Source organism: Acinetobacter sp. ANC 4216 (assembly GCF_004331195.1).
In the GTDB taxonomy this organism is placed as follows: Bacteria; Pseudomonadota; Gammaproteobacteria; order Pseudomonadales; family Moraxellaceae; genus Acinetobacter; species Acinetobacter kookii.
Map to the genome: position 1 here is coordinate 1 of NZ_SJOC01000016.1, position 91,528 is coordinate 91,528.

The window sequence follows — 91,528 nt, forward strand, 5'->3', positions numbered from 1 at the left end:
GCGCTGAATTCCGTTCCATTGAATGTCTTGGTTTCACCATAGGTTTTGCCTGCATCATTGGCCGTAATCGTCAGTGCACGTGGGCTAACAATTAAATTGCCGTTGCTATAGCTAATCGTGTAGTTGTTCGCATCAAAGGTACCCCCTGTAGCATTGCTGGCAGTGATTGCATATGCCGCTCCACCATTAACACCCGCTGTCGCAGCCGAACCTGTACTGTTTAGGCTAACCTGACCAACCATTTCTCCATTTTGCAGCCCAGATGCGCTGAATTCTGTTCCATTGAATGTCTTGGTTTCACCATAGGTTTTGCCTGCATCATTGGCCGTAATCGTCAGTGCACGTGGGCTAACAATTAAATTGCCGTTGCTATAGCTAATCGTGTAGTTGTTCGCATCAAAGGTACCCCCTGTAGCATTGCTGGCAATGATCGCGTATGCCGCTCCACCATTAACACCCGCTGTCGCAGCCGAACCTGTACTGCTTAGGCTAACCTGACCAACCGTTTCTCCATTTTGCAGCCCAGATGCGCTGAATTCCGTTCCATTGAATGTCTTGGTTTCACCATAGGTTTTGCCTGCATCATTGGCCGTAATCGTCAGTGCACGTGGGCTAACAATTAAATTGCCGTTGCTATAGCTAATCGTGTAGTTGTTCGCATCAAAGGTACCCCCTGTAGCATTGCTGGCAGTGATCGCGTATGCCGCTCCACCATTAACACCCGCTGTCGCAGCCGAACCTGTACTGCTTAGGCTAACCTGACCAACCGTTTCTCCATTTTGCAGCCCAGATGCGCTGAATTCCGTTCCATTGAATGTCTTGGTTTCACCATAGGTTTTGCCTGCATCATTGGCCGTAATCAGTAAAGTAGCAGGATCAATTTTCAATGTCCCGGTTCCGCTACTGGCCTGTACAATCAGATCATAACCTTGCTGAATTGAATACAAATCTTTGTTTAAATCGATAGTTACAGCTGAAGGCGTTACATTCTTTTGTTGAGATAAGATCAATGCTGGATCATAAATAGTACCCGCTGGAACAACCTGATAACCACCGCCCTGCTTTTTACCGTTATAAGTTGTTGTTGTGTCATCATTTGTAATTGTTAAAGAAGTTAAAAAACTTCTTAATAAGGGTGCAGTTTGTCCATCATAAATACGCCAGATTTTTCCTGTTCCACCTACAGCATCTATATCCCAACCTGCAGTTGTAAATGTACTAAGGTCTTGCATTTGTGCTGTGGTTAAACCTGTTCCACCTGCACTAGTAGTTTGCCCTGAAGTTTCAGTATTCCAAAAACTATTTGAAACAGTGTAACCTCCACCTCCAACTAATCCTCCTATGGCATCACCAGCATTGCCAATCACTTTTCCAGTAGCGTAAGAGTTTATTATACTTCCTCCAGTATGCCACCCAACTAGACCACCAATATATGTTCCGTCACCACCAAGTATATGCCCGGTTACATTTCCAGTACTATACGCATTCTTGATTGTTCCAGTATTTCCACCAACCAAGCCACCAATGTCTCCATACTGAGATGTGACATTACCAGAAGAATAAGCATTTTCAATACTTCCAGTATTTCTTCCTACAAGCCCTCCTACCCCATTTGAATTATAATCACCATAACCATTTACATTTGATATCGCATAAGAATTTAAAATTAAACCAAAATTATAACCAACTAAAGATCCTACAGCATTGTAGCCATCTATATTTGCATTAACTAAACCCAGGTTTTTTATTTGAGACAAGTTATGAGTATAACCAAACAATCCTACATTATTGGTACTTGATCTATTAATGGTTAAATCATTAATTGTATGATTTAAACCATCAAACACGCCAGTAAAAGCTGTTGAGCCATTTCCTATTGGATCAAACCCCGCCCCACTATTCCAATTAACGGTATCCGAAGCATCAATATTATTTCCAAGCAGATATTTTCCACTTAGATTTTTATTCATGTCTTGTAATTGGTTTACATTTAAAATAGCAGTATATAAAGCAGGTCTATTGGTTGTATTTATAGTGCCACTTGGTAAATCATTTTTATTAAAGACTTGGTTGTTGGCAAGATTAAGTAAATAAGGTGTGGTCTGATTATTAGCATTTCCCCAAACCGAACTAAAATTAAACCCTATGAATTTATTTTTATCAAACATTTCAGCTGTGGTTAGGCCTGTAACATTTAGGAGTGTGGCTGAATTAAGACCAATACCTTTAGTTTGCCCTGTAGTTTCAATGTTCCAGAAACTCTTTGAAGTGCTTCCAGCAATATTATAACCAATCAAACCACCCACAGTAGTAGTATAGCTTGACGTAGAGAGTACACTTCCAGTTGCATACGAGTTTTCGACATTACCTGTATTATAACCTACTAAACCACCAAGCCCATGGCTTGAAGCAGTATTAGCTGAAGTCGCACTTCCAGTTGCATAAGAGTTAGAAATAGAGCCCGAATTATGTCCCACTAATCCACCAACATCTACCGTTGTGTCTGTTGATGTTGCGTTCCCTGTCGCGTAAGAGTTAACAATTGAGCCAGTATTATGTCCGACTAATACCCCCATATCTGTTCCAGCTGAGCCTGATGAAGTTACATTCCCTGCTACATAGGAATTAGATATACCCCCCCAATTAAATCCTACTAAACCACCAACGCTGGTGATACCGTTAACTTCACTACCGATTAAACCTATATTTCTAATATTTGCACCATTATTTCCAAACAAACCTACATAACTAGTTGTGGGTCTGTTGATGGTAAGATTATTAATTGTATGATTTAAACCATCTAATACGCCTTTAAAAGGAGTGCTACCTCCATAATATGCGTTACCAGTTCCAATCGGATTAAACCCCGCCCCACTATTCCAATTTACAGTCCCACTAGCATCAATATCATTAGCTAAAGCAAAGTTACCATTTAGCTTGGTTCCCATCCCTTGCACGCCGTAAATATCGGTCAATTGCCAAGGGTTTGCAGTAGAACCATCTCCACCAATTGCACGGATAAAGCTACCGCCATTTAAACGGAAATCTTTGGCATAAAAACCTGGCAAAATTGACGCATTTTGTAGCCAGTTCCCTTGGCTTAAAGTAAAAGTTCCCACATTGATTGCATCAGTTGCAGAAATATTATTGGTTGCATTTAAAGTTAAACCACCATTTTGCGCAGTAATTTTTTTATTTAACTGAATATCGTTATCAGCTTGTAAAGTCAGGGTTGAGTTACTTGCCCAACTTAAATCTGCATCTACCGTAATATTACCATCTTGTGTTCCAACACCAGTTCCGCCTGTAGAAACCGTAACTCCTGTGGTCGCCAATGCAGTCGTTAGTGTCGTTGCATTGATGACTGTATCATCTTGAGTTGCCGTAAAACCTGTACCGCTATCCGCTGTATCTGAAATAATAACATTGTAGGGGTCAATCAACCAATTACCTGTTTTTCCCCCATCCGAAAGTGTAGAAATTTTAATGTCTTTATCTATATTAACTTTGGCTGCCGAAGTTTCAATAAACCCGCCATCCTGCCCAGTTTTGCCTTCAGCTTTGAGTATCCCGCTAACATGAGTTTCGCCAGACTGCATATCTCCTAAAAGGATGATTTCACCCTTGGCATTTTGGCTTAAACGATTGGCTTCAATAATGCCGCTGTGATTCACCACCGCCTTGCTTAAGCTGTCTTTGGCTTTGGCAGTTAAATACACGGCACCATTGTCGGCAATAATTGCCCCGCCATTATCCACCAAGCCTTGCAGCACACCTTGATCGACCTGATACTGGGTCAGTGAACCATCCTGTAAGGCCAAAGTCACCTGGCTGGCAGATGTAAGATGCGTTGTGCCATTGGGTGTGCTAATCGTTCCTGTGTTTTTCACATTCGGTGCAATTAAAGCAACTGTTCCGCCTTGTAAGGTCTGGATAGAACCCTGATTTTCAATACTTGCTGTGCTGTTGGCATCACCTTTTAGGGTGTATTTACCATTTTGAATATCGGCATCACTTAAGTTTAAGGTTGACGCGACCAAGCCGCCGACATTGACCTGTGCCGTTTTGGAAAATACGACCCCATTCGGATTGAGTAAAAACACCTGACCATTGGCATTTAAACGCCCCATGATTTGCGAGGCATTACTATCCAGTACATGGTTAATAGCGGTAGAAGACTGGTTTGGCTGATTAAAGTTAACCGTGGCATCCTGACCAATATTAAATGTGTTCCAGTGGGTACTCAGGTTTTGGCTATTTTGATTGATATTTAAGGTATTACCGGTTTGATTGAAACTCGCTGAACCTGAATTGATCTGTGCGCCTGTCGGAAGTTCGGTACTGGAAATTGCGGCATGAATGGAAAATGGCAGCATCGCTACACTAAAGAATAAAATTGAACGCATCCATGTGCTGACAGAACTGAGGCTATGACATACAGAACTTTCCGTTTCGCTTGCAGCTGCTTTTTGTGTAGTGCTGCTGTGGCTTTTTGCTAGTTCAGAGACCGCTTGCCAGCATGCCAACTGTTTATTCCAAATTACCCTATAAATTTTATTCATGAAAACCCCAAGAAAATCACAGAAAAAATGATGAAATATTAAGCATTAATATCATATTATTTTCGTGATTCATATCACCAAAAATAGGGATTTAAAAACTTTTATCATGAAATATTCTTAGTTTTTTATATAAAGATATCCTAAACATAATCAAATTTTACTAAAGGAAATAAATTTCATTTTTATAGTTATTTAACATCATGGTTATTATTTTACTTATTTTAAATTTCAATGTAAAAAAGCCCCTGTTTTCACAGGGGCTTTTGAATTTGGCGGAAGCGGTGAGATTCGAACTCACGGAGGACTCACACCCTCGTCGGTTTTCAAGACCGGTGCATTAAACCGCTCTGCCACGCTTCCAATGGCGGCTATAATATAAATAAAATTCTCACTTGGCAAATACTTTTCTATATTTTTCTTACCAACCGCTTAAAATAAAAACAAAACTTGTTAATCTGCTGAATTTTCAGGCTTTTCGTAGCGAATTTCATTCACATACCACAGTTTTTCACCCAATGGAGTGGATACTTTTACTTCATCATCTATCTGCTTGCCCAATAACGCGCGAGCCATAGGTGAATCAATGGAAATATGCTGTGGATGATGATCATAAATTTCATCCACACCGACGATACGCAAGGTTTTTTGCTCCCCTTCATCATTTTCAATATTCACCCAAGCACCAAAATAAACCTTGCCTGCTTGCTCGGGGGAAAAATCAATAATGCGCAGCTCTTCCAGGCGTTTGCCCAGATAACGGACACGGCGGTCAATCTTGCGTAATAGCTGTTTATTGTACTGATAGTCAGCATTTTCCGAACGATCGCCAAGACTGGCTGCCCAGTTCACTTTTTTGGTAATTTCTGGTCGTTCTTCATGCCATAAATATTGTAATTCTGCGACCAATTTGTCATGTCCAGCACGTGTAATTAAGTTAGATTTCATGATGATTTTTGAAGTTATGCTTACATTTTGCTTACAAGAATGGTCTATTCTATCCCCTATTTACACACAACTAAAGTTTATAAAATTAATTCTTCAATAAAATTAATTTGTTATGTTACATATCTCCAAAAAGTTTCGTACAAAATTTGACAAGTATATTTTTCACCCTTATTATGCGCGCATGTTTTTAAATCGTTTATTTTTTAATCTATGTAGAAATTCTACATGATTCTCCCTTTAATCCTATGTCATTTTGAATGACGTCATGACTGCCCAACCCTTATTGAATTTATCAAACTAGTAAAAGTCTGAGGCCTATTTGCCTTTGCTTTTTAGGGCATAAATTACTTGTAGCGGAGACAACATGCACAGTAGTTCAACTTCTGGGGCGAGGCTTTGCCTTAACTCATTAACTTCTTCTCTCTCGTTAAAAATTCTTGCATTTAGCACCGTGTTATTTCCATTTCATAGTATTAATGCAAGCAAGTCGTTTCAGTATGATTCTGTGGTCAATGGCAAACAGCTTACCGTTGTTTCCGTTGAAAATTCGACCACCGTATTTAAAGATGGCGCGCACCAGCATGGTTTTGGCTATGACCTGGCGCGTAACTATGCCAACAGCTTAAATGTCAAGCTGGTATTTAAAACCGTACCTGATAATGCCACGGCACTGAAATGGGTTTCACAAGGTAAAGCCAACTTTGCCATGACCACTGCAAATGTCAGTGAAATTGAACAAAAGCGTTTAACTTCTTTTTCAGCAACCTGTGGTGATATAGGCAGCTTGCAACAAAATGGCTTGAATACCAAACTCAACTGGGTATTTAAACATGCAAATGATCCTCTTGCCCAAACTGCAAGTGGCTTTGTCTGTAAGGGTAAACAGTCTGGTGCAATTCGCCAATTGGCATCGTTCTATAATCAGAATGTGGTGCAAGAACATTCATGGGATAGTATCCAGCGTGATTTAAATCAACGTATGCCGATTTATAAAGCCAGCTTTAAAAATACCGCCGCTAAATATGATTTAGATTGGCATTTACTGGCAGCAATTGGTTATCAGGAATCGTATTTAAAACCGAATTCTGTTTCCCCTACTGGTGTTCGAGGTTTAATGATGCTGACCAACAGCACAGCCAAAGCCATGGGGGTCAGTAACCGAACCGATCCGACCCAAAGTATTGAAGGGGGCGCGAAATATTACGACCAGATGTTAACTCGATTTTCAGATGTCCCTTTCCCGGACCGGAACTGGTATGCGCTGGTGGCTTATAATATGGGACCGGGTGCAGTCGATCAGATTCAAAAGCGTATTCAAGCCCAAGGTAAAAATCCGAATAACTGGGTCAACCTGTATAGTTATTTAGAACGTAACAAGGCCAGCAATGGCCGTTACCGTCAGGCTGTGCAGTATGTCACCCGTATTCGTGCCTATCTAGAACATATTAAAACTTCAGAGCTAGTGAATATTTAATCTCTCTTAATATTCTCCAGATACGAAAAAGCTTACCCCAGGGTAAGCTTTTTTTGCTTAAAATGACTTAAGCGATTGTTCTTAAGTAAAAAAACCTTAAGCGGTTTGCTCAAGTACTTTTTTGAATAAATCTTTTTGCTCTTGGCTTGGCTTGGCTGTCTGTAAAGCCATCAATTGTGACATATCGCCTTGAACCTTGATTTTACCGGTCATGAATGCCTGCATTGCAGCAGCCATATCGAATTCCAGGAACACTTTACGTAAAGTTTCACCATCCATGTTCAACGTGGTTTTCGCATTTGAGGATAGACCTTTTTTGATTACCCCACCATCCAGAGATAATTCTGTATTGCCCTGAGCATCAGACACCACCAGGTTGATTGCTAAATTTGCAAGTGCAGGTGGCAAGTTTAAATCACCCGCTTGCGCAGTTAATGTTTCTACAGTTGAAAACCAATCATCAGTTAAAAAGGCAGGCATGATCTTTCCTCAATTTATTTGTTCATTTGTGTCGCCTATCCAGACAACATCTTTGTGAAGCTATTTTGCTTGAAGCTTGTTATAGCATGTAAAACCGTTTTCTGCTTAACGTTTTTTGTACGATGCGTTCAATTTTTATGTTTTTAATACATTTATTAAATAAATCAGATATATAAAGTTATATAAAATAGACACCAACCCTAAAATTGGTGTCTAGAAACTCATCTTAGTCTGCTGCAAAACCCAGGTTGACCATGTTGATCCGTTTGTTTTGCCCTTCTTCTTCCGTTGAGCAGCTCGCAGTGAAATCAATTTCACGCTGTGCGTCTAAAGCTTCAAAGTCAAACAGTTCACGGTCGGCCAATTGCGAAGGCGATACATTCTGCATAGCACCAAAAATACTGTGTAAGCGTTTTGGATACTGTTTATCCCATTCACGCAGCATGTCATTAATCATGGCGCGTTGTAAGTTCTCCTGTGAACCGCACAGGTTACACGGAATAATCGGGAACTGGCGCATTTCTGCATATTTGATGATGTCTTTTTCTTCCACATAAGCCAGTGGACGAATCAGGATATTTTTCTTGTCGGATGACAGCAGTTTCGGTGGCATGGCCTTCAGGCTACCGCCATGAAACAGGTTCAGGAAGAACGTGGCCATAATGTCATCACGGTGATGACCTAAAGCGACTTTGGTCGCGCCAATTTCCTGCGCAAAGCCATACAATGAACCACGACGTAAACGTGAACACACTGCACAGTAGGTTTTGCCTTCAGGCGTCAGCTTTTTGGTAATGCTGTATGTGTCTTTTTCCAGAATATAATAAGGAATTTTATTTTCCTCTAAATAACGGGGCAAGACATCTTCCGGGAAACCGGGCTGCTTTTGGTCCAGGTTCACAGCCACCACATCAAAATTGATGGGTGCAATCCGTTTAAACTGCAACAAAATATCCAGCAAGGTATAACTGTCTTTACCCCCAGAAATACAGACCATTACCTTATCGCCATCTTCGATCATTGTAAAATCACGAATGGCATGACCGACTTGACGGCGAAGCTTTTTCAATAAACGGTAATATGCCGAACTAGTTGGCAGTTCTGGTTTGAAATTAAATCCTTGTTCGGACTCAACTGGCGAGTACATAGACGAGATTTACCCATAAATAAAAATACCGCGCAATTTTATCCGATTCAGCCTGAACAAGCACCAAAAGAATGTAATTTCTGCAAATTGTTTATTACTACCCTTTTCATTTAAAACTCCCAAGTTTATTTTGACCTGATGAGTTCAAATTTTAGCCACAATGCTTACCATTTGTACTTTTCCACAGTTGTCCACAAAACCTGTGGATAACTTTGTGGATTTTAAAACACTTGACAAGGTGTCAGACCTATTATTTAAGGCTTCTATTTAAATTGATCATTTTTTGATCAATTTTGTTATTGTTTAAAATCAATTACTTAAGTGTGTCAAGTTATCCTGATTAAAAAAAAATTAAAATTTTTTTTGATTACTATCTCAACAAACAGCTCTTGCTTTTTACAAACTTTTGGTGAAATTAATAGAGTAATACTTTCCATCTTGTTTTTTTTTGTTAAACTCCACTTGTACTATGTTTGGAACAAATGTTGTCTATTTATAAAAATGAAAAATAACTTTGTAAAAATTGGACTTTATTTTTTGGGGTGTGTGGCAGTTCAATCTGTTGCAACGACCAGTTATGCCGGACAGACCATCTATCAGTTAAAAGACTCGAATGGTACGACCTTGCTCACCAATAAGAAAAATCGTTACAACCATCTCAAAGTCGAGAAAAAAACCTATTATCCAGACAGCAATATCCATAGCTATAGTAACTGGGGTTCATCCGAAGCTTCGGTACTCCCGAGTTACAGTCGCAATAAAAATGCTTTTGATTCCATTATCAAACAGGCCGCTTCCCAACATGGCATATCGGAAGGCCTGATTAAAGCGGTCATGCATACTGAATCAGGCTTTAATGTCAATGCCCGCTCCCCTGTTGGCGCACAAGGACTGATGCAGCTCATGCCTGCAACTGCAAAACGTTTTAATGTTTCAAATGCTTTTGATCCCTATCAAAATATTATGGGTGGGGCAAAATATTTATCCTGGCTGATGAAACGTTTTAATGGCAATACCTCACTGGTTCTGGCCGGTTATAATGCCGGTGAAGGCAATGTCGCCAAATACGGCGGCATTCCCCCGTTTAGAGAAACCCAGGACTATGTCAGACGTGTGAGCAGCCGCTTCAGCAACTTATATTCCAATGGCTTGGGTCATAGCTCAAGTTCGGCAAAGTCGAGTTCTGATGCCGGCAAAATTGTTGCTCAATCCGACAATTATGAATCCGCTTCAGCACATGCCCCCCCTCGTTATAGTTCACAGCGTCAAATCATTATGGCATCCGATGGCAGCTTCACCGATGCTCCCGGCTCATATGTCACAGCCCATGCGACAGCTTCAGCAAAAATTTCAATTGCTGACAATTAAATTGTTTTAGAAACTGCATCATTATAGAGTTTTGTTAATTTTTCCTTGAATTTTTAAGACTTACACCTCATATTTAGTGAGATGATTTTTGATTTATAAATCAGATTATTTTTTTATTATAAGAGGATTTTCTCAATGATGCGGATTGGTTTGTTCTTGCTAACCAACCTCGCGGTACTGGTAGTAGCTGGCATTATCTTGTCACTCTTCGGTGTCGGTAGTTACCATGGCGCGGGTGGCTTAAATCTAGGCAACCTACTAGTGATCTGTTTTGTCTTTGGTATGGTTGGCTCTCTCATTTCGTTGTTTATGTCGAAATGGATGGCAAAAAAGTCTACCGGGACAGAGTTAATTGACCCGAATGCGCCTCGTAACCAGGCTGAAGCATGGTTATTACAAGAAATTGCGCAATTATCGCAACGTGCCGGCATTAACATGCCAGAAGTGGGTATTTTCCCATCTTATCAGTCGAATGCTTTCGCTACAGGCTGGAATAAAAACGATGCATTGGTTGCCGTTTCAACCGGCTTGCTCGAACGCATGAATAAAGACGAACTTCGTGCGGTGCTTGCGCATGAGATCGGTCACGTCGCCAATGGTGACATGGTTACGCTTGCCTTGATTCAAGGTGTAGTCAACGCCTTTGTCATGTTCTTTGCCCGTGTGGTCGGTGACTTTATTGACCGTAATGTCTTTGGCCGTGAAGATGGCGAAGCACCGGGACTGGCTTATTTTGCCATTACCATCGTACTGGATATCGTGTTTGGTATTCTGGCTTCTGCCATTGTGATGTGGTTCTCGCGTCATCGCGAATACCGTGCCGATGAAGCCGGAGCACGTTTAGCCGGTAAACAGGCCATGATTTCTGCATTATTGCGTTTACAGGCAGAATCTGAACTGCCAGATCAAATGCCAAAAGAAATGAAAGCGTTCTCTATTGCAGAAGGTAAAGAACAAGGTTTCAGCCTGGCTGCTTTGTTCCAGACCCATCCTACCATTGAACAACGTGTAGCTGCATTACAACAGTTGAATTGCCCATAATCTGTTAAGATAAAACAGAATAAAAAAAGCCTCCAGCATGGAGGCTTTTTTATGACTAGCTTCAATACAACAGGCTGTCATTGAAAGACAATTACACACGCCACTCAATATGAATGATTGACAGCAAAATCATCGATTAGTTGATCTTGCAGGGGCTAAATATTTAGTGTTTGCCACCATTGCCATAACCAGCTCAATCCCAACCACATAGCAATGGCCAATACAAGGATAAAAACAAGGCCCAACAGGTCAGGAAGATGCAGCCAGATCCAGGCCACCACAGGGTTACGCCAAAATGCTGAAGACTGCTGCTTCTGTTCTAGACGTTCATGCAAAAAGGGATGGGTGACATGGGACTCACTGCGAATCTGATACTCCTCACGAATATGATCATGCACAATCGCTAAAGCTTTGCGGCTTGGACGAATAAAAACGTCAAAAACCGTTCCAGCGACAGGAATAAAACCGACTACGGCATCCATCATGGCCAATTTCATCACCGGAGTCAGCTTGCTTTGCGGTACGCCAATTTGCTTGGCTTTATAGATGGCATAACAGGTCAAGACAAAGCCCGCGACATCTCCAGCCACAGGAATGGTACTTAAGGCGGCATCCGCCCCCACCCCTTGTTTGGTAAAGGGAATACGCACCACCGAATCCATCATATTGGCAAACTTGGCTAAATCGCGCTCCAAACGTATGACTTCTTGCCGGCTGAGTTTTTGCTGTTGTTCAAACATCGCTGGTTCCAAAGAAATGATCGGTCTAACTGCTTGAGATTACATCATATCTGTGCGGTTTGAAGTGTATGGATATCATTAATCAGTGAACGTGAATCACACTGCCCATCCCATTCCATGCTGAACTGATGAAGAGATTGATCTTGCCTCAACTGCTTCATTAACCTGTTCCATTCTCAGAACCACTCAATAAGCCCCTTTTGCTGCAAGTCTATTGAATGGTTGAATTGAATTCAGGTTATACCCGGGTTTTGGTTTTCAACAGCGTGCGAATCAGCACATACATAAAGGGAATAAAAATCAGCACCAAGATGGTCGCGAAAATCACCCCACCCAATACGCTCACACCAATTTCCTGACGGCTGGCAGCACCCGCACCAAAGGCAAAGACCAGTGGAATTACCCCTGCACCAAAAGCCAGAGAAGTCATCAGAATTGGGCGTAAACGCAGGCTGGCTCCTTCCAGTGCAGCCTCAATCACACTGCGGCCTTGCTGCTCTGCAAGGGAGGCAAACTCAACAATTAAAATGGCATTTTTACAGGACAGGCCAATGGTGGTGAGCAAGGCAATCTGGAAATAAATGTCGTTCGGAAAACCGGCAAAATAACTGAACAGGATATTACCGCCAATCCCCAAAGGAATGGCAGTTAATACTGCTGTAGGAATAGACCAGCTTTCATAGAGTGCCGCCAGACACAGGAAAATAAAGCCGATTGACAGCACATACAGCAATAGCGCCTGATTACTCGAGCGTTTTTCTTCAAAGGACAAACCGCTCCATGCCACATCTATACCCGGGTGCTGTGCCACCAGCTGTTCAACATCACCCATTGCCACGCCCGAGCTGACATCTTTGGCGGTATCTGCTTCCATTTGCAAGGCGGTATAACCCATATAACGATTGACCACATCCGGCCCGCCACTCCAGCTGACCGTGGCAAAATTGCTAAAGGACACCATCTGGTTCAAGTCATTGCGCACATACCAGTATTGCAGGTCTTCAGGTTTGGAACGAAATTCCGCATCGCCCTGCATCATCACCCGTTTAATCCGGCCACGATCAATAAAATCATTGATATAGCTGCCACCCCATGCACTTGCCAGGGTACTGTTAATGGCTGCTTGCGACAGGCCATTGGCCATCGCCAGTTTCTGGTCAATATTCACCTTTAAGCCTGCTTTATCTGGATTTGAACGCTTGTCCAGATTTTCAAAACTGCTGTATTGTTTTGCCTGCTGCTGCAATTGCTTAAACTGGCTATCCAGATAGGCACGACCTTGGCCATTGATGTCACGAATCCAGAAATCCAGCCCGTCAGTTTGGCCTAAACCACTGACTGAAGCGGGCATCGTCACATTAATTTGTGCATTCGGACTGTTTTTAAAATGCTTTAAGGCGCGCTCACGAATGGCTTGAGCCGAATTTTCTTTGCCGGAGCGTTCATCCCAAGGCTTTAAGGCAATAAAACCCTGACCTAAGTTTTGTCCCGTTCCGGCCATATTACGGCCATAACGAACCATCACCAGATTGACATTATCTTTTTCATTTTTCAGGAAATACTGTCTGATTTGCTCCCCAATTTCGGAACTTTTCGACATCGGCGCGCCATCTGCCAGTTTAAACTGCACGTTTAAAATGCCCTGATCTTCACTGGGAATAAAACTGGTCGGTAAAGCCCGATAGAACAGCGCAAAAACACTGATCAGTGCCGCAAAAATGACGAGGCAAATTGCCTTATGCTGCAGGCTAAGATTGGATAATTTTAAATAACCATGTTTTAAGCCATCCAGTTTTTGGTTAAACCAGACCGCCCATCGGGCAGGCTGTGGATTCGGCTTTAAAATCAGGGCACATAAAGCTGGAGTTAAAATCAGGGCAACAGCCAGCGATAAAGCCATGGCAGCAACCAGGGTAATGGAAAACTGGCGATAAATCACACCCGTAGAACCGCCAAAAAAAGCCATGGGAATAAACACGGCTGTGAGTACCAAGGTAATTCCGACCAATGCCCCACTAATTTCCTGCATGGATTCCAGCGATGCTTCTTGAGCCGTCAAGTTTTTCTCATGCATCAGCCGCTCAATATTTTCCACCACCACAATCGCATCATCCACCAATAGCCCGATCGCCAGAACCAGGGCAAACAGGGTAAGCGTATTGATACTCAAGCCCAGGACATATAATACCGCCATGGTCCCCAGCAGAACCACCGGTACAGTAATTGCAGGAATCAGGGTCGCGCGCCAGTTTTGCAAAAACAGGAACATTACCACAATCACCAGCAACACGGCTTCGACCAGGGTTTTCACCACCTCCTTGATGGATTCTTTGACAAATGGCGTATTATCACGTGGATAAACCAGTTTATAGCCTTCAGGAAGCTGCTTCGAAATCTGATCCACTTCAGCTTGAATCAGTGCTGAAGTCGCCAAGGCATTGGCACCTGAAGCCAGCGAAATCCCCATCCCGGCAGAAGAAAAGCCGTTAATGGTGTTCATGGATTGATAATTTTCTGCACCCAGTTCAACCCGGGCGACATCTTTTAAATAGATAAAACTGCCATTACGCGCAGATTTGACAATGATATTTTCAAATTCAGGCACTGTTTTCAAACGTGAGCCAGAAGTGACTTTGGCATTTAAATACTGGTCTTCTACGGTCGGCAAATCCCCCACCGCTCCTGCTGCCACCTGGGTATTTTGTGCTTCCACCGCGGCGCGGATATCACTCGGCATTAAATTGTATTGTTTTAATTTTAAGGGGTTTAACCAGATGCGCATGGCATATTGCGAACCGAACACATCCACTTCGCCAATACCGTCTATACGCGCCAGCTCTTCTTCCAGATGGGTCTGCATATAGTCCGACAGGGCAATGCTGTCACTTTTACCCGAGGCATCATACAGGCCAATGACCATGTGCGTGTCACCCAGTGACTTGAATACATTGACGCCCTGACGTTGTACTTCATCCGGTAAACGGTTCAGCACAGCATTAATCGCATTTTGTACCTGGACTTGCGCCGTATCCGGATCGGTCCCATTTTCGAAACTGATGTTAATGCGGCTACGACCAGAGGAATCGCTACTGGAACTAAAATACAGCAAATGATCAATGCCTTTAATTTGCTGTTCCAGCACCTGGGTGACACTTTCTTCCACCGTTTCTGCTGAGGCACCATTATAGCTGGCACTGACACTAATACGTGGCGGTGCGATATCCGGAAAACGTTCTACCGGTAAATTCAGCGTTGCAAACACACCAAAAGCCATCAAGATGATGGCTAAAACACCGGCAAAAATCGGTCGATGAATAAAAAATCTAGACAGCATATGTCCTGGTCACTTAAATGGTGAGAGATAAAAATTCAACGCAATCATTGAACCCTTAAAATGATAGATTTGATATTGATAATCAATAACAGAAATATAAAAGCCAATCATATTTAACAGAAAAAATCAGACTTTGCCTTAAATAAGGAGAAAATATGGAGATAATTTTTTTATCAAAAGCTTATTTCTTGTAAATTTTACTCCTGCCCCAAATTTTTTACTGTTTTTATTTCATTATTTTAATTGAATTTAGTGAATTAATTTTTAATTAAGCAATGCCGAATATGATTGCCCAAATTATTGTCTGTTTGAGCACCATGAATTCTTATTCCCCCTTTAAAGGCAAGACCGGTGTTAAGCGTGTCTTGAATGCAACCCAGTATTCTCTTGCCGGTTTTAAGTCTGCCTTTAGCCATGAAGCCGCTTTTCGCCAGATCGTCCTGATCAATATAGTCCTTATTCCAGGCAGTTTTTTTCTAAATGTGACCGCGGTTGAACAGGCCCTGATGGTTGCCGTCTGTTTACTGGCTTTGATTGTGGAATTATTGAATTCAGCAATTGAGGCGGTGGTCGACCGTATTTCCCTAGAAAAGCATCCTCTTTCAAAAAATGCCAAAGACATGGGCAGTGCCGCACAGTTTGTCGCGCTTGGCATCATCTTTTTTGTGTGGCTGATTATTTTAATGAAATAAGCATTTTATTGCTTTCATCTTTGCAGCTTTTAAAGCAGCAGCTTTGATCGCGTGTTTTTATATCGCATTCTAGACTTTGAAGCATAAAAAAACCCGGCTTGCGCCGGGTTTTTCGAATCAGTTCAGTGCTTAGTGAGCAGCGAATTGGTTCATTGTGTTTTTAGCATCATCGTGCGCTTTAAGAGCGTTGTCACCAGAGAAGATTTCTTTGTGATCATCACCGATGTCAGAACCCGCCATTGCCTGGTGTTTAACACAAGCGATACCGCCACGGATTTCTTTACGTTGTACGCCAGCAACATAAGCCAACATACCTTCAGAACCGAAGTAACCTTGAGCAAGCTCGTGAGTAGAAAGAGCAGCTGTATGGTAAGTCGGAAGTGTGATCAAGTGGTGGAACACACCTGCTTCACGAGAAGCATCTGCTTGGAATGTACGTACTTTTTCGTCAGCGTCTGCAGCCAATTCAGTGTTGTCGTACTCAGCGCTCATTAATTTAGCGCGGTCGTATGCAGAAACGTCTTTACCTTCAGCAACCCAACGGTCGTAAGCTTGTTGACGGAAGTTTAAAGTCCAGTTGAACGATGGAGAGTTGTTATAAACAAGTTTCGCATTTGGAACAACTTCTTTCACACGGTTAACCATGTGTGCAATTTCTTCTACGTTTGGAGTCGCAGTTTCGATCCAAAGCAGGTCAGCACCGTTTTGAAGGCTGGTTACACAGTCAAGTACAACGCGGTCAATTTGAGTGCCTTCACGGAACTGGTACAAACCAGAAGCTAAACGTTTAGGACGGTGAAGTTTACCATCACGCTTGATCAGGATTTCGTCTTCTTTCGCTTCAGAGATGTCAATTTCTTGAGTGTCTAAGTAGCTGATGTATTGAGAAGCGATGTCGCCTGGCTCTTTAACCACTGGGATTTTTTGAGTCAAGTCAGCGCCTTCAGAGTCAGTACGTGCAACGATGATACCGTCGTCAAGACCCATTTCCAGGAACGCGTAACGTAAAGCGTGGATTTTAGCGATGAAGTCTTCGTGTGGAACAGTTACTTTACCAGCTTGGTGACCACATTGTTTCGCATCAGAAACCTGGTTTTCGATTTGTAGTGCACATGCACCCGCTTCGATCATTTTCTTAGCAAGCAAGTAAGTCGCTTCTTCGTTACCGAAACCAGCGTCGATGTCCGCAATGATTGGCACAACGTGAGTTTCAAAATTGTCGATTTGCGCAGTGATTTCAGCAGCTTTAGCAGTGTCACCAGCGTCTTGTGCTTTTTTAAGTGCACGGAACAAATCGTTTAATTCTTTTGCGTCAGCTTGACGTAAGAAAGTGTAGATTTCTTCGATCAATGCAGGAACAGAAGTTTTTTCGTGCATAGATTGGTCAGGAAGAGGACCGAATTCTGAACGAAGTGCAGCAACCATCCAACCAGAAAGGTAGATATAACGCTTGCTTGTAGTACCGAAGTATTTTTTGTTCGCAATCATTTTTTGTTGCGCAACAAAACCGTGCCAGCAACCTAAAGATTGAGTGTATTTGCTAGAATCGGCATCGTATTCAGCCATATCACGACGCATAATCGCAGCTGTATATTTAGCAATGTCTAAACCAGTTTTGAAACGGTTTTGCATTTGCATACGTGCAGCATCTTCAGGACTGATGTCTGCCCAAGTGTTGCCGAATTTTGCTTTTAATTCGCGGATTGCATCAATCGCTGTTTGGTATGTAGTCATGATATTTTCCTGTAATAATATTAGGATTTCATCAAGCGAAGGCTAAAATCACACTCATATTATTTGTTCAGATTTAGAGCGCTTCGTTAAGATGAACACAGATTAGAGTGAGTTAAAAAATTAATCCAATATTCTCGATTAATTCTCAGTATTTATTTAAAAAATATGTAGATCAAAGTCGTATTATGTTTATGTTTCAAAATATTAAATCATTGTTTTAATTTACTTTATTTAAACCATACAAAATTATTTTTTGCTTACAAATTATTCATTATGCTGTATTTTTCTTCATTAGACTTAAGTCTTGACTGCTACTGAAAAAGCTTGACCCGACATTTTCTCTCTCATTTTCGTACTTTTTTCCCTATATTTTAAAAATGCAGTTGTATTTTATTTGTGCTCATTTTGACTTTTATAGATTAAGGATTCCACTACCTTTACAGCGTTTTGAAACCCCCGCTCAATTCCCGGGACTTATTTAAAACTTGACGCAATCATCATCGCCTCTCCTGGATTCTGGCTATATTCGATCTGTATAAATCTCTCATTTATCTCGTTTCTTTTTTCATCAATATTCCTACACAAGCCTTGTCGCTTATGGCATAATCGAAATAATTTCATGAGTTTATTTTCGGTATTTCTTTTATGAATCTGGAGCGGGTCGATCTCAATCTATTAATATATCTTGATGTACTCCTTCGTGAAAAAAATGTAACGCGTGCGGCAGAACAATTGGGTGTGACCCAGCCTGCCATGAGTAACATTTTGCGTCGTTTACGTAACTTATTTAATGATCCGCTGTTAATTCGTTCTTCGGAAGGAATGACCCCTACAGAACGTGCTCTGGAATTACAACCTCGTATTCGCGATGCCCTTTCTGACCTGTCCATGATTTTAGAACCGCGTACCGAATTCCGTCCTTATACTTCCAATCGCGTTTTTCGCATTATGACCTCGGATTATGCGGAAGCGACTTTAGTCCCGCGTTTGGTCAAAGCATTACGCTCCGAAGCACCCAATGTCGTACTGGACTTTTTAACCCCAAGTGATGTGTCTTATCGTGACATGGAACAAGGAAAAGTCGATCTGGCCATTAACCGTTTCAATGAAATTCCGCAAAGTTTCCATCAGGTGCTGGTTTGGCGAGACAGTTTTTCCTGTTTGCTCAATAGCAAACACCCTGCCGCGGGGAATCTAAACCTTAAAAGTTATTTAGATGCACAACATATCTGGGTTTCTAAAACAGGGATGGGCGTTGGTTTTGGCGTGAACCCGGAAAAACAGGCCGGTTTAGGCTGGATTGATCAGGCTTTAGAGCGTATTGGTCAAAAGCGTAAAATTTCGGTCTTTACCCGTCACTATCAAATGCCGGGGTTATTGGCGGCCAATGTTGACCTCGTTGCGACTTTGCCGACACGCATCGCGCGTTTACAAGCCAAGAATCAAAATTTATTGATGAAAGATCCGCCCTTCTACATTCCTGAGTTCGAATTAAAGATGGCATGGTGTCCATTATTGCATCATCACCCAGCACATCGCTGGTTGCGTCAGCTCATTCTGTATGTGGCCCGTCAGATGATTGAAGAAGAAAATCGTGAATTTTTAATGAATAATTCCCAATTTTCACATTATTAAGCGCAATTTTTCTTAAATTCTTCTTTTTAAGCTTATACTGTATTTAGTCAGGTAGTCATTCCATTACTACCTGACGTGCTTTTATGTTAAAAATATTCATAATAATGATGATCCACAGGTGGATTTGTGAGCCTCTTTCAAAATATCGTCATCATCATCATCCTGATTGCAGGTGCGGGATTCTTATCGCTCACCGAAATTGCCCTGGCGGGTGCACGTAAAGTTAAACTGAAAATACTGGCTGAATCTGGGGATGAGCGTGCTCAGCAAGTCTTGGATTTACAGGAAAATTCGGCAGACTTTTTTGCAGCCTCACAAATCGGTCTAAATGCTGTTGCCATTCTTGGCGGTATTTTAGGTGAAGGAGCTTTCCGTCCTTATTTCCTCGAACTGGTTTCACGTTTCTATACCGGTGCGTGGGCCGAAACGATCGGTTTTGCCTTGTCTTTTACTTTGGTCACGTCATTATTCATTCTGTTTGCAGACTTGATGCCAAAACGTCTGGCCATGATTGCTCCCGAAAAAATTGCCGTGTCTGTAATCAACCCGATTCAAATTTTTATTCGGGTATGTAAACCACTGGCGTGGATGATCAATGCCATTGCCAATCTGTTGTTCCGCCTGTTCAAGGTCAATACCACCCGTGAAGATAATATTACTTTTGATGATATCTCTGCCGTCATGGATGCCGGTGCACAGGCAGGCGTATTGCAGAAACAGGAACATCATTTCATTGAAAACGTATTTGAGCTTGAAGAACGTAATGTGCCTTCAAGTATGACCACACGTGAAAATGTGGTGTTCTTCACCCTTAAAGAATCAGAAGCCAGTATCCGGCAGAAACTTGCTGAATATCCCTACTCCAAGTTTCTGGTGTGTAGTGAAAATATTGATGATGTGATTGGTTACGTCGATGCCAAGGATATTCTGGTGCGTATTCTAAACAACCAGTCCTTACTGCAACTCAATGAAAGTACCATTCGTAATGTATTGACCATCCCGGATACTTTGACTTTATCTGAACTACTGGACCGTTTCCGTTCCACCAAAGAAAAGTTTGCGGTGGTGATTAACGAATATGCTTTGGTGGTTGGCGTGATTACCTTGTCGGACATTATGATTACCGTGATGGGTGACTGGGTAACTCCGATAGAAGCAGAACAGCAGATTATTAAACGTGACAACAATTCCTGGCTGATTGATGGCAGCACGCCAATTGAGGACCTGAAACATGCCCTTGAAATTGATGAAATGCCAGATGAAGAAAATTATGAAACGCTTGCCGGTTTCATGATGTACCGTCTACGCAAGATTCCGCGTCCTGCCGATACCGTGATTTATGGTAACTATAAATTTGAAGTGGTCGATGTAGACCATTTTAAAATTGACCAGCTTCTGGTTACACGACTTTTAAAGGAAATGGAAAATAATCATAATGAAGAATCAGAATAGTCTGATTCTTCTCACTTTTTTAGAAAATAACAATAATCATGGAATAAAAATAATGAATTTTTCGCTGAGTGCCCTGCTTGCCTGTCTGAGTTTCTATTCCGGCCTTTATCTGATTTATTATTTTTTCGCCAGGCAACCACAGCCGCTTCTCCTGATACTTGCAATTGTATTATTGATCTTTGCTTGCTGGATTACACCCTATGGTTATGAACGCCAACGTAAAAGTTATGATCAGACCATGCGTTTAGGCGAATATCTTTGTTATCCTTTGATCACCTGGTGGCGACTTTTTATTTGGCCGATCCGTGCCTTGTTAGCATGGTTCTATCCATAAAAAATCAAGCAATAAAAAAAGCACCCCACGGTGCTTTTGTATGTCCAGTTTTAATATTGCGCAATTAAAGCATCTAAAACTGCTTGATAGTGAATGGCAATGTCATCTTCCAGAATCTTGTAAGCATTGTCGAACTGTACCATTGGCCAGCCTTCTTTCCAGAACGGGAAAATATTATGCAAGTCGTGAGTCACAGTCGCATCTTCACGGGTAATGGCTTGGGCAATCTGCGATAAAACCTGGGCTGTTTCGGCACCATCAATAGCCAAATAATCAATGCCATGGGCTTTTAAAATACGGATACGGTCTTTTTTATAACGAATTTTTTTGCTTTGTGCTTCATTTAAATGAAGTGCCAAAGTCACGGCTTCAACAAACTTGCTTTCAAAACTGGTATTTAACGCAACCAAGGCATTTTTATGTGCTTCTTGGCGACCAGCTTTACCACCATTACGGATCATCTCTTTCGCTTCAGTATTCAGCACATCGTTTTTCATGGACTGTAAAATGTCTAAAATTTCGATATCGCTTAAAGATTCAGGAGATTGATCAGTCATGAACTGTCCTTGGACAAAAATAAGAAAGAACTATTTTCGCATAATTCCTCACTGAATACAGGAATAAAATTAAGCTCCCGATTCGATTCATCATTTAGCAGGTTGAAATGTGATCCTCAGACCAAGCAGATAAACGCAATAGATCTTAGCTGTTATAAATACGCTAAAAATAAACAGAGGCAAAATTCAATATTGCGAAACGCGCTAAAAATTTAATTCATGCTCAATAAGCCAATAAAAATTGAGCTTGGAAATAAAGAAATTCACGTATTTCAGATTTTTCTCTATTAAATACTCTTAAATCCTTTATATTGGCTCTACTTTTTATGTTTCTTTAATTCTTATGATCAGCAATAAACAAACTGCACTTTTTTTAAAACAACTACGGAAACAGTACCCGGCAGCTTTTAAAAGAAATTATTTGTTTTACAGCATGATCAAAACCAAGGGAATTTTAGACGAACTGAAAGAGCTGATTCCCTGGGTTCTGGCTGCGATGATTTTTATCTCGCTTTCGATGAGTCTGGGTCATTTCATTGCTAGCCAATTTCCGCAATTTAATGCTTTTCGTGCCCAAGGCATTGCTGTTTTAGCCATTATGTTGTTGTTTATGCTTTATACGCCCGTGGTCATCAAACAGATCAAACACAGCTCCACGTCTTTGTATCAGCAACTTCGCCATACTCCGGTAAAACTGGCGGTACTGATTGTGCTGCAAACCATCAATATTGCTTATATTGAAAGTACATTTCTACAGATTATTCTGTTTTTCTTTGCCTTGAGTTTTGGTTTTGTTCGTTTTTATAAAGAAAATATGTTCCGTGAAAGTACACAAAACGAGCAATATTTTTATCTGCAAGAAACCCGCCGCATTTGTTTTTGGGCTTATAAGCAGGTATTAAAAATTCAGTTAAAAAGCCTATTCATGAGCAAAAACTCAGCCGCACTTCACTCGCTACAACAACAAGAAAAACAGTTTATCGATTTGCATATACAGCTGATTCATTATGAAAATGAACTATGTAAAACACACAAGCATATAGATGTCGAAACCTATCTGGATAGCTTGATGTAAATGACATACCTTTTAAGGATAAAAACTCATTCAAAGTCGTGTTTTATAGTGATAAGCACATGAATTGATTGAAAAGAAAGCAAATACATGCAAAGGCACTTGCCAAGTTTTATTTCCTCCACTATTATGGCGCACATGCCCGAGTGGTGAAATCGGTAGACACAGGGGATTTAAAATCCCCCGCCCACAAAGCGTGCCAGTTCGAGTCTGGCCTCGGGCACCATTTTAATACTATTTAAAATGGTGCAATAAAAGACCCAGCGATAAGCTGGTTTTTTTATGCCTGAATCACTCAATCATAGTAAACCAATAAAAAAGACAGAATAAAAATGAAACGATTTAAAATGCATTGCCGGCTCTATATCAGCCTGTTTATATTAATGAGCACAACTTTGACTCACGCAATAGAAACTGTTGAAAATTCCCAAACCCAAAAGGTTTATGATTTATTTTCTGGCACCATTGGTGAAAATCAGGGACAACTTGTTTTAAATCATTGTACTTTAGCGAAGTATTCCTACCCCTTGCATTTTAATCATCCGGAAGATGAAAAGCGGATTAGAAGTTTACTGCGACAAGATCCGTTCTTTTGGCTCAATCTAAGCGCAAGAGCGTATAGTGAAAACGAGAAATTTCATTTGATGGTAGATGGGATAACAGAAATTCATATCCAGGCAAGTTGCCATTTAAGCGATCTATTGTCTAATTCAGCTAAACTTTAGATATAAACTAACAAATAGAGAGTGACTTACCACTCTCTATTCGATACCAGTTCTTCCATTTCAATACCCATATAACCGTGATCTTGCACCACCATCATCATGGCTTCAGCAATATAATCGGCTGCGGTGTCATCCAGTGACGAGTCAAGATCTTCAAACTGCGGTTTCATCTTATTAATCAAAACCACTGTTTCGGCAGCATAATGATAAATTTCACCTTCAGATAAATCAGGTTTTTCCACCTTCTTTGCAAACTGTTTTATGGCCTGCTTGACTTCAGCCACAAGAATATCGGGATAATATTCATCATCAAACATCGGGAGAAGTAAATCTTCAAACATACAACACTCAAAAAAGACCTGCATTCAAGCGAGCTTGTATAACACAAAGCAACAAAATTACCAAATGCCACCATAGAAAGGCGATTTAACTCGGTTCTTTTTTATTCAAATTTCTTAAGGGCAATTAAATCGGATTGATGGGCTACCCTATTGACAATGCTGAGTAGAAAACAAAATACACCGCAGCAAATTGTGAGAAAAAAATCATATCAAGCATTTTTAAAATATGAGCCAATTCTCTCTACCCTTAATTGCTTGTTTTCATTACAGCGCTGAATTTTTAGATCTATAGCATTTTAAATAACACTTAAACCCATCCTACCCAAATAAATAAAGCCATGATTTATTTTTTAATTTTATGTAAAGGTTTGGTTGAGTTTTCGATTTATTCGATAGCATGACTAGGACTTAGATAAATTTCACTTTATAAAATAAAAACCTAATTTCTACAGGGAAATGTTATGAAAGCTATTTTAGTTACATTTCTTGGAATCACATTCTCAGCCTGCTCTACAACCTCAACAAAAGATACTCAAAAAAATATGATTTCAGAACCTGAAGTCATAGCCGCACAGCAAGCCTGGTGTAAAGCCTTACTCGATATCAGTGCAAGCTATGATCAATACGGAAAACAGGCAGCAAATGACCTGGCCAGCAAGGTGATTGATGATGCATATTTTTATCAGAATGGTCCTGTTTTATTTAAACCCACATTAACCACAAATCCACACACTTTCAGAACCACAAAAGATGGAGCTTTGTCCTATTTCGTAGGCGGAAATCCCAATTTTCCCAATGACAAAGGTTTCGCACTCGGTGGCTGGCAAAAATGCGAAGTCGATAATGCAGCGATAAATATATCGGCTGACAGTGCAAGTACTTTATCTAAAGTCCACTTTACCAATAAGAATGGTGAAGTGACGACTGTAGATAAAAGCTGGAAATTTGTAAAAGATAATGCAGGTAAATTACGAATAGTGGTTCACCATTCCTCACTTGAGCATCAAGGAAAGTAAGGAAAGTAATGACCACTGCAAGCAAAAAAGCCCGATGCCGGATCGCGCTTTTTTTTAGTTAGATATCCAGATGAGTCATGGCCTGCCATATTTTAATGGCATCACTCATGGCTTTGACATCATGCGCTCGCACCATGCATGCACCCTGTTGAATACTGAATAAATGAGCAGCAACAGAACCCATAGCCCGATTTTGAGCATCTGCCCCCCCCAGTGCTTCACCAATAAAGCGCTTCCGTGAAAGTGCAGATAAAATGGGATACCCCATATCATTTAATTTATAAAACTCATTTAATAATTTTAGGTTTTGCTGAGCATTTTTGGCGAAACCAAAGCCTGGGTCAATCATGATGTTTTCCCGCTTCACCCCTGCCTGTAATGCATCATTAACCCGTTGTTGCAGCTCTGCAATCACCTCAGCCGTCACATCACTATATTGATCTAGATTATTCATCGTGGTCGGCTCACCACGCATATGCATAATAATCACGGGAATATTCAGTTCTGCTGCCGTTTCCAAAGCCTTGGGGCGAGTCAGCGCACGCACATCATTCCAGATATGTGCCCCTGCTTTTACTGCAGCTTTAATCACTTCGGGCGCCGAGGTATCAATTGAAATAATGACCTCATGTTTAGCCAGTTCCTCTACCACCGGTACCACGCGACGGATTTCTTCCTCGATGTCCACTACTGCTGCACCCGGACGTGTAGACTCCCCTCCAATATCAATCACGGTGGCGCCATCCGCAATCATTTCCAGAGCTTTGGCTACCGCCTGATCTTTCGTATTATGCTTTCCACCATCACTAAAAGAATCCGGAGTAACGTTTAGAATTCCTATGACATGCGGCTGAGATAAGTCCAGCTTTAAATGACCAAAAGTCCAGATCTGTGGTCGTAAAGGCTTTAGCTGCATGATTTAAATCCTAATTCACAATAACCTTCATATTGTCTTATGGATAGCTAAATAAAGCAAAGCTCAATCCGGACAAGATCTAGATTTCGAAGTCGTTCTTGCCTGAATATTGCATCAGTTTGGATTGTAGTAGGGCTTTTACATCGACCCATTCACTTTTTAGAATGCTGTACATATAACTATCTCTTAGTGTTACGCCATCCTTGCGCAGCATATGACATCTGATGATTCCATCCCGTTTGGCACCAATACCTTCAATGGCTTTCTGGCTGGCAACATTTAGGTGATCCGTACGCAAACCAATCACCTGAGCATTTAAATGTTCAAAAGCATGTTGTAATAAAAGATATTTACAGACCCGGTTGACGTAAGTGCGTTGATAGCGTTTAGCATACCAGGTATAGCCAATTTCGAAACGCGGAATTTCAGGTTTGATATCATGATAGCTGGTGGTTCCAATAGCACGGCCACAGTTTATATCGATGACCGCAAAAGCCATCCGTTCATCTTTAGCTTGCTGTTCAAATGCTTGTGTAAAATAGTTTCTTAAATTGTGCAAATAAGGTACCGAATTATATAAAACTTCTCCTAAATCACCTTCAGCACATGCTACTTCTAAATCTGCAAAATGTGCCCAAGTTAATGGCTCCAGAACAAGCTGATAAATCCGGGACTCTAAAACAGGTATATTCATTTTTGTTTTTTACTCATTGGTTTTATCCAAACACCATAGCATCCAAGCCCAGGTCATAAAAATAATAAATATAAAAAAACCACCCGAAGGTGGTTTTTTTAAAGATCTTAACTTGCTGGCAATGGTGGAGGTGTTGCAGGACCATCTGTTGGTGTTACATCAATCACCGGATTTTCAGCAACATAAACTTTAGGTGGTTGTGGTTCACGACCTTCCATGATGTCACGGATTTGGTCACGATCAATGGTTTCCCATTCCATCAACGCTTTTACCATTGCATGCGCAATCTCTTTGTTATTTTCCAAAATATTGCGAGCAACTTTATACTGCTCGTCCAGAATCCGGCGAACTTCAGCATCCACCTGTTGCTGGGTTGCTTCAGAAATGGTACGGCTTCCTACATTTCCAAAGAAGCCGTTTTGGTTTTCATCTTCATAAACCATCACGCCCATTTTGTCAGACATACCGTACTTGGTGACCATTGCACGTGCCATTTTGGTTGCACGCTCAAAGTCGTTGGAAGCACCAGTCGACATCTGGTTAATGAACACTTCTTCTGCAATACGACCACCGAATAAAATTGAAATTTCATTCAGCATTTTGTCTTTGTAATGACTAATTGCATCTTGTTCCGGCAACTGCCAGGTTACACCCAATGCCCAACCGCGCGGCATAATGGTCACCTTATGTACAGGGTCCGTACCCGGCAAGATTTCCGCGACAATGGCATGACCTGCTTCATGATAAGCGGTAGCACGACGTTCTTCTTCACGAAGCACCATCGATTTACGTTCAGGACCCATATAGATCTTGTCTTTTGCATCCTCAAAGTCATGCATGTCGACGGTGTTCTTATTACGACGTGCAGCAAATAACGCTGCTTCGTTTACCAGGTTTGCCAATTGTGCACCAGAGAAACCAGGTGTACCACGAGCCAACACTTTCACATCTACACCGGTGTGCGAAGGCAATTTTTTCAAATGTACATTCAGAATCTGTTCACGACCTTTAATGTCTGGCAAACCTACCATGACCTGACGGTCAAAACGGCCTGGACGAAGCAAGGCTTTATCCAGTACATCGGCACGGTTGGTTGCAGCAATGACAATAATACCTTCATTGCCTTCGAAACCATCCATTTCTACCAGCATCTGGTTGAGTGTCTGTTCACGTTCATCATGACCGCCACCCGTACCTGAACCACGGTGACGACCGACCGCATCAATCTCGTCAATAAAGATGATACATGGTGCATGGCGTTTCGCCTGTTCAAACATGTCACGGACACGTGATGCACCGACACCTACAAACATTTCAACAAAGTCAGAACCGGAAATACTAAAAAACGGAACTTTCGCTTCACCCGCAATCGCTTTAGCCAGCAAGGTTTTACCCGTACCTGGAGGACCAACCATCAACACGCCTTTAGGAATACTTGCACCCAGACGTTTAAATTTAGATGGATCTTTCAAGAAATCTACAATTTCAACAACTTCTTGTTTAGCTTCGTCACAGCCAGCAACATCGGTAAATGTCACTTTAATCTGGTCTTCTGACAGCATTTTGGCTTTTGATTTACCAAAACTCATTGGACCACTTTTACCACCTGCACCACCACCCATGTTGCGCATAAAGAACATGAATAACAAAATGATCAAAAGTACAGGGAAGCTAGCGATAAGAAGTTGCATCAACAAACCTTGACGTTGCGGTGCAGTCCCTTCTACAACAACATTATGTTTAATGAGGTTTGGCATCAATTCCGGGTCTTGAACCGCAGGACGAATGCTTTCAAACTCTGAACCGTTTGTTTTTTCACCCCGAATTCTTTCGCCATCAATGGTGACTTGCTTAATTTGACCAGCATTCACCGCTGAAACAAACTCTGAATAATTCATTGCTGTCGGTTGATTGCGGTCACTGATGTTACTGAAAATCAGAATCAGTACACCCAGTATAACCAGCCACAATACGGCATTCTTGAAGAGATCGCTCAAAGCTTTATTCCCATATCAATCTAATTTGATCATGCCCACAAATGGGTGACCTTAATTTAAGCTGAAGATCAGCTTTGCAATATTTTAAAAATGTACAAAATGCACAATTTTTAACGTCTTGGCAAGTAAACTTTATCTAGAAGCCTTCTTACGACCTTGCCCGATTAAAAATACTTCTTTAGAACGGGCACGTGAAGCAGCAGGTTTTGCTGTCTTCAATACATCGAAGTTATCTACAACCTGTTTACGGAATTCGTCAAATCCGGTGCCTTGGAAAACCTTGACTACAAATTGGCCTTTAGGTCCTAAAACCTTGTTGGCAAAATCTAGAGCCAGTTCACACAAGTAAATTTGGCGAGGTTGATCTACAGCCTTATTACCTGATGTATTGGGGGCCATATCCGAAATTACAACGTCTACAGTCCGTCCGTTTAAAATATTTAACAATTTTTCAAAAACTTCTTCCTCACGGAAGTCGCCTTGCAGGAAGGTTACATCTGGCAATGCATCCATAGGTAAAATATCGGAGGCAATCAATAGGCCTTTATCGCCGACCAGTTTACCTGCAATCTGCGACCAGCTGCCGGGTGCTGCGCCCAGGTCAACGACGGTCATGCCCGGTTTAATAATTTTGTATTTTTCTTGAATTTCAAGAAGCTTATAAGCCGCACGCGCACGATAACCTTCCTTTTGGGCTTTCTTTACAAAAGGATCATCCAAATGCTCGCGCATCCACTCTCGACTACTTTTTGACAACTTCTGGTTGGTAATGCGTGTCGCCATAACTCTCTAAATAATAAAAAACTTCTAATATGTGATTGTACGTGAAAAACATATCCCTTGCAGTATACATCTGTATCTAAATCCGATCTTTGAAAGGTTTTTTTCAATAATTGAAATCGATTATTTCAACAGAATATAAAGCGTTTAAACTTGGCATTTGTTATACTAAGCCGTTTTTAAAATTAGGTTATCTTTATGGCGGCTTTATCTATTCAGGAACGTAAACGTTTACGTCAAATCGGACATGCATTAAACCCGGTGGTTATGCTGGGCGATAAAGGTTTGACTGAAGCTGTAGTTGAAGAACTAAACCGCGCTTTAAACGATCACGAATTGATTAAAGTGAAAATCGTGGCTGAAGATCGTGAAGAACGCGCCTCTTTAATCGAAGAGCTTTCAGCTCAAACTGGTGCTGAAGTTGTTCAAAAAATTGGTAAAATTGCGCTGATTTATAAAAAAGCGGCAAAACAGAATGCCAAATTATCCAACCTGGTTCGTCACGCTCATTTATCCAACTAAGCAGATTTCATGGCAAGTTACGAACTTAGCGCCTTTGATCGTCGCTTTCAATCGATCTCCCTGGTTGCTGCGATTGAACAACAAAGCCCTTATACCTTGAATATTGGCTACTGGTTACGCGACCCCAATCAGCTTATGCAATGGCCTGAACTGGTTCCAGATTATCCGCGTCAGGATTTTTTATGGGAACACACCTGTTTTGAAGTTTTTATAGGTGTGCAGGGAGAGGATTTCTATCGTGAAATCAACCTCTCTCCTTCCCAGGCTTGGCAGGCCTATCAGTTTGAAGAATATCGCTATCCGGAAGATATGCCCCCTCAAGCCGCAGATGATATTGAACTCAACCAGCTCAAACGCACCCATTATGGTTTAAATGTGAGCTTGGACTTAACCGAGTTCATGTTAAAGCACAAATTACAATGGTCAGATTTGTTCCTAGGCTTAACTGCTGTACTTAAAACTTCGCAAGGCGAGCAATATTATGCAATGCAACACAGCAGTCCAAATGCAGACTTTCACAACAAGCGGGATTGGCTGCATCGGTTCTAAGGCATAGCAGCAATATTGAAGCAATAAAAAAGTGAGGCAATGTACCTCACTTTTTTATGTTTTCAAGGTGTCGTTTAGGAAAACTGGCATAGCCCCCTTCCTCGCCCCTAGATCAGCAGATTTGTCTAGCTCTCTATCAGCTTTTTAAAGTAGGTTCATCTTCAGACTTCACTGAGACCTTTTTCCACACATCTAAAGTATGCTCTTTAGAACGTTTTAAGGTTTCAGTCAGATGATCTTTATGTTTTACTGAAATTAGGCTGACATCTTCTTTTAACTCCTTACCCATTTTCGATAAGTCTTCAATGACCGCCGTCAATTCAGCTTTTACGAATTCTTTCAGCTCTGCCAAATCTTTCGGTGAAAAACTCAATTGCTTTTTAATGGCTTCAATACGCTGAAAAAGGTCCTGTTTTAAACTTTGAATCTGCTCCTGAACATTTGCCTGTACCTCCTTCGCTTCAGTTTTTACGTTTTCAGTCGATTCAGTCACTGCTTCTTTCACTTTCTGCTGTGCCTCTTTAGACGCGAGTTCCAATTTGTCCGCACCTTCTGCAACTACCTCTTTTAATGTGGTTTTTGCTTTTACCGGCTTTTGTTCTACTGTCATGATCTTTTTCCTAATAGTTATTACATGAGAAACCTAGCGTATTCGGTTTTGATAAAATTTAAGTTTTGATTTGTCAGACAATTCTAATTTGCTTACATTTTATATACACAGATGCTCATACAGAGTTCTCAGCAAAAGACAAGGCATTTATCTTACATATTCCTAGTAAATTAAATGGACTTTAAAAGGCTTTCTGCGTATAATGCCGTGTTAAGTTCAAGCGAGCAGACAGAGGGAGGGTAGGTTTTATAATAACCTTCCTTTTTTTTCGTCTACTCGCTTTTTTACAGCCTAAATTTCAGGAGCTTTGGTTTGAGCACCCCAGCAATTTTAGCCCTTGCCGATGGTACTATTTTTAAAGGTACTTCAATTGGCGCATCGGGTAGTACGACTGGTGAAGTCGTTTTCAACACTGCCATGACTGGCTATCAAGAAATTTTGACTGACCCGAGTTATGCACAGCAACTTGTCACCCTCACTTACCCACATATTGGCAATACAGGTTGTAACGAAGAAGACGCTGAGTCAGGTCGAATTCATAAAGTATGGGCCAACGGATTGATCATTCGTGACCTGCCTTTATTGCATAGCAACTTCCGTGCTGAGCAATCACTTGGTGATTATCTTAAACAACACAACGTTGTGGCTATCGCAGACATTGATACTCGTAAACTAACGCGTATTCTGCGATCTAAAGGTGCACAAAACGGTTGTATCCTTGCTGGCGAAAACGCTACAGAGGAAGACGCTTTAGCTAAAGCCCGTGCTTTTGGCGGTTTAAATGGTTTAGACCTTGCTAAAGAATGCTGCGACCCTGAAGGTTTTGAATGGACAGAAGGCTCTTGGACTCTAGGCAAAGGGTTCTCTCAACCTGAACTTAAATTCCATGTTGTTGCATACGATTACGGTGTCAAAACCAACATCTTACGTATGCTTGCAGACCGCGGTTGTAAACTGACTGTTGTTCCTGCACAAACTCCTGCTGCTGACGTGTTAGCGTTGAATCCAGATGGCGTGTTCTTATCAAACGGCCCTGGCGATCCAGCTGCATGTGACTATGCAATTGAAGCTGTAAAAACAATTGTAGAAACGACTGAAATTCCAGTATTTGGTATTTGTTTAGGTCACCAGATTCTTGCACTTGCCTCAGGTGCAAAAACTGTGAAAATGCCTCACGGTCACCACGGTGCCAACCATCCTGTACAAAATCTTGAAGATGGTACAGTGATGATTACTTCTCAAAACCACGGCTTCGCAGTAGATACAGATACGCTACCGGCTAACTTGAAAGCAACGCACAAATCACTGTTCGACCAAACCTTGCAAGGTATGCATCGCACAGACAAACCTGCGTTCAGCTTCCAGGGTCACCCTGAAGCAAGCCCTGGTCCACATGACTGCGCACCATTGTTCGATCATTTCATCGAACTTATCGAAGCATCTAAGAAGTAATTAAGGAAGCATCATGGCTAAACGTACAGACATTAAAAGCATCTTAATTATCGGTGCAGGTCCGATTGTGATCGGTCAGGCATGTGAGTTTGACTACTCAGGTGCTCAAGCGTGTAAAGCGCTTCGTGAAGAAGGCTACCGTGTTATTTTGGTCAACTCTAACCCAGCGACCATCATGACTGACCCTGCTATGGCAGATGCGACTTACATCGAGCCAATCACCTGGCAAACTGTTGCAGCCATCATTGAGAAAGAACGCCCAGATGCAGTTCTTCCAACCATGGGCGGTCAAACTGCATTGAACTGTGCCCTTGCCCTAGACGAGCACGGCATTTTAGAAAAATACAATGTTGAATTGATCGGTGCGACCAAAGAAGCGATCGAAAAAGCTGAAGACCGTAAACTCTTCGACCAGGCAATGCGTAAAATTGGTCTTGAATGTCCAAAAGCTGACGTTGCTGAATCAATGGAACACGCGCTTGAAATTCAAGCACGTTTCGGCTTCCCAGTGATTATCCGTCCGTCATTCACTATGGGTGGTTCAGGCGGCGGTATCGCGTACAACCGCGAGGAATTCATTGAAATCTGTGAACGCGGTTTCGACCTTTCTCCAACCAAACAATTATTGATCGATGAATCTTTAATTGGTTGGAAAGAATACGAGATGGAAGTTGTTCGTGACAAAAACGACAACTGTATTATTGTATGTACCATTGAAAATTTTGACCCAATGGGCGTGCATACAGGTGACTCAATCACTGTTGCGCCTGCACAAACATTGACGGATAAAGAATTCCAGTTACTTCGTAATGCTTCTTTAGCTGTTTTACGTGAAATTGGTGTAGAAACTGGCGGTTCAAACGTTCAGTTCGGTATTAACCCGAAAGACGGCCGTATGGTTGTGATTGAGATGAACCCGCGTGTTTCTCGTTCATCTGCATTGGCATCAAAAGCAACTGGTTTCCCGATTGCGAAAATCGCTGCGAAACTGGCTGTGGGTTATACCCTTGATGAGTTGAAAAACGACATCACTGGCGGTACAACTCCAGCATCATTCGAACCTGCAATTGACTACGTTGTAACGAAGATTCCTCGTTTTAACTTTGAGAAGTTCCCTCAAGCTGACGCTACACTTACAACTCAGATGAAATCTGTAGGTGAAGTAATGGCGATTGGCCGTAACTTCCAGGAGTCTGTATCTAAAGCACTTCGTGGTCTTGAAGTGGGTGCAACTGGCTTTGATGAAAAAATCGAAGTCGGCACTGAAGGCGCGCGTGAGAAGATTCTTCAAGAACTTCGCGTTCCAGGTCCAGAGCGTATCTGGTATGTGGCTGACGCATTCCGTCACGGTTTCTCTTTAGAAGATGTATTCCAGGCGACCAAAATCGACCGTTGGTTCTTGATTCAAATCGAAGACATCATCAAAACTGAAAACCAAATCAAAACTTTAGGTTTTGGTGACTTGAATGCGGACAATATCCGTTCATTCAAACGCAAAGGTTTATCTGACCTTCGCATTGCGAACCTGATGGGCATTTCGCAAAAGCAATTCCGTAAACACCGTTGGAACCTGGGCGTAACCCCAGTGTACAAACGTGTAGATACATGCGCTGCAGAATTCGAATCTGATACAGCTTACATGTATTCAACTTACGATGAAGAGTGTGAAGCGAATCCGTCTACTAAAGACAAGATTATGGTGATCGGTGGCGGTCCTAACCGTATTGGTCAAGGTATCGAATTCGATTACTGCTGTGTACACGCGGCCCTTGCAATGCGTGAAGACGGTTATGAAACCATCATGGTGAACTGTAACCCTGAAACTGTTTCGACTGACTATGACACTTCAGATCGTTTGTACTTCGAACCGATTACGCTTGAAGATGTACTTGAAATCGTACGTATCGAGAAGCCTAAAGGCATTATCGTACAATACGGTGGTCAAACTCCGCTGAAACTGGCTCGTGCTTTGGAAGAAGCGGGTGCGCCAATTATCGGTACATCGCCTGACGCAATTGACCGTGCAGAAGACCGTGAACGTTTCCAACAAATGATTCAACGTCTGCAACTTCGTCAACCAAACAACAGCATCGTAAAATCTGCTGAAGAAGGTATGGCTGAAGCAGCGAAAGTTGGCTATCCGCTTGTAGTACGTCCTTCTTACGTGCTTGGCGGTCGTGCGATGGAAATCGTTTACAACGACGAAGAATTGAAACGCTACTTACGTGATGCGGTTCAGGCATCGAACGAAGCGCCTGTACTTCTTGACCGCTTCCTGGATGATGCCATCGAAGTTGACGTGGACTGCGTATCTGACGGTAAAGACGTTGTGATTGGCGGTATCATGCAGCACATTGAACAAGCCGGCATTCACTCTGGTGACTCAGCATGTTCGATTCCTCCGTATTCGTTATCTGATGAAATTCAAGATGAAATGCGTCGTCAAACCATTGCAATGGCAAAAGAACTTGGCGTTGTAGGTTTAATGAACGTACAGTTTGCGGTTAAAGGTACTGACGTATACATCCTGGAAGTGAACCCACGTGCATCACGTACAGTTCCATTCGTTTCCAAGTGTATCGGTGAATCTTTAGCGAAAGTTGCTGCACGTTGTATGGCAGGCCAATCTCTAGAATCGCAAGGTTTCACTTCAGAGATTATTCCTGAACACTTCTCTGTAAAAGAAGCAGTGTTCCCATTCAACAAATTCCCTGGTGTTGATCCAATCCTTGGGCCTGAGATGAAATCTACAGGTGAAGTGATGGGTGTTGGTAAAACATTCGGCGAAGCATTCTACAAAGCTGTACTTGGCGCGAATGAACGCTTACCTGGCCTTCCAACCGAAGGTGAAGTGAAGCATGCATTCATCTCTGTTCGTGACTCTGACAAGCCTCGCGCTGCAGGTATTGCGAAGCAGTTAGCTGGTTTCGGCTTCAAGATTCTTGCAACTGGCGGCACGTATGACGTGATTAAAGCAGCAGGTATTGAATGTGAACGTGTGAATAAAGTAACTGAAGGCCGTCCAAATATTGTTGACCGCTTGAAAAATGGCGAGATTCACCTCATTATCAATACAACTGAAGGCAAACAAGCTCAGCAGGATTCATTCTCGATCCGCCGCTCTGCGCTTCAAGGTAAGGTGTATCACACAACAACTTTGAATGGTGCAGATGCTGTATGCCAAGCTTTAGCAATTAAATTGCCGATGGATGTTTACCGCTTGCAAGACCTTACCAAAGGTTAATTAAGTTACCGAGAAGTCCCGTCACCTCTCGGTGGCGGGCTTTTTTTCATTTTATAAACCTGTATTTTTTAAATACCAATTTATGAGGGACAACAATGCAACGTTATCCTATGACTCCTGAAGGCAAGATTGCCTTAGAGAAAGAATTACATCAATTAAAAAGTATTGATCGTCCGCGTATTACTGCCGCAATTGCGGAAGCACGCGAACATGGGGATTTGAAAGAAAACGCGGAATACCACGCAGCGCGGGAACAGCAAGGTTTTTGTGAAGGTCGCATTCAAGACATTGAAGGTAAACTCGGTGCTTGCCAGGTAATTGATGTAAAAACACTTGAGCAAAATGGTCGTGTGGTTTTTGGGGTAACCGTAACGATTGAAAATATCGACACTGAAGAACAGAAGACCTATAAAATTGTTGGCGATGACGAAGCCGACTTTAAGATCAACAAGATTTCAGTGAACTCTCCGATCGCACGTGGCCTGTTGGGTAAAAACGAAGGCGACGAAGTGAAAATCGTAACACCGCAAGGCGAAGTTGAATACGAAATTGTGAAAGTTGAATACATCTAAGTTTTAAATAGATATTTCAGGCTGTAAGACCCCTCGGTTGAGGGGTTTTTTATACCTAGACAATTGATTATCAATACCCCCTGCTCTATCCTTCTTTTAAGAATCCGGATGCAAAGAGTTGGAAGGCATGTAATGCTTCTGGCAATACCTGCTCAGGATGCTCGCTAGAAGCCACCCAAAGTGCTGCATTCATGGCTGCCCCATTTAAAAATACGGCTGCCGCTTCAGAATGCACTGCTTTAATTCGGTCTGCTGCCAATAACTGTTCTACGCATTCACGGGTAGACTGCAAGCATTTGTTTTGACTTGGCCAATGTGCAGGATCACCTAGTACTGCAGGCCCGTCGCGTAATACAATCCGCTGAAACTCAGGATTCAAGGCATTTTCAATATAGGTTTGCCCTTCAAGCATCAACCCTTCCCAAAGATCTTCAGGTTGCTCCAGATGCTGCTGGGCAGATGAAGCCATTTCTGAATCAATTTGATCGACCACAGCAGCAAACAAGCCGCGTTTATCTCCAAAATGATGGTACAGCGCACCACGGGTCAGCCCTGCTTCTGCCGTGAGTTTATCCATTGAGGTGTCTGCATAGCCATATTCAGCAAAGGCACGGCGCGCGACTTCTATGAGTTTTTTGCGGGTTGCCGCCATTTTTTGTTCACGAACAGACATTGTTTTGATTACCTCATCATCACAAAAATTTTAATTGACATACGATTCGTATGTCAATTATGTTTACATACGAGGCGTATGTGAAAAGCAAAGCTGCTTTTAACTCTACTTTTAAACCAGATATTGAATGAGAATAAACATGACTAGAACTGCAATATTTCCCCAAGACCGCCATGCCCTGTATGAACAGCATGGTTACTCTGCTGCCATTAAATCGGAAAATTTACTCTTTGTATCAGGTCAGGTCGGTAGCCGTGAGGATGGCAGTCCTGAACCTGACTTTGAGAAACAGGTAAAATTGGCATTTCAGAATCTTAACCATACACTCGCTGCGGCAGGCTGTACTTTCGATGATATTGTCGATGTCACCACCTTTCATACCAACCCTGAACAGCAATTTGAAACCATTATGAAAGTTAAAAATCAGGTGTTTACGCAAAAGCCTTATCCAAACTGGACAGCAATTGGTGTAAATTGGCTTGCAGGTTTTGATTTTGAAATTAAAGTCATTGCGCGTATTCCAGGCCTTCCTGCGAACACTTCAGTCTAGCAATTTATTTTTTGATAGGGATGAAGGACGCACGACATCAGCTCAATTGGTTATAATGGCTTTTCCCTTTAAGTTGTACTTTTTATGTCTGAAAAGTTAATTAATTCCCCTGTGAATCACTGGTGTGAATTCGAATTCATCTCGAAAACGGTGAAGAATCCAAATATTCATATCAAGGGCAATTACAGCTATTACTCAGCTTATTGGGATCAGGGTTTTGAGCGCTGTGTGGTGCGTTACCTGCATGACAAGCCAGCTACACCTGAGAAGCCAATTGATCAGCTTTATATCGGCAATTTTGTCTGTTTTGGTGCCGAGTGCGTGATTATGATGGGTGGCAACCAATTACACCGTACCGACTGGATTTCAGCTTTTCCGTTTGATACCCGTAGTTTTGTGCCTGCGGGTGATACCGTGATTGGTGATGGCTGTTGGATTGGCTCACGCGCCATGATTATGCAGGGCGTTAAGCTGGGTGAAGGGGCTGTGGTGGCGACAGGTGCAGTGGTCACAAAAGACGTGCCGCCTTATGCCGTAGTCGGTGGTGTGCCTGCAAAAATTATTAAATACCGCTTTTCCGAAGCTGATATAGAAAAACTGCTTTCACTTAAACTCTATGATTTAGATGAAAAGCAGTTTTTAAAGATGCGTGAGCAGTTGCAGACTGAGGATATTGACTTATTAAGAGCATTTTTGAAAAATCAAATTCCTCCGAATATATAGTTCTTCCAACCACTATGAAAATCTTTATTATCAGTTGGTCTAAGGTTTCGGACTGATACAACGCTAAACCTTTTCTGTGAGTTAACCAACTGCTCATAATATTCAACTAATTGAATAAAAATTAAGATTCCAAGTTCGTCTTGAAAGAAATTTGCTTTTCTCATTAATACTGTAAGAGGACTATCAGCTCTATAATTTTCTCCATGGTATTTTTCAAAATCACCTTTGTGCAATTCAACATAATTATTCATTTGCTCTAATAAAATTTTAAGTAACTCCAAAGAAGTATTACTTTTTAAGAGAAATGCAGGATTTAATAAAAACATTATTAATAGCTGATTTTTATTACTATCAAAACTAGTCGAATAGAGTAATGCAAACTGACTTGCTAACTTCAAAATTGCTCTCTTTGATAATTTTTTTTCTTTCACATAGAAGTCTATAAGTTCTATGCAACCATTAAGATCTTGATCGTTTAAATCTATTCCTAAATTTTTAAATGTACTATGTATATTTATTTTAAAATGATCCATTAAGCCAGGAGCTAATGAATTTAATCCCACTGTAAAATCAATAAACTTATCTAAATACTCTTCACCAATCTTTTCATCATACCCATAGTTATGACATACGACTTTTGAAAATTGAGCCTTATCCATAACTAAAACAAATACAATCTTAGGAATATCAAAGAAATGTTTAATTCTTTCAATTAAACGAATCGCAAAGTCAGGACGACAACGGTCAAGTTCATCGATTATAAAAACTAAAGGTTTTTCTAATTGAGCAGCAAGTTCGGCTAGTTCTTTTTTAAAATCTTGAATTGTTTGCTTTTCTATATGATGATTTTCAATTTTCTTTTCTATTTGTTCTTTTACTTTAACTGATATTTCATCACTGACTGTATCGAAAACTTCTTTCCCCTCTTTATATACTTCTTGCCAAGCTTCTCCTACCCCACCAAGCCCGATCCAATGCAGTCCCGCTTTGGCAGCTATCACTGGCAGAATTGCAGCTAATGAAATTAAAACTGATGCAGTCTTTGAATTAAAGTCATTAACCTCTTCAATACCAATTTCATCAGAATCCTTAAAAGCTTGGCTAATCTCTGCTGCAATTGTTAAAAAAGGATCATCCAAATAATCATTCGCAAAAGCATCCAAATAAATCACATTATGATTTATATCATCTAAATGTTTAGCCCAATGCCGAACAAACCACGTTTTCCCTTCACCCCACCGTGCATCTAAAGCCAATACAGCTCCGCATTGCAACCGATCTACATAGTTTGTGAGTTGAATACCAAGACGTTTTCTATCCCAAAGATCACCTTCCCAAGCTTCAAAGTCATTTTCAAAATTATCACGTTGCCAATTTAACTGATCTGTTTCATTCATTTTTTAATTCATTATTAATAAGTTACTACACTTATAATAGGACAATTTTAAAGAACTGTTCATATCTATTTTTACATATAGTTGCAAATAAAAAATCTGCTTACAATTTCCTCAGACTTTAGTTTTAAGCCCGCTAGTTTTTAAACAAAATCATGATAGATTAAATTATAAAATTGTTTTTGGGATTAAATTATCCCTATGAAATTACTGGGTTTTATTTTAATAGAAATACAGCTAGTATCAAATTTCAAACGTTTTTATTGAACAAAAAATCATAGTCTTGATGTGATACGTTTTAGTAAGGATTATAAGGAGAAATACACATGTCTTATCAAAATATTTTAGTACCAGTTGACGGTTCAGAAACAGCTTATGCAGCAGTAGCTAAAGCAGCTGAGTTTGCAAAAGCATTTGGCAGCAAAATCACCGTAGTTCAAGTTTTGGCACTTGACCCCTATATTGCAGCAGAATACATTTCTGCCAATCAAACCAACGACTTGATTGAACGTGCACGTAATGCAGTTGTTGAGTCTCTTGCTGCAACAAAGGCAAAATTCAACGAACAAGGCCTTGAAGTTGAAACTAAACTTCTTGAAGGACAAGTCATTCATCGTGAAATTGTGAGAGCTGCTGAAGACAGCCATGCCGATTTAATCATTATTGGTTCACATGGCCGTACAGGTCTGAAAAAACTGTTCCTGGGTAGCGTGGCTCAGAGTGTACTCGGAGAATCACATATTCCAGTACTGATTGTCCGCGAATAATATCCTATTGTATTTCCCATCTTTATCTAAACTAAAGGTGGGAAAATTTGATTCCCATAATGCTCATCTTTTATAAACTGTTGTTCCACTGATATTGTTTTAGATTAATTTTATCTCCAATCACCATTACCCCCTCTGCCAGTAATTTTACGCGCTGGATATTTTCACCCTGATCATCCAGTTTACTTAGGCTAATTTTTCCTTGAGAATTGATGACCCTATGCCAGGGAATTTCCGCCTCTGAATCGAGATGCTTTAATACATAACCCACTAAACGTGCATGTTTGGGCAAGCCCGCCATCTTGGCAATTTGCCCGTATGAAGCCACTTTCCCATATGGAATTAAGGCAACCACTTGTAGAATTTGGCGCGCTAACTCATCCGTAGAACGACTTGAATATTCTGGCATATCAGGTCCTTAAATCATCCCATTGAAACTTTCGAGCTATAAAAAAAGCCCGTTATGAGCTTCTTTTATCTGTGTTTTAGGCTTAGAAATTATCCGGACTTTCCAAACGCTTCACGACCTGTACTTTCTCAGGATTATGCATTACCGCCACACCATCTTCGGCTTTTTCATCAATTAAGGCATCCGGGTTATATACGGTAATGGTTTCATTGCCGTTGGCATCTTCACCGACAATATACTGAAAACCTTTGCGGTTCATTTTATGGCACATGCGTTGATACCACCCTTTAAACCCTGCAGTTTCTTCATTCGGGTTGTAATAAAAGGCATTCATGACCGCAGGTAAACCCAGTCCGCAAACTACGCCGGAAAGTAAAACGGCAATAAAGGTATAGCCCACCAGAATACTGCTGTACTCACTGAGTTCAGGAATATTCGCGACTGCCAGAATCAAGGCAAGCGAGATTCCGCCACGTACCCCGCCCCAAGATAAAATGGCCAGACTTCCGTTATAGCTTTTATTTCGAAAACTAGGGAAAAAGGCAAATGACAGGTAATTTGCGGCAAAACGTGAAGCATGAAGAATAAAGAATGCCACAATACCGCCTAGAATCAGGCTGATGCTTAAATCCAGAATAAACAGTTCCAGGCCAATCAAGGTGAACAAGAAGGAATTGATAATTCCTTCAACGGTATGCCAGAAATGGTTGACCTCACGAATTTCACGTTCCTGTAGAATTTCCTTCCACTTATTCCCCACCACCAATCCGCCAATCACACAGGCAATGGGTGCAGAGGCATGGGCAAATAAAGCCACCAAATATGAACCACAGGCCAGCAATGCCGTGGTTAAAATCAAAGATTCCATTTCGTGTTTGCCACGAAGCAATCTTAAAATGCCCAGACCAAAGCCCCATCCAATAATCACGGCAACCACAATCTCGTAAAGCAAGGTTTGCAAAGTCCCTATAATGGTAAAATGTTCACCCTGCAATACATACAATAATGTCATGAATAAGGCGATACACATGGCATCATTAAACAGCGACTCCCCTTCCAGCTTGACCATCAGGTGATGCGGTGCACGTACCGAACTGAGAACGCCTTTAATCCCGATCGGGTCCGTAGCCCCCAGTGCAGCACCTAACAGTAAAAGTACCAGTAAATCAACATGCTTGCCGGTCAGGAATTGATAGCCATATAAAGTGACACCAAAAAAGACCGCACAAAGCACCAGTGCAATACTGGCCAAGATACTGATCGGCTTCCAGTGGCTTTTTAAATCGGACACTTTAAATTTTAAAGCGGAAGAGGTCAGAATAAAACAGATTACGCCATTAATTAAAAAGTCATAAAAATCAATATGACGGACCGCTTCTTCAATATTATGAATATTAATGGTAATAAACTGGTTACCATTGAGCAGGCTGGCCCCCCACTGCAAAATAAAAACGAAAATTGCCGAAACAATCGGTACACCAATCGCCTGCGGGAAACCTAAAATACGCTTATTAAAAATAGTTGTTGCAATTGAAAGCGCAAAAATAACTGTAAAGACTTGAAGAAAAAAGAAATTTCCCATTAAAGTTCCAATTTGAGCTATTCATTGGAATAAAGCGAATGCGTCCGACCGTTTCCAAGTAAATATTTAATTCAATAACATTTATTCACCGAATGAGTTTAACCATTTTTTCAGTGCTCTACAAAATAGTTAAGTTTTTTTACATATTTTTAGCAATGATTTAACATAGTCCAAGATCGGTCTATTTCGCATCCCTCGTTTCTTTTATTTTTCTCCCTATTCAGTTGAATTCAAGCATGTATCAAACAGTTAAAACCATATTTCGGCTTTTTTTTGCAGGGATCATTTTTCTGATTACCTTGGCTTTATTTTTAAGTGTTTTTTCAAAAAGCCAGGAAATTCTGCAAGCCGATCAAGCTTTTCAGCAAGCCAGGCAGATTTCACTCACCTCCACACCTGACAAACAACTGGTTCTGGTTTCCAATAACCAACGCCCGGATCAGGCTATTTATATTGTGATTGCCCAGAATGGTTATATTGCCAAGTTAAACTGCCAGCATTATCTGCAAGATATTTGTACCGATGCATATAACCAGTCCCATACCCGACAAATCCGGCAATTAGACCTATTAAAAATTGGTCAACAACATTATATCCAGCAAGTCAGTTATCAAGATAGCCTGACCCGGAAGCAGCAGCAGTGGTCTTATTCCAAACCGCAAATTCAGCAATTTTATCAGGCTGACATTTCAGATTTAAAATACCACCTGTTTAGCATGACCCTGTTTGCATTGGCAGCCCTGTATGTATCGATTCGAATTATCCGAAACTTTAAAAAATTTATGCATGGTTAACAAAAAAAGAGGATTTAATATCCTCTTTTTTAATACTTCATTTCCATTTAAATGGCTTGATTGAAAGTATCACAATCGTTGATATTCCCTGATTTCAAACCGGTTTCAAACCATTTCATGCGCTGCTGGCTGCTGCCATGGGTAAAGCTATCGGGTACTACCTGTCCGGTCGCACGTTTCTGTAAATAGTCATCACCAATTTTATGCGCTGCATCCATGGCTTCTTCAATATCGCCCTGCTCCAGGAACTGGGTTCGTTGCTGGTTGTGATGCGCCCAAATCCCGGCAAAACAGTCTGCCTGTAATTCCTGACGCACGGAAAGCTGATTGCCTTGCACTTCGCTCGACTGGACACGGGCTTTTTGCACTTGGGCTGAAATACCCAGTAGCGTCTGTAAATGATGGCCTACTTCATGTGCCACCACATAGGCCTGGGCAAAATCACCTGCCTGATCCTGGCGGGACAATTCTGTGCTGTTTTGCTCACCGGATATGCCCATCTGCTGACGCATATCCTTAAAGAAAGCTGTATCGATATACACTTTCTGGTCGGAAGGACAATAGAAAGGTCCCATGGCAGATTGTGCGGTACCGCAGCCCGAATCCACGATGCCATTAAACATCACCAGTTTGGGTGCGACATACTGCGCATTAAGCTGCTGCTGAAACACTTGCGACCAGGTATCTTCGGTATCCGCCAATACGGTACCGACAAAATCCATGGCTTCCTGCTGTTCCGAGGTTGGATTCTCCAGACCTCTGGTTTCAGCCGGCTGTGATTGTGATGTCACCTGCTTGGTGGCCTGATAAGCCTGTTGAGGATCGACTCCAAAAAACTTCCAGGCCACAAAAGCCACCACCAGTCCTAAAATACTGATACCACCTGCTTTAGCTCCGGCTCCACCACGACGGTCTTCCACATTGGTACTGATACGACGTCCTTTCCAGCGCATAGTGAGATTCCTTATAGTTTGCTTTCAGCTTATCTAGCAGGCCTTGGGATTATGCCTGTTTTGATTTTGGCTTAATCTTTTGAATGATTGCAATCACAATGAACACCAATAAGCCGGCGACAAAACCAATCGCCAGATTAATTAAAGTCGGAGTCACTGCACCAATAATATTGCCCATTGCAGGAAGGTGTTGTACATAATCGACAGAATCTTCGGTGAAATGATGAAACCATGGAATGGTATGGGCAATAATCCCGCCACCCACCAGGAACATGGCAATGGTTCCGACAATGGTCAAAGTTTTCATCAGCTTGGGAGCAAAAGCCAGCAAACCGCGTCCAACACTTTGTTTGAAACTCGATGCCTGGTCGGTGAGGTACAATCCCAGATCATCAATTTTGACAATCATGGCAACAAAACCATACACCCCAACCGTCATTAAAATTGCAATGGTGGAAAGCACCATGACTTTGGTACCAAAAGCGGCCGTCGCCACTGTACCCAGTGAAATGACCACAATTTCAGCCGACAAAATAAAATCGGTACGGATCGCCCCTTTGATTTTTTCTTTCTCGAACTTGGCCAAATCGCTTTCAATGGCATTGAATTCAGCTTCAGCCGCTTCCTGAGTCGTGGCTTTTTTATGCTGCAAACTGTGCAGTACTTTTTCTACCCCTTCATAACATAGAAACAGACCGCCAATCATTAATAAGGGATTGATCAGCCACGGCGCGACCACACTAATCAGCAAGGCCAGAGGCACCAGAATCAGTTTATTCACAAAAGAACCTTTGGCCACGCCCCACACCACAGGCAGTTCCCGTTCCGCACGTACGCCACTCACCTGTTGGGCATTGAGTGCCAGATCATCACCCAATACCCCTGCGGTTTTTTTTGCCGCCATTTTGCTCATGACCGCAACGTCGTCTAAAACAGTCGCAATATCATCTAATAATATTAATAAGCTGCTCGCCATTCTTGTTATCCCTAAAGTCTCTATCTTGCATTTTAAAGATAAATATTTAAAAAAACTGTATCAACATCATTAAATTGTTCTTATTTTTTCAATGATCTGTTTTTATAGTGCCTGACATTCAAAAACATTATGCCGTACAATAGCGCAATACATCAGCATATAAGTATGTAGTGTTCACTACTTTGGAATAGAGAGATAATGAGTAATCAAGACAATCGTCCTGTTATTTTGACTGGCGACCGCCCAACCGGACAACTTCATTTAGGTCATTTTGTGGGTTCTTTACGTTCACGCGTAGGTTTACAGGATTCTCACCATCAACATCTCCTTCTTGCTGATGCTCAAGCGTTAACCGACAATGCCGATAACTTTGAAAAAGTACGTCGCAACATTATTGAAGTAGCAACCGATTACTTGGCGGTGGGCATTGACCCAACCAAAACGACGATTTGTGTTCAGTCTTGCTTGCCGGCATTGAATGAACTGACCATGCTGTATCTCAACTTTGTCACCGTGTCCCGTCTGGAACGTAACCCGACCATTAAGTCTGAAATTCAGATGCGTGGCTTCGAGCGCGATATTCCGGCAGGTTTCCTGTGCTATCCGGTTGCACAAGCCGCTGACATTACCGCGTTCAAAGCAACGGTCGTTCCGGTAGGTGAAGACCAGATTCCAATGATCGAACAGACCAACGAAGTCGTGCGCCGTTTAAACCGCCAGATCGGTCACGAGATTTTACCTGAATGCAAGGCCCTGCTTTCAAATGTCGGTCGCTTACCTGGATTTGATGGTAAAGCTAAAATGTCGAAGTCTTTGGGCAATACCATTGTGCTGGATGCTTCTGACAAGGACATCAAAAAAGCTGTGAATGCCATGTATACCGATCCAAATCACTTGCGCATTGAAGATCCGGGCCAGGTGGAAGGCAACGTGGTATTTACCTATTTAGATGCTTTCGATACCAATAAAGAAGAACTGGAAGAGTTAAAAGCACATTATCGTCGTGGCGGTTTAGGCGATGGCACCGTGAAAAAACGCCTGGAAAGCATTTTAAAAGAGCTGATCGGCCCTATTCGTGAACGTCGTATGGAATTACAGAAAGACCCAGACTACATCATGGATATCTTGAAAACGGGTACGGATAAGTGCCGTGACATTACCCAGCAAACCCTGGACGAAATCAAATCAGGTTTGGGTATGTTCCATTTCTAAAGCCTGATTCATGAAAAGCCTTTCGTTGTTGAAGGGCTTTTTTATAGATGATAAATGTGCAACATGTCACACTTACTCATGGTTATTAACCTGAATTAACACAACTTTACTCAAAACATCATGAAATGACTCTGCGTTCATTTTATTATGATTCCAATGCTTAGAGCTGTCATAGTTCTAACATTCTCCTTAACCGAACTGTGCAAACAGATTCGTTGTTCTACGCAATGATCACCCCAATCATTGCGTATTTTTTTTGCCTGATTTCAGGTAAGCATGAGTTTCTATCCATAAAAAAACCCGCATGAAGCGGGTTTTTTCACATTCACAACTTATGCATGTTTATGACGCATATGCGGGAACAAAATCACGTCACGGATACTTGGTGCATTGGCAAAGATCATGACTAAACGGTCAATACCAATCCCCTCACCTGCTGTAGGAGGAAGCCCGTATTCAAGCGCTTCAATAAAGTCTGCATCATAGTGCATGGCTTCATCATCACCGGCATCTTTTTCAGCCACCTGCGCCTGGAAACGCTCTGCCTGGTCAATCGGGTCATTCAATTCCGAGAAACCATTGGCCAGCTCACGGCCACCAATGAAGAATTCAAAACGGTCCGTAATATGCGGATTTTCATCATTACGACGCGCCAATGGAGAAGTTTCCGCTGGATATTCGGTAATGAATGTCGGTTGACGCAGTTTGGTTTCAACGGTTTCTTCAAAGACGATGGTTTGAAGTTTACCCAGGCCAAAACCAGGTTTCACCTGTTCTTTCAGTTCTTCCTGAATAAATTTAGCCAGGAATTCACGGTCAGAGACATTTTCAGGCGTGAATTGCGGGTTATGCTCAAGAATGGCATCGAACATGGAAATTTTCTTGAATGGACCTTTGAAGCTATACACTTCATCACCATAAGGAACGTCAGTTGTACCCAGGATGTCTAGCGCCAGTTTCTCAAGCATATTTTCAGTTAAAGCCATCAAGTCTTTATAGTCTGCATACGCCTGATAGAATTCGATCATGGTGAATTCCGGGTTATGGCGGGTCGAAACCCCTTCGTTACGGAAGTTACGGTTAATCTCGAATACACGCTCAAAACCGCCAACCACCAAACGTTTCAGGTAAAGCTCAGGTGCAATACGCAAGAACAATGGCATGTCCAAGGCATTGTGATGGGTTTCAAATGGACGCGCAGATGCACCGCCTGGAATTACATGCATCATTGGCGTTTCCACTTCCATGAAACGCTCATTGCTTAAATAGTTACGAATACCGGAAACCACTTTGGCACGAATTTCGAAAGTTTTACGGGTTTCTTCGTTAACGATCAGGTCAAGATAACGTTTACGGTACTTCACCTCGGTATCGGTCAAGCCATGGAACTTGTCTGGAAGCGGGCGCAATGACTTGGTTAAAAGTTCAAATTTTTCAATATGGACATACAAATCACCTTTACCAGAACGGCCGATGTAGCCTTCAACGGCAATGATGTCACCCAGGTCTAAGCTCTTGATGGTTTCCAGTACTTCAGGTGCCAGTTCTTTACGTGCAACATACAGCTGGATACGGCCAGTCATGTCCTGAATCACGATGAATGAACCGCGGTTCAACATTACGCGGCCTGCAACTTTTACATAAACCTTTTCGCCAGCTTCAATTTCTTCTTTAGATTTTTCAGCGAATTGCAATTGTAAATCTTGTGCATAGTGCTCACGCTTAAACGCGTTTGGCCATGGGCTAATACCAGTTTCTTTTGCTTGGTCTTGAATCTGCTTTAACTTGGCATGACGCTGTGCAATTAAATCGTTTTCGGAAATGTGTTGTTCAGAAGTCGATTGAGCGTTATGTTGCGTCATCTCTGCCTCAAATATGTGTAAAAACGGAAGTTGCATAGCATAGCAGGTTTAGTACAAATTTCGAATGACTTATTACCCTACAAATGCACGGATTTGCTAAAACAGCTTGCTTTATTTTATCTGGCTAAGCTTCGGCAAGCTGTTTAACAATCTCAAAGCCTTTTTTAAACCCATTTTCCATCATTTCCCGATATTCCTGGGAAGTATCCACTTCCACGCTGAGTCTGGTTTTTCCATCTACCTGCTCCAGAACATATTTCTCTAAAGCACCCTTCCATTTTTTAACTTCTTCACTGTGCAAATCTTCAACACCCTTACGAAGCATACCTAAATGTTTAAAGATCACCACTTTCAACTCTTCCAGCTGCTCAATGGTAGCGACCATGCCATTATTGTCAGCATCCAGGAACAAGGTTTTACCGTTGACTTTCCAATCCGAGCGAATGCTGGAACCGGGAGAAAAATAATACGTCCATTGGCTATAGCTCTCCGGTTCCCATAACACCTGCCATACTTTTTGGGGTGTGGCTGCAATTAAAATTACATAACTTAATGTTTTCATAGCGTGGCCAACTATCCAAAACATGCTGTCCATGAAAGTAGAAAAACCATTTTTTACATCATAGCTACATTTTGTTATTGAATACTGAGTTGAACAATCACTAACACCAAGTATTTATTTTTAATAAATAATTTATTTTTAAATTAAGTTTATTAGATTGATCTGAAATACACCTTAGACCAAAAGCTAACTTCTTTATACAGCCAACTGACTTACAATGAACACAAGAAAATAGTTGAAAAGTAATCTATTTAACTGTTTCTATCTTTGTGAATAAAGAAAGTATGAATTAAAAAAATGACGACATGCCCTTTAAAAATCCTGTTTTTACATGGACTCGATTCTTCGCGTGAATCGACCAGATTCCATGCGATTGACGCCGATCATAAATATTGTATCGATGTAGATTATCGCAACCTGAATTTCCAAACCGTTGCTAATTTTTACCGGGAAACTATTGCCAAAATTCAACCGGAAATCCTGATTGGCCATAGCTTGGGTGCCTATTGGGCCCTGAAAATGTCAGCGCTCTGTAAAATTCCGGCGATTATTGCCAATCCCAGCCTGAGTCCAGACTTTCGTACAGATTATCCGCCTATTAGTGAAGATGATCTGGAACATGATATTGCACAAATTGCCTATCTGGAATTAGGCGATGAAGAACTGGATATGTATGCGGTTCAACAGCAACTTGAACCCTATATGCAGGTTCAGACCGTCGAAGGTGGGCATCATCGTTTAGCCAGTCCGGAAAATATCAATGGCCTGCTCCAGCATATGCAGACACATTTTTTGAAAAAATAAAAAAGCCTTGGAATAACCAAGGCTTTTTTTTTCAAAGGGCTTAATCAAGCAACAGCTTGTTCCGGCTGTGATTTGTTATCTAGCACAGACCAAATGTCCAAGCCCAGGTCATTATGCAAATCTGGCAAGTCCAGAAAAACACTTACCCCTAAAACCTCATGCTTGCATTTATTCACCAACTGTTTGACTGCTTTTAGCGTACCGCCAGTGGCTAGCACATCATCCACAATAATGATTTTTTGCGGTTGAACGTCAGCTGACATTTCCAGACGGTCCATACCGTATTCCAGGCTATAACCGACGCCAACAACCGGCGGCGGTAATTTTCCTGCTTTACGAACCAGCAATAAACCTTTACCCAAACGTTGTGCCAACAGACTTGCCAACACAAAACCGCGTGCTTCAACCGCAACAAAACTGTCGACTTCTGCCAATTTTTCTGCAGGAATGCTGGCAATTAAAGCTTCAGTTAATAACTCAATGTTTCCCATAAATAATGGAGTCAGGTCAAAAAAGCAGATACCTGGTTTTGGGAAATCCTGGACAGTACGAATGTTAGACCACAAAGTTGTAGACAGATTGCTCATGGGAGAAAAGTATTTAAAAAAGAATGAGTGAATTTTAACGCTTTATTAGGCCCATGACCAGTAATCGCTTACTTTTAAGGCACAATAAAAATAGTCACAAAATTATAACTTACTGATTTATTGGGTTAATTTTTTAAATAAATAATAGGTATAGATTTATCTAATCTTAGAATAACAAACACAGTCATTTTTTTCTGCACGACCTTAGTCTAAAGAGGAATGACCTGCTTTCAACAGGCGATAGCCAAAACCTTGTTTTTAGCAAAATTTTAAACTTCATGATGAACTTATATGGATTAACTTCTGCCTCTTTCCCTGTTTTAAAGACAAGTTTTGTCCTCATAAGCAATTCTGGTTTCAATTTCTGCCTTTAAACTCCGATATTCGCTTTACATTGACGATAGAACTGCGTAAAAATTTGCTTGAATATGTACATCGAAAATCATATCGATAAAGTCACACGGTATATGGAATTTTACTGATCGCACATTTTTGAAAGTCAGTATTTTGGAGAGTCAAATGAAGAAGTATCAATGCATCGTTTGTGGATGGATTTATGACGAAGCTGAAGGTTGGCCACAAGATGGTATTGTCGCGGGTACCAAATGGGAAGATATCCCGGATGACTGGACCTGCCCGGACTGTGGTGTATCAAAAGTTGATTTTGAAATGGTAGAAGTCTGATTATTGATAGCAAAGACCATAGTGAATGGTCTTTTTTTACGTCTTATAGAAACCCGTCTGGAGAATAATATGCATCCTATCGTCATCATTGGTTCTGGTATGGCCGGCTATACCGCAGCACGTGAATTTCGCAAGCTCAATCCCGAACATGAGCTGGTCATGATCTGTGCAGATGATGCGGTAAACTATGCCAAACCGACGCTTTCCAATGCTTTAGCTGGAAACAAGGCACCTGAACAAATTGCCTTGGGTGATGCATCTAAAATGGCAACCCAACTGAATATGCGTATTGAAGCACATACCTGGGTAAAAGAAATTCAAGCGGCCCAGCATCAGCTTGTTTTAGAAAAAAACGGACAACAAACAATTCAGCCTTATGCCAAGCTGGTGCTTGCGGTGGGTGCTCATCCTGTTCGCGTAGCGATTGCAGGCGATGGCAGTGATGATATTCATGTCGTCAATAATTTAGAGGACTACAAGGCATTCCGTAAGAACCTTGATCAGCATCATGATAAACGTGTGGTGATTTTAGGTGCCGGTCTGATTGGCTGTGAATTTGCCAATGACTTGCAAAACACAGACCATCAAGTGACTGTGATTGATTTGGCTCCCCAACCTTTGGGACGGTTGTTACCTACTCATGTTGCAACGTCTTTCCAGGAAAAACTTGAAGATACCGGCATTCACTTTGTTTTGGGTACTACGGTTGAAAAAGTCATCAAAGTGGAAAAAGGCGATTATCTAATCACGTTAGCCAATGGCCAGTCTGTGGTTGCCGACGTTGTACTTTCTGCGATTGGTTTACACCCAAATCTGGAGTTGGCCAAAACCGCTGACATTCATTGCAGTCGCGGTATTTTGACCAATAGTCATCTTGAAACCAACCAGGCAGATATTTATGCCATTGGGGACTGTGCCGAGGTTAATGGTTTATTGTTGCCTTATGTCATGCCAATCATGCAACAGGCGCGCGCGTTAGCGAAAACCCTGAACGGTGAAAAAACCCATGTGCATTACCCGGCAATGCCAGTTGCAGTCAAAACCCCTGCTGCACCGCTGACAGTACTTCCAGCACCTGTGGATGTTGATGTAAACTGGGAGACAGAAGAACTTGAAGATGGCATGATTGCCAAAGCTTTGGATAGCGAAAATACATTACGTGGTTTTGTCTTGTTGGGACCAAGTGCTGCCAAACAGCGTTTGAGCCTTACTAAACTGGTACCAGACTTGCTTCCTGCTGCGGTTTAAGGTTTTAACACCTAGGACATTTTTTCAGCAAAATGTCCTTTTTTAGGAAAACAATAATGAATAGCGCACTTAATTTTACGGGTTCTCCCTATACATCTTTTATGCATGAAACCAAAGTCAATTTAGGCAATGGCGTTGAACTTCATGTGGAAATGGGGGGAGATCCTGAACATCCAGCCATCATGCTGATTATGGGTTTAGGTGCGCAAATGTTGTTTTGGCCTGATTTTTTCTGCAAGTCGCTGATTGACCAAGGTTATCGCGTGATTCGTTTTGACAACCGTGATATTGGCCTGTCTTCCAAAATCCGTCACTCGGGCCCACGTCTGAACACCCTGAAATTGATGGGACGTTTTGCCTTGGGCTTACAAAATCAAGGGGCGCCATATGACTTATATGATATGGCAGAAGATGCGGCACTACTGATTGAGCGTTTGGGACTGGAAAAAGTCTCGGTGATTGGTGCTTCCATGGGGGGCATGATTGCGCAGATTCTGGCAGCCAAGCATCCACAAAAAGTCAGTAATTTAGGCCTCATGTTTACCAGTAACAATCAGCCGCTGTTACCGCCGCCTTTTCCCAAGCAGCTGCTTAGCCTGATTGGCAGACCAGAATCAACGGATGAAGAAGGCATTGTCAACCATAGCGTAAAGGTGTTTAACATTATTGGTTCTCCAGGATATATCAATCAACTGGAAATTATTCAGACTGCACGCAAATTATATCAACGAAGTTATTACCCAGCGGGTGTACTTCAACAGTTTTTAGCAATATTATGTACAGGTTCTTTGCTACAATTGGGTAAGCAAATTCAGCAACCTACCCTTGTGGTACATGGCTCTCGTGATCGTTTATTGCCACCGAGTCATGGCAAAGCAGTTGCAAAGGCAATTACTGATGCGAAGTTTGAATTAATTGATGGAATGGGGCATGATATCCCACCGCATTTTATTCCATATCTAAGCGGATTATTTGCTGATCACTTTAAATCAAAACATTAGGACACTATGGCTGCATTACCCTCTTTAAGACAGCTGTCATACCTCGTTACACTGTCTGAAACGCTGCATTTTACTGAAGCTGCGCGCCGTTCATTTGTGACCCAGTCAACTTTGTCAGGCGGGATCATGGAGTTAGAGCGCTTGCTAGGTGGAGTACTTGTTGAACGCGATCGCCAAAATGTGCGTTTAACTCCGCTTGGCGAACAGGTTGTTGCCCGAGCCCGTGTTCTATTGGCAGATGCACAAGACTTGATGCGTTTAAGTCGTGAAATGAGCGAACCCTTAACAGGTGATTTACATTTAGGGATTATTCCTACAATTGCGCCTTTTATTTTGTCTCAGCTTCTAGATGAAGTGCATAAGCAGCTTCCTAAAATTCAGCTGCACTTGCACGAAGCACAAAGTGAAAAAATTGTCGAAAAACTCGAACACGGCAATCTGGACATGATCGTGTTGGCCTTGCCTTTTGACACGCGTGGCTTAAAAGTTGCCGAAATTGCAAAAGAAAACCTGTATCTGGTTTACCATAAAGCGGATCAGAATGCCCAGAATGCCCGTAGTCTGGATGATCTGGATTTATCACGCTTAGTATTACTTGAAGAAGGTCACTGCTTACGCAACCATGTATTAAGTGCCTGCCCAATTGGTGAACGTAAAAATGATCATCGCTTAAAAGCAAGTTCATTACCAACACTGGTCGAAATGGTTTCTTCAGACCTGGGCTTTACCCTGCTTCCTGAGATTGCCATTCATACCCATATGATTAAAGCCAATTCCGATTTAGTGGTCAAATCTATCGAGGAAGCGCCCAGTCGTACTCTCGCCTTGTTGACCCGTAAAAGCACGCCATTGCAAAGCGAGTTTGATGTACTGCTGCAAATTTTGCAAAAGATCACCCAGGATCTTCATTAAAAGATTCAACTTATTAAAAGGAGCAGCTGCTCCTTTTTTTATGCTTAATGGAAGTATGCAGGCTCATTTTTCTAATGCAATACCTGATTTTTTCATAAAAAAAAGGTTTACCACCCGGATAAACCTTGTTTGAAGCAAATGGAAAAACTCTCATATGTGGATGAACGAAAAACCCATCTTCAAAGATTGCTCACTTCTGAATTGCAAAACCACTCGAAGCAAGCTTATTTTATTCAACTATTCCAGTACTTTATATCCCTGATAATAGGTATTTTATGTCTCATTCTAAAAATAAAGGTAAAAAAAATAGCTTATCCACCCAGATAAGCCATGTAAGGTAAAATATTTCCATTACTGTGATTGTAATAAAAATATTGTAGCCCTTGGAGTTGAAATAGTCTTGCCGGGTCACCCCAAACAAAAAGTGTTATTATGCTATAGCGTTAAAATCACTTTTTATATCCCTATAATTAGGTATTTTTCATTATTTATAAACATGAATAAGCTTTGAATAAAAGCAAAGAAACAAATCACAAGATAAATCATAATAAAATACTTTTTATGTAAATATTATTTATTGTACAGATACTTAAATTTACTATAATTTTATAAATTCACTAGTTTCAGGGATAGCAGTTTCCTTATTTTTATCACACAGTAACAAGATAAAATATAAAGCCACTGAGAGTACCACCTTGTGGGTGAACTAATATTACCTGTTCCTATGATGATGATCGAGGATCAACCTCTTTGTAATCAGCCATTAGAAATGATTCTTATGAGATTGGGTTATCCGAAAGAATTAATGATGAGTACCCAAAATCTAGCCGAAGCTGAAACGTGGTTGCAGCAGCATTTACCCAACCTGATTTTTATTGATGTGACAGTGGAGCCTACAGCAAAGCTTGGATTTATAAAAAAGTTAAAACACATCCATCCCGATAGCTATGTGATTGCAATATTAGCCCAACAGCAGACCGCATTACTCTTCAATGCCATTCAGTCTGGTGCACAAGGATATGTTTTTCATCATCATACGGAAGCAGAAATGCTTAATCATATTAAAAGCACCCTACGTGGAGGAGCTCCCATCCATCACGATTTAGCCCAATACATTTTGTCTCATCCAACTAAAGGTATTGAAAATAAATCCGGGCTTGAAGAAAACTCTACGCTCAGCCTAACAGCGATTGAATCTGAAATTTTAAATCTGGTCGCAGCCGGTTTAAATCCACAGCAGGTGACAGATCAAACCCATATTCCGCTGTATAAAATTGAAGGCAATATTAAAAATATCTACAGAAAAATTGCCAGTTTAGACTCTTAACTTTTAAATTTAGGATGATTGATCCGGAATAATGTATGAGTAAATCAATCACCTCAAGGAGTCCTCGGACTCCTTGAGGTGATATAAAAGACACTGTTCCGGATTATTTGATCAGCTCTAATAATATACGCTGTGCATTATGTGCTTCTTGCCCTTCCGCAACCTGAGCACGTAACCAGGTACCATCACTTTGCAGTAACCACGCTTGCTGGTTATCTTTTAAATAATTCAGCAAACCTTGCTGGTAAATGCGTTTTTTCAATGCCGCATCTTCAATCGGGAAGCAGGCTTCGACACGATTGAACAGGTTTCGGTCCATCCAGTCTGCACTTGAACAGTAAATCCGGCTATCTCCTCCGTTCAAGAAGTAATAGACACGGGTATGCTCAAGGAAACGTCCAACGATGGAACGGACCCGGATATTTTCAGATAGGCCAGGCAAACCGGGACGCAGGCAGCAGATCGAACGGATAATCAGATCAATTTGTACGCCGGCTTGAGAGGCTTCATATAATTTATTGATCAGTTGCATTTCCGTTAAGGCATTCACCTTGACAATAATTTGCGCAGGTTTACCGGCTTTGGCATTGGCAATTTCATCATCAATGAAATTAATCAGCTGGGTATGCAGGGTGAAAGGTGCATGCAATAACTTTTTCAGTTTTGCCATTTTCCCCATACCGGTTAATTCCTGGAAAATGCGGTGCACATCTTCACAAAGCTCTTTGTCCGTGGTCAGCAAACCATAGTCGGTATAAATACGGGCATTGCCGGCATGGTAGTTGCCAGTACCCAAATGTACATAACGCACCAGCTTGTTGTTTTCACGGCGTACCACCAGAATCATTTTGGCATGCGTCTTATAACCGACAATGCCATACACCACCACTGCTCCGGCTTCTTGCAGCACATTCGCGACAGCAATGTTGGATTCTTCATCAAAACGGGCACGCAGTTCAATTACCGCCGTCACTTCCTTGCCGTTGCGCGCCGCTTCCGCCAAGACCTGAACAATTTCAGAGTCCGGACCACTTCGGTATAGCGTTTGCTTGATGGCTAAAACTTGCGGATCACGTGCAGCTTCACGCAGTAAATTAATGACCGGGGCAAAAGACTCAAACGGATGATGGAGTAAAATATCCTGCTTCTGCATGGCAGAAAAAATATTTTCAGATTTTTTCAGCACTTTCGGAATCACCGGCGTATGCGAATCATAACGTAAATGCGGGCGCTTAAAATTGGACAACAATCGCGCCAAGTTAACCGGGCCATCGACCTTGTACAGTTGCTCTTCTTCCAGATCGAACTCATCCAGCAAATAGTCATAGATATGTTTCGGGCAATTATGGGTCACTTCCAGACGTACCGCACGACCAAAACGACGCGAATTCAGTTCCCCTTTCAGGGCTTTGGCCAAGTCTTCCACATCTTCGTTTAAGGCCAGATCGGCATTTCGGGTCACGCGGAACTGGTAACAGCCGGTTGCCGTCATGCCCGGGAACAGGTCTGAAACATGTTCATGAATAATGGCAGACAACATCACATGATGCTCTTTCCCCCCGGTGAGTTCATCCGGCAAACGCACGACACGGGGCAATGAACGCGGTGCAGGTACCACAGCCAGATCAATCTGACGGCCAAAAGCATCTTTACCTTCCAGGGTCACAATAAAGTTGAGGCTTTTGTTGACCAGACGCGGGAACGGATGTGCCGGATCAAGGCTGATCGGTGTCAGTACCGGCGCCACCTGCTCCTGAAAATACTTTTTCACCCAGGCTGACTGTGCAGGTGTCAGTTCGCCACGGCGCAAGAAACAGATATCTTCTTCACGCAATTTAGGCAAAATTTGTTCATTTAAAATGCGGTACTGACGCTCAATTGCCTCATGCGTGGTTTTGGAAATGATCTCCAGCACCTGTTTAGGGGTTAAACCGTCCGGGCTATGGCTTTCATTGCCTAAATCCAGTTGCTCCATCATCCCCGCAACACGAATTTCAAAAAATTCATCCAGATTACGGGAAAAAATAAGCAGAAAATTCATCCGCTCAAGCAAAGGATGCAAAGGATCGACCGCTTGCTCCAACACGCGCAAATGGAAGTCGAGAATAGAAAGCTCACGATTAATGTAGCGATCATTATATGCGTATTCTATTTGCGTCGGAGTCGTATTAGCAGCCGTATTCATACCTAACCTGTAATTGTTCGAAAGTAGCCTGTATCTTCATAAGTATGCTTCAAATTTATGACAATTTCATAAAAAAAAGCCCAAATCACTGGGCTTTTTGAAAATAAATCTTAAATTAGGGAATATGGCTATAACGCATATATTTTTGAATCATCCGCTTGCGATATTGCAGCTTTCTATCTTGTTGATGATCTTGATAATATTTAGGGTTGGGCAAAATGGCTGCTAGAAATGCGGCCTGTTCACGACTCAGGCTTCGCGCACTTTTACCAAAGTAATGCTGGGTGGCTGCTTCTATGCCATAGATATTGTCGCCAAATTCTACCGAGTTGAGATAGACTTCCAGAATGCGCTGTTTTGACCACATCCGTTCCATCATCCAGGTGGCAACCGCTTCCTGCCCTTTACGCAGGAAAGAGCGTTTATTGTATAAAAACAGGTTCTTGGCCAGTTGCTGGGAAATGGTAGAACCGCCGGCTACCACCTTACCCTTGTCTTTGTTGCGTTCCAGGGCGAATTGCATGCCCTCCCAGTCAAAACCTTTATGCTGCAAAAACTTTCCGTCTTCCGCGGCAACCACGGCATGTTTCATATAATTGCTGATCCGATCATAATCACGCCAATCATGTTTAATCGGTTTCGAAGGTTCAGACCAGTAATCCAGACGCATCATCATGGTGGTGTCCACCGGATGGGTGCGCCACCATAGCAAACTTGAAAAAATCCACAGTTGAACCAGAAGCACCAGACTGACAAGTATTAACAAACTACGAACAATAAAAGCTTTCATGTCAGTGAGTTACTCCAAAAATCTGTTTTTTTTCGTGCTAAGCTGGATGCTGAATATAGCAAAGATTATAAAAGAATAGCATGGCCGAACTTTCTCCCCCTTCCATTCAAAGCAAACCTGAAGTTCATCTGTGGTGGCTGACGGCAGTTTTTATTGCCATCAATGTCGGTTTATTTCTCTGGCAAGTCCTGAGCGGAGTCAATATTACGGCTCCCAGTCTGGTCGATGCGATTCATTGGGGTGCTGATTATGCACCTTTAACCTTTTTAGAGGAACCCACTCGCCTGTTTACCAGCATGTTTTTTCATTTTGGCCTGATTCATTTAATGCTGAACATGTGGGCGCTGTATATTTTTGGCAGTGTGGCCGAACAGCTTTTAGGCCGGTTTTATTATCTGGGACTTTATATTCTTGCCGGTCTGATGGGCAGTTTACTGAGCGGTTTCCTCGATATTCAGAATAGCTTTGAACTCTTGCAAAGCAATGACCCGACACTGCTTCCTACCGTCAGTGCCGGTGCATCCGGTGCCGTGATGGGTATAGGCAGTGCATTGACGGTTTTAGCGCTACTCCCCTCATTACCGAAACAGCGCTTTATTCTAGATAAAAAAAGCCTGCTGATGATTATGGGCATCAATTTATTGATTGGCTTTACTATTCCCGGAATTAACAATGCCGCACATATTGGCGGCATGTTGATGGGTGCGGTGCTAACAATAATCTGGTATGCGGGACAACGAATACATAAACCCAGGTTGGCTTTTGTTGCAGGCATGACGGTAGGCATCATCAGCTGTTATCTGTTGTATGCCTACTGCATGCAACAAGTGCAGATTCTGGAACCGGTCTGGCGGCAAATATTGGCCGCCATGCGGGCACAACTGCATTTTTAGATTTTCCAGTTTAGAGAGAAATCTATTGATTCATCTCTCGCAAACTTTGCAGTGGCGGAATATCACAGAGATAACTTAAACGATAACGACCAATCAGCGCACACAGTAGCGTCATGAGTATGGGTAAAATCATCCAGATTTGCCAGTGGGCCTGAATCAGCAGATTCATTTTATAACTGGCAATGGCACTGATCACTTCGGCAAACAGGCAAGATACAATTCCTGCCATGAATCCCATAAAGCCAATTTCCAGGGTCATCATCTGCTTGAGCTTTTGCTTGGAACTGCCGAATGAACGCAGCAAAGCCACTTCACGTTTGCGTTCATCCATCAACAGGTTTAAACAGGCAATTAACACCAGAACCCCCGAAACACTGACCAACAGCGCCAGAATGGTGATAATTTGCACCAGCACCTTCACCAGGCGTTTGACCTCATCCAGAATCAGGCTGACATCAATAAAAACGGTGTTGGAAAATTGCTGAATTACCGACATCATCTGGTTTTTATCCTGTTCCGGCACGTAAAAACTGCCTAAATAGCTGCCGGCATTTTCATCCATGGTGTTGGGTGCAAAAATAAAGAAAAAATTCGGACTGAAACTTTCCCATTCCACACTGCGCAAGTTCACCACCCTGGCCTGAATCTGGCCTTCAGGCAGGCTAAAGGTGAGCCGATCGCCGATTTTAATGCCCAGTTCTGCTGCGGTTTTGGCTTCAACCGACACTTCACCGGGATGTTTCAAGGCTGCCGTGCCCTGCAGGATAATATTGTCCACCGGATATTCTGTGGTCTGGGTTAAATTCAGTTCACGGCGTAAAGAATTGTTGCTTTTCACCAGATCTGCCGCAAAAGGCTGATCGTTCTTTGCAACCAGGCGACCACGAATATTGGGATATAAGGGCGTGCTTGGCCAGCCGTGTTGTTTCATCTGAGCTTTGAAGGCAGGCATATCAAACGGCGGCAGACCATACACAAACTGGTTGGGAGTGCCTTCCGGCAATTGCTGTTGCCAACGCTCCAGCAAATCGGTCCGCAACACGGTCAACACTGTCATCAGACTCAGGCCCAGTGCCAGAGCGGTAATTTGAAAAGCGGTTTGATACGGCACCCGCACATAGGCTGAAATTGCCCCTTTCAGGTTTTTGATGAACTTTAAACAGCCCCAGATCATTAAATAGAGGATGGTACACAGCAGCACAATCGCCCCCATCACCCAGGCGGTCAGTACCAGATTTTCAGTCAGTACGATACTGAACAGTGCCAAGCTGGCTGTGCCCATCACCAACATCCAGAGCATTGACTGTACCGATTTTTCCTGTTGGCGAATGACCCGAATCGGCGGGGTATTGAGTAATTGCCACAGACTGGGAACAATGAATCCCAATAGCACCACAGCACTGGTCAGCATGGCAACCGGTAATGGACCCAGCAGCATTTCCCCGGCAGAAAACTCCATCTGCAAATTTGGAATCAGTTGCAGCATCAGTTGCAGCAAACCATAGCCCAGTGCGATTCCAGCCAGACTGCCAATCGCTATAGCAATCATTAAGACCACAGCCAGCAAACTGAGATAGGCATTGAGAATCTGCCCTCGTGTCGCACCAATGCAACGCATCAATGCAATATTGTCCTGATTTTGTTGTACATAACGCTGGCTGGTCAGGGCAATTGCAATCCCGCACAGCAAAATGGTCAAGATATTGCTCAGTTGCAGGAAAGTATCCAGATTGGCAATCGGCTTCATTAAACGGGTATTGCCTTCGCTGGCATTTCTTAACCTGAGGCTATTTTGATTATCAGCAGTTTGTACCTCATCGGCTGTTTTAGATGGATTACCTTGCTGAGACTTCTTGAAATTTTGCTCAAACTGTCTGGTCTGCTGAGGGTCTCCTGCCATCAACAACCGGTACTCGGCACGGCTGCCCACCTGGATGGCATTGGTTTTGGCTACATCGCTGCGGGAAATCATCACCGTTGGCGAAAAGCCGGAAAAGCCCAGTTCCTGATTGGAATCATGCTCAATTTTTGCCGTAATCTTAAACTGTGCATCGGCAATATTGACTGTATCTCCCACTTTAACCTGCAATAAATCCATGGCACGCGGACTCATCCAGACCTCGCCGGACTGGATGGTTTGTGCCTGTGGCAGGACCCGAAGCTCCCCGCGCAAGGGAAATGCCTGATCGATGGCTTTCACATTGACCATAACAAACTGGTCTTGGGTATGGGCCATTGAACTGAATGCGGTGACTTGGGATTGTTGCAGTTTTAATTGCCTGGCCTGATTCTGCCACTTTTGTTCCAGCGGCTGATTGTCGGTCAGCACCAGGTCTGCTGCCAGCATTTCTGCGGCCTGGAGCGCCACGGCATTTTGAATCTGTTCATTGCTAAATTTCAGCGCAGTGGTGGCACTAATCGCCAGGGTCAAGGCAATGATCAGCAGATAAACACCGCTGCTTTTAAAGCTTTGCGTCAGCAGTGGCCGAAATAATCGATTCATTTCAGTCCTCTCTCGAGCCATGTTCGATCAAATGGCCATCGCGCAACTCAAAATGCCGCTGGCATTGCTGGGCCAATGTTGAATCATGGGTCACCAGCACCAGCGTGGTGCCAAACTCACGATTCAGCTGAAAAAGCAGCTGTTCAATTTCCTTGGCGGTTTGTGCATCCAGATTACCGGTCGGTTCATCGGCAAAAATAATTTTCGGATCGCTAATTAAGGCACGGGCAATCGCTACCCGTTGCTGCTCACCCCCCGACAAGACTTTGGGTGTCTGCTGGGCCTGACGTTCCAGGCCGACTTTTTTCAGCAAGGCCAAAGCCTTTTTTTCAGCTGCAGCAAAGTTGAAATTCTGCTGTAAGCGTAGCGGCAACATCACATTTTCCACCGCCGTTAAGTGCGGTAACAGCTGAAAGGACTGAAATACAAAACCAATATTTTTTAAGCGCACCAGCGCTCGCTGTTCTTCATTCAATTCGGTAATCGATTGCCCACAGACCTGCAATTTTCCTGAACTGGCCTGATCCAGCGTCGCCAGAATACCCAGCAGGGTCGATTTACCTGAACCGGATCGTCCGGTAATTGCTACCTGTTCACCACGATGAATATCAAAGCTTAGATTTTCAAAAATGCTGAGTTCTTTTTGGGCAAATTTGATCTTTTGGCTAAGCTGCTGTGCAGAGATAATCACTTGTGGCATGATGGAATGGTCGCTATTAACGTGGGTCATAAAATCCCTATATGCAAAATCGCAATCTGAAAACTCTTGTATTGCCTTGCTTGGCCATGCTCAGTCTGGGTCTTACTTCAGTCATGGCATCTGCTAAAACCATTATGATTGTGGGTGACAGTATTAGTGCGGGTTATGGCATACAGGCACAGCAAGGCTGGGTAACATTATTACAGAAACGTCTAGACCAACAGTATCCGAAACAGCATAAAGTGGTCAATGCCAGTGTCAGTGGTGAAACCACCAGTGGCGCCGTGGCACGCCTGCCCAAATTGCTGCAAACCTATAAGCCACATATTGTGGTGATTGAACTGGGCGGGAATGATGGTTTACGCGGTCAGCCACCGCTCTTGATTCAAAAAAACCTGGCGACTTTAGTACAGCACAGTCAAAAGGCAAAAGCCAAAGTCATTATATTTGGAATGAAAATTCCGCCCAATTACGGCACTGCTTATAGCAAGGCTTTTGAAAAAAATTACAAGATTGTCAGTCAGCAGCATAATGTGAAATTGCTGCCATTTTTTTTAGAAGGTGTAGCTGGCAAGAAAAGCCTGATGCAAGCCGATCTGGTTCATCCCAATGCCTCTGCCCAAAGCATCTTGCTGAACAATGCTTATCCCTATATAAAAGGCGCTTTATAAAGCGCCTTTTATAAATCCTGACTTTTGATTTTTAAGTTAAAAATCAAAGAAAGTGACTTCACCCGTTTCAAGCGAGTACTCTGCGCCCACCACTTTTAACTTGCCTTGGGCAATCAAATTTTCCAATACCGCAGAACCGTGACGCAACTGGTTTACGGATGCAAAAACGTTGGAACGTACGGCATGTTTGGACAGTTTATCCAAGTCATCTTTAAGTTCGGTTTGCATTAAAATTTCAACTGAAGGACGTACCCGGTTCACAATTGACATCAAGTTGGCAGATGGCGGAGCTGCTGGATTGGTCAAGGCCTCAATGGTGGAATGAATGGCGCCACAATGGGTATGCCCCAAAACAATCACTACAGGACAGCCAAAACTGTCTGCCGCAAATTCAACACTACCGACTTGTGATGGCGCAACAATATTACCGGCTACACGAATCACAAATAAGTCACCTAGCCCCTGGTCAAAAACCATTTCAGCCGGTACACGTGAGTCTGAACAGCCTAATACAATTGCAAACGGTTCCTGGCTTTCTGCCATTTCTGCACGTTGCTGGTGAGACAAAAGTTTAGAATGCGTCGTTTCACCATTTACAAAACGCTGGTTCCCTTTTTTTAAACGATCTAAAGCTTCTTCTGCTGTTAGCATGCTGGTCTTCCAATGTTTTAAGTTGGAACATTTTAATGCCATGAAAACTGAAAGTCACTTGCAAAAAATCATAGCTGTTCAGTTTCTGACTGCGTTACAAAATATTTTTATTGGGTCCAAAAAAAGACACAGTTCACATTTTAAAACTTTCCAGTTACCGGGTTCAAAAAACAATTCAGTGACATTTCTTTAATAATATTTACAATAAACTACAGACATTTAAAAAAATTAGATGCTGTCTGAAATTAGATAATTTTTATTCTTGACCTATAAATATTATCGGCATGAGTCTTCAAGGATGATCATCAATGACACAGCCTGGTTCAAATTTTTCTCGATTTGTACGCAACCTCTGTCTTGTTACAGCCTGCTGTTTTACAGGCATGGCTATGGCTCAAAGCACCAAACCGAATACAGAAAAAATAAATTTGCAAAACTATCTGGTTCAGGAACGCAATGAAGCCGGGTTGAAAGCCAGGACCATTCAAGTCGGTGAGATCAGCTGGGCTTACAATGAAGGGGGATCACGGCAAAAACCGACCATTCTGCTGATTCATGGTTTAGCCGGGAATCGGGACAACTGGAACCGGGTGGCCCATTTTTTAACGCCTTACTATCATGTCATCATTCCCGACTTGCCCAATAATGGTGAAACCAGAACACCTGAAAACTTTGATGCTTCCGTACCCAATGTGACAGAAAGCCTGCGCCGTTTTGTTGAAGCCATTGATGTAGAAGACAAACTGAATGTGGCCGGCCATTCCCTGGGCGGATCGATTGCCACTGTCTATGCATCGCAATATCCGTTTGATACGCAAAGCCTGTTTCTGCTCAATAGCGCAGGTATTTATACCCAGGCCAAGACCCGCTATTCCAAAGATCCGGTGACCCTGAAACAGCTGATCGTGTCTAAACCTGGCGATCTGGAACAGGTGATGCATCGGGTCATGCAAAATCCACCCAGCTTACCCAACGCCGTGAAATCTGCCCAGGAAAACTACCTGATTACCCAAGCAGCAAAAAATGGCAAGCTAATCGATCAGCTGGTGGCACTGAACCGTATTTATACGCCAGAATCCTTTGCCCGTCTTACCCGAACGGTAGAAGCCCCTACCCTGATTCTTTGGGGCAAACAGGACAAAATTATTAATGTTGAAGTGGCAAATGAGTTAAAATCCTTATTGAAACGCGCTGAGGCTCCTGTCATTCTTAATAATGTAGGACACATGCCCATTTTGGAAGCAGAGCAGGAAGTGGCGGCACATTATTTACCCTTTCTTGCCAAGACCCAAAAAATGAAAAACCCGCTGGCAGATAAGCTTATTCCACTCAATTAATTTTTCCCCGAGACAGTATGCAAAAACATCCCATGATTGAGCAGTTAATTGAAGCTCATCTTGACTTTTTAGACCAAGAGTTTTCACATACTGCAACGATTCAAACTGAATTCCTGAATTTTTATCAGTGGTTTAGAAAACAGCCGCTGCAACAGATCTGGTCCTTTGAGCAAATCAATGCACTGTTGCAAAAGCAGGTTTTAGCCACCCCCGCGAGCAGCTTTTTAATTGAGCAGATTACGGAGCATCTGCGTTTTGCCCTGGTTCATCCGCTCAACGAGAGCACTAAAATAGCCGATGTCATTCCAGTTTTAACCATCGACAAAATTGCCCAATATGTCGCGAGCAAAAGTGCTCACCGCCAGCGCTTGATTAAAACGGTGGTCAATAATCCTGCCTTTTCCGCCATGATTAGCCAGCTCATTCAGCACTCCATTCAGGACTATGTGGATAATTCGGTCATGGCCAAACGGGTTCCTGGCGTGTCCCGTTTTATGAAAATGGGCAAATCGGTGTTGGAAACCGTGACCGATTCAAATCTGGATGAAACCGTTGCACATTATTTGCAGAAGAATATTTTAAAACTGAGCCAAATGAGTGAGCATGTGTTAAATCAGCATTTTGATGACGAAAAGCTCTATCATTTTCAGGCCAACCTCTGGCATAAAATCAAGGATATGCCTTTAACGGTACTGAAAAATTATATTGAAGTTCAGGATCTCGGTAACACGGTGAATTTAGGCCATGAAATCTGGGATCACATCCGCCAAACAGATTACCTGAAACAGCAGGTTCATGATGGGATCTATGCCTGGTACATCCGCAATCAGGAACGCCCGTTTGATTTATTGTTACGTGACCTGAATATTGATGAAGCCTTGATTCAACACGAATTGCAGCAATTACTAGCACCTGTCGTGCAAAAACTGGTTTCATCTGCATATTTACGTGAACGTGCCAGAGCCTATTTAGAGAAATTCTATTATGCTGAAACGGCACAGAAAATTTTAAACCTTGATGCCTCATAAGACCGATATATAAAAAGCCACATCATGCGGCTTTCTTGCCTCTTATAAAAAAACCTCCGTAATGGAGGTTTTTTCTTAAATCATTTGCGCTTATTTAAAATAAGCACCTTCGGTATTGCTATGATCCGTTTGGTCAACTACACGCATCAATTCAGGTACATGCTGTTTCAAGGTGGTTTCAACGCCTTGTTTCAAGGTCAGGTCAATAGATGAACAGCCTTGGCAACCGCCACCAAATTTCAGTACCGCAGTTAAACCGTGTTCTTCATCTTCCACCACTTCAACCAGTGCACAGTTACCACCATGGCCTGCAAGTCCCGGGTTAATTTCAGACTGAAGCACATAGGTAATGCGCTCTTCTACCGAGGCATCTGGACCTACACGCGGCACTTTAGAATTTGGCGCACGGAATGTCAACTGACCGCCAAAACGGTCTTTATTGTAGTCAATCACGGCATCCAGCAAATATGGAATGGATGGAGTATCAATAAATGCCGGAAAATCCGGGTAATCCTGTTTATAGTCGGTTGGAACAACTTCGTCAGGTGCACTATATGCCATACAACATTCAGCACGTGGCGTACCAGGATTTTCCACAAAAACACGCACCCCAATACCTGGTGTATTTTGCTTTTCTAACAAATCCTTTAAATACTCTTGAGCAGTCGGAGTAATCAATAAGTTTGGAATCTCTTCTGCAACTGCAGTGCTGGTGTTCTCAGTCGACATAACAATTTTTCCTCAAGCTGAAGTGTCCATTTTAACTGAAGATGCGGGGTAATTTCATAAATTCAACTAAAATTGTCGGATTTATTGTGAAAGTTCAACTTGAGCTGCCATTTAATGGCATTATGAACAATAGATTTTGAAATGTAGAACTTGCTTTTATGTTGGATTTACCTTTTAACCATACCGTTACCCTGATTCTTATTACCGTTATTATCTCGCTGATTGCGTTTTCAAATCAGAAAGTCATGAGCCGACTCATTTTCTGGCCGCCGGCAATGCAGCGTGGACAATATGATCGTTTTATTACCCATGGTTTTGTGCATGCAGACGGGACTCATCTGCTGTTCAACATGATTACCCTGTTCTTTTTTGGCAGCGTGATTGAAAGTTTTTATCGGCAATATATGTACGATTTGGGCTTTGTGCTGTTTTATTTGGGTGGCCTGATTTTTGCCATTTTGCCAAGCTATCTAAAGCATCGTAATGATCATCGCTGGGCCAGCTTGGGTGCCTCTGGTGCGGTGTCTGCCGTGCTGTTTGCCTATATTCTGTTTGAACCGTGGAAATTGATCTTTGTATTCTTTATTCCTGTACCGGCAATTATTTTTGCCGTGCTGTATGTGGCTTATAGCGTCTGGTCAGGCAAACGCGGCAACTCCAACATCAACCATAGTGCGCATTTATGGGGAGCGGCGTATGGGGTAATAATGACGATTATTATTGAACCCCGCCTTATTGGCCACTTTTTGAATAAACTGATGCAAGTGCCTTTTTAAGGTATTTTTCAGAATAGGAACACCCGGTATTTAGGCTTTAAAAACACTTCGCTGGGTTTGTTCAATAAAGAACATTCGAATATTTAAAAAATTAAGGAGCTTAATGCTCCTTTTTTGCTGCGTATATTCAATAAAGATTTACATAATTTTGTCATTAAATGCTACCCCACAAATCATTTTGGCATAGATAATGTAGACATCTGTATATAAATGCGCAAAAAAAAGAGATCTTTTGCATGTCCACTTCATTAAATGGTCTTCAATTCCCCATCAATCCCCACAGCAAAAAAGCCAGTACCACCCAAACAGGTAAAGAAATTATTGCTGAAGCCCTGTCTATTGTTGATAACAAGTCATCCATGGATGCACTTGCCGAAAAAAATTGGCGCAAGCACTATCCGATCTACTTCAAAGCCCTGGTAGAACACGGTATTCGCACCATCAACAATTCCATTACCATTGCCAAACAAGGCTTGCATAAAGCCCATCATAGCTTTGATTTTTATCGAGATGGTCAACGCTATTTATTGAAAGACATTATGAAAGATGTCGATACTTCAGTGCTATATACCATTCAGCTTCAGGGTGAAAGTGATGCTGCGCCTGAATGGTATGTACCCTATAAAGGGCAAAAGTTACAAGGCCAGGCTTTACTGGATCAAATTCAGGCCTGGCAAGATGCAGGTATTATTGAATGCAGCCATGCGGATGCCTTGCGTACGGCACAAGCCCATCCGGAATGGTTTGATCTTTCAGACCGTACCATGGTGCTATTTGGTGCAGGGTCTGAAGCCGGTCCGCTCACCTGGCTGGCACGCTGGAAAGCCAATATTATTGCCGTAGACTTACCCAATACCCGGGTGTGGGACAGAATCCTCAACACCATTCAGCAAGGCAACGCCACACTGTATGCACCTTGCACGGAAAAATTGGCAGAAGATACCTCAAGCAAGGTACTGCAAGAAAAATTAGGCGCAGATTTACTCACCCAAACGCCTGAAATTGCCCATTGGTTAAGCCAAAGTGAACACCAGCTTGATCTGGCAGCCATTGCCTATCTCGATGGTGAAAAACATGTTCGTGTTGCCATGGCCATGGATAGCATCATGGAATATGTCAGTGAGCAAAAATCGGACACCAGTTTAATGTTCATGTGCACGCCAACCGATGTCTATGCCATTCCGAAGGAAGTGGTCGAAGCGTCTTATGACAAGTTCCAGTGCCGTTCCAAAGTCCGTCAGCTTCTGAGTAAAAGCATTTCAACCGTTACCGCCCAGCGTTTTTTCCAGCAGAATCTACACACGCTCATTCCTTCCGACAATGGTCAGGAATATGGCATTGCGGACTGTCTGGTGGTCGAACAAGGTCCAAACTATGCTTTGGCCAAACGGATCCAGCAGTGGCGTGCCACACTGGCGCGTCATTATGGACAACGGGTCAGCATTAATATTGCGCCGTCTACCACAACCCATTCAGTGACCAAAAATCCGTTATTGAAAGCGGCCTTCAGTGGTGCCAGCCTGTTCGACGTGGAATCGTTTAGCCCTGAAACCACCAATGCCTTAATGGCTGCTTTGTGGATTTATGACCTACGTCATCCTGAATCGGTTGCCAATCCGGAAACCCATCTGGATCATCCGCTGGAACTGATGATGAAAGGTGCCAACCATGGCGGATTATGGCGGGTGCCTTATTTGGCCCGCACCGCTTTGCCTTTTGCCGCACTGTATGGCTTTGCCAACCAAAAATTGCCGATTAAGAAAGTGCTACGCAAGATAAAGAAATAATCACAAGGCTTCCCCCTCTTCTTTAGGAAGATGAGAAATATAGCTTTAAACCAAGGTGCAAGTGAAGGTCAAACAAAGACAAATGAAGGATATATGCAGTTTGATTTTCTTTTCATAACAAAGCACTGAAAGACATAAAAAAACGCTGCGAAAGCAGCGTTTTTTGTTTCCAACAGAAGTCTTAAACGAACTGTAAGAATAACCAGTACAAACCACCAGATAAACAGATGGTCGCCGGCAAAGTGAAGATCCATGCCGATAAGATCGTACGCACCATTTGCAAATTCAAGCCTGATTTATTGGCTACCATGGTACCTGCAACTGCACTGTTCAAAACGTGTGTTGTCGATACAGGCATACCCAAACCATCTGCTGCAGCAATCGTTGTCATTGCAACAAGTTCGGCTGACATGCCTTGACCATAAGTCATATGGTTTTTACCAATACGTTCACCTACAGTGACCACAATACGCTTCCAGCCCACCATGGTACCCAGACCTAATGCCAGGGCAACAGCCACTTTCACCCAGGTAGGAATATACTGAAGGAATGAATCCAGGTTTTTACGATATTCTTTAACCAACTTGCTTTGATCTTTTGACATCTCAGGAAGCTGCTCAGCTTTATCTAAACGCTTAAACGCAGTCGTGCTGAGATACATATCATTGCGGATCGCAGAAACTTCAGCCTCTGGAATATTGTGAATATCACCATATTTGGCAACACGGTCACCCAAATGATCGGTCAGGCTTGCTAAAGCTGGGACCACTTCAGAGGTCACTTCTTTAGTTTGAATATACTTGGTAATCACAGCACGTGCCTGAGCATCCGCAATATTTTCATGCTGCGGATAAATAGCAGTAGCCGTTTGCTGAGACAATTGCTCGAAAGACTGAATATGTGCATTGTCTAAATTCTTGTTTAAAGAATAGGCCAATGGTACACAACCAATCAAAATCAGCATAATCAAGCCCATGCCCTTTTGACCGTCATTTGAACCATGCGCGAAACTCACACCGGTACACGTGAAAATCAAAATTGCACGAATTAAAGGTGGCGGCGGCTTGTTCCCTTCAGGCGGATGAAAGAGCTCCAACTGTTTACGGAAGATTTTTTTCACCAGTAAAAACAGGACAGCAGCAAAAGCAAAACCAATCAGTGGAGAAAACAGCAGTGCTTTACCCACTTTCATCACCTGCTCCATATCTACACCGCTTGCTCCAGCGCCTGAGTGCAGGATGTAGTTCATAATACCCACACCTAAAATCGAACCGATTAAGGTATGTGAGCTTGATGCCGGAATACCCAAAAACCAGGTACCCAAATTCCAGAGAATCGCAGCGATCAGCATGGCAAAAACCATGGCAAAGCCTGCGCCTGAACCGACATTCATAATCAGTTCTACAGGTAATAAAGCAATAATGCCGTAAGCAACAGCACCACTTGCCACCATCACCCCAAGGAAATTACAAAAACCTGCCCACATTACGGCAACAGGGGCAGATAAGGCATTGGTATAAATAACAGTTGCGACTGCGTTGGCCGTGTCATGAAAACCATTAACAAATTCAAAGCCTAAAGCAATTAATAAAGCAGTCGCTAAAAGAATAACGGAATATAAACTTAATGCTGGCACATGCGCCAAATCGGTTGAAAGCTGAAAGCCGATATACACCAAAGTTGAAATAATAACCGTGAGAAACACCGGCATAAAAAATTTCGGTGTAGCAACATGCACATTCGTCGATTTCGCTGGTGCTGATGGCACCTGATCTTGGACGGGAGGAATACTAGAATTCATGCAGACGGTTCAAAGGGATAATAAAATCCCTCATATTGTTCAATTTAATTATGACAATTATATGACAAAGCGGTGTCATATAAAGCAATTTTTCATACTTTATTTGGCACCTTCCTCGCTAAAAACCCGAGAATAACAGTTAAATTAAACAATTAAAATCATATACTTACAATAAAACCTCAGTCATTTCCCAGGCTATTTTAGCCATTTCCCATAATGTTACAAAGCATGAAATATAAGACCGCCGGACATGCGAATACGGCAAGCTCAGTCAGCATGAAGCATATTCATTACAACTTGATGAAGGATTTATTACAGAACTATCAACAGGCTAGTTTAAATTTAACCCGACTATTTATTCGGCAAGCCCATCATGACGCTTAGTAAATAAACTGAATATCAGAAAAAATGAACTGATTTCTGCTAACATATATGCCGATTTTATATTCCATCGGATTGGGGTTATTTATGTCCACGCTTGCCACCCTAAAAGAGCTGCTCGCTCAACGGATTCTGATTATCGACGGTGCGATGGGCACCATGATTCAGCGTCACAAACTCGAAGAAGCTGACTACCGTGGTGAGCGTTTTGCTGACTGGGCATCTGACCTGAAAGGCAACAATGACCTTTTGGTACTGACACAGCCGCACATTATTCAGGGTATTCACGAAGCCTATCTGGATGCGGGTGCGGACATTATTGAAACCAACAGTTTCAACGGCACCCGTGTTTCTATGTCGGACTATCATATGGAAGATCTGGTTCCCGAGATTAACCGTGAAGCGGCACGGATTGCCAAAGAAGCCTGCCAAAAATATTCAACTCCAGACAAGCCACGTTTTGTAGCCGGTGTACTTGGCCCGACTTCACGTACCTGCTCAATCTCGCCGAACGTCAATGACCCGGCTTTCCGTAACATCACCTTTGATGAACTCAAAGAAAACTATATTGAAGCTGCGCATGCGCTGATTGAAGGCGGTGCAGACATTCTGCTGATTGAAACCGTATTTGATACCTTAAACTGTAAAGCGGCTATTTTTGCCGTAAAAGAAGTGTTCAACCAGATTGGTTATGAATTGCCATTGATGATTTCAGGCACGATTACCGATGCTTCAGGCCGTACTTTGACCGGCCAAACCGCAGAAGCGTTCTGGAACTCGGTGCGTCACGGTGATTTGTTATCAATTGGCTTTAACTGTGCCTTGGGTGCAGATGCCATGCGTCCACACGTAAAAACCGTGTCTGACGTTGCTGATGTATTCGTGTCTGCCCATCCTAACGCCGGCTTGCCAAATGCCTTCGGTGGTTATGATGAGACTCCGGAAGAAACGGCTGCCTTCCTGAAAGAATTTGCAGAAAGCGGTTTAATCAACATTACTGGCGGTTGCTGTGGTACCACACCGGATCATATCCGTGCCATTTACAATGCCGTTAAAGACATCAAACCGCGTCAATTGCCTGAAACCAAACCGGCATGCCGCTTAAGCGGTTTAGAACCATTTAATATTACAGCCGATTCGCTGTTCGTGAACGTGGGTGAACGGACCAACGTCACCGGTTCTAAAAAATTCCTGCGTTTGATCCGTGAAGAAAACTTTGCTGAAGCACTAGAAGTCGCACAGCAACAGGTTGAAGCCGGTGCGCAAATCATCGACATCAACATGGACGAAGGCATGCTCGATTCAGAAGGCGCAATGGTGCATTTCCTGAATCTGGTCGCCTCAGAACCGGAAATTTCCCGCGTGCCAATCATGATTGACTCCTCTAAATGGGAAATCATTGAAGCGGGCTTGAAATGCGTACAAGGTAAACCGGTTGTCAACTCGATTTCCCTGAAAGAAGGCTATGACGAGTTCGTCCATAAAGCACGTCTATGCCGTCAGTATGGCGCTGCCGTGATTGTGATGGCCTTTGACGAAAATGGTCAGGCAGATACCGCTGAGCGTAAGAAAGAAATCTGTAAGCGTTCATACGATGTTTTGGTGAATGAAGTCGGCTTCCCGGCTGAAGATATCATTTTTGACCCGAACGTGTTCGCGGTAGCCACCGGTATTGAAGAACACAACAACTACGCGGTGGACTTCATTGAGGCAACCGGCTGGATTAAGCAGAACCTGCCGCATGCCATGATTTCAGGCGGTGTGTCTAACGTATCGTTCTCTTTCCGTGGTAACGAGCCGGTACGTGAAGCAATTCACTCGGTATTCCTTTACCATGCCATCAAGCAAGGCATGACCATGGGTATTGTGAACGCTGGCCAAATGGCAATTTATGATGACATTCCAGCAGAACTGAAAGCTGCGGTTGAAGATGTGATCCTGAACCAGAACCAGGGTGAAAGCGGTCAGGAAGCGACTGAAAAGCTGCTTGAAGTGGCTGAACAATATCGCGGTCAGGCAGGTGCACAAAAAGCCGTTGAAAATCTTGAATGGCGTAACGAGTCAGTTGAAAAACGCCTTGAATATGCATTAGTGAAAGGCATCACCACTTTTATTGATGAAGATACCGAAGAAGCACGCTTAAAAGCCAAACGTCCACTCGATGTGATTGAAGGTCCTTTAATGGACGGCATGAACGTGGTCGGTGACCTGTTCGGTTCAGGCAAAATGTTCCTGCCGCAAGTGGTGAAATCTGCACGTGTGATGAAACAGGCCGTGGCATGGCTGAACCCGTATATCGAAGCAGAAAAATCGGGCGGTGAGTCTAAAGGTAAAGTGTTGATGGCGACCGTAAAAGGTGACGTGCATGACATCGGCAAGAACATTGTTGGCGTGGTATTGGGCTGTAACGGTTATGACATTATCGACCTGGGTGTGATGGTACCGTGCGAGAAGATTCTACAAACGGCAATTGATGAGAAGGTTGATATCATTGGTCTTTCCGGTCTGATTACCCCATCTTTGGATGAAATGGTGTTTGTTGCCAAGGAAATGCAGCGTAAAGGCTTTAAGGTGCCGCTCATGATTGGCGGTGCAACCACGTCTAAAGCACATACTGCGGTAAAAATTGATCCGCAATATTCAAATGATGCCGTTATTTACGTGGCCGATGCATCTCGTGCGGTGGGTGTAGCAACCACCCTGCTGTCTAAAGAGATGAAACCTGCCTTTGTGGCAGAAACCCGTGCTGAATATGAAAAAGTGCGTGAACGTATTGCCAACAAACAGCCAAAAGCAGCCAAACTGTCTTATGCAGAATCGGTTGAAAATGGCTTGAAAATTGACTTTGCAGCCAACAAGCCTGTGAAGCCAAACTTCATTGGTACGCAAACGCTGACCAATTATCCTTTGGAAACTTTGGTTGAATATTTTGACTGGACACCGTTCTTTATTTCATGGAGTCTGGCAGGTAAGTTCCCTGCCATCCTGAAAGATGAAGTGGTGGGTGAAGCAGCGACTGATTTGTATAACCAGGCACAAACCATGTTGAAAGACATCATCGAAAATAAACGTTTCGATGCACGCGCGGTATTTGGCATTTACCCTGCTAACCGTTCAGGTGCCGATACAGTTCAAGTATTTGATGAAACTGGCACGACAGTTACGCATACTTTTGAGCATATCCGTCAGCAATCGGATAAAGTGACCGATAAACCTAACTTGTCATTGGCAGACTTTATTGCACCTGAGCTTGGATATGCAAAACAACGTTTTGCCCAAGCGCAAGAGCGAAACGAAAGTGTAGCTGAGCCAGAAGAAATTCAGGACTACTTAGGCGGTTTCACCGTTTCGATCTTTGGTGCGGAAGAACTGGCAAATGAGTACAAAGCCAAAGGCGATGACTACTCTGCTATTCTTGTTCAATCTTTAGGTGACCGTTTTGCCGAAGCTTTTGCAGAGCATTTGCATGAACGTATCCGTAAAGAGTTCTGGGGCAACCAGGCATCTGAACAGTTGTCGAATGACGAGTTGATTAAAGAAAAATATGTCGGTATCCGTCCTGCGCCAGGCTACCCGGCATGTCCTGAGCACTCTGAAAAAGCGCCGTTGTTTGACTGGTTAGGTTCGACTGACAAGATTGGTACGCAATTGACTTCTAGTTTTGCAATGTGGCCACCTTCATCTGTCAGCGGTTTCTACTATGCCAACCCTGAGTCGCAGTATTTTAACGTGGGTAAAATTGCGCAAGATCAGCTAGAAGATTATGCGAAGCGTAAAGGCTGGACACTGGATGAAGCGAAACGCTGGTTAGCGCCGAATTTGGATGATTCTGTTATTTAATACTTAAAACAAAACCTCGTTAATGCGAGGTTTTGTTTTATAATAGGTATAGAAAAAATTTCGAGAAATTAATCTAATGAACAATAACTTAGTATTGAAAGCTTTCGATATAAGCCATAATGATACTCGTTGCTATATTTCTAAAATGAACGGTAAAGAATTAAAGAATATTGCAAAAATTTCACGTGTTGATGAAGAACAAAATGGATATCAAAGACTTCTCGATGAACGAAGAAGTAGAGCAATAGGTAAATATATCGATGAAGGTTATTTGCTACCTGGTTCAATTATTTTAAGTTATAAAGGTAACTTCGATTACAATGAATTTACAAATGAACTCGTATTAAATATACAAAACGACAATTTACTGGTTTTAGATGGGCAACATAGACTTTATGGGGCTTTCTTAGCTCAATCAGATATAGAACTACCTATCTGTTTATTGTGTAACTTAACCATTAAACAAGAAATTCAATATTTTCTTGATATTAACTCGAATCAGAAAGGCGTCCCAAAGACTTTACAACAAGAACTTACAAAATATTTATTAGATAATGAGACTTCCCCAGAAGCTATACGTTTAGCTCTATTCGATCGTTTTTATACTGATGAAAATTCACCTTTATATGGTCGTATGACAAAAACTCAATCCGTAGTAGGAAAAGTCAGTCATGTTCCTTTCGAAAAAGCAATATCACCTTTATTAAGTAACTCTGACTCTTATTTATCAATGTTTAAAACATTAGATGAAAAATATATATTATTAAATAATTATCTAAAGGCTTTTTCTAGTGTCTTAGAGGAAATACATAATAATGATAATCTAGTATCTCAAGCTGCATTTTTTGAATCAATGTTTAAAGTTTTTGATAAAGTTTGTTCTGTAAGCCATATTAACTTAAAAAACTTGAAAGAAGAATCTCTCTACCAGGTTATTTCATGTATTAAAAGTTTAGATTTTGAAAAACATACTGGTTCGAATAAGCAAGCTATATCTAATTTATCTAATGAAATGATCACTTTAATAGACGCATATAGCCATGCGAAATTTACGAATAATGGAATGGATTTGCTTTAATTTATGTATTGCAGCTATCAAATTAAAGAGTATTTAGATAAAATTTTAGCATCTTTTTATGTTCCTGAAATCGAATTAGATTTTGGGAACTTTAACAATTCCAAAAGCTTAAAAAATGAAATATTAAGCTTAAACCATACTATTGAATTTCCAAATGATAGTTTAACTTTTAATATTTTTGTAGATGAAAACTCTTTTAAAAATATAATTCAAACTGAAATTAATAGTGAATTTCATAGAATTTCAGAACAAATTAAAAATATTGATTTTTTAATTAAATCTAAAGCTCAAGCTGCTTGGATCTTAGTCACTGTCTATTATGCTTGTTTTTTTATGGCTAATTTAATTAACAGATTATTAGGCAGAGCAAGTATAAACTTTTCTACCACTCAATTAAAATCCATATTTCTTAATGACACCTCGCCCCCCTTAACAAAAAAACTTCAAGAAAATCTCAGAAATTTAAATGAAGGTTCTAATCATAACTACACTTGTATTATCGAAAGATCACAACAACATAATTTTTTAAAAATTAGATTAATTCCTGGCGGTGATAAACCTCACCAAGCAGTATGGTCTAATTTATTTTGTAACCTTAATATATTAGATAAAAAGATAGAAAATACAGAGATCAAAATTTTAAAAAACATTGTGAATATTTCAGAACAAAAGTTCCCTTTACCAAGTAAATTGAGAAACGATTGGAACTATTCAGATCAAAAATATTTTTCAAGATTAGGAACTGAGACTGCAAAAGATTTTTTACATTTAATACAAAATCCTAATGCTCTAAATTCATGGATTCTTAAGGAAAGTAATTCTAGAAATTTAACTTTAAAATCAACACAAGAAGAAAACCGTATTTGCTCATTAGCATATGTATATTGTGTTTTGAAAGAGGTCTTTGAAAAAATTGTTACCCGCCCTTCTTTACCAAAGAATCATAGGCATTTGCCTAACAGGCTTAAAAACAAAAAAAAGAAAAAAAGGGGCTATTAAATTATTAATTTTCTTCTTAAATTTATTTTTTATATTTTAGTTTTTTATCCGCTAATTTCTATAGTAATAAATAGTTATTAATCTCCCAAATCAATGACTATGAATGTTCCAATGAAGAAACCTATGAACGGTGCGGAAAACATCGTGATTGAAATGTGCATCAGACTATTATCAGACACCATTAAAGAATAAAAACCTTAAACAGCAGGCTTTAAGTTGAGCTCCAGATAATGCCGTACCTGATTACGTCCCTTCTGTTTAGCCAGATATAAAGCCCGGTCAGCCATACGAATGGTCTGTTCTTTTTTGGTATTTGCTTCAGAAAGTGCGACCCCAAAACTGGCACTGGTTTTTAGAATTTCCCCGGTTTCCAGTTCAAATTCTTCCTGTTCAATAATTTTTCGGCAGCGTTCTGCAATCTCGATGGCTTGCTGCAAGTTTTGATCTTTTAAAATCAAGATAAACTCTTCACCACCAAAACGCCCCACCACATCCTGTATTCTTGTTGTGGTACATAATATTGTCGCCACACGCTGCAAAACCGCATCTCCGGTTTCATGACCATAATCATCATTAATTTTTTTAAAATAGTCCAAATCCAGCAACACCACGGCATAAGTCACTTTTTTCTTATTTTCCAAAGTACTCAGCTGTTCACCAATATAACGACGATTAAAGACATTGGTCAGCGCATCGGTCTGGCTCATTTTTTTAATTTTCATTTCACGCCGGCGCCACTGCGACAGCAAAATTTCAAAAAACAAAATCGAAGTGAGCAAGATGGGAAGATAGACCTCAGCCATACTTTTGATCCAGAACGGATTAAGGTAAAACTCGCTATGCGTCAGGTTATCACTGAACACAGGCGCATAACGGATAAATCCATTAAAAGTTAAATAGCTGATAATCACGGTAAAAATAGAAGCAAACATGGCAATGCCATAGATTATTTTACGTGAATAAAATACCAGGCCAATCAGCACAATATTGACGAAACCGGCAATGGTTGCAGGGCTATACATTCCCACGGTATAGCCTGCATAAATCATCACCGTCCCAAAAAAAATCGGTGAAAAATAAGCAATAAATTGACGGAATTTTGCATTGTGTTTATATCTGTGGCTGAGCACAATCATGCCGATAAAAATGATTAAGGTGACAACGACCGTAGTAAATCGGACGAAAAAAAAGTCGTGATTAATCCAGACCCGATTGTCTTCTGAATAGTAACTCAACAGATACCATTTAATCGCGCTGACCTGGCAAAATGCTCCAAAAAAGCAGAGCAATATGCCCTTGTCAAAATTGGACCAGTTAATAATTAAATTATCGGATTCAAATAGATGAAATTTGAATCTGCCCCAATAATGAAAAATCAGCCTGGATATTTTTCTAAAAAATTTCATGTTTTTTATGAATATCTTTATAATTTATAAGTTTTTTTATTACTTTAATATTATATCCATAGTATAAAAATTAAACAATGCGTTCTTATATCCTCTCGACAAACAGTATCCCATCAAGGTGGTCCACTTCATGCTGTACAATTCGGGCAGGAAAACCGCTCAAGCTCATTTCTACCGCTACACCCTCCAAAGTAAAATAACGCAGCTGAATGGTTTGGGCGCGAGCGACTTGTCCCCGTTCATCCGGCACACTTAAACAGCCCTCTTCCCCCAAAACCGTCAGTTCAGATTTTTCTAGAATTTCAGGATTGACCATCACCAGTGCATCCATTTCAGGTGCATCGGGATAACGCGGGTTTGAACAGGAGGCCACGATAATCACCCGCTTTGACACATAAACCTGAGGTGCCGCAATTCCCACCCCGTTACGTTCCAGCATGGTGGCATGCATGGCGGCTGCTAGTTCCTTTAACCATGGGCTATTCAGCTCAGCTTGTGCAACTTCTGACGCTGTTACGGTCAAAATGCGTTCACCACGCTGTGCTACAGGTAAAATGCTGCTCATCTATTCATTCCTCACTGGGCAATCACACTCAGCTTAATTTTTTTTATTAAACCATGTGTATAAATTTTAACGCTAAGCAAGCATACTCTATATTTAGTTTTTAAGACTTGCATTGCACATTTTAGAATATGCTGCATGAGGCTTGTTCACTATATCTTTTAAGACCATTTTAATTTGACTTGCATATCATTCACTAAATTTCTTGACCAATAAAAAATATGACAACTGCCCAACTTCTGCTCGGTGTGCTTTTTAGTTCTATAGGCTTAGGCTATTTTTTATATGGAAAAAAGCAAAAAGCCCTTGTGCCTTGGATTTGTGGCTTGGTTCTGATGATTTTCCCTTATTTTATAGAAAGTACCGGCCTATTGACCACTATCGGTATCTTGCTCTCTATTGCACCTTACTTTATCCGGCTTTAATTGAGGGACAGATCAGGTTTATGTATAAAATGAAAATGCCTTGGGTTTTGAACGTCCCGATGCATTTAATTTATAAAGCCAGCTATTCTCATGCAAAGGCCTGATTCATATGATTACAAGTTGACAGGCAAACTGTATAAGAACAGGCAATATAATTTTATAGCGTTATTTGGCTATAGATGAAGTACAAAAAAGCCTTTCGTTTGAAGTAATGCCAGTCAGTTAAGAAATTGACTGGCATTTTCTTTTTTAAATTCATGCCTGTATTTGATATGGGGGAAAGTCATCCGCAACTGTTTGAGGCAGGACTACATTAAAAAATGATTGTTTCTGCGATAAATTTGCTGGTTGATAGTAGCTGACGAGTTTTGCGGTGAGGAGCATTGCTCCGCAAGATGCCTTTAGTCTTACGAAGCAGTGCTTCTCAGGGCGAAACCAAAGTAACAAATGAGCTGCAATAGTTTGATTTAAAACGGTAAGACTCCGCCATGAATTACTAATAATTAAGGAGTTTATTTCTAAACTCCTTAACTGATCAGCATTACTTCGTTTGAAGGACTTTTTATGAATTAAGCTGCTAAATTTTTCTTTAATTCATCTTCAACAATCTGGATTTCCAGCTGACTGAATTTACGAATTTCAGTTTCAGCATGTTTTTCCAGCATACCTGAAATTAAAGGAATTTTTATCTTGACCTGCCAATTCAGACTGATGTGAATTTGCTGTTCATCCCCCGTGACCAAACGTTCACAGTTTGCTTCTAGAGGTACATTTGCACCCAATTTTATGCTTGAAGTTAAAGCGGCCAAATCTGTGATATCGGTACGCTTGACTCGAAATGCATCTTTAAAGAATTTTTTTGCTATATTGGGAATATTGATATCCAGATTATAAGCACGGCGTAAAGTGTAAATATCCCCACTCATTTTAGATTCAATAATTTCCAGTTTTTCACCCGGTATACGTCTGCATACTGCCTCATGCAAGACCGTATTTGCCACAAGTCGCTTGAACTGATCAAGTGAAACACCCTGAATTGTAGAATTCACAGTAAAATGATGTGCCATCTTTTATAATCCCTTATTTTTCTAGTGGTTATTTTGAATAATTTTAAACCATTCGATCATCACTGATCTAGCCTATTTTGTATAGCTGTTTATTTAATTTAATTTTTAATGGGCTGTCATTGACCATCTATACCGCACTATTCCGCATAGATACCAGAGTAAACCGTCGTTTTCTCACCACAGGAAATACGAAGAAAATGCCCACGATATTCAATGATGACATCAAACTGTTCGGCACCATCATCCAGCCCTGTCACGGTCCAGCTCGTGCCTTGCGGAAAATCCTGCAACCAGGCCACCTTATAAAAGTCAGAAACAGAATCAAAATTGATATATTTTTCCGGTTCGGCTTGAATTCGGCCCGCCAGTTCATCAAACCTGTGCAGCTGGTATTCAGCAAAGTCGATCAGCATCCCTCTCTCCTTGTTACTTAAACCCTTTTGAACTGAGTCAAGGCCTGTTTCTTTTTCACCTGTTCCCACTGCCACCAGCCAAACGCAGCGAGTCCCACAAAAGCGGCATACAGACCGGCAGTTAAGAACAGGTCTTTATAAATGAACATGCCGACATAAATAATATCGACAAAAATCCACAGCACCCAGGTCGCAATATGTTTACGACTGGTCCAATAGGTGGCCAACAGACTGAATGCAGCCAATTGTGAATCCAGCATGGGCACAGCAGCATCGGTAAAATGCTTCAGCGTTAAACCGAAAATTAAACCGCCAGTTGCGGCCAGCAGCATCTGGAAGATCACTGTTTTTGTGGCGATCGGCTCAATCCGAATTTCATGATCTTGCTGCTTGCCTTGCAGCCAATGATAAAAACCGTAAAAGTTCACCACGATGAAAAAGAACTGCAATACGGTTTCGCCATAGAGCTTAAATTGATAAAAAAGATAGGCATACAAGACAAAAGCAGCAAAGTTAAACCACCAGCACCACATATTGCGTTTGATGGTGAGTGTCACCCCAATCAGGCTAATAATAACTGCAACAATTTCTAAAGGTGACATGGCAATCATCAACCAGCTAAAAGGTGTTGCTATTATGAAAAAAATGGCCTTGAACGCAAGATAAATTATCCCTATTTTTCTAAAGGCTTGCCCATCCCCACGGTACTTTTAGCTTCGCATTGTGCAATTGCAACAGAATTTAAAAATTAGGCTGCACAGGTTTGACTGTTGTCTCACAAACACTTAAAACTTAGAAAACAGTCTATCTGGAAAAATAAGCATGTCACAACAACAAGGAAAAGTCAGCCGGGAAATCCGCGGGTCTCTGTTCCTGATTGGCCTGGAACGGGCTGCCAAAAGAAATGCCTTTGATAGCCATATGATTCATGACCTGTCACTGGCCTTGACTGAATATGAAGATAATCCGGAATTGCGTTGTGCGGTCATTTTTGCCCACGGTGACCATTTTACTGCCGGGCTGGATTTGGTTGAATTACAACCCAAACTGCAAACAGGCATATTTGATTTTGATCATGCGCAAATTAACCCCTGGGGCACCAGTTCAAGAGCACGAAAAAAACCGGTGATTGTTGCCGTACAAGGGATTTGTTATACCGCAGGCATAGAGCTGATGCTGAATGCCGATATGACTATTGCGCAGGACAATTGCCAGTTCGCGCAAATGGAAGTGCAGCGTGGCATTTTACCCTTTGGCGGTGCAACTGTTCGTTTTATACAGGCCGCAGGCTGGTCCAAAGCCATGCGCTATTTACTGACCGGCGATAGTTTTGATGCAGCAACAGCACTGGATTTAAACCTGATTACTGAAATTACCCCTGAACCGCCACTGCAACGTGCGATTGAACTGGCGGAACATATTGCCCGGGCTGCTCCGCTGGCAGTTCAGGCAACCCTGGCTTCTGCCAAAGAAGCTGCTGAACAGGGAGCAGAAAATGCGTTTGCCCATTTACCTCAGCATCTGGCTGCATTGCTTAAAACCCAGGATGTACAAGAAGGTGTCATGGCGATGCTGCAACGTCGCGCGCCTGAATTTAAAGGTCGATAATTCAAGTCGATAATTCAACCGCCAACAGTCTAAATGCAATAACAACACGAGTTTGCCATGCTACTGCTACACCACAAGCAGAAGTTATGAAGTTATAAAGCAGCGATTTTAGTGTCAGTTCAGCTGCCTTTTCAGCGATATCCGCAGCAGTATAAAAAGCATATAACGTACTTGAGTTTTCACTCTGGCATACTCAATTCAAGGGCAGCCGCTTCAATCAGGCACGACTATGCTGTTCCTTGAATTCACATTTATGCTCACAACCGAAACGGTCAATATGGGTATAGAACACCCCATAACGTCCGACATAATACTCTAAGGACTGGTCATAAAAGGTCCAGTAAATCGACCATTCACCCAAGTCCAGCTTACGAATCCGGGTTTGGGCTTTGGCAGGCAATTTTCTTAAGATACCTTCTTGCAGCACAATGGCCTGACTTAAATTACGTTCGGTCAGATGACGTTCAAAAAACATCTGGCAGACATCATCAAACAGCTGTTGTTCATATTCTTCTACTTCATCGACCCTGACTTCGGTTTTGGACAGGGGCTGTGCGGAGGTTGCATCGGGTTTGATTAAACCGGCGAGTTGCTTAATTCTGAATTGCTGAGCATGTTGATTAATCTGAATTTTAAAAAATATTTTCCAAAGGACAATCAGTCCAATGAAAAGACATAACCCCAAGAGTATTTTCACCATAGCGTCACTCTCATGTTAAATAATTATTATTTTTATATTATATAAACAATTTGAACAAAATTTATACAATTTTTTAAAATTTTATGTTATAAAAAAATAGGGTCTATTAAGATTTCATAAATGAAGTGTCAATAGATCCTTATGATTCCACGGAATTTTGCTCATGTTCCCTCTCTCATCTGCTCCACATACGCTTGTTACTTGCCTCGCTTTGGACCTTCAGGTCAACAAGGCCAGTTCACGACGTGCAGCATTTTTACATGAGGTGCCTTGGAATCTGTACCCTGATGATGATTTAGAATAAATCACTAATCCCCAAATACCCCAAGGTCGCCTCAACAGCGGCCTTTTTTATTGTCTAAAAACAAGGAAAAAGCCAATGAATCATCCGATCAATAAAAATGGATTCCCCTCGCCACTGTCCGAACCGGTTGTAGCTCCTTTTAGCCGAACCTCACGCTTCGCTACAGCCGGTCAATTTGCTACTGTTGTGCTGATCTGGTCACTGACACCGCTTGCAGCCGTCTGGACCGTACATGAAATTCATTGGGCGTGGGGTTTATTTATCCGGTTTAGCCTGGCCATTCCTATTGCCCTGGCCTGTCAGGCCTACTTCAAGGTCAAAGTCCCCTTGCATCCGCAAGCCTTGCTCAGTTATGCCGCGGGTGCACTCGGCCTGTTTGTCTCCATGGCCTTCTGCTATATGGGCGCGTCCAAGGTGCCTTCCACGGTAATTTCAATCATCTATGGCAGCGCTCCCTTCGTTTCTGGTTTGGTGGCCATTTATATTTTTCGCAGTGAAAAGCTGAGTGCCTATCAATGGCTGGGCTTGCTATTGGGCATGCTGGGCCTATATTTCGCACTGGGCTTAAACGCGCCAAACCTGTTATTGGATAGATTTGGCATGGGTTTGGAAATTGTAGCCATGCTTTTGTATGTACTTTCTGCATTTGCTGTGCGCGCGGTTGCTGCACCTATCCATCCGATCAGTCAGATGACCGGTGCCACCATTATGTCATGGCTGGGTTATTGTAGCTTGCTGCCCTTTTTCTGGTCAGAAATGCCTGACCAGCTGCCTTCATTACAAGCCCATATAGCCCTGATTTATAGTGCGGTTTTTTCTTCTGTACTGGCGATGGTTTTTTATTATCAGCTGCTGAATAAGGTCAATCCCACTACCCTGATGCTGATTACCATCATGACTCCAGTACTGGCCACGCTGTGGGGCAGATGGCTCAATCACGAAATGCTCAGTTCGCATTTTATCTGGGGGCTGCTGTTACTGTGTACGGGTTTAGCCTGCTATGCTTTGCGCGTGCCGGGCAAATAGCCGATAAAAATAAAACAGCAAATCTCGGGCCAGATGCCGACCCGGGATTTGCTTGATTCTGGATACAGATAAAAAAATCTTTTATTCGATATGAATAATTTTGCCGTGCTCGTCATGATGCACCACACTGACCTTTTGCTGACGCCCCTGTTCAATTGCTTCAACAGCCAAATCAAAATGCTGTCCATAATCGGAAATGTTTTTGGCAGAGCTTGTCTGCACTGTTTTTGAAGGTACAAAATTCGACCATAACCACAAGGCCACAGCACAGGCCAATAATGCACTCACCCCATGTTCAATACCCAAGCCAAAAGCCGAAAAAAGCTGATGAAACAGGTGCTGCTTTTGCAGGCTGACAATTCCCAGCACAATCAATAACGGTCGCCATAGCAACAGCCACACCGCCCACATCATGGCGGTAGAGGTATGCGATGCATAACGCTTATGCCACGGCAAGCAATGACGTAAATCAATAATTAAAGGATTATTTTTCATGGATCACTTGCTCATTATTGGAGGTTGAATGACGGATACCCCGGTCTGGACTGACCCAGCGTGCGCGCTGGCCGTCGCCGCGTAACAAAACCTTAGGGAAGGCCACAATACTGGCCGTCAGGGTGATCAGCCAGAACACAAAGGGATACCAGATCATCCAGAAGTAATTTTTGCCCAGCGAGGGTTCATAACGGCTGTCCATCCATTTGCTGATTGCAAACTGCAGCAGGCAGGTCACCCCCAACAGCATGCCGGTGCCATAAGGTAAAAATGGTGAACTGATACCCGATATGCCCAGTGGAACCACAAAATGGATTAACCAGAGCATGGCCATAAACAGCATCAAATAAGACCACACCAAGGTCAGAACCAGTTCACACAGCAGCGGCCATAAAAAATTCAGTTTCGGTTGAAACAGCACATCTATATTTTTAAGCAGCACCTGTGCCCCGCCCATGGCCCAGCGCAAGCGTTGTTTCCATAAGCCCTGAAAGGTTTCCGGCATTAAAATCCACACCAGGGCGTTCGGTTCAAAGTGAATGTTCCAGCCTGCGCGTTGCAGCTTCCATGTGATGTCGATATCTTCCGTCAGCATATCGGGAGACCAGTAACCAACCTGATGCACCGCACTTTTACGAAAGGCGGTAATCACGCCAGAAACGGTAAACAGTCGCCCAAAACTGCGTTGCGCCCGTTTAATCATACCAACGATAGAGGAAAATTCTCCGACCTGAATACGACCAATCAAGGTCGAACGGGTACGAATCCGTGGATTACCGGTGACCGCAGCCACGGTCTTATCTTGCAGAAAATGCCGTAGCATCCAGGTGGCGGCATGCGGATCAAGCAAGGCATCGCCATCAATACCGAGCAGATATTCTGCATCGGTGAGCAGGCTTCCCGCCTGCAGTGCCATGGCCTTACCTTGATTATGCGCCAGATGCACCACACGCAATTTTTCATACCTGTCTGCCAGACGGTTTAACACGGCCGCGGTGTTATCCGAACTGCCATCATTGATTGCAATCACTTCAAAGTTTGGATAATCCAGTGCCAGCGCATGACTGAGTGTTTCTTCCGCATTATCCCCTTCGTTAAAACAAGGCACCAGCACTGCCACCTTGGGATATTCAGGTAAAGCTTCAGGCTGTTGATACGGCGGATCCTGTCGTTCTTTCCAGTAGAAAATCAGTGCACCGATCATCCATAAATACGACATAAATAATGGATAATAAAAAACAAAGTGCAATGCAGAATGCCAAAAATGCTGCAGCGTTGACATATGGAATTCCTTTAAGGAATAAGTTTGCTGGATTTCATATCAAAGGCTTTGCGCAATACGTGAGTATCCGGATAGTCCTGAATCGGATCGTCCGGATAATACGCTTCATGCATCACACCCTGGGTATATAAAGATTCAATGGTCTTGGCCATTTCATCGGAAGGAACACGTTGATTGGTTCGCCAGTTCACCGACTGTAATTCAAACACGGTTTTCTTCATGCCATTCGGATATTGCTTCACGCGATTGACAATATCGCGATAAAAAGCATCCTGATCTGTGGCTTGCTCCATATACGGCATCGCCATGATCGCTGTAAAGTCATAACGGTTAATCGACTGTTCCAGGGACTGTGAATACCAGTTTTCCGCATAAGGCTTCAGTGCAACCTGTGCATACAAATTGCGTGCAGTCAGCAAGAAGGGATGATACTGACGGACTTCCTGTGCCAGTTGCATGGCAAAGTCATCGATGTATCTGGTTTTAAAAGCCGTCCACTTTTCCAGGTCGGCATCATTATTGCGAATTTTCGCCAGATCTGTAGGCAGACCGATAGAAGCATAAGCTTTTAAAGCCTCAGGGCTGGCATCTTCATAGTCAGACAAGGTGGTGTCGTCATGGAATAAAATGCCGTTAAATGGCACTGACTTGGCCAGGTCCTGATAAATACCGGCAATGGTTTTACGCGCATCGGCAGAAAAAGGACTGAGACGGTGATAGCCCATATTCAGATGTTCTGAATCATTGGCTTGCTGGGTCAGCACCACATCTTTGGATACTGGATTATTTTTAGGGAGTTCCCAGGCCAGTAACGGCATCCAGGCATACACCCGCCCCACTTGAGTCCGGGTTTGAATTTGCCAGGCAGCACGGTTAAACAGGTCGGCACGCATCGGCAAATAACGGTTCGGGAAATACACCATATCCGCAGAACCATTGGCATCCGGGTCGGAAAAGGCCTGTAAATACACGGTATTGACTTTCATCGCCACAATCCGGTCAAGCAAGTGATCCAGATTGCGTTCCTGCTGAATCGGATCCTTGTCGTATATATAATCCAGATCGATATGCATGATTTTTTGCGGACGGTTATTGTCGCCTAAATGTTGCTGGCGATTTTGAATTTCCTGAGCCAAATCTGCCGTGGTCATATTGCCTTCAATCAGAATACGGTTAAGCTGCCCCAATGAATCTTTAGCCGAATCTGCACCATCGTCCAGACTAATGGCTACCGGCATGCCTAACTGTTTGGCAATGTTCACAGTTTGCATGCTGTAATGACCATAAGGCCACACCATCACGCGTGGTGCTTTTAAGCCATGTGCGCTCAATAACTGGTTATTCTGCTTTAAATCATCCCTGATCCGTTGCTGATAATGACGATCCGTTTCATAGCTTGCAGTTTTTGGATCATACAGGCGGGTGACTGCCGCCGGTTCCATATTGCCCTGCGGATTGCCCAAGATGCCGCGATGCAGGTTATAGCTATGACTGGCAATTTCGACCAGACCGCTGTCCTGCATTTCTTTCAGCTCGGCCCAGGACAACATTTGACTGCGCTGAATTTTCTCGCCTGAAAAGTCAACGCTTTGCCCTGCTTTAGGCTCTAGCCATGAACCCACGACCGCCAGCACCACTGGAATTTTATTGGCCTTGGTCACCGGATAGGCATTTTTATAAAACGACGCATAACCATCATCCACGGTTAATAAAACCGGTTTGCTCGGCAAGCGGTATTTGCCTTCGTGCGCTTTAATCAGCTGATCGACATTAATAAAATGAAAGCCATTATTTTTAAGCCAGCTGATATGTTGCTGAAACTGCTGGGTCGTTACCGAATAGTCAGGAATCAGTGCCGATTGTCTATCGGTAATTTCATGGTAGCCAATCACCGTGAGGGTGGGATTGTTCGCAGGCAGTGTTTTACTCCAGGCTAAATGAGGCATCTGACATAAAACGGCGGAAAGAGAAGCAGAAAGCAAGGTGGACAGCAAGCGAGTCTTCATTGAATGGTGCTCAAAAATCATTTTATGCTCTGAATACGTAGCATCACTGATCAATAGAAAACGACCCTTTTCATGATTTACGGCATTCAGAACTTTGAATCTGTCTTTTTATCCAATCAAGCTGAAATGAAGCTTAAAAAATATTAGTTTTTGAAAATTAAGTATTTAGAAATATAGAATCGGGCAACAAGATAGTCATGCTTTAAGTGACATGCCTGCTTTCTATGTTGTTCAAAAGAGCTAAAAAAAGGCTAAATATCCACAAAAATTAAGTTAAGTCGTAGAGGGCTGACATTGATCGCGTCCGGCATCCTTGGCCGCATAAAGCTGGACATCGGCAGCTTTCATCAGTTCATGAATGTCGGCATAGGGATGATTTCGATCCATCCATGCCACCCCCATACTTAAAGTCACATACTGTTTTTGATCCGGCCGGTTTAAATGTTCAAATTGAGCATGTCTGACCGCATTTAAAACCTGCTGCAACACATTCAAGATCACTTGACTCGGAATATTATGCAGAAGAATGGCAAATTCTTCCCCACCGTAGCGGGCAACATAAGCAGAGTCAGGCAAGGCCTGCTGGATCAACTTGACCAGATCTTGCAAAATTACATCCCCCTTCAAGTGTCCATAGTAATCATTATAATTTTTAAAATAATCCACATCTAACATGGCAAATGCCAAGCTGGCATTGGCTTGATTCTTGGTCAGGCTAAATAAACGCTGTATCTCGGCATTTAAAGCACGACGGTTAAATGCGCCGGTTAATGCATCAATTTGAATTTGCCGCTCTAACTGTTTATTTAACTCATGCAATTGCAATGTCCGTTGTTGTACTTTCTCATCTAGAGAATTATTCAGTTCAATTAAATTATTATTCAGTTGCTCGATATAATGATTATGTCTCGCATAATTTTTTGCCTGCTGGAACATAATCAGCAAGGCGTAAAAACTGGTTGAAATAAAAGTTAAGTTAAAGGACTCGATCAGGTTCAGCGATAATAAAAAATCATGTAAAAATGTCACGCATAATAAAATCACGGCCCATACATTGATGCTGGAATATTGCTCTTTCGATTTCAGGGTGAGATAAAAACCGTGAGCAAAATTTAGAATCACAATCGGACTAATGATGGAACTATAAAAAGCAAAACGCTGAAAAAACTCAGGTACAGTAAACAAGGTCACGAGCATATCAATGCTCAATATGAGCATTGCCAGACCGTAAACAACCGGATGTAAATAGCGCCGACTGAGTAAAAACATATAACTGATAAAAAAGGCAACTGCCAAATATGTAAAGAGATATTCCAGGCGCACTCCCCATAACCAGCTAATATTGGTAAAGGTGGTATAGGCATAAGGTGCTGAAAATAAATTATGCAAGGCCAAGAATAAGATAAAAATACCGAACACAAATACGCGGATAGTGCCGCGACCAATCGCCTTTTGAAATACGGAAAACATGAGGGTAAATATACCCACACCCAGTACGGCACCACAGACCAAACCAATACTCATCATCATCTGCTGGAACTGGCGACCAATCGTTGTACCTATGCCTATCCGCATCGGATTTTCAAGACCACCATGCTGAGGATCAAAATTGGATGCCTGAATGGTGATGGTGAAATACTCTTTTTCCACCACAAAAAAGGCAATTTTAGGTGCATTTTCCGTTTGATGATGGCTTGGGTCTTTTCCAACTTCTCCTAAACGCAGTATAAAATCACCATTCAAGAACATTTTATAAGCCCCATATTGATTGGGAATAAAAATGGCTATACGGCGCCCTACAAATTGCTTAGGTATTTTAAAATGGCCAATAAATGTGCCATAAGTCTGGTTAGTTCCAGTGATTTCTTTAAAAGAGGCTGGCAAAGTTACGCTAGTCGATTTTAAAACTGAACTGGGTTGCGTGATGAATTGCTCAGGATAATACTGCCATGTCCCCTTAAAAGGCGTAGAGCTATCTTCAGTAAACTGAACATCATTCAAGAATTTTTGATGTAAATAATAAGATTCAGGCGCGGCTTCATAAAGTGCCCAGACCTGCTTCTGCCCCAGACCTATGCATAGACATATTGCTAGAAAAAGTTTTAAAAAATGAATTAATTTCTGAATTTTATACAAAAAGCGAATCATCCTTAAATACGCTTAGCTATTTCTTAATGTAGCGGTAAAAAAATAAAATTCAAACTATTTTTCACCTATCTGCAAGATTCATCCTTGTCTCTCGCAGAATATTTTTTAACCGATAATCAAGGCGTACTTAATCACGTGTTTTTACGTCAAATAGTTCAATTTCAAAAATAAGGTTTGAGTTGGCCGGAATGATCTTGCCCATTTTGCGTTCACCATACGCCAGATGTGCAGGCACCAGTAATTTACGTTTACCGCCGACTTTCATGCCCATGATGCCCTGATCCCAGCCTTTAATCACGCGACCAGTACCAATCACGGTTTCAAAGTAGTTGCCACGGTCAATTGAAGAATCAAACTTGGTGCCATCTTCCAGCCAACCTGTGTAATGGGTGGTAATCAGCGCACCTTTCACCGCCTCTTTACCTTCGCCTACTTTTAAATCAATAATTTCTAATTCATTTATCATGATCATCTACCTAAACTGAACAGCAATTTTTCAATGCCTAGTATAACCGGATTTAGCTGCATGCTTTAGAATTTAAGGGTCTCTGTCTTGATCTGTATTTAAAAGCCGAGCTCCTGGATATTTGAATCATTCAGTAAATAAGCAGTCAATTTTTTATGATTTTCAGCCGAGCCAATTAAAATCCAGCGTCCACTCATACGGTGTTCGGTTTTATGTTGCACACTGCGTACCACCTTCATGTTATAGGTCTTAAACAGTGCTTCATATTGATCTAAAATCTTGCGCTGGTAAGGACAAATAATCCGGTAGGTGCGAGCCTGGCTCAGGGCTTCTATCTTCTCCTGGACATAGATCAAAAAAATCAGCACGATTAAAACAATGAAAGTCGCAAACAGGCTTAACATTTCATAGCCTGCGCCTGCTGCCATGCCCAAGGCAGCCGTCATCCAGATGGTCGTGGCGGTGG

Annotated in this window: 82 protein-coding genes and 2 tRNA genes; 41 read left to right on the plus strand and 43 right to left on the minus strand. The window is 42.2% G+C overall.

Annotated features, from left to right (window positions below):
• The 3 genes from E0H88_RS13010 to greB all read right to left on the minus strand — a co-directional run.
• The coding region (locus E0H88_RS13010) for a two-partner secretion domain-containing protein (RefSeq protein WP_131274488.1) at positions 1–4,562 on the minus strand (4,562 nt) is incomplete at its 3' end.
• 270 nt (positions 4,563–4,832) lie between these two features.
• Positions 4,833–4,922, minus strand: a tRNA-Ser gene (locus tag E0H88_RS13015).
• Between the two features lie 90 nt (positions 4,923–5,012).
• Entirely contained in the window at positions 5,013–5,507 is a 495-nt protein-coding gene (greB, locus tag E0H88_RS13020; RefSeq protein WP_131274489.1) for a transcription elongation factor GreB, read from the minus strand.
• Between the two features lie 364 nt (positions 5,508–5,871).
• Here greB and E0H88_RS13025 point away from each other — a divergent pair, with 364 nt between their 5' ends.
• Positions 5,872–6,981 (plus strand): MltF family protein, encoded by a 1,110-nt coding sequence (locus E0H88_RS13025; protein WP_131274490.1) that lies wholly within the window; start codon positions 5,872–5,874, stop codon positions 6,979–6,981.
• A gap of 96 nt (positions 6,982–7,077) precedes the next feature.
• On the opposite strand, the gene E0H88_RS13030 is transcribed toward E0H88_RS13025, so the two are convergent.
• Both E0H88_RS13030 and ttcA read right to left on the minus strand, forming a co-directional pair.
• On the minus strand, positions 7,078–7,461 hold the full coding sequence (locus E0H88_RS13030; RefSeq protein ID WP_092818690.1) for an SCP2 sterol-binding domain-containing protein: 384 nt from the start codon (positions 7,459–7,461) through the stop codon (positions 7,078–7,080).
• A gap of 226 nt (positions 7,462–7,687) precedes the next feature.
• Positions 7,688–8,608: a tRNA 2-thiocytidine(32) synthetase TtcA gene (gene ttcA / locus E0H88_RS13035; protein ID WP_131274491.1), complete on the minus strand. Its 921-nt coding sequence runs from the start codon at positions 8,606–8,608 to the stop codon at positions 7,688–7,690.
• A gap of 501 nt (positions 8,609–9,109) precedes the next feature.
• On the opposite strand from ttcA, the gene E0H88_RS13040 reads away from it, so the two are divergent.
• Entirely contained in the window at positions 9,110–9,976 is an 867-nt protein-coding gene (locus tag E0H88_RS13040; RefSeq protein ID WP_131274492.1) for a lytic transglycosylase domain-containing protein, read from the plus strand.
• A 135-nt stretch (positions 9,977–10,111) separates the two neighbouring features.
• A complete protein-coding gene (htpX, locus tag E0H88_RS13045) occupies positions 10,112–11,017 on the plus strand; it encodes a protease HtpX (protein ID WP_092818693.1) in 906 nt (301 codons plus the stop codon).
• Between the two features lie 155 nt (positions 11,018–11,172).
• On the opposite strand, the gene E0H88_RS13050 is transcribed toward htpX, so the two are convergent.
• Both E0H88_RS13050 and E0H88_RS13055 read right to left on the minus strand, forming a co-directional pair.
• Positions 11,173–11,757, minus strand: a complete 585-nt coding sequence (locus tag E0H88_RS13050) for a DUF4112 domain-containing protein (protein WP_131274493.1) — start codon at positions 11,755–11,757, stop codon at positions 11,173–11,175.
• A gap of 238 nt (positions 11,758–11,995) precedes the next feature.
• On the minus strand, positions 11,996–15,091 hold the full coding sequence (locus E0H88_RS13055) for a multidrug efflux RND transporter permease subunit (protein ID WP_131274494.1): 3,096 nt from the start codon (positions 15,089–15,091) through the stop codon (positions 11,996–11,998).
• A 317-nt stretch (positions 15,092–15,408) separates the two neighbouring features.
• Between E0H88_RS13055 and E0H88_RS13060 the strand changes: the two genes are divergently transcribed.
• A complete protein-coding gene (locus E0H88_RS13060; RefSeq protein ID WP_092818964.1) occupies positions 15,409–15,783 on the plus strand; it encodes a diacylglycerol kinase in 375 nt (124 codons plus the stop codon).
• Between the two features lie 129 nt (positions 15,784–15,912).
• Here the strand turns inward: E0H88_RS13060 and E0H88_RS13065 are convergent, their stop codons facing one another.
• Positions 15,913–17,517: an isocitrate lyase gene (locus E0H88_RS13065; RefSeq protein ID WP_092818696.1), complete on the minus strand. Its 1,605-nt coding sequence runs from the start codon at positions 17,515–17,517 to the stop codon at positions 15,913–15,915.
• A gap of 645 nt (positions 17,518–18,162) precedes the next feature.
• Between E0H88_RS13065 and E0H88_RS13070 the strand changes: the two genes are divergently transcribed.
• The 3 genes from E0H88_RS13070 (at position 18,163) to E0H88_RS13080 (ending at position 20,938) form a co-directional block, all read left to right on the plus strand.
• Positions 18,163–19,152: a LysR family transcriptional regulator gene (locus E0H88_RS13070; RefSeq protein WP_086196263.1), complete on the plus strand. Its 990-nt coding sequence runs from the start codon at positions 18,163–18,165 to the stop codon at positions 19,150–19,152.
• 126 nt (positions 19,153–19,278) lie between these two features.
• Positions 19,279–20,604, plus strand: coding sequence for a polyamine export protein PaeA (paeA, locus tag E0H88_RS13075; protein WP_092818697.1), 1,326 nt, complete (start codon positions 19,279–19,281; stop codon positions 20,602–20,604).
• A gap of 52 nt (positions 20,605–20,656) precedes the next feature.
• Entirely contained in the window at positions 20,657–20,938 is a 282-nt protein-coding gene (locus E0H88_RS13080; RefSeq protein ID WP_092818698.1) for a hypothetical protein, read from the plus strand.
• A gap of 50 nt (positions 20,939–20,988) precedes the next feature.
• Here the strand turns inward: E0H88_RS13080 and E0H88_RS13085 are convergent, their stop codons facing one another.
• Positions 20,989–21,495 (minus strand): hypothetical protein, encoded by a 507-nt coding sequence (locus tag E0H88_RS13085; protein ID WP_131274495.1) that lies wholly within the window; start codon positions 21,493–21,495, stop codon positions 20,989–20,991.
• 343 nt (positions 21,496–21,838) lie between these two features.
• Between E0H88_RS13085 and E0H88_RS13090 the strand changes: the two genes are divergently transcribed.
• From E0H88_RS13090 to E0H88_RS13100, 3 genes are all read left to right on the plus strand, one after another.
• Complete coding sequence (locus tag E0H88_RS13090) at positions 21,839–22,570, plus strand: hypothetical protein (protein ID WP_131274496.1); 732 nt, start codon at positions 21,839–21,841, stop codon at positions 22,568–22,570.
• Between the two features lie 137 nt (positions 22,571–22,707).
• Positions 22,708–22,793, plus strand: a tRNA-Leu gene (locus tag E0H88_RS13095).
• A gap of 157 nt (positions 22,794–22,950) precedes the next feature.
• On the plus strand, positions 22,951–23,292 hold the full coding sequence (locus E0H88_RS13100) for a hypothetical protein (RefSeq protein ID WP_131274497.1): 342 nt from the start codon (positions 22,951–22,953) through the stop codon (positions 23,290–23,292).
• A 26-nt stretch (positions 23,293–23,318) separates the two neighbouring features.
• Here the strand turns inward: E0H88_RS13100 and E0H88_RS13105 are convergent, their stop codons facing one another.
• Positions 23,319–23,633 (minus strand): DUF5713 family protein, encoded by a 315-nt coding sequence (locus E0H88_RS13105; protein ID WP_131274498.1) that lies wholly within the window; start codon positions 23,631–23,633, stop codon positions 23,319–23,321.
• A 461-nt stretch (positions 23,634–24,094) separates the two neighbouring features.
• On the opposite strand from E0H88_RS13105, the gene E0H88_RS13110 reads away from it, so the two are divergent.
• The gene (locus E0H88_RS13110; protein ID WP_131274499.1) at positions 24,095–24,649 is read left to right on the plus strand and encodes a metal-independent carbonic anhydrase family protein; all 555 of its coding nucleotides are present in this window, start codon (positions 24,095–24,097) and stop codon (positions 24,647–24,649) included.
• Between the two features lie 58 nt (positions 24,650–24,707).
• Here E0H88_RS13110 and folP read toward each other — a convergent pair whose 3' ends face one another.
• The 4 genes from folP to rlmE form a co-directional block, all read right to left on the minus strand.
• Entirely contained in the window at positions 24,708–25,565 is an 858-nt protein-coding gene (folP, locus tag E0H88_RS13115) for a dihydropteroate synthase (RefSeq protein ID WP_131274500.1), read from the minus strand.
• A gap of 79 nt (positions 25,566–25,644) precedes the next feature.
• The gene (locus E0H88_RS13120; protein WP_092818705.1) at positions 25,645–26,259 is read right to left on the minus strand and encodes a GNAT family N-acetyltransferase; all 615 of its coding nucleotides are present in this window, start codon (positions 26,257–26,259) and stop codon (positions 25,645–25,647) included.
• Between the two features lie 107 nt (positions 26,260–26,366).
• Positions 26,367–28,256, minus strand: coding sequence for an ATP-dependent zinc metalloprotease FtsH (ftsH, locus tag E0H88_RS13125; protein ID WP_092818706.1), 1,890 nt, complete (start codon positions 28,254–28,256; stop codon positions 26,367–26,369).
• A 132-nt stretch (positions 28,257–28,388) separates the two neighbouring features.
• Positions 28,389–29,039: a 23S rRNA (uridine(2552)-2'-O)-methyltransferase RlmE gene (gene rlmE / locus E0H88_RS13130; protein ID WP_092818707.1), complete on the minus strand. Its 651-nt coding sequence runs from the start codon at positions 29,037–29,039 to the stop codon at positions 28,389–28,391.
• A gap of 195 nt (positions 29,040–29,234) precedes the next feature.
• On the opposite strand from rlmE, the gene yhbY reads away from it, so the two are divergent.
• On the plus strand, positions 29,235–29,558 hold the full coding sequence (gene yhbY, locus E0H88_RS13135) for a ribosome assembly RNA-binding protein YhbY (protein WP_092818708.1): 324 nt from the start codon (positions 29,235–29,237) through the stop codon (positions 29,556–29,558).
• Between the two features lie 9 nt (positions 29,559–29,567).
• A complete protein-coding gene (locus tag E0H88_RS13140; protein WP_131274501.1) occupies positions 29,568–30,107 on the plus strand; it encodes a DOMON-like domain-containing protein in 540 nt (179 codons plus the stop codon).
• 136 nt (positions 30,108–30,243) lie between these two features.
• On the opposite strand, the gene E0H88_RS13145 is transcribed toward E0H88_RS13140, so the two are convergent.
• Positions 30,244–30,717 (minus strand): hypothetical protein, encoded by a 474-nt coding sequence (locus E0H88_RS13145; RefSeq protein ID WP_131274502.1) that lies wholly within the window; start codon positions 30,715–30,717, stop codon positions 30,244–30,246.
• Between the two features lie 312 nt (positions 30,718–31,029).
• On the opposite strand from E0H88_RS13145, the gene carA reads away from it, so the two are divergent.
• The 3 genes from carA to greA all read left to right on the plus strand — a co-directional run bounded on the left by carA (position 31,030) and on the right by greA (position 35,985).
• Positions 31,030–32,169 (plus strand): glutamine-hydrolyzing carbamoyl-phosphate synthase small subunit, encoded by a 1,140-nt coding sequence (gene carA, locus E0H88_RS13150; protein ID WP_131274503.1) that lies wholly within the window; start codon positions 31,030–31,032, stop codon positions 32,167–32,169.
• 13 nt (positions 32,170–32,182) lie between these two features.
• Complete coding sequence (carB, locus tag E0H88_RS13155) at positions 32,183–35,413, plus strand: carbamoyl-phosphate synthase large subunit (RefSeq protein ID WP_131274504.1); 3,231 nt, start codon at positions 32,183–32,185, stop codon at positions 35,411–35,413.
• Positions 35,414–35,508: 95 nt separating this feature from the next.
• On the plus strand, positions 35,509–35,985 hold the full coding sequence (greA, locus tag E0H88_RS13160) for a transcription elongation factor GreA (protein WP_086196278.1): 477 nt from the start codon (positions 35,509–35,511) through the stop codon (positions 35,983–35,985).
• An 85-nt stretch (positions 35,986–36,070) separates the two neighbouring features.
• On the opposite strand, the gene E0H88_RS13165 is transcribed toward greA, so the two are convergent.
• Positions 36,071–36,658, minus strand: a complete 588-nt coding sequence (locus E0H88_RS13165; protein ID WP_131274505.1) for a TetR/AcrR family transcriptional regulator — start codon at positions 36,656–36,658, stop codon at positions 36,071–36,073.
• Between the two features lie 139 nt (positions 36,659–36,797).
• On the opposite strand from E0H88_RS13165, the gene E0H88_RS13170 reads away from it, so the two are divergent.
• Both E0H88_RS13170 and E0H88_RS13175 read left to right on the plus strand, forming a co-directional pair.
• A complete protein-coding gene (locus E0H88_RS13170; protein WP_131274506.1) occupies positions 36,798–37,208 on the plus strand; it encodes a RidA family protein in 411 nt (136 codons plus the stop codon).
• Positions 37,209–37,292: 84 nt separating this feature from the next.
• The gene (locus tag E0H88_RS13175) at positions 37,293–37,931 is read left to right on the plus strand and encodes a CatB-related O-acetyltransferase (protein WP_131274507.1); all 639 of its coding nucleotides are present in this window, start codon (positions 37,293–37,295) and stop codon (positions 37,929–37,931) included.
• Here E0H88_RS13175 and E0H88_RS13180 read toward each other — a convergent pair.
• On the minus strand, positions 37,910–39,328 hold the full coding sequence (locus tag E0H88_RS13180) for a KAP family P-loop NTPase fold protein (RefSeq protein ID WP_131274508.1): 1,419 nt from the start codon (positions 39,326–39,328) through the stop codon (positions 37,910–37,912). The genes E0H88_RS13175 and E0H88_RS13180 overlap by 22 nt on opposite strands.
• 323 nt (positions 39,329–39,651) lie before the next feature.
• Here E0H88_RS13180 and E0H88_RS13185 point away from each other — a divergent pair, with 323 nt between their 5' ends.
• Positions 39,652–40,092: a universal stress protein gene (locus tag E0H88_RS13185; RefSeq protein ID WP_092818717.1), complete on the plus strand. Its 441-nt coding sequence runs from the start codon at positions 39,652–39,654 to the stop codon at positions 40,090–40,092.
• A 70-nt stretch (positions 40,093–40,162) separates the two neighbouring features.
• Here the strand turns inward: E0H88_RS13185 and E0H88_RS13190 are convergent, their stop codons facing one another.
• A complete protein-coding gene (locus tag E0H88_RS13190) occupies positions 40,163–40,501 on the minus strand; it encodes an MGMT family protein (RefSeq protein ID WP_131274509.1) in 339 nt (112 codons plus the stop codon).
• Positions 40,502–40,583: 82 nt separating this feature from the next.
• Positions 40,584–42,083: a cation:proton antiporter gene (locus E0H88_RS13195; protein WP_092818719.1), complete on the minus strand. Its 1,500-nt coding sequence runs from the start codon at positions 42,081–42,083 to the stop codon at positions 40,584–40,586.
• 236 nt (positions 42,084–42,319) lie between these two features.
• Between E0H88_RS13195 and E0H88_RS13200 the strand changes: the two genes are divergently transcribed.
• Entirely contained in the window at positions 42,320–42,877 is a 558-nt protein-coding gene (locus E0H88_RS13200) for a hypothetical protein (protein WP_131274510.1), read from the plus strand.
• 47 nt (positions 42,878–42,924) lie between these two features.
• On the opposite strand, the gene ypfJ is transcribed toward E0H88_RS13200, so the two are convergent.
• Both ypfJ and E0H88_RS13210 read right to left on the minus strand, forming a co-directional pair.
• Positions 42,925–43,830, minus strand: a complete 906-nt coding sequence (ypfJ, locus tag E0H88_RS13205; RefSeq protein WP_131274511.1) for a KPN_02809 family neutral zinc metallopeptidase — start codon at positions 43,828–43,830, stop codon at positions 42,925–42,927.
• A gap of 49 nt (positions 43,831–43,879) precedes the next feature.
• Positions 43,880–44,806 carry a DUF808 domain-containing protein gene (locus E0H88_RS13210; RefSeq protein WP_131274512.1) on the minus strand — a complete coding sequence of 309 codons (927 nt, stop codon included), beginning with the start codon at positions 44,804–44,806 and terminating at the stop codon, positions 43,880–43,882.
• 198 nt (positions 44,807–45,004) lie between these two features.
• On the opposite strand from E0H88_RS13210, the gene trpS reads away from it, so the two are divergent.
• Positions 45,005–46,018, plus strand: coding sequence for a tryptophan--tRNA ligase (gene trpS, locus E0H88_RS13215; protein ID WP_092818723.1), 1,014 nt, complete (start codon positions 45,005–45,007; stop codon positions 46,016–46,018).
• A gap of 332 nt (positions 46,019–46,350) precedes the next feature.
• On the opposite strand, the gene lysS is transcribed toward trpS, so the two are convergent.
• Both lysS and E0H88_RS13225 read right to left on the minus strand, forming a co-directional pair.
• A complete protein-coding gene (gene lysS, locus E0H88_RS13220; RefSeq protein WP_131274513.1) occupies positions 46,351–47,880 on the minus strand; it encodes a lysine--tRNA ligase in 1,530 nt (509 codons plus the stop codon).
• A gap of 124 nt (positions 47,881–48,004) precedes the next feature.
• Positions 48,005–48,442, minus strand: a complete 438-nt coding sequence (locus E0H88_RS13225) for an SRPBCC family protein (protein ID WP_131274514.1) — start codon at positions 48,440–48,442, stop codon at positions 48,005–48,007.
• 297 nt (positions 48,443–48,739) lie between these two features.
• Between E0H88_RS13225 and E0H88_RS13230 the strand changes: the two genes are divergently transcribed.
• Positions 48,740–49,246, plus strand: a complete 507-nt coding sequence (locus E0H88_RS13230) for a YqiA/YcfP family alpha/beta fold hydrolase (RefSeq protein ID WP_092818726.1) — start codon at positions 48,740–48,742, stop codon at positions 49,244–49,246.
• 44 nt (positions 49,247–49,290) lie between these two features.
• Here the strand turns inward: E0H88_RS13230 and E0H88_RS13235 are convergent, their stop codons facing one another.
• Complete coding sequence (locus E0H88_RS13235) at positions 49,291–49,833, minus strand: adenine phosphoribosyltransferase (protein WP_092818727.1); 543 nt, start codon at positions 49,831–49,833, stop codon at positions 49,291–49,293.
• A 519-nt stretch (positions 49,834–50,352) separates the two neighbouring features.
• Here E0H88_RS13235 and rubA point away from each other — a divergent pair.
• The 5 genes from rubA (at position 50,353) to E0H88_RS13260 (ending at position 55,005) form a co-directional block, all read left to right on the plus strand.
• Positions 50,353–50,517, plus strand: coding sequence for a rubredoxin RubA (gene rubA / locus E0H88_RS13240; RefSeq protein ID WP_086195931.1), 165 nt, complete (start codon positions 50,353–50,355; stop codon positions 50,515–50,517).
• Positions 50,518–50,586: 69 nt separating this feature from the next.
• Positions 50,587–51,765, plus strand: coding sequence for an NAD(P)/FAD-dependent oxidoreductase (locus E0H88_RS13245; RefSeq protein ID WP_131274515.1), 1,179 nt, complete (start codon positions 50,587–50,589; stop codon positions 51,763–51,765).
• Between the two features lie 56 nt (positions 51,766–51,821).
• Entirely contained in the window at positions 51,822–52,766 is a 945-nt protein-coding gene (gene estB, locus E0H88_RS13250; protein WP_092818729.1) for an esterase EstB, read from the plus strand.
• Between the two features lie 6 nt (positions 52,767–52,772).
• On the plus strand, positions 52,773–53,678 hold the full coding sequence (oxyR, locus tag E0H88_RS13255; protein WP_092818730.1) for a LysR family transcriptional regulator OxyR: 906 nt from the start codon (positions 52,773–52,775) through the stop codon (positions 53,676–53,678).
• Between the two features lie 697 nt (positions 53,679–54,375).
• Complete coding sequence (locus E0H88_RS13260; RefSeq protein ID WP_131274516.1) at positions 54,376–55,005, plus strand: response regulator; 630 nt, start codon at positions 54,376–54,378, stop codon at positions 55,003–55,005.
• A 103-nt stretch (positions 55,006–55,108) separates the two neighbouring features.
• Here E0H88_RS13260 and ppk1 read toward each other — a convergent pair whose 3' ends face one another.
• Together ppk1 and mtgA are read right to left on the minus strand one after the other, a co-directional pair.
• The gene (ppk1, locus tag E0H88_RS13265; protein ID WP_131274517.1) at positions 55,109–57,190 is read right to left on the minus strand and encodes a polyphosphate kinase 1; all 2,082 of its coding nucleotides are present in this window, start codon (positions 57,188–57,190) and stop codon (positions 55,109–55,111) included.
• A 115-nt stretch (positions 57,191–57,305) separates the two neighbouring features.
• Positions 57,306–57,980 carry a monofunctional biosynthetic peptidoglycan transglycosylase gene (mtgA, locus tag E0H88_RS13270; RefSeq protein ID WP_092818733.1) on the minus strand — a complete coding sequence of 225 codons (675 nt, stop codon included), beginning with the start codon at positions 57,978–57,980 and terminating at the stop codon, positions 57,306–57,308.
• Positions 57,981–58,060: 80 nt separating this feature from the next.
• Here mtgA and E0H88_RS13275 point away from each other — a divergent pair, with 80 nt between their 5' ends.
• A complete protein-coding gene (locus tag E0H88_RS13275) occupies positions 58,061–58,873 on the plus strand; it encodes a rhomboid family intramembrane serine protease (protein ID WP_131274518.1) in 813 nt (270 codons plus the stop codon).
• 22 nt (positions 58,874–58,895) lie between these two features.
• Here the strand turns inward: E0H88_RS13275 and E0H88_RS13280 are convergent, their stop codons facing one another.
• Together E0H88_RS13280 and E0H88_RS13285 are read right to left on the minus strand one after the other, a co-directional pair.
• Positions 58,896–61,376 carry an ABC transporter permease gene (locus tag E0H88_RS13280; protein ID WP_131274519.1) on the minus strand — a complete coding sequence of 827 codons (2,481 nt, stop codon included), beginning with the start codon at positions 61,374–61,376 and terminating at the stop codon, positions 58,896–58,898.
• Between the two features lies 1 nt (position 61,377).
• On the minus strand, positions 61,378–62,106 hold the full coding sequence (locus E0H88_RS13285) for an ABC transporter ATP-binding protein (RefSeq protein ID WP_131274520.1): 729 nt from the start codon (positions 62,104–62,106) through the stop codon (positions 61,378–61,380).
• A 56-nt stretch (positions 62,107–62,162) separates the two neighbouring features.
• Between E0H88_RS13285 and E0H88_RS13290 the strand changes: the two genes are divergently transcribed.
• Positions 62,163–62,747 carry an arylesterase gene (locus E0H88_RS13290; protein WP_409976764.1) on the plus strand — a complete coding sequence of 195 codons (585 nt, stop codon included), beginning with the start codon at positions 62,163–62,165 and terminating at the stop codon, positions 62,745–62,747.
• A gap of 36 nt (positions 62,748–62,783) precedes the next feature.
• Here E0H88_RS13290 and E0H88_RS13295 read toward each other — a convergent pair whose 3' ends face one another.
• Positions 62,784–63,398 (minus strand): carbonic anhydrase, encoded by a 615-nt coding sequence (locus E0H88_RS13295; RefSeq protein ID WP_092818738.1) that lies wholly within the window; start codon positions 63,396–63,398, stop codon positions 62,784–62,786.
• Positions 63,399–63,781: 383 nt separating this feature from the next.
• Here E0H88_RS13295 and E0H88_RS13300 point away from each other — a divergent pair, with 383 nt between their 5' ends.
• Entirely contained in the window at positions 63,782–64,735 is a 954-nt protein-coding gene (locus E0H88_RS13300; protein ID WP_252152027.1) for an alpha/beta fold hydrolase, read from the plus strand.
• A gap of 17 nt (positions 64,736–64,752) precedes the next feature.
• Positions 64,753–65,763 carry a hypothetical protein gene (locus E0H88_RS13305; protein WP_131274523.1) on the plus strand — a complete coding sequence of 337 codons (1,011 nt, stop codon included), beginning with the start codon at positions 64,753–64,755 and terminating at the stop codon, positions 65,761–65,763.
• Between the two features lie 90 nt (positions 65,764–65,853).
• Here E0H88_RS13305 and nfuA read toward each other — a convergent pair whose 3' ends face one another.
• Positions 65,854–66,492, minus strand: a complete 639-nt coding sequence (gene nfuA, locus E0H88_RS13310) for a Fe-S biogenesis protein NfuA (protein WP_092818742.1) — start codon at positions 66,490–66,492, stop codon at positions 65,854–65,856.
• Between the two features lie 158 nt (positions 66,493–66,650).
• Between nfuA and E0H88_RS13315 the strand changes: the two genes are divergently transcribed.
• Positions 66,651–67,268 carry a rhomboid family intramembrane serine protease gene (locus tag E0H88_RS13315; protein ID WP_131274524.1) on the plus strand — a complete coding sequence of 206 codons (618 nt, stop codon included), beginning with the start codon at positions 66,651–66,653 and terminating at the stop codon, positions 67,266–67,268.
• Positions 67,269–67,504: 236 nt separating this feature from the next.
• Entirely contained in the window at positions 67,505–69,055 is a 1,551-nt protein-coding gene (locus tag E0H88_RS13320; protein ID WP_131274525.1) for a hypothetical protein, read from the plus strand.
• 181 nt (positions 69,056–69,236) lie between these two features.
• Here E0H88_RS13320 and E0H88_RS13325 read toward each other — a convergent pair whose 3' ends face one another.
• Positions 69,237–70,856 (minus strand): inorganic phosphate transporter, encoded by a 1,620-nt coding sequence (locus E0H88_RS13325; protein ID WP_131274526.1) that lies wholly within the window; start codon positions 70,854–70,856, stop codon positions 69,237–69,239.
• A 228-nt stretch (positions 70,857–71,084) separates the two neighbouring features.
• Between E0H88_RS13325 and E0H88_RS15960 the strand changes: the two genes are divergently transcribed.
• The 4 genes from E0H88_RS15960 (at position 71,085) to E0H88_RS13340 (ending at position 77,154) form a co-directional block, all read left to right on the plus strand.
• Positions 71,085–71,240 (plus strand): hypothetical protein, encoded by a 156-nt coding sequence (locus tag E0H88_RS15960; protein WP_165493321.1) that lies wholly within the window; start codon positions 71,085–71,087, stop codon positions 71,238–71,240.
• An 84-nt stretch (positions 71,241–71,324) separates the two neighbouring features.
• The gene (gene metH / locus E0H88_RS13330) at positions 71,325–75,077 is read left to right on the plus strand and encodes a methionine synthase (protein WP_131274527.1); all 3,753 of its coding nucleotides are present in this window, start codon (positions 71,325–71,327) and stop codon (positions 75,075–75,077) included.
• A 76-nt stretch (positions 75,078–75,153) separates the two neighbouring features.
• Positions 75,154–76,155: a DGQHR domain-containing protein gene (locus tag E0H88_RS13335; protein ID WP_131274528.1), complete on the plus strand. Its 1,002-nt coding sequence runs from the start codon at positions 75,154–75,156 to the stop codon at positions 76,153–76,155.
• A gap of 3 nt (positions 76,156–76,158) precedes the next feature.
• Positions 76,159–77,154, plus strand: a complete 996-nt coding sequence (locus E0H88_RS13340; RefSeq protein WP_131274529.1) for a hypothetical protein — start codon at positions 76,159–76,161, stop codon at positions 77,152–77,154.
• Between the two features lie 197 nt (positions 77,155–77,351).
• On the opposite strand, the gene E0H88_RS13345 is transcribed toward E0H88_RS13340, so the two are convergent.
• Together E0H88_RS13345 and def are read right to left on the minus strand one after the other, a co-directional pair.
• Positions 77,352–78,389, minus strand: a complete 1,038-nt coding sequence (locus E0H88_RS13345; protein ID WP_165493322.1) for a GGDEF domain-containing protein — start codon at positions 78,387–78,389, stop codon at positions 77,352–77,354.
• Between the two features lie 256 nt (positions 78,390–78,645).
• Positions 78,646–79,125 carry a peptide deformylase gene (gene def, locus E0H88_RS13350; RefSeq protein WP_131274531.1) on the minus strand — a complete coding sequence of 160 codons (480 nt, stop codon included), beginning with the start codon at positions 79,123–79,125 and terminating at the stop codon, positions 78,646–78,648.
• Between the two features lie 218 nt (positions 79,126–79,343).
• Here def and E0H88_RS16155 point away from each other — a divergent pair, with 218 nt between their 5' ends.
• Positions 79,344–79,547 carry an amino acid transport protein gene (locus E0H88_RS16155; RefSeq protein WP_092818751.1) on the plus strand — a complete coding sequence of 68 codons (204 nt, stop codon included), beginning with the start codon at positions 79,344–79,346 and terminating at the stop codon, positions 79,545–79,547.
• A gap of 569 nt (positions 79,548–80,116) precedes the next feature.
• Here the strand turns inward: E0H88_RS16155 and E0H88_RS13360 are convergent.
• From E0H88_RS13360 to pnuC, 3 genes are all read right to left on the minus strand, one after another.
• Positions 80,117–80,614, minus strand: a complete 498-nt coding sequence (locus tag E0H88_RS13360) for a DUF2505 family protein (RefSeq protein WP_131274532.1) — start codon at positions 80,612–80,614, stop codon at positions 80,117–80,119.
• Between the two features lie 137 nt (positions 80,615–80,751).
• Positions 80,752–81,027, minus strand: a complete 276-nt coding sequence (locus E0H88_RS13365) for a hypothetical protein (protein WP_131274533.1) — start codon at positions 81,025–81,027, stop codon at positions 80,752–80,754.
• Between the two features lie 17 nt (positions 81,028–81,044).
• Entirely contained in the window at positions 81,045–81,629 is a 585-nt protein-coding gene (pnuC, locus tag E0H88_RS13370; protein WP_131274534.1) for a nicotinamide riboside transporter PnuC, read from the minus strand.
• Between the two features lie 220 nt (positions 81,630–81,849).
• On the opposite strand from pnuC, the gene E0H88_RS13375 reads away from it, so the two are divergent.
• Entirely contained in the window at positions 81,850–82,635 is a 786-nt protein-coding gene (locus tag E0H88_RS13375) for a crotonase/enoyl-CoA hydratase family protein (RefSeq protein ID WP_131274535.1), read from the plus strand.
• 217 nt (positions 82,636–82,852) lie between these two features.
• Here E0H88_RS13375 and E0H88_RS13380 read toward each other — a convergent pair whose 3' ends face one another.
• Positions 82,853–83,320 (minus strand): hypothetical protein, encoded by a 468-nt coding sequence (locus E0H88_RS13380; protein WP_252152028.1) that lies wholly within the window; start codon positions 83,318–83,320, stop codon positions 82,853–82,855.
• A gap of 178 nt (positions 83,321–83,498) precedes the next feature.
• On the opposite strand from E0H88_RS13380, the gene E0H88_RS15965 reads away from it, so the two are divergent.
• Together E0H88_RS15965 and E0H88_RS13385 are read left to right on the plus strand one after the other, a co-directional pair.
• Positions 83,499–83,639, plus strand: a complete 141-nt coding sequence (locus E0H88_RS15965) for a hypothetical protein (RefSeq protein ID WP_165493323.1) — start codon at positions 83,499–83,501, stop codon at positions 83,637–83,639.
• A gap of 75 nt (positions 83,640–83,714) precedes the next feature.
• Entirely contained in the window at positions 83,715–84,665 is a 951-nt protein-coding gene (locus E0H88_RS13385) for a DMT family transporter (protein WP_131274537.1), read from the plus strand.
• 81 nt (positions 84,666–84,746) lie between these two features.
• On the opposite strand, the gene pgaD is transcribed toward E0H88_RS13385, so the two are convergent.
• The 6 genes from pgaD to E0H88_RS13415 form a co-directional block, all read right to left on the minus strand.
• Positions 84,747–85,160 carry a poly-beta-1,6-N-acetyl-D-glucosamine biosynthesis protein PgaD gene (pgaD, locus tag E0H88_RS13390; RefSeq protein WP_131274538.1) on the minus strand — a complete coding sequence of 138 codons (414 nt, stop codon included), beginning with the start codon at positions 85,158–85,160 and terminating at the stop codon, positions 84,747–84,749.
• Positions 85,150–86,442: a poly-beta-1,6-N-acetyl-D-glucosamine synthase gene (gene pgaC, locus E0H88_RS13395; protein ID WP_131274539.1), complete on the minus strand. Its 1,293-nt coding sequence runs from the start codon at positions 86,440–86,442 to the stop codon at positions 85,150–85,152. The genes pgaD and pgaC overlap by 11 nt, the downstream gene beginning before the upstream one ends.
• A gap of 11 nt (positions 86,443–86,453) precedes the next feature.
• Entirely contained in the window at positions 86,454–88,388 is a 1,935-nt protein-coding gene (gene pgaB, locus E0H88_RS13400; protein ID WP_502699742.1) for a poly-beta-1,6-N-acetyl-D-glucosamine N-deacetylase PgaB, read from the minus strand.
• 333 nt (positions 88,389–88,721) lie between these two features.
• Complete coding sequence (locus E0H88_RS13405; protein ID WP_131274541.1) at positions 88,722–90,596, minus strand: sensor domain-containing diguanylate cyclase; 1,875 nt, start codon at positions 90,594–90,596, stop codon at positions 88,722–88,724.
• A gap of 127 nt (positions 90,597–90,723) precedes the next feature.
• Positions 90,724–91,062: an FKBP-type peptidyl-prolyl cis-trans isomerase gene (locus E0H88_RS13410; protein WP_092818761.1), complete on the minus strand. Its 339-nt coding sequence runs from the start codon at positions 91,060–91,062 to the stop codon at positions 90,724–90,726.
• A gap of 98 nt (positions 91,063–91,160) precedes the next feature.
• On the minus strand, positions 91,161–91,528 hold a 368-nt coding region (locus tag E0H88_RS13415), incomplete at its 5' end, for an MgtC/SapB family protein (RefSeq protein WP_502699741.1).

Coding starts and splice junctions, on each gene's coding strand:
- greB (WP_131274489.1), bottom strand. CDS start 5,507: ATGAAATCTAACTTAATTACACGTGCTGGACATGACAAATTGGTCGCA.
- E0H88_RS13025 (WP_131274490.1), top strand. CDS start 5,872: ATGCACAGTAGTTCAACTTCTGGGGCGAGGCTTTGCCTTAACTCATTA.
- E0H88_RS13030 (WP_092818690.1), bottom strand. CDS start 7,461: ATGCCTGCCTTTTTAACTGATGATTGGTTTTCAACTGTAGAAACATTA.
- ttcA (WP_131274491.1), bottom strand. CDS start 8,608: ATGTACTCGCCAGTTGAGTCCGAACAAGGATTTAATTTCAAACCAGAA.
- E0H88_RS13040 (WP_131274492.1), top strand. CDS start 9,110: ATGAAAAATAACTTTGTAAAAATTGGACTTTATTTTTTGGGGTGTGTG.
- htpX (WP_092818693.1), top strand. CDS start 10,112: ATGATGCGGATTGGTTTGTTCTTGCTAACCAACCTCGCGGTACTGGTA.
- E0H88_RS13050 (WP_131274493.1), bottom strand. CDS start 11,757: ATGTTTGAACAACAGCAAAAACTCAGCCGGCAAGAAGTCATACGTTTG.
- E0H88_RS13055 (WP_131274494.1), bottom strand. CDS start 15,091: ATGCTGTCTAGATTTTTTATTCATCGACCGATTTTTGCCGGTGTTTTA.
- E0H88_RS13060 (WP_092818964.1), top strand. CDS start 15,409: ATGAATTCTTATTCCCCCTTTAAAGGCAAGACCGGTGTTAAGCGTGTC.
- E0H88_RS13065 (WP_092818696.1), bottom strand. CDS start 17,517: ATGACTACATACCAAACAGCGATTGATGCAATCCGCGAATTAAAAGCA.
- E0H88_RS13070 (WP_086196263.1), top strand. CDS start 18,163: ATGAATCTGGAGCGGGTCGATCTCAATCTATTAATATATCTTGATGTA.
- E0H88_RS13080 (WP_092818698.1), top strand. CDS start 20,657: ATGAATTTTTCGCTGAGTGCCCTGCTTGCCTGTCTGAGTTTCTATTCC.
- E0H88_RS13085 (WP_131274495.1), bottom strand. CDS start 21,495: ATGACTGATCAATCTCCTGAATCTTTAAGCGATATCGAAATTTTAGAC.
- E0H88_RS13090 (WP_131274496.1), top strand. CDS start 21,839: ATGATCAGCAATAAACAAACTGCACTTTTTTTAAAACAACTACGGAAA.
- E0H88_RS13100 (WP_131274497.1), top strand. CDS start 22,951: ATGAGCACAACTTTGACTCACGCAATAGAAACTGTTGAAAATTCCCAA.
- E0H88_RS13105 (WP_131274498.1), bottom strand. CDS start 23,633: ATGTTTGAAGATTTACTTCTCCCGATGTTTGATGATGAATATTATCCC.
- E0H88_RS13110 (WP_131274499.1), top strand. CDS start 24,095: ATGAAAGCTATTTTAGTTACATTTCTTGGAATCACATTCTCAGCCTGC.
- folP (WP_131274500.1), bottom strand. CDS start 25,565: ATGCAGCTAAAGCCTTTACGACCACAGATCTGGACTTTTGGTCATTTA.
- E0H88_RS13120 (WP_092818705.1), bottom strand. CDS start 26,259: ATGAATATACCTGTTTTAGAGTCCCGGATTTATCAGCTTGTTCTGGAG.
- rlmE (WP_092818707.1), bottom strand. CDS start 29,039: ATGGCGACACGCATTACCAACCAGAAGTTGTCAAAAAGTAGTCGAGAG.
- yhbY (WP_092818708.1), top strand. CDS start 29,235: ATGGCGGCTTTATCTATTCAGGAACGTAAACGTTTACGTCAAATCGGA.
- E0H88_RS13140 (WP_131274501.1), top strand. CDS start 29,568: ATGGCAAGTTACGAACTTAGCGCCTTTGATCGTCGCTTTCAATCGATC.
- E0H88_RS13145 (WP_131274502.1), bottom strand. CDS start 30,717: ATGACAGTAGAACAAAAGCCGGTAAAAGCAAAAACCACATTAAAAGAG.
- carB (WP_131274504.1), top strand. CDS start 32,183: ATGGCTAAACGTACAGACATTAAAAGCATCTTAATTATCGGTGCAGGT.
- greA (WP_086196278.1), top strand. CDS start 35,509: ATGCAACGTTATCCTATGACTCCTGAAGGCAAGATTGCCTTAGAGAAA.
- E0H88_RS13165 (WP_131274505.1), bottom strand. CDS start 36,658: ATGTCTGTTCGTGAACAAAAAATGGCGGCAACCCGCAAAAAACTCATA.
- E0H88_RS13170 (WP_131274506.1), top strand. CDS start 36,798: ATGACTAGAACTGCAATATTTCCCCAAGACCGCCATGCCCTGTATGAA.
- E0H88_RS13175 (WP_131274507.1), top strand. CDS start 37,293: ATGTCTGAAAAGTTAATTAATTCCCCTGTGAATCACTGGTGTGAATTC.
- E0H88_RS13180 (WP_131274508.1), bottom strand. CDS start 39,328: ATGAATGAAACAGATCAGTTAAATTGGCAACGTGATAATTTTGAAAAT.
- E0H88_RS13185 (WP_092818717.1), top strand. CDS start 39,652: ATGTCTTATCAAAATATTTTAGTACCAGTTGACGGTTCAGAAACAGCT.
- E0H88_RS13190 (WP_131274509.1), bottom strand. CDS start 40,501: ATGCCAGAATATTCAAGTCGTTCTACGGATGAGTTAGCGCGCCAAATT.
- E0H88_RS13195 (WP_092818719.1), bottom strand. CDS start 42,083: ATGGGAAATTTCTTTTTTCTTCAAGTCTTTACAGTTATTTTTGCGCTT.
- E0H88_RS13200 (WP_131274510.1), top strand. CDS start 42,320: ATGTATCAAACAGTTAAAACCATATTTCGGCTTTTTTTTGCAGGGATC.
- ypfJ (WP_131274511.1), bottom strand. CDS start 43,830: ATGCGCTGGAAAGGACGTCGTATCAGTACCAATGTGGAAGACCGTCGT.
- E0H88_RS13210 (WP_131274512.1), bottom strand. CDS start 44,806: ATGGCGAGCAGCTTATTAATATTATTAGATGATATTGCGACTGTTTTA.
- trpS (WP_092818723.1), top strand. CDS start 45,005: ATGAGTAATCAAGACAATCGTCCTGTTATTTTGACTGGCGACCGCCCA.
- lysS (WP_131274513.1), bottom strand. CDS start 47,880: ATGACGCAACATAACGCTCAATCGACTTCTGAACAACACATTTCCGAA.
- E0H88_RS13225 (WP_131274514.1), bottom strand. CDS start 48,442: ATGAAAACATTAAGTTATGTAATTTTAATTGCAGCCACACCCCAAAAA.
- E0H88_RS13230 (WP_092818726.1), top strand. CDS start 48,740: ATGACGACATGCCCTTTAAAAATCCTGTTTTTACATGGACTCGATTCT.
- E0H88_RS13235 (WP_092818727.1), bottom strand. CDS start 49,833: ATGAGCAATCTGTCTACAACTTTGTGGTCTAACATTCGTACTGTCCAG.
- rubA (WP_086195931.1), top strand. CDS start 50,353: ATGAAGAAGTATCAATGCATCGTTTGTGGATGGATTTATGACGAAGCT.
- E0H88_RS13245 (WP_131274515.1), top strand. CDS start 50,587: ATGCATCCTATCGTCATCATTGGTTCTGGTATGGCCGGCTATACCGCA.
- estB (WP_092818729.1), top strand. CDS start 51,822: ATGAATAGCGCACTTAATTTTACGGGTTCTCCCTATACATCTTTTATG.
- oxyR (WP_092818730.1), top strand. CDS start 52,773: ATGGCTGCATTACCCTCTTTAAGACAGCTGTCATACCTCGTTACACTG.
- ppk1 (WP_131274517.1), bottom strand. CDS start 57,190: ATGAATACGGCTGCTAATACGACTCCGACGCAAATAGAATACGCATAT.
- mtgA (WP_092818733.1), bottom strand. CDS start 57,980: ATGAAAGCTTTTATTGTTCGTAGTTTGTTAATACTTGTCAGTCTGGTG.
- E0H88_RS13275 (WP_131274518.1), top strand. CDS start 58,061: ATGGCCGAACTTTCTCCCCCTTCCATTCAAAGCAAACCTGAAGTTCAT.
- E0H88_RS13280 (WP_131274519.1), bottom strand. CDS start 61,376: ATGAATCGATTATTTCGGCCACTGCTGACGCAAAGCTTTAAAAGCAGC.
- E0H88_RS13285 (WP_131274520.1), bottom strand. CDS start 62,106: ATGACCCACGTTAATAGCGACCATTCCATCATGCCACAAGTGATTATC.
- E0H88_RS13290 (WP_409976764.1), top strand. CDS start 62,163: ATGCTCAGTCTGGGTCTTACTTCAGTCATGGCATCTGCTAAAACCATT.
- E0H88_RS13295 (WP_092818738.1), bottom strand. CDS start 63,398: ATGCTAACAGCAGAAGAAGCTTTAGATCGTTTAAAAAAAGGGAACCAG.
- E0H88_RS13300 (WP_252152027.1), top strand. CDS start 63,782: ATGGCTATGGCTCAAAGCACCAAACCGAATACAGAAAAAATAAATTTG.
- E0H88_RS13305 (WP_131274523.1), top strand. CDS start 64,753: ATGCAAAAACATCCCATGATTGAGCAGTTAATTGAAGCTCATCTTGAC.
- nfuA (WP_092818742.1), bottom strand. CDS start 66,492: ATGTCGACTGAGAACACCAGCACTGCAGTTGCAGAAGAGATTCCAAAC.
- E0H88_RS13315 (WP_131274524.1), top strand. CDS start 66,651: ATGTTGGATTTACCTTTTAACCATACCGTTACCCTGATTCTTATTACC.
- E0H88_RS13320 (WP_131274525.1), top strand. CDS start 67,505: ATGTCCACTTCATTAAATGGTCTTCAATTCCCCATCAATCCCCACAGC.
- E0H88_RS13325 (WP_131274526.1), bottom strand. CDS start 70,856: ATGAATTCTAGTATTCCTCCCGTCCAAGATCAGGTGCCATCAGCACCA.
- E0H88_RS15960 (WP_165493321.1), top strand. CDS start 71,085: ATGAAATATAAGACCGCCGGACATGCGAATACGGCAAGCTCAGTCAGC.
- metH (WP_131274527.1), top strand. CDS start 71,325: ATGTCCACGCTTGCCACCCTAAAAGAGCTGCTCGCTCAACGGATTCTG.
- E0H88_RS13335 (WP_131274528.1), top strand. CDS start 75,154: ATGAACAATAACTTAGTATTGAAAGCTTTCGATATAAGCCATAATGAT.
- E0H88_RS13340 (WP_131274529.1), top strand. CDS start 76,159: ATGTATTGCAGCTATCAAATTAAAGAGTATTTAGATAAAATTTTAGCA.
- def (WP_131274531.1), bottom strand. CDS start 79,125: ATGAGCAGCATTTTACCTGTAGCACAGCGTGGTGAACGCATTTTGACC.
- E0H88_RS16155 (WP_092818751.1), top strand. CDS start 79,344: ATGACAACTGCCCAACTTCTGCTCGGTGTGCTTTTTAGTTCTATAGGC.
- E0H88_RS13360 (WP_131274532.1), bottom strand. CDS start 80,614: ATGGCACATCATTTTACTGTGAATTCTACAATTCAGGGTGTTTCACTT.
- E0H88_RS13365 (WP_131274533.1), bottom strand. CDS start 81,027: ATGCTGATCGACTTTGCTGAATACCAGCTGCACAGGTTTGATGAACTG.
- pnuC (WP_131274534.1), bottom strand. CDS start 81,629: ATGTCACCTTTAGAAATTGTTGCAGTTATTATTAGCCTGATTGGGGTG.
- E0H88_RS13375 (WP_131274535.1), top strand. CDS start 81,850: ATGTCACAACAACAAGGAAAAGTCAGCCGGGAAATCCGCGGGTCTCTG.
- E0H88_RS15965 (WP_165493323.1), top strand. CDS start 83,499: ATGTTCCCTCTCTCATCTGCTCCACATACGCTTGTTACTTGCCTCGCT.
- E0H88_RS13385 (WP_131274537.1), top strand. CDS start 83,715: ATGAATCATCCGATCAATAAAAATGGATTCCCCTCGCCACTGTCCGAA.
- pgaD (WP_131274538.1), bottom strand. CDS start 85,160: ATGAAAAATAATCCTTTAATTATTGATTTACGTCATTGCTTGCCGTGG.
- pgaC (WP_131274539.1), bottom strand. CDS start 86,442: ATGTCAACGCTGCAGCATTTTTGGCATTCTGCATTGCACTTTGTTTTT.
- pgaB (WP_502699742.1), bottom strand. CDS start 88,388: ATGCCTCATTTAGCCTGGAGTAAAACACTGCCTGCGAACAATCCCACC.
- E0H88_RS13405 (WP_131274541.1), bottom strand. CDS start 90,596: ATGATTCGCTTTTTGTATAAAATTCAGAAATTAATTCATTTTTTAAAA.
- E0H88_RS13410 (WP_092818761.1), bottom strand. CDS start 91,062: ATGATAAATGAATTAGAAATTATTGATTTAAAAGTAGGCGAAGGTAAA.